Here is an 82,257-nt window from a genome sequence, read left to right on the forward strand (position 1 = left end):
CGTGTCTGTCTGCCGTGGCTGAGCTTGTGACTCAGGCTGGTGGCTGACGGGTCATCAGCTCAGGTTCGTCCTGCGGCGGGCAAGGGCGAAGACGCCGGCGCCGAGTGCGACGAGGCCGCCGCCAGCGGCGAGCGCCCAGCCGATGTCGCTGCCGGTGCGCGGCAGCTCACGGCCGTCGGAGTCGCGGTCACGGTCGTCGCGCCTGTCGTCGCCGCCCCGGTCACCGCCGTCCTGGCCGTCATCGTCCTTGCCGTTGTCATCCCGGCCATCATCGTCGGATCCGTCGTCATCGCCGTCATCTGCGGCGACAACGGTGAACCGGCCGGTCAGATCGTCTCCGCCTTCGCAGCGGATGGTGACGTCGTAGCTGCCGACGTAGGCCTCCGGGGTCTCGGCGTTCTCGCCGTAGATGGCGAACGCGGCCGCACCGGTCTCATCGGCGGTCGCCGTGTCGGTGAACGCGGTGACGCCTGAGCCCTCCGGTTCGACGGTAACGGTTGCGGTGCTGCCGGACGTGCAGCCTCGGGCGACGATCTCGACGGCACCGTCCTTGACGAAGTCGGCGGCGGTGATCGTCTCCGGGGTGACGGTCAGCTCGCGCACGCTGTCAGTCGGGTCGTCACTCGGGTCGGTGGGATCTTCGCTCGGCTCGCTCGGATCGTCCGAGGGATCCGTCGGGTCGTCCGTCGGCTCACCGGTGGGATCGTCCGTCGGCTTCTCGGTCGGGTCGTCGCCGGCGGCCACGGTGATCGTGCGCGTGGCCTTGGCTTCATTGCCCGAGGAGTCGGTGACCGTGTAGCTCAGCTCGTAGTCTCCCGGGGTCGAGGTGTCGACCTCACCGGTGACGGTGATGTCGCTGACGGTCACGTCGCTGCAGGCGTCTGAGACCTCGACGCCGGCCATCGGATCGAAGTCGGCGCCGAGGCGCACGGTCGTGTCACCCGGGTGGGTGATCGTCGGGGCCGATTTGTCCTTGACGAGCTCGACCTTGTCGACCTGATCGCCGGTGTGGGTCATCGTCGTCGAGGTGATCGAGCATTCCTTGACGTCGACGTTGGTGAACTGCGGGGTGTAGTTCTGGCTGTTCGTGTACTTCCACGGCACCATTCCGTCCGGCACGAGCTCGTAGTACTTCGATCCCGAGGAGGAGTTCGCGGTGATGTAGATGACCTGGCCGTCCTTGGGGTGGACGATGTCGTGGCCGTCGTCTGGGTTGGTGTCCGGGGTTGCCGCGTATTCGGCTGCTGCGCCTGCACCGTCGCCTTCGGGCAGCACCGGTGTGGTGCCGTCCATGAGGTGGGTGCGGGTGTAGCTGTGGTCGTGTCCGGCGAGCACGAGGTCGATGTCGAGGTCCTTGACGATCGGCGCGATGCCCTCGCGCAGGCCCTTGGTCGTCAGCGACTGCGAGTGTGTGGCACCGGAGGAGAAGATCGAGCGGTGGAACGTCAGCACCGTCCAGTGGGTGTCGTGGGACTGCTCGGCGATGATCTGCTCAAGGTAGGCGCGGTAGTCGTCGTAGCGGCCGCGGTCCTCGGTGCTGATGTTGAGGTGCAGGACGCCGTTGTACTTGAACCAGTAGGTGCCCTTGCTCGGGTCGCTGTCCCACATGTTCGGCTGGTGGAAGTGCTGGCCGTACAGTTCCTGGATCTTCGTGCGGTTGTAGTCGTGGTTGCCCAAGGTCTGTGCTGAGGCCTGGGTGCGCATCTGCTTCGGGTCCAGGTAGGCGCGGTATTCGCCGGCGTCACCGGCGTAGGTCTGCACCTGGTCGCCGGCGGAGTACATGAACTGGGCGTTCGGGTACATCTCGTTGGCCGCATCGAGGGTGGCCTGCCAGCCGGCGCGGTCCTTCTCAACGTTGCCCGAGGCGCCGATCTGGGCGTCGCCCATGAACGTGAACTCGTGTTCAAGCGTGTTCTCATAGACGCGGAACTGCTCGATGTCGGTCCAGCCGCCGGCTTCGGAACCGACCCGGTAGGAGTAGGTGCCCGGCTTGAGCCCGGTCAGGGTGGCGTGGACGTACTCCTCGCCGGCGACTGCGCTGGTGCCGCGGGTGACCGGGGCGACGCTCTGCGCGTCGGCGGGCATCTCGGTGTGCTCACCGGGCGCGAACTGCACGGACTCATCGACACCGGAGGTGGTGAACCAGGAGATGTAGCGTTCGCTGGGGTCGGAGCCGATGCCCAGCAGCAGCGAGTGGTGCACCGGCTTCTCCTCCGGTGCTCTCAGGCTCAGGTCGGCGACGTCGAGGTAGATGTCGGAGCTGGTGGCCCGGCCCTGGTGGAGCTGGACGGCGATGGTGTTCTCACCGGTGGTGAGCACATCGGCGTCGACGTCGATGCGGCCGGTCTTCGGTGCCGAGGAGTTCGAGCCGCCGTAGACGAGGTTGCGTCCCTCGCCGTCGGCCGGGTAGTCGATGCCTCCGTCGTCGAAGCCTGCGATCTTCTCACCGTTGACGAAGACCGCTGCGGCGTCGTCGTAGCGCACCGAGCCCGTCAGCTGCTTGTCGCCTTCGAGGTCAGCGGCGTCGACGTCGATGGTGGTGCGGAAGAAGAACGCCTCGTGGTTCTCAACGGTGCCGTCCTTGTACTGGGTAAGCAGGTTGTCCGGGGTGTGCCCGCCGGAGAGTGCCTTCTTCTCCCCGCGCAGGGCGCCGAAACTGCCGGCAGCGGTCTGCCAGGCGGTGTCGTCGAAGTCTGCGGCGGTCCAGTCGGTGCGGCCGGGAAGCCCATCGGCGGGGTCGGTGCCGTCATCGAGATAGCGCCATTCGGTGGTGCCGCTGGTGATGAGCTCGGTGTCGGGGGCGGCTGCAGACGGGACTGCGGTCGCGGCGACACCGGCGCTGGCCAGGGCCAGGGACAGCAGTCCACCGCAGGCTGCGCGGAGGGTTGTCAGTCGGATCATGTCTCTCATTTCGACTCAAGAGGCGTGCATTCGCTGGTGGGTGCTCGAAAAGCACCGTCTCGAGCCTGCTCGGCACGAACGAACTCTGAGTGAACACCGGATGGAAACCGATAGAAAGCTGAAAACCCCAGGTCAGAGGGTCAGCTACGGGTTGCTGAGTGGGCCTGGTTGCGGTTGGCCATCCGGCGCACGGTGTCGGCCGGCAGCATGAGTGTCGGGGCCAGGGTGAAGGCGACGATGGTGGCCCCGACGGCACCGGCGGCCATGATGCCGGCGAGCACGACGATCTGGAAGCGGCCGGCCTCCAGGGGGCTGACGCCGCCGAAGATCGCGCCGACGAATGCGCCGGGCAGGGTGACGAGGCCGGTGGTCTTCGTCTGGTCGGTTGAGGGGATGAGTGCTTCGCGGACGGCTTCGCGGGCGATATCAAGGGTGGCCTGCCGGGGTGTGGCACCCAGTGCGAGCCAGCCTTCGACTTCCGGGAACCGGCCGGCGGTGCTCTGGGCGGTGCGGCGGCCGGCGAGGGTGACGGCGGTCATCGCGTTGCCGATGACGATGCCGCCGATTGCCAGCGCATACCGGGCTGATGGTTCGAGTGCACCGGTGAGGAAGATGACGGCCAAGGTGATGGCCACGCCTGCGGCCATCGCTCCTGCGACGATCCCGAAGCGGGTGAGCGTCCAGCCGATGCGCCGGGTGGCGGTGACGGCGGCGACGCTGAACATGACGGCAAGGGCCACGGCGACCCAGCGAGGATCGGTGATGACGCCGGCGAGGATAAAGCTGATCGCTGCCAGCTGCAGTGCGCCGCGGAACACTGCGACACCGGCGGCCCAGCGGTGGCGGACACCGGCAAGCGTCAGCACCGTGACCGCGACGGCGAGCAGCACGAGGACTGCGGTGATAGTCGGCCACAGCTGCTCGATCATCGGCGTCAGTTCCCGCCCGCGCGGGTCAGCTTCTGTGGTTGCGGCAGGGCGGTGACGGTGAGCTTCTGGATCTCACCGGCAGGGTTGAGCATCATCTCCACACGCCGGCCATGGGCGGTTCCCGGTCCGCCTTCTGCCCAGACTTCCCAGCGGGCTGACAGTGCGGTCAGCCACTCGACCTCAGCGGTGGTGCCATCAGCGACTGGGGTGCCGACGTGGTCGCGGATGCGCTGCCATGCTGTGAGCCGTTCGGCACGCGGCATGTCGAGGTCCATGTTGGAGGAGAAGATGCGCTCGGCCTCAGCATCGTCGCCGGTGGCGATCATCGTCTCGGCTTGCAGCTGGCGGGTGCGGGCCAGTTCCGAGGCGGTGAAGCTGGTGATCGGTGTGACCGGGATGCTGACCGGCTGGGTGTCTGGTGCAGCTGAGCCGCTGGCCTTCTGTGCTGGGGTCAGCGGCACCGGCTGGGCGGCCGGCCACAGGTGTGAGTCTGGTTCGTGGTCGCGCTGGATGGCGAGCGCGGTGTTGAGTGCGCGGGTGGCGACGGCTTCGGCGGGAAAGTAGGTGAGGTTGGCCAGCACGATGACGCCGGCACCAGTGGCGGCGTGCCAGCGCATGTGCAGCCCGAAGCCGGGGTAACCGCCCGAGTGTCCAGCCATGTGCCCGTAGCGGGTGTCGAAGGAGCAGCGCAGCCCGTAGCCGTAGCCGATCGAGACGGCGTGCTCGTCACCGTGCTGGATGCTGATAGGCCGCTGGGTCTGCTGGAGATCGGCCAGCACCCGCCGCCAGGCACGGGCTTCCGCCTCGGTGCGCCCGAGGGCGCGGCAGGCATCGCCAGGCTCGGTCGAGGTCACCGCGTCGATGAGCGCTGCCACCCAGACGGCGACGTCGTCGACGGTCGAGGCGAGCCCGCCGATGGCCGAAAACGCTCCGGGCAGGCTGATCGGCTGCGCTTCGAGCTCCCCGTCGCTGGTGCGCCGGTAGCCAGTGACGAGCCGGTCGACATCGAGCCGCCGGACGTCGAACCCGGTCGAGGTCAATCCGAGAGGCGCGAGCAGGTGGAGGTGGACGACCTCGGTGAAGGCATGCCCGGTGGCGGCTTCGACGAAGGCGCCGAGCATCGCGTAGCCGTAGTTGGCGTACTCGTACCCGGCCCCGGCCGGGAAGTTCGCCAGTGCCTCCCCCTGCATGAGCCGCTGCATCTGGGAGATCGGCATCGATTCGAGCCGGTCGGCCCATGGGTCGTCTGTGGGCAGACCGGTCGACATCGTCAGCGCATCGCGGATCGTCATCTCCGCAGCCCACTCACCGGCGCTCAGAGCCGGCAGCCAGTCGGCAAGCAGGTCATCGAGACTGGGTCTGCGGCCGATGACCGGGATGAGCCCGCGGCAGATGCCCAGCACCGCCGCGGCGGTGAAGGACTTCGTCATCGACGCGATCCGGTAGATCCGATCGGTGCCCTGTCCGGCTGCCAGCTGGCCGTCAGAGACGATGCCGTAAGACACCTCGGGAACGGATGCGGCGGCGGCCTCGTCCACCACCACCTCGCGGGCGGCGGTGAGTGCGTTGTCGGTCAGTCTCATGTGTTCTCTCCGCGGCGTTGCTGGGCGGCGATCTCGTGGCGGTGCAGGTGGTCGTAGGAGTCGCCGAGGATGGCGTGCAAGCCCTCGGTGCGGTCGATCTGCTTGGCTCGGGCGACGGCGTACAGCACGGTGCCGATGGCGAACCAGACGCCGAGGATGATGTACTCGGCCGGCCACACGAGAGACGAGCTGGTGCCGGGTACGATCGCCCAGATGATGACGAGGAGTGCGCCGATGCCGCCGATGGCGGGCAGGAAGCCGAGCCGGGTGCGGTAGGGGCGTTCGAGTTCGGGGTAGCGGCGCGGGGTGAGGTACTTGGCGAGGACGACCATGAACCACACGATGCCGAGGTAGACGCCGCCGGTGTCGAGGAACCACACGACCGCGCCGGGTCCGAGCCACCCGAGGCCGAGCGTGATGGCGGCGGTGGCGATGAGGGCCTTGTGCGGGGTGCCGCGGCGATCGTGGATGTCGGCCAGCTGCGGGGGCAGCAGGTGGGCGCGACCCATCGCGACCATGATGCGGGAGCTGGCGACGAAGAGGCCGAGGAAGCTGGTGAGGAGTCCGAGGAAGGCGATGAGGTAGGCGCCGGCACCGAGCAGCGGGAACCCGGCTTCGCGGAACGCCGCGACGGTGCCGAGGTCCATCTGGGCGACATCCTCCCATGGCAGCACCCAGGCGGTGGCGGCGAGCACGAGGCAGTAGAAGGTGCCGGCGGTCAGCACGGTGAGCACGACGGTGCGGCCGACCTTGCGGGCGGAGATCTTGGCGTCCTCGGCGAGCACGGCGACGAGTCCGAACCCGGCGAGGAAGGTCATGCCGGGGATGATGAAGCGCAGCGTGTCGGAGACCGGGGCTGAGTCGGGATAGTAGGCGGGGAAGAAGTTCTGCGGTGAGCCGGTGGAGAATCCGACGACGACGAGCGCTGCGCCGATGATGACGATGGCGGCGAACATCGCCAGCTGCACCTGGGCGCCGATCTCGATGCCGAACCAGTTGAGTGCGAAGAACAGCGCAGTGAGCGCGATGCCGACGAGCAGCACCGGCAGGTACACGGTCTCGTCGTTGATGGTGTAGAGCGGGATGGTGTTGAAGACAGGGAAGAAGTTGCCGAGCAGGAACCCGAAGGCGGTGACGTAGAAGGCGAGCGAGGAGACGTAGGCGCCCAGCAGCATCCAGCCGGTGAAGAACGCCGCCCCGCGGCCCATCGAGGTGTAGGAGTAGACCACCTCGCCGCCGGCGCGCGGGAACGTCGTCGTCAGCTCCGAGTACGCCAGCGCCACGCATGCGGCGAGCAGCACGCCTGCCGCCAGGCCGAAGACGACTCCGCCGGCGCCGTATTCGCCGAACAGCGTCGAGTTCGTGTAGATCCAGCTTGTGCCGACCACACCTGCTACGCCGAATGCGAGCAGCTGCAGCGTGCCGAGGGATTTCTTCAGCTCTGCCATCGCATCCTCACTGCCTCATGTCCTGCACCGATCGCCCCTGATCCGGGGTCTGCGCCTATCGTGCCACACACCACAGTCATCCCCGCGCACAGCCCTGTCACCAGCGACGCCACGCTCCCGCGGCCGGGCGCGGCGCATGCGTCAGGCGACAGTTTCCGCACTCTCTTTTTGGCGCTTGTCGACAGCCGCCGAAAAACCCTCCCAGAGGGGTCGTCACCCGCGGCTTCCCGGCTCTACGATGTCCCCATGACACCACTGCGCCACACCCTCAACCACCACGTCATGGCGGTGGGTGAGTCCCCCATCCGGCGGCTGTTCGAGATCGCCGCCGATCCCTCCATCATCAGCTTCGCCGGCGGTCATCCGGCACCTGAGCTCTTCGACGTCGACGGGCTCGCTGCGGCCTACGCCCATATCTTCGCCACCGACGGCCCGCGCGCTATGCAGTACGGTTCGACCGACGGTGAGCCGGAGATGCGCGAGGCCGCGGCCCGTCGCCTGCAGGAGGCGAATGTGCCGGCTTCCGCCGCCGAGGTGATGGTCACCTCGGGTTCACAGCAGGGGCTCGGGCTCGTGGCCCAGGCTCTGTTCAACCCCGGTGACGTCGTGCTCGTGGAGAACCCGACCTATATGTCGGCACTGCAGGCTTTCGCCGTCCAGGGTGTCGAGCTCAAAGCACTCGACGGCGATGAGGCCGGAATCGTGCCTGAGGCGCTGGCTGCGGCGATCGAGATGTGGAACCCGAAGGCCGTCTACCTCATTCCGACCTTCCAGAACCCGACCGGGATCTCCATGCCGGCCTCACGCCGGCAGCAGATCGCCGATGTGCTCGCCGACTCCGATGTCTGGCTCATCGAAGACGACCCGTATGCGGAGCTGCGCTTCACCGACGATGTGCTTACCCCGATCAGCGCCGATCCGCGGCTGGATGACCGGTCGCTGCTGCTCGGCAGCCTCTCGAAGGTCCTCTCCCCCGGCGTGCGCGTCGGCTGGATCCGCTGCCCGGATGAGGAGGCCCGCGAGCGGATCGGCGTGACGAAGCAGGCGACCGCGCTGCAGACCTCGACGATCGACCAGCTCGCCGCCGCCCACTACCTCCGCACGCACGATATGGAGGAGGTCCTCACCCCGGTGCGCGCGGAGTACAAGGCGCGGATGCTCACGCTAGTCGAGGAGCTGACGACGGTGCTGCCGGCAGGTTCGGTGATGAACCAGCCGGCCGGCGGGATGTTCGTCTGGGCCCGGCTGCCCGAGGGCTTCGACACCCAGGAGCTCGTCTTCGACGCTGCCCAGGCCGGAGTCCTCTACGTGCCCGGCCCGCCGTTCTACGTCTCCGACCCCGACCCGCGCACCCTGCGCTTCTCGTTCGTGTCCAACGGCGTCGAGGCCACCCGGGAGGGTGTGCGCCGGTTGGCGGCGGTGCTCGGCACCGAGAGCACGCTGGCCCAGCCGGCTTAGCCGCTCGCCTCCGCGTCTGCCCTGGTCAGGCGCCGCTGCCGAGGCGGTTCTCACCGCTGCCGAGGCGGCGGTAGGCTCCCGGCGTCTGTCCGGTGACGGCTTTGAAGTCACGCTGGAAATGCGCCTGGTCGGCGTAGCCGAGCGCTGCTGCGAGATCAGCTGATGTCTCTCCGGCGCGGATGCGCGCGGCGGCATCTTGCACGCGCCTGCGCCGGATGAGCCACGTCGGCGAATAGCCGAGCGTGTGGGCGACAAGGCGCTGCAGACGGCGCTGTCCGATCCCGGCTGCGGCGGCGAGCTGGCTGCTGGTGAGGATCGCTGGATCGGTCTCGACCCGGCCGACGATCGTGTTGAGCAGACGACCGTCCGCGTCGGGGGCCGGCAGGTGACGCTCGGCCCAGTCGATGAGCAGGTCGGCGGCCGAGCCTGCGGCGCTGTCGTCGGTCTCGGCGGACATGCAGGCACGGATCTGCTCACTCACGACCGCCATCTCGTCCGCAAGATCCGGGCCCCGGCGCAGCGCTGCCCCGCATGCCGGCTGGAGCAGCAGCCCGACAGCCCAGCCATCACCTGTCAGCTCCCGTCTCGACATCGCCGATTCGGGCGGGTGGAAACGGGTCTCGTGCGGTTCGACGACCAGGTTGCCGCCGGGGAACTCGATGACCTGCTGGGTCAGCGACTGCCCATCCGGAAGGGACCACCTGGGCGCCCACGCCCACCGCACCCGGTCAGCCACCGCCTCGGAAACGGGGCACCGCAGAAGCCTCAGTGTCTGCGGGGTCAGGTGCCCGCGCTCATCGATGCCTGCGCTCATACGCACATTCAACACCCGCCTGCAGCCTGTGGCGAGGTCTGTCGCGAATCTTCAAGACCGCAGCCGGCGGTCGACGCAACGATGAGTGCATGACTGCAGAAGCTTCGCCGGCTACCGGCGCACACACGACCAACGGCACCCCACACGGGTACACCTCGCTGACCCCGTTTATCGTCGTCACCGACGCAGCATCGGCGATCGACTTCTACACCCGCGTCTTCTCAGCCCGGCTCATCAGCCGCACGGATTCCCCTGACGGCAGCGTCCTGCACGCCGAACTCGATTTCGGCCAGGGCCGGCTGCAGCTAGCCGATGCGAACCCGGACTACGGGCTCGTGCTGCCTGAGAGCGGCGATGCGGTCAGCTCCTCGTTGTGCCTGTACTGCCCTGACGCCGATGCGGTCGTTGCCGCAGCCGAGGCGGCCGGTGCCACAGTGCGCGAACCGGTCGCCGATTTCGTCTCCGGGGACCGGTACGGTTCGCTCGTCGATCCGTTCGGCCGCCGCTGGGCGATCCTCACGCGCGTCGAAGACCTTTCCGATGAGGAGTCGGCCGCCCGCGTCGCCGAGTGGGCGCAGTCGATGGGCGCAGGCTGAGCCGTCGGCCGGTTCACCCTCTGGGCCCTATCATCATGGGATGAGAGCTCGGAACTCAGACGACCTCGAGGCACCGGGCAGACCTGCCCGGGAATGGATCCCCGGCCGCACAGCGGCGGCCCTCATCAACATCATCGGCGTGCTCGTCGCGCCGGCCGGTTTCGCGCTCTACTTCTTCCTGTGGGCGCACAGCCGGTCTGCCGGTGGCGGAAGCTTCGGCATAGTGCAGCTGCTGCTCGGGATCGTTGCAGCCTTGGCGCTCTTTGCTGTCCTGCTCGTCGCCCATGAGGCGATGCACGCCGTGGGGATGCGGGTCTTCGGCGCACGTCCGCAGGTCGGGCTCACGCGGATCGGCGGGAAGATCCCGGCTGTCTACTGCATCGCTCCCGGTGCCCGGTTCTCCAAACCCCAGTACCTGGCGATCGCACTGGCGCCGCTTGTCGTCATCGGCGGCGGGTGCGCGCTCGTCGTCGCGTTCGTCCCCTTCGGTGGCTGGCTGGTGCTGCCGGCAGCCGTGCATCTGGCCGGCTGCGTCGGCGACGTCGCTCTGGCTTTCACCGCCCTACGGCAACCGCCGGGAACCCTCATCGAGGAGCTCCCGGCGGGCCTGCAGTTCTCCAACTGAGCCGCAGCGCTGAGCTGAGCCACAGCGCTCAGCCGAGCCTCAGCACTCGACGACGTTGACGGCTAGGCCGCCGAGGGCCGTTTCCTTGTACTTGTGGCTCATGTCCTCACCGGTGGCCTTCATCGTCGCGATGACCTCGTCGAGGCTCACCCGGTGCTCGCCGTCGCCGAACATCGCCATCTTCGCCGCATTGATCGCCTTGCCGGCTGCGATCGCGTTGCGTTCGATGCACGGCACCTGGACGAGCCCGGCGATCGGGTCGCAGGTGAGTCCGAGGTTGTGCTCCATGGCGATCTCGGCGGCGTTCTCGACCTGTTCGGTGGTCCCGCCCATAATCTGGGCGAGCGCCCCGGCAGCCATCGAAGACGCTGATCCGACCTCACCTTGGCAGCCGACCTCAGCACCGGAGATCGACGCGTTCTCCTTGTACAGCACGCCGATCGCACCGGCGGTGAGCAGGAACTTCACGATCGCGTTCTCCCGTGCATTCGACGAGGCCGGGGCGTCGGCCACCTCGGGAACGTAGTTAAGCGCATAGTAGAGCACGGCCGGGACGATCCCGGCGGCCCCGTTGGTGGGGGCGGTGACGATCCGTCCGCCGGAGGCGTTCTCCTCGTTGACGGCCAGGGCGATGAGGTTGACCCACTCCTGGTAGAAGTGCGGGTCGCCGCTGGGGTCCTGCTCCTTGAGCTTGAGGTACCAGTCGTGGGCGCGGCGGCGGACTTTGAGACCGCCGGGCAGGTTGCCGGAGCGGTCGAGGGAGTTCATGACGCACTGGTCCATGACGCCGTAGATGTGCAGCAGCCCGCGGCGGATATCGGGCACCGAGCGGTGGACCTTCTCGTTCTCCAGCATGATCTCCCAGATCGCCAGCCCGGTCTCCTTGCTGATGCGCAGCAGGTCAGCACCGGTGCTGAACGGGTAGGGGATCTGCGGGCCCTCGTCGTGGGCGGCCGCAACGGCGGCGAGCTCATCGGCGGAGACGTCTGCGTCCTCGGGATGCTCCTTGCGCGCCTCGGCGATGAGCGCTTCCTCCTCGGACTGGCTGACGACGAAGCCGCCGCCGATCGAGAAGTACGTCTCCTCGGCGATGACCTCGCCGGCGGCGTCACGGGCAGCGAGTGTGAGGCCGTTGGTGTGGCGTTCGAGCACGGTCAGCGGGCGCTGGCGCATATCGTCGACGCTGAAGGCGATCTCCTTGCGGTCGCCGAGCAGCAGTCTGCCGGTCTCGTGCATCCGGGCGGTGCGTTCGTCGACCTCATTGGGTTCGACGGCTTCGGGCTGGCAGCCCTCTAGGCCGAGCAGGATCGCATCGAAGGTTCCGTGGCCGGCGCCGGTGGCGGCCAGGGAGCCGTAGACGTCGACATCGAGGGAGGCGACGTCGTCGATGCGCTCACCGATGAGCTCGACGAAGGTCGCCGCGGCTCGCATCGGCCCGACGGTGTGGGAGCTGGAGGGGCCGATTCCGACGGTGAACAGGTCGAAAACGCTGATCGCCATGGTGACACCAACTTTCGCTCAGGGTGGGCAGCGCTGCCCAGGAGTGGGGTTCCCGGCCGGTTGCCGGGCCGGCCGGACGCAGAGTGCGCGCTGGGCCGGGATGGGTGCCGCCGAGGTGGAGCGGCGGCACCCAGCCGATCAGAGGTGGCCGCTCAGATGTGGTTGGCCTCGGCATAGCCGGCCGCATCCATGACCTCGCCGAGCTCAGTGGCGTCGACTTCGAACAGCCAGCCCTCACCGTAGGGGTCGGAGTTGAGCAGCCCGGGGTTGTCATCGACGTTGTCGTTGACAGCGGTGACGGTGCCGGTGACCGGGCAGTACAGGTCGGAGACCGACTTGGTCGACTCGACCTCACCGCAGGTCTCACCGGCGGTGACGGTGTCACCGACGGCGGGCAGGTCGACGAAGACGACCTCGCCGAGGGCGTCGGCGGCGACAGCGGTGATGCCGATGCGCACGGTATTGCCGACGATCGCGTCAGCCGTGGCGTTGACCCATTCGTGTTCCTTCGAATAGGTGAAGTCCTGTGGCAGCGGAGGCAGTTCAGCCATGATGAGTTCCTTTCAGGTGGATGAGGTTGTGGCGGCAGTCAGGTGGTGTCAGCCGTGCAGCGGTGGCCGGTGCAGGTGCGCCGGTCACTTCTTCCGGCGGTAGAACGGCAGTTCGGTCACGGTGAAGTCATAGGACTTTCCGCGGATGTCGACGCTGACCGCGGTTCCGGGTTCGGTGTGCTCCCGGTCGAGGTAGGCCAGCGCGATCGGGTGGCCGAGCGTCGGGGACGGCTGACCGGAGGTGATCTCGCCGATCTGCTCGCCGTCCAGCAGCACGGTCGCGCCCTGGCGGGCGGCGCGCCGGCCCTGTGAGGTCAGGCCTGCGAGCACGCGGGCCGGCTGCTGGGTCAGCAGTCCTTCGAGTGCTTCGCGGGCGAAGAGGTGCTCTTTGTTCTTGACGTTGAGTTCGACCATCCGCGACAGTCCGGCATCGAGCGGGCTGTGCTCGAGGCTGAGCTCGTTGCCGTACAGCGGCATGCCGGCTTCTAGGCGCAGCGAGTCGCGGGCGGCCAGACCGCACGGCAGCACCTCGCCGTCGACCTTCTCGGCCGCGGAGAAGAGCAGCTCCCAGATCGCCTCGGCCGAGGCGTTGGGCAGGTAGAGCTCGAAACCGTCCTCACCGGTGTAGCCGGTACGGGCGAGCATGATCTCAACCCCGTCGAGGGTCAGCGGCTGCCAGGCGTAGTAGCCGAGCTCGTCGAGCGACCCGCCGCCCCCGCCGGCGGCTTCGAGAATCGCCTGGGACTGCGGTCCCTGCACGGCGATGAGCGCGGTGTCTGCGGACTCGTCTGCCACCTCGGCGGCGGCGTCGGTGACGATCTCGGTGCGGAACTCCTCGGCCCGGGCGGTCAGCGCTTCAACGACGGCAGGGGTGTTCGAGGCGTTGGGCACGACGAGGAACTCGTCGTCGGCGATGCGGTAGGTGATGAGGTCGTCGACGAGCCCGCCGGCGGCGTCGACGAGGACACCGTACTTCGCCTTGCCGACGGGCATCGAGGAGTACTTGGCCACGAGCGCGTAGTCGAGCAGCGCGCCGGCATCGGCACCGGTCACCCGCACTTCGCCCATATGGGAGAGATCGAAGATGCCGGCGGCCTCGCGCACCGCACGGTGCTCGGCGAGTTCGGAGCCGTACTTCAGCGGCATGTCCCAGCCGCCGAAGTCCGTGAACGAGGCGCCGAGGCGGGCGTGGACGTCATGGAGTGGGGTGTGCTTGGTCATGCGTTGTCACCTTTCGCATCGGCGGCATCGGCAAGCTCCGCCTCGGTGTCGGAATCGGTTTCGAAGGCTTCGGGCGGCGGGCAGGAGCAGACGAGGTTGCGGTCGCCGTAGGCGCCGTCGATGCGGCGCACCGGGGGGAAGTACTTCGTCAGCTTCAGACCGGGCACCGGGAACACGGCGGTCTCGCGGCTGTAGGCGGCGTCCCAGTCATCCATCACGCAAGTGGCGGTGTGCGGCGCGGCGGCCAGCGGCGAGGCCTCGTAGGAGTACTCGTCGCCGATCGCGTCGATCTCAGCGCGAATCGACTTCATCGCAGTGATGAAGCGCTCGAGTTCGCCGAGGTCCTCGCTCTCGGTCGGTTCGACCATCAGCGTGCCGGCGACCGGGAAGGCCAGGGTCGGGGCGTGGAAGCCGTAGTCGATGAGCCGCTTGGCGACGTCCTCGGCGGTGACACCAGTCTTGGCGGTGATCTCGCGCAGGTCGAGGATGCACTCGTGCGCCACGAGTCCGTTCTCACCGGTGTACAGGGTCGGGAACTCCTCGGCCAGGGCGTGGGAGACGTAGTTGGCGCTCAGCAGCGCGGTCTTCGTCGCCTCGACGAGTCCGTCGGGTCCCATCAGCTTGAGGTAGGCCCAGGAGATCGGCAGCACACCGGCCGAACCGTACAGCGAGGCGCTGACCGGCAGGTCGAGGCTGTCGCGCTCACCGGCGACGAGCTCAGCCGAGCGCGGGTCGCCGGGCAGGAACGGTGCGAGGTGCTCGCGCACCGCCACCGGGCCGACTCCCGGTCCGCCGCCGCCGTGCGGGATGCAGAAGGTCTTGTGCAGGTTGAGGTGCGAGACGTCGCCGCCGAACTCGCCGGGCTGGGCGAGGCCGCACAGCGCGTTGAGGTTGGCGCCGTCGACGTAGACCTGGCCGCCGGCGTCGTGGATCTTCTGGCAGACCAGGCGCACATCGGATTCGTACACGCCGTGGGTCGACGGGTAGGTGATCATGATGCCGGCGAGCGTATCGCGGTGCTTGTCGATCTTCGCATCGAGGTCATCGAGGTCGATCGAGCCGTCGGCAGCCGTGCCGACGACGACCACCGAGAGTCCTGCCAGCACGGCGGAGGCGGCGTTGGTGCCGTGGGCCGACTGCGGAATGATGCACACGCGACGCTCGGGCTGGCCGTTGGACAGGTGGTAGCCGCGGATCGCGAGCAGGCCTGCGAGCTCGCCCTGGGAGCCGGCGTTGGGCTGGATGGAGACCTGGTCGTAGCCGGTGATATCGACGAGCATTTCGTTGAGTTCACCGATGAGCTCCCGCCAGCCGGCCGTCTGCGATTCAGGCGCGAACGGGTGGATGGTCGCGAACTCCGGCCAGGTGATGGCCTCCATCTCGACAGCGGCGTTGAGCTTCATCGTGCACGAGCCCAGCGGGATCATCGTCCGGTCGAGGGCGAGGTCGCGGTCGGCGAGCGTGCGCAGGTAGCGCATCATGAGCGTCTCGGAGCCGTAGGTGTTGAACACCGGGTGCGTCAGGAAATCGGTCTCGCGGTGCAGCGACTCAGCCCACTTCGGGGCCGGCACCTGGGCGGGCCCGAAGCCGCCCTGGCCGGCGCCGCCTGCCCCGGTGGTTCCCGCGCCCGAGGTGCCGAGCACGTCGTCATCGAGCCGCGCCTCGATGCCGAGGGCAGAAAGCACGGCGTTGGCGTCGGCAGGCGTGTGGGGTTCGCCGAAGGAGACGGTGACGTGCTCGTCATCGTAGCGGCCGAGGTTGACACCTTCCTTATCGGCGGCGGCGATGGCGGCACCGGCGTCGGGCACGCGCAGGGTAAGCGTGTCGAAGAAGTCGGCGGTGGCCACGCTCACCGCACCCGAGGCGGCGGAGCCTCCCGAGGTGCCGACCGCCTCGGCGAAGGCGGTGGCGAGGCGGTGGATGCGCGAGGCGATCTTCGCAAGTCCGACCGGGCCGTGGTAGACGGCGTACATGCCGGCGCACACGGCCAGCAGCGCCTGGGCGGTGCAGATGTTGGAGGTGGCCTTCTGGCGGCGGATGTGCTGTTCGCGAGTCTGCAGGGCCAGGCGATAGGCGGGCTTGCCGTCGGCGTCGACGGACACGCCGACGAGCCGTCCGGGCAGCATGCGCTTGAGCTTCTCGGTCACGGCCATGAAGCCGGCGTGCGGGCCGCCGAAGAACAGCGGCACGCCGAAGCGCTGGGCGGAGCCGACGGCGATGTCGGCACCCTGGGCGGCCGGCTCCTTGAGCATGGTCAGCGCCAGCAGGTCGGAGACGAAGGTGACGAGGGCGCTGCGCTCCTTGGCGGTGGCGACAGCGGAGTCGAAGCTGCGGATCGCTCCGGAGGTGCCCGGCTGGGAGCACACGATGCCGAACACATCTTCGCCGACGAGGCCTTCGGAGAGGTCGGCGACCTGGACTTCGAAGTCCATTGCCCGGGCACGGGCGCGGACGACGGCGATGGTCTGCGGGTGGGTCTCGGAGTCGAGGACGACGACCGAGCCCTTCTTGTTGGCCCGGCGCATGAGCAGCACCGCCTCGGCGACGGCGGTGGCCTCATCGAGCAGGGAGGCGTTGGCGATATCGAGGCCGGTGAGATCCTGGACGACGTTCTGGAAGTTCAGCAGCGCTTCGAGCCGGCCCTGGGAGATCTCGGGCTGGTACGGGGTGTAGGCGGTGTACCAGGCGGGGTTCTCGACGACGTTGCGGCGGATCACCGCGGGCATGATCGTGTCGTAGTAACCCTGCCCGATCATCTGGGTGCGCATGACGTTCTTGCCGGCGAGCTCCTTGAGTCGGGCGAGGACCTGGGTTTCGGTCAGCGCGGCATCGAGGCCGAGGGCGCGCTCCTGGGCGATGTTCTTCGGCAGCGCGGCTGCGGCGAGTGCATCGAGGGAGTCGTAGCCGAGGGCCGCGAGCATCTGCTCGACCTGTGCGGCGCGCGGGCCGATGTGCCGGTCGGAGAACGGCCGGGGCGCGTCTCCGGCGGCGGGAGTCGTATGGGCAAGGGAACCAGTCGTCATGCTTATCCTCACGCTTGATGGTCCGTCGCGGTGACGAACACACGAGTGCCGGGTGTTCCTCCCCGCTCTGTCAGACCTGCGCAGGTGCGAAACCTGTGCCGGTGAGGCGGTTGCCCGCCTGCTGGTACTCCTCCAGAGGTGCCTGCATGCTCCGGTACTGGGCCTGAGAGTTTCCCGGGGAGGGAATTGCACCTACGGCGCCGCCTGAGGGCGGCTCTCCCGAAGCATGTCGTCGCGGCTCCCACGATTCTACACGTCTCGGCGGCGGTCTTACAGGAGCTCCTGTGAGACCGGACACCCCGCCGGGGACCCCGCCTCATGCGCATCACGCGTCCATGTATCCATCGGCATATGACGACATGACCATAGGTGAGCTGGGCCGATACCTTTCAGCTCATACTCTTCATACTCTGGCCGCGCCGACGCGGCGCAGCCGAGCTGAGCCTGGCAGAGCGCCGGGCTTCGAGCCAGAAAGCAGATCATGCGAATTCCTCTCACGCGCACGCTCCGTGCGCCCTCCAGGCGACTCCGGGTCGCCGCGGCGGCGCTGGTGGCAGCCGCCCTCATCAGCCCGGCCGCAGCGACACTGCCGCTGACGGCCGATCCGGCTCACGCCGGGCCGAGCGACGGCATGAAGGTCGCCGCTCGCGCGCATATCGACAGCCCCCAGGTGTACTGGGATTCCGAGGCGAACGGCTTCGACCTCAAGACGAAGGTCGGTTCGAAGGCCTATGAGGCGCCGACGACCGTCAACTGGGTCGGCAAGGGGTGGAGTGCCCGCAGCGGCAAGTCCCAGTACCAGTTCACGGTGCCGAACAAGCCAGGCCTGGAGTTCCTCGGCAAGCCCGGTGAGACCTTCTATCAGGCGCCCATCCTGCCGGAGGGCAACCACCTGCCGACGTGGATCGGGTTCGGCGCTGAGGCCGGGATCCCGGCCAAGCGGTTCCGCAACGCCTCCTTCAGCCTCGATGTCCTCGACGTCGACGGGCCGGGCACCTTCGAGCTGTTCACCACCTACGAGGATCCGGAGAAGGTGTTCGTCAACCGGCTGATGTCCTCCTCGGAGAACGGCCTGCGTTCGGCCCGCCTCGTCGGCGGCGACCACACCCACAACACGACGACATTCTCCCGTCCGGGCACCTACGACATCACCTACCGGGCTGTAGCCCGCGACGACACGTCCGGGAAGATCATCGCCTCGAAGGACACGAAGTTCCGCTGGCAGGTCGGTGGACAAGAACCGGCCGCCGAGGCGAGCCCGAGTCTAGAGGACCGTTACGCCTCGGCCCCGGATGGACCGGTGCCCGGCACCTACACCTTCACCGCCGCACCCAAGGCGGACAAGGCCAAGGACGGCGACGACAAGCTCACGACGCTGACCTTCGACGCTGGCGACGCCTCGGTCACGGGCACGGCGACCGTGCTCATCAACGGCTACCACCTGACCGATATGCGCGTGGAGAAGGGCGTTGGGACGTGGGATGAGCACATCGGCCCGCGCACCTCGGACTTCCAGGTCGTCTTCACCCCCGATGGGAGCAAGCCGGGCAAGTGGATCTCACCGAAGCTCGGCTACGGTCCGGGTCAGCAGAGCACCCAGGTGGATTCCGCGAACGGTTCGGCTGAGCTCATGGGCAAGGTCAACGACCCAGCCAATACGCGGCTGAACACCGATGACATCACGCTTGACGACCTCGGCTACGACTTCTCGCTGACCGACAACGGCAACGGCACCTACAAGGCCCGCGTCGAGATGCATGACAAGAGCTTCCGCGGCTATGTCACCGGCGGGATGATGGAAACGCCAGACTCCAAGTACCCGACCGAGGAGTTCCAGGGCACGCTCGTCAACGGCGTGTGGGAGCACAACGAGGACGACTGGCTCATCGGCAAGCCCGATGCCGGATACACCCCGAACATCACGATCATCCCGCACGCGCAGGTCCGCGCCGAGGGCGCGACGATCAAGCTCGACACACCGTACACCAAGGAGAAGGGCATCACGCACTCCGGTGAGCTGACACCGGACAAGCACCTCTCCCCCTCACCGAGCCCGACGGGCTCTCCGACGGCTGAGCCGACAGGTTCCCCGACCGCCTCGCCGACGGCATCCCCGACCGCCTCGCCGACCGAGGATCCGACGATCCCGCCGGTGTGCACCGATGGTCGGAAGCTGCTCGATGACGGGCATGTCGATCTGAAGATGCGCCAAGCCGGATCCGGCATCGAGCTGAAGATGCATGACGACTCCGGCATCCACACCTCGGGCAAGCCGACTGAGCACGCGGTCTCCGACGTCGCCTTCGGCGTGCGCGACTCCGGTGTGGGCAAGCGCGGAGCCGATCAGGCCGATCCGGCCTTCGACTTCCTCGGCAAGCAGGGCGATACCTACTATGCGCTGCCGTTCGTGCAGAAGCGCGGGCTGCTGTGGCCTGGATACAACACCCAGGAGATCGACTTCGCCAAGCTCAAGGGCCCAGTGACGCTGTCGCTAACGGATGCAAAGACGCCGGAGGGCGCGCACTTCGCGCTCGCAGAGCAGGGATCGGGCTTCGGCGGCAAGCCTGAGCTGCGCCTGCAGTCGGGCACGGACAAGACCTCATTCCCGGTCACCTTCGCCACCCACGCCCACCCGATGTGGGTGTTCACCAAGCCCGGCGCCTACGAGCTGACCTTCCAGGCCTCGGCAACGGGAGCAGACGGCAAGAACCTGATCGGCGAGAAGCAGACGCTGCACGTGCACGTCGGCAAGGCAGCGATCGAAAAGTGCCTAGGCACCGGAACCGAAACGGAGACGCCGTCGCCCGAACCGACGGCGGAGCCGACGGCAACGACTGATCCGACTTCGGATCCGACAGCTGAACCGACGGCGGAGCCGACCGAGAGCACTGAGCCCACGGCGGATCCGACCGAGAGCACTGAGCCCACGGCGGATCCGAGCCAGAGCGCCGAGCCGACCGACACCGCCGATCCGTCTGAGTCGCCCAAGGCGACCGAGACCTCGGGCCCGGACGGTGACGATTCGGATCGTGACGGCTCCGGCAACGGCGGATCCGGTTCCGGTTCCAACGGCGATGCGAAGGCCGGCGGTTCGGCGGGTGGTGACTCCATCGGTGCGCTGCCGCGCACCGGCGGCAGCCTCATGGCCCTCGGGCTGGCCCTTCCTCTGCTCGGCGCCGGCGGCGCACTCCTTCTCGCCGCCCGACGCCGCAGGCGGTGATGCGGCGGCAGTGATCACCGCGGCATGACCAGATTCTCGGCCGGCAGGAGCAGACGCTTCTGCCGGCCGAGATGCATTCATCCGGCCGCCGCAAATGTCTGGTCATTACCCCTCCGGCGTCGATACACTGAGGGCAACCGGCCACGCGGCCACAGCCCTGCGGCCCCCTCCGCAGCACATCCGGGAATACCTCTGGGGGTATCATTGTTGTGGCGCAGGAAAGCGAAACCGTGATCAACCTCCGGCCCGCGCAGCGGGACGGACGAGGAGGACACATGCTCATCGAACGGATCTACGACGAGGACCTGGCGCAGGCCGCCTACTTCATCGGCTGTCAGGCGACCGGCGAGGCAATCGTCGTCGACGGCCGACGCGACGTCGAGTTCTTCCAGGAGTACGCCGCGAAGAACAACATGGCGATCAAGGCCGTGACCGAAACCCACATCCACGCCGACTACCTCTCCGGCACCCGCGAACTGGCTGAGGCCACCGGCGCGAAGATGTACGTCTCCGGCGAAGGCGGCCAGGACTGGCAGTACGGCTTCGAAGCCGAGCGCCTGAATGACGGTGACACCATCACCGTCGGCAACCTCACCCTCGAAGCCGTCCACACCCCCGGCCACACCCCCGAGCACCTGAGCTTCCTGCTCACCGACGGCGGCTTCACAGATGAGCCCGGCTTCCTGCTCTCCGGCGACTTCGTCTTCGTCGGCGACCTCGGCCGGCCCGACCTGCTCGACGAGGCAGCCGGCGGAGTCGACACCCGCTTCCAGGGCGCAAAGGACCTCTTCCGCAGCCTGAAGGAGAAGTTCATGCCGCTGCCGGACTACATCCAGGTGATGCCGGCGCATGGCTCCGGCTCGGCCTGCGGCAAGGCGCTCGGCGCCGTGCCGACCTCGACGGTCGGCTACGAGAAGGCCTTCGCCTGGTGGGCCAAGCACGTCAAGAACGACGACGAACAGGGCTTCATCGACGAGCTGCTCGACGGCCAGCCGGATGCGCACGCCTACTTCGGGCGGATGAAGCGCGAGAACCGCGACGGCCCGAAAGTCATGGGCGGCCGCCAGCCGCTGACCGAGCTCGACCTCGCGCAGGTCGCCAAGGACTTCGAGGCAGGCAAGGTCGTCATCGCCGACACGCGGACGCCCGATGAGATCCACGACGGCACCGTCAAGGGCGCGCTCGCCATCCCGGCGAACAAGCCGGCGACCTACGGCGCCTGGTCGTATGACCCCGAGGCGGAGTCGACGCCGATCGTGTTGCTGGCACCTGACGCCGCTGAAGCTCAGCGCATCTGGGATCACCTGGTGCGCGTCGGCATCGACGATGTGTCTGGCTACATCACCTCGCTGGACACGCTGGCCGACTACAAGCCGGAGGTCATCTCCCCGGCCGAGCTCGACCACACCGACTACGACCTGCTGCTCGATGTGCGCAACAAGACCGAGCACGCCGAGGGCCACATCCCCGGTTCGGCGCAGCTGAATGTCGGCCGCCTGCTGTGGAACCTCGACGAGCTGTCTGCAGACGGCACGATCGTGAGCTACTGCCAGTCCGGCATGCGCAACACGGTCGCAGCACAGGCCCTGCGCCGCGCCGGCTACGAGGTCATCGAGATCGACGGCAGCTTCGAAGGCTGGTCGAACTGGAAGCGCTCCGCCACCGCCTGATCAGCCCACCGGCACCTGAACACCTCAGGTGAGCAAACGGAATCGACAGCCTCCCCGTACCCACGGTGCGCCGGGAGGCTGTCGCCGTCTCCGCCTCGGGCGCGGTGGCACACCCGTCGCCGGGACCACCGGACACCTGTCGCCGGGACCGACAGTCGATAGACTGGCAGAACCAGGCCCCAGCACCAGGAGCTGACACCTATGGGTGACTACCGGCGCACGTTCCTCGGCCGACGCCAGCAGTGGTTCGGTCTCAAGCCTGCGGCCAAGCGCGCGCTCGCCAGCCCGCTCCTCCACCCGCTGCTCAGGCCGGCCACCCGGCTGCCGGGCATCACCATCGGCCGCCTGCCGGCGCCGGCCCACCTGACCGAGGTGACCGGCCGGGTGCGGACACTCGGGGCACCGGATGATGCGGCGGAGTTCGTGCTGCTGCGCCCCGATCGGTGCGAGATCGCCAAGGAGATGTACTGGGGCGCCGGCCGCCGGACCTCAGCTGCCGATGCCTTCGCCCTCGACCTCATGGCCACCCGTGCGGCCGACGCCGAAGTGTTCCTCGACATCGGCGCCTATACCGGCATCTTCTCCCTCGCCCTGGCTGCTGCCCACGCTGACCTGGAGATCCACGCCTTCGAGATGGTGCCCGCGGTCGCCGATGCGTGCCAGGCCAACATCGAGCGCAACGGCTTCGGTCAGCAGATCGCCCTGCACCGGATCGGGGTCGGCGACCCGGATGTCGTGCTCAGCGTGCCGTGCGGGGACGGCGGGTCGGCGCTGCCGTCGTTCTACTCGGTCGACATGGAGTTCTCCTCCGGGACCGAGGTGTCCTGCCGCAGCCTCGATGGGTTCGCTAAGCAGTTCGGTCCTGGGGATCGCGTGCTGCTCAAGGTCGATGTCGAGGGCGCGGAGAACACTGTCTTCGGCTTCGGCCAGCAGCTGCTGGCCGCCCACCGCCCGGAGATCCTGTGCGAGGTGCTGCCCGCCCGCGCGCAGCCGCGCGAGCTCGAGAAGCTGCTGGCCCCGCACGGGTACTCCTACTATCTGGTGGGCGAGGGCGTGCTGGAGCACCGGCAGCGGATCGTGCCCGATGAGGACTTCCGCGACTGGTTCTTCACCACCGCGACGCCCGGTGAGCTCGCTGCCGCCGGTGTGCCGGTGCGGGACTGAGCCTGCGGTTCAGCGGGCGAAGGCGACCTCGCCGTTGACGATGCTGAGGTCGACCTGCAGATCGCGCACCGCACAGGCGTGCTCGAACAGCGCTTCCTCGGACTCGCACCTTCCGGTCACACCGTCGGAGCCGGCGTGTCCGGTGATCGGGTCGGTGTCGACGACGATGAGGTCGGCGTCCATGCCCGGCATGATCCGCCCGGACTGCTTCTCCCGGCCGGCAGCGTAGGCGGCGCCGGCGGTGTGGGCTTCGATGGCGGCATAAGCGCTGATGCGCCGGTGCGGCTGGAAGGTCGTGGAAGGATCACCGCTGATGTCGGCCCGGGTCATCGCCGCGTAGATCGCCGCCCAGGGGTCGGAGGGCTCGACCGGCCCATCGGAGCCGAAGGCCACCGGCACGCCGGCAGCGGCGATCTCACCCCAGGCGTAGGCGGCCAGCTGCGGATCGGGCCTGAGCGCCTCCAGCAGGTGCAGATCGGAGATGCAGTGTCTCGGCTGCATCGAGGCGACGATGCCGAGCTCGGCGTAGCGGGCGATGTCATCGGGCTGGACGAACTGGACGTGCTCGATGCGGTGGCGCAGGCGCCGTGAGTAGATCCGCTCAGCCTCGCGGGAGATCGAACGGGTGCGGGCGAAGGCGGAGAGCACGTGGTGGTTGGCCTGATCGCCGATCGCGTGGATGGCCAGTGACAGCCCGGACATGAGCGCATCGGTGATCTGCTCGCACAGCACATCCTCGCTGGCGATCTCCATGCCGTAGTGATCGCAGGTGCCCGGATACGGGCTCGACATGTACGAGGTCTGGGATCCCAGCGCCCCGTCGGAGAACAGTTTGAGCCCACCGCGGGTAAACCACGCGTCCCCGTCGCCGGTGCGCCAGGCGATCCCCTTGGCCCAGTCGAGTTCGTCGAGGCGCAGGTACTTCAGCACCCGCATGAGCTGGCCGCCGCCGGCACCGATCCCCTGTTCGCGCAGGGCCGCCCAGGTGCCCGAGGAGATCTGCCCGTCGATGTCGTGGATGCCGGTCAGGCCCTCGGACAGCCACTGCTGCTGGGCTGCGCGCATCCGCTGCATGCGCATCTCGATCGGCGGGGCGGGCACGAGGCGTTCGACGATCGTCGCAGCGTCCTCGCGCAGGATTCCGGTCGCCTGCCCATCAGCGTCGCGGACGATCTCGCCGCCGCGCGGGCTCGGGGTGTGCTCGTCGATCCCGGCCGCGCGCAGGGCCGCGCCGTTGCACCACAGCGTGTGGTAGTCGATCGACCACAGCGCCACCGGCCGATCCGGCAGGGCGGCATCGAGCAGCTCCCGGTCGGGCTGGCCGGGGGTCTCCCAGGTGTTGCAGTCCCAGCGCCCGCCGGTGACCCACACGCCCGGTGGCAGGGATTCGGCGTGGGTGCGCACCGCCTCGACGGCGTCCGGCAGGCTGCGCACCTGGCGCAAGTCGACCTCGGCGAGTGAGTCGGCGTACATCGTGGCGTGGATGTGGGCGTCGACGAGGCCGGGCAGCACGGTCTGGCCTCGGCAGTCGATGATGTCCGCGCCCGAGGTGGTGGCGCGCAGCTGCGCATCGTCACCGACAGCGGCGATGCGTCCCGCATCGATGAGGACGCCGGTGGCGTGGGGATGGGCCGGGTCGAGCGTGTGCACATTGGCACCGGTGAGGAGTGTGGGCACGGGTCTCCAGAGTCCGTCGGTCAGGGCTGGCCGGGCAGGCGAGCCTGCCGGCCGTCACTGCTCACGGTACTCCAGGCGCGGTGTGCGGCGGTGAGGGCGCACCGGTTCTCAGGGCTGACCGGTGCGCTGCTGGCGGTGGATCGCCTCGATCCGCTCGACGTCCTCGAGCGAGCCGGCGGCGATGCACAGGTCGCTGCCATCACCGGTGCCGTGGTGGTGGGAGGGCCTGCGGACGTGCAGGCCGGCCTCTTCGGCGATGAGGGCGCCGGCCGCGTAGTCGTACAGGCCCAGCCGGCGCTCATAGTAGACATCGACTCGGCCCGCTGCGGCCTGGCACAGGTCGATCGCAGCAGAGCCTGCCCGGCGCATGTCGTCGAAGCCCTCCATGACCTCGGGCAGCACCGCGAACTGCTCATCGCGCTGGGCGCGCGCGTAACCGAAGCCGGTGGCCACGAGCCGGCCGCGCTGGCCAGGGTTGCGACCCTGCAGACGGGTGAGCGCTACCTCAGGAGCGGACAGACCACCGGAGTCATCGCTGACTGGTTGCAGGTCGCTGACCTGGCCTTCGAACATCCACGCGCCCTGACTGCGGCGGGCGAGGAAGACCTTGCCGAGCTCCGGGGCGGCGACGAGGCCGGCGAGCCAGGTGTCCGGATCGGACGCGTCGAGGTCATCTGGGTCGGGGGTTCGGACCCCGATGGAGAAGGCGTAGTCTTCGATGCCGCGCACGAAGTTCACTGTCCCGTCGATCGGGTCGACATGCCAGTCCAGCGGCTGATCTCCGGCGGCAGCGCCGGCGGCCGGTGGGACGCCCAGTCCGGCGGCGATCTGCTCACCGCCTGCCACCTCGGTCACGGAAAGCGCGGCGGCGTTCTCCTCGCCGATCATCGCGTCACCGGGACGCCGGGAGGCCAGGTACCAGCGCACGAGCGCCTCGATCTCAGCGTCGGCGGCGGTGACGAGGTTGTTGCGGTCGCCCTTGGCCTCGACGTCGGCTGCGCTCAGCTCCTGACGCCAGTGCCGCATCCGGGCGGTGGCGATGTGGGCGGCGTCGCGGCAGAGGGCGAGCAGGGGGTCTGCGAGGAGATCGGCGGAGTCCACGCCTCCACCGTAGCGCCTCACAGCAGAGTGGGACCGTTGAGGTTGTCCTTGTCGTCCTCCACTTTGGGGCTGGCGACGGCTGCGATGTCGCCGGCAGAGGAGAGGCTGGAGGGATGTTCGGCCTGGCGGGGCGAGTGCCGGCGGATGATCTCCTGGACTGCCTGGGATAAGGTGCCGGCCGCCTCAGCGATCGCCGCGTAGGTGACGCCCTCTTCCCGGGCTCTGAGGATCGCCGATACGTAGTTGGAATTCACGCGTTGGCGCTGCTTCGCAATCCGGCGTACCGCCTGAACGACGGCCTTCTGTTCGGCTGTCAGTGCCCGGGGTCGGCGTGCCATGCTTCTAAATCTACCCACTTCAGTGCTGCATCATCGACCGCCAGCTGCCCGTCGGGGAGCAGAGCCCGGCCTGCGGGAGGGAACCCGCGCGTGTTGCTGTTCGTCCGCCCGGCTGCGGCCCGAGGCGACATCGGAACAGTCTGAGACACAAAGTATAGCCAGACTGGGAGGTCGGTGCCACTCAGCCAGACGGGACGTTCGGTGCCCCCGGAATCGACAGCAGACGCATCCATCATGCAGATTCCAAGCCGGGCCCGCTGCCGCCTGGCACAATGAGGCCATGGACGCCGACGCACCTGCCGCTGCACTCCCCCGCGAGACCACTGATTCCGAGGCGTCTGCCGCGCGCGTGAACGAGGTCGGCGCCGCCCTGCGCGCGGCGGGCATCGCCGATGTGCGCACCGCGGCCGTCGAACGGGCCGCGTACTCCTCTGATGGTTCGCTCTTCCGTGTGGTTCCGGCTGCTGTGGTCTTCCCGCGCACCGCCGCCGAGGTGGGTCGGACGCTGAGTGTCGCACGGCGACTCGGGGTGCCGGTCACCTCGCGTGGGGCCGGGACGACGCTGGCGGGCAACGCGATCGGGCCGGGCATCGTACTGGACTTCTCTGTGCACATGAACCGAATCTTGGGCATCGATGCCCAGGAGCGCTCTGCCTGGGTGGAGCCAGGGGTGGTGCATGCCCAGCTGCAGGCGGCGGTCAAGCCCTACGGGCTGCGGTTCGGCCCGGATCCCTCGACGCATTCGCGGTGCACGATCGGTGGGATGATCGGCAACAACGCCTGCGGGCCGCGGGCGATGGGCTATGGGCGCACCGTCGACAACATCCTTGCGCTGCGTGTCATGCTCATCGATGGTTCGGTCGTCACGCTCACCGGTGATGACGGGGATGTCTTCCCGCGCCTGCGCCAGCTGGTGAATAACCACCTCGGGCTCATCCGCACGCAGCTGGGCACCTTCTCCCGGCAGGTCTCCGGGTATGGGCTCGAGCACCTGCTGCCGGAGAACGGCTGTGATGCCCGGCGGGCCTTCGCCGGTTCCGAGGGCACCTGGGGTGTGGTGCTGGCTGCGAAGATGCAGCTGGTGGCCGATCCGGCGCATGTCACTGCTGTGGTGCTCGGGTACGTGGATATGCCCACGGCTGCTGATGATGTGCCGGTGCTCTCGCAGTTCCCGGTCACCGCCTGTGAGGGGATGGACCGGCGGATGGTCGACCGGCTCATCGAGGAGAAGGGCCCGGATGCCGTCCCGCCGATGCCTGCCGGTGGCGGCTGGATGCTCGTCGAGCTCGCCGGTGACGATCCCGCAGCACTGGAGCGGCAGGCTGCTGAGCTCATCAATGCCTCCCATGCCGATGATGCGATGGTGCTGCCCGGGGAGGAGTCCGGGCCGATCTGGAAGATCCGCGCTGATGGCGCCGGCCTGGTCTCGCGCACTCCGGATGGGCGGGACTGCCATGCCGGGTGGGAGGACTCCGCGGTCCCACCGGAGAAGCTGGGTGACTATCTGCGCGATCTCATGAGCCTGCTTGAGGAGCACGGCCTGTGGGCGCTGCCCTATGGGCACTTCGGTGATGGCTGCCTGCACATGCGCGTGGACTTCCCGCTTGATGCCGACGGTGGGCGGCAAGTGATGCGCGACTTCATGTTCGCTGCCGCCGAGCTCGTGGCCGCCTATGGCGGTTCGGTCTCCGGTGAGCACGGTGACGGCCGCGCCCGCGGTGAGCTGCTGGCGAGCATGTACTCCCCCGAGGCGATCGCGCTCTTCGCCGCCGTCAAGCATCTCTTCGACCCGCGCGGGCTGTTGAATCCCGGCATCATCGTCGATCCCGATCCGCTCGATGAGCGCATCCGCTTGGCCACCGTCCGGCCCGGGGACATGCCGCCGGCCCGCCGGGAGCTCGGCTTCTCCTTCGCCTCGGACAAAGGCGACTTCGCCACTGCCGTCCACCGCTGCACCGGGGTGGGCAAATGCCGGGCCGATGCCGCCGCCTCGGGAGCGGTCATGTGCCCGTCGTATCAGGCGACGAAGGACGAGAAGCACTCGACCCGTGGACGCGCCCGCGTGCTGCAGGAGATGGTCGACGGGCGGCTCGTCGACGGCGGCTGGCAGTCCCCGGAGGTGCATGAGGCGCTCGACCTGTGCCTGTCGTGCAAGGCCTGCGGTTCGGAGTGCCCGACCGCCACCGATATGGCGACCTACAAGGCCGAGGTGCTGCATCAGAGCTATCGCGGCAGGCTCCGGCCGATGGATCACTATGTGCTCGGCTGGCTGCCGAAGCTCGCCCGCCTGGCCGCCCCGATCGCCGGCATCGCGAACCTGCCGCAGCGACTGCCGGCACTCGGCCGGTGGGCGAAGAAGGCCGCGAACATCGATGTGCGCCGGCAGATCCCGACGTTCACATCCCTGCCGTTCACCCGCTGGTTCGCCCAGCGTGCCGGGGTCGAGCGGGTGATGCCAGCGGTGGATCAGGGTGCCCCGCAGCGGGTGGTGCTGTTCGCCGATACGTGGTCGAACTTCTTCGCCCCGAGGGTGCTCGCTGCCGCCGTCGAGGTGCTGCGCCACGCAGGTGTCGACGTGCACGTCATCCCGAGCACCGAATGCTGCGGGCTGACGTGGATCTCCACCGGTCAGCTTGATACCGCCCGTGCCAGCCTCACGTCTGCCGTCGCTGCTCTCGATGCCACCGCACCCACCGCCTCGGGCACGGATGCAGGCGAGACCGGCGTGCCGATCATCGTCGTCGAACCCTCGTGTGCTGCCACCCTGCGTGAGGACGCCGAGCGGCTGCTCGGCACCGAGGCCGCCGCGCGGGTGGCCGGGCGGGTGCGCACGCTGGCGGAGTTCTTGCTCGATTCCGGCGCCGAGCTGCCCGACCTGACCGGGGTCTCGGCTGTGGTGCAGCCGCACTGCCACCACAGTGCGGTCATGGGATTCGCCGCCGACCGCGAGCTCATGACCCGGACCGGCATGGAAGTCCAGGTGCTCGGGGGCTGCTGCGGTCTGGCCGGGAACTTCGGAGTCACCGAAGGCCACTACGAAGTCTCCGAAGCCGTCGGCGAAGTCGCCCTGCTGCCAGCGGTGCGGACGGCCGAGCCGGAGACGGTGGTGCTGGCCGACGGTTATTCGTGCCGGACGCAGATCAGCGATCTGAGCGAGCGCAAGGGTGTGCACTTGGCTGAGCTGCTGGCCTCACGGCTGTCGCAGGACTGGCACACGCCGAGTGCCGCGGATCGGCACTGAGCTGGACACAATGGGAGCATGAGCTTCTATCCCCAGGGGCATGGTCCCTATCGTCGGCGGCGCGGCATGCACGGCTGCGGCTGTGCGATCGTCATGCTGGGGATCGCCTTCATCTTCGCGATCACGATTGCCGTCTTCGTGTTCATCACGGCGATGACGCACGACGGTTCCTCCGGAACCGGCCCAAGGACACCTGCGCCGTCGTCGACGGGCGACGACTGGCAGCCCAGCGGCGGGTGAGTCAGGTGGGTGCTGCGGCAGCTGAGCGCGCACGCCTGCGAGTGGGCACAATGGGGTCATGAGCTTCTATCCCTACGGCGGCTACACCCACGACCGGCGCCGCGGCAACCGCGGCTGCGGCTGCCTCATCGGTCTCGTCGCTGCCGTCGTAGCCCTCATCGTCCTCGGCGTCGCGATCGCGGTTGCCTTCTTCCTCATGAGCCCCGGCGCTGATTTCGATGACCCGTCGACGCCGGCGCCATCGTCGACAGGCAGCGACTGGCAGCCCAGCGGCGGCTGAGTCAGGTAGCGTGCTGGCTCAAGCCTTGACGGTCAGCACAGGGACATCGGCTTCGAGCAGGATGCGCTGGGCCTGCGAGCCGAGGATGAACTTGCCGATCGCGCTGCGCTTGCGCAGGCCGATGACGATGAGGTCGGCGTCTTCCTGTTCGGCCCATTCGTTGAGGGTCTGGACGAGATCGTCTTCGTGAGCAGGCTGTTCGACACGAGCGGTGACGCCGTGCTCAGAAGCCTGGGCGAGGATGCGCTCGGCGTCCTCCTGCTGGATCTGGGTGATGCTGTCCGTGGTTCCGCGCCGCGGCGAGTTGAGGACGACGACGTCAGTGTTGCGCAGCTTCGCTTCTGCGAACGCGGTTTCGAGGGCGGCCTCGCCTTCCGGCGCGGGCAGGTAACCGATGAGGATCGTCATAGCTTCAGTATATGCGTCGGGGCGCCTGCCCACAGGAACAGGCCGTCGGGTTCCCACGACCCGTGGCCCGAGAGGACTTCAACAGAGAGGTGACGTGCATACTCAGGTCTGCGAGCACAATCACCGGGCGACGTTCCTGTGCCGCCGACCGCCCAGCGGGCCCCACTGGAATCACCGGATTGTTCAGCCTAGCCTGGCAGTCATACATGCTCTGCTGAGCCCTGCACCGCATCCGCACCCAGGTCCACCGAACACATCCGCACCCAGATCCGCCGAAGAGGAGCCGCAATGAAGGTTGCCATCGCCCAGATCAACACCACACCGGACAAGGACGCCAACCTCGCGCTCATCGCCGAGAAGCTGCAGGATGCGGCAGCTCAGCACGTGCGGCTCGTCGTCTTCCCGGAGGCGACGATGGTGCCCTTCGGCGCGAACCTCGAAGCCAACGCCGAGGAGCTCGACGGGCCCTTCGCGCAGCGGCTGCGCGAGCTCACCGCCGAGGCCGGACTGGTGGCCGCGGTCGGCATGTTCCGGCCCGGCACCGGCGAACGCGTCATCAACACCCTCTTCCTCACCGGCGTCGACTCCACCGGGGCGCGAGTCGAGGCGCACTATGACAAGATCCACCTCTTCGACGCCTTCGGACACCGCGAATCCGATGATGTCACCCCGGGCGAGACACTCGCCGCGGTGGACATCGACGGCGTCACCGTCGGGCTGACGATCTGCTACGACATCCGCTTCCCAGCCCTCTTCACCGCCCTGGCGCGCTCCGGGGCCGAGGTGATCGTCTCCTCCGCGTCGTGGGGTGCTGGTGAGGGCAAAGTCGAGCAGTGGCAGCTGCTCGGGCGGGCGCGGGCGCTCGACTCGACGAGTTTCGTCCTCGCCTGCGATCAGGCGGATCCGCAGGTCACCGGCGTCGAGGTGCACCCGAAGGCTCCGACCGGCGTCGGCCACTCCTTCATCAGCGCACCGGATGGCAGCGTGCTCGCCGCCGCCGGGGAGGACACCGAGCTGCTCGTCGCCGAACTCGACACCGACTCCGTCGCTGAGATCCGGGCGCGGATCCCGGTGCTGGAGAACTCGCGTCTCGAAGCCGCTCACGAGGTCGCCCGCGCCTGAGCGCCGTCGGGGCGCAGTCGTCCGCAGGACGGGACAGCGCCTGAACAGCAGTTGACAGCCTTCGTTAGTAAGGCCTAACTTACTCATGTGAAACCATCTTCGACGCATTCCGGCCTGCACGGCACACAGCTGCGGATTGGCTACTCCCGCGGCGACGTCGTCACCGATGTCAGCCTCGAACTGCAGCCGGGCCGGGTCACCGCCCTCGTCGGACCCAACGGCTCGGGGAAGTCCACACTCATGCGCGGACTCGCCCGACTGCAGCCGTTGTCGGCTGGCAGCGTGACGTTCTCCGACGGCACCGATGCTGCCGCTCTTCCCTCCCGCCAGCTCGCCCGCCGGCTCACGATGCTTGCGCAGTCCCGGCCGGTCCCTCAGGGACTGCCGGTGCGCGCAGCCGTCGCCCTCGGCCGGCACCCGTACCAGGGCCGGATCCGCACCGGTGATCCGGATGGTGCCGCCGTCGTTGAGCGCGCCATGGCGCTCACCGGCGTCACCGCCGTCGCCGACTCCCCCGTCGACGAGCTCTCCGGCGGCCAGCTCCAGCGCGTGTGGCTCGCCTCCTGCCTGGCGCAGAACACCGAGGTGCTGCTCCTAGACGAACCGACCAACCACCTCGACCTGAAATATCAGGTCGAACTCCTCGAACTCCTCCACAGCCTCGCCCACGACCACGGCGTGTGCATCGGCGTGGTGCTTCACGATCTCAACCACGCCGCCGCCGTCGCCGACCGCATCGTCCTGCTCTCCGCCGGGCGCATCGCCGCCGCAGGCACTCCGGCCGAGGTGCTCGACGGTCAGGTGCTCAGCACCGTCTACGGCATCGACATCACCACCGACTACAGCCGCGCATCCGAGCGCATCGAGGTGCGTCCCCGCCCGCCCCGGCGCAGCGGCGCAGCCCGGCCCAGCGCCACGGATCTCGATCCTGGGCGGCCCTGCATCGCTGATCACAGCGCCGCTGCACACAGAGCTGCTGATCCGATCGCCGGCCCGTCCATCACCGCCTCAGCCTGAAACCGAAACGCCACCTGCGCCTGTGCCCTGGGCGGGGCATCGGCACACATACGGCCGCGCCAGGAAGCACCGCCTCGGCGCCGGCCCGCATGCCACCGGCGCTGCGACCTCGGCGCCGGAACCGGCACCCTCACTCCACGACCGCACCCACCTGCCGGCAGCTGCGCTGGCGGGAACCCTCATCAGAAAGAACAGCATGAAACTGCGCACACTCGGGCTTGCAGCCCTCATCAGCACCCTCGCCCTCACCGGCTGCGGCACGACCGACGCGCCGGCCGGCGATCCGACTGCCGCCACCGGCGACCCCGTCTCGATCACCGACGCCCGCGGCACCCCCGTCTTCCTCGACGCCCCCGCGCAGAAGGTCGTCACACTCGAATGGTCCGTCACCGAATACGCCGTGTCCCTCGGCGTCGACCCAGTCGGCGTGGCCGACCCGAAGGGGTACGGGGTGTGGTCCGCGCGCGTGCCGCTGTCAGGGGACCCGGTCGACGTCGGGATGCGCACCGAGCCGAGCATCGACGCGATCGCCGACCTCGCACCCGACCTCATCCTCGCCGACACCTCCTCGATCCCCGAGGAGGCGATGAAGCAGATGGAGCGCATCGCCCCCGTCGCCGTGTTCAACTCCGCGACTGCTGATGGCCTGTTCGACCTCGTCAAGAAGAACCAGCACGATGTCGCCACGCTGCTGGGCAAGGAAGCCGAGGCAGACGAGCTCGATGCGGATTTCGACGCCGCCCTGCAGAAGGCGAAGGAGAGTGTCGAGGAGGCCGGCAAGACCGGCGACCCGATGGTCTTCGCGTACCCGTACAACGAGGCGAACTCGATGACCTTCCGACTCCACGGCCCCGGATCGGCGTCCTCGGAGGTGGGCCGGGCGATCGGCCTGACCGATGCCTCGACAGAGCAGGGCGATGAAGCCTACGGACTGACGACGACCGATGTCGAGGGTCTGCGCACGCTGCCGGACGACACGCACTTCCTGTACTGGGTCGACGCAGACGAAGGCGACCCAATGGAGACCCTGAAGAAGAACGCGGTGTGGACCGGGCTGCCGTTCGTCACCGCAGACCGCGTCGCCCCAGCCGGGACGGGCATCTGGCTCTACGGCGGCACCACCTCGCTCGGAGCCTTCGCCGACGAGGTGGCCGGCATCGTCGCCGAGCAGTGACGCGGCGGGGAACCGAGGGCTGAAACGCAGAGCCGACACACGACAGGCATCACACGAACATGACGATTCGCACCACGACAGCAGGCCGGGCGGCCGCGCCGGCAGCAGGTCGGTCGGCCGCGCCGGCGGGGGCAGGGGCTGGAGCAGACGCCGGGGCTGCGGCTCGAGCGCCGCGGGCAGTCCGGTCGCGGCGCGCGCTGCGCCTCGGGCTGCTGACCACGCCGGTCGCGGTGCTGCTGGCGCTGCTGAGCCTGCTCCATCTCCTGCAGGGCACATCGGAGCTGAGTCCGGCCGAGGTGTGGCAGGCGCTCACCGGCACCCTCACCGGCTCCACGGCTGAGGCGAGCGCGGTCATCATCGATGCGCGGCTGCCGCGGCTGTTCGCCGGGCTGGCCGTTGGTGCCGCCCTCGGGCTCTCCGGCGGAATCCTGCAGTCGATCACCCGCAACTCCCTGGCCTCGCCCGATACCCTCGGAGTCAATGCCGGGGCCTACTTCGCTCTCACCGCCGTCGCTGCCTTCGGCGTCAGCCTGCCGTTCATCTCCAGCGCCGGAGTGGCGTTCGCCGGAGGGCTGCTCGCCGCAGGTCTCGTCATCGGCCTCTCCACCGGACCGCACAGCTCACCGATCCGGATGGTGCTGGCCGGCTCGGTCATCGCCCTGGGCCTTGCAGCCGTGACCTCGATGCTTCTGCTGTTCTTCCCCTGGCAGACACAGGGGCTCTTCGCCTGGGGGGCCGGCAGCCTCAGCCAGGCCGGCATCCAGGGGGTCACCACCCTGCTGCCGGTCCTGGCTTCCGCGACTACGGCGCTGCTGCTGTTCGGCCGACGCCTCGATGCGCTCCAGCTCGGCGACGACGCTGCGACCAGCCTGGGCGTGCGGGTGCGGGCTTGGCAGGCGGTGTTCCTCGTCATCGCCGTCGTGTGCACGGCGGTGGCGGTGACGATCGCCGGCCCGGTGGGCTTCGTCGGCCTGTGTGCTCCGGCTCTGACCCGCCTGCTCGTGGGATTCTTCCCCGGCCTGACCCGCCAGCGCAGCCTCATCGTCGTCTCCGCGCTGCTCGGTGCCTTCCTCGTCATCGCCGCCGATGTCCTCATGCGCGCACTGCTCGGCTCCCAGCAAGGTGTCTCGGTCCCCACCGGTGTCGTCACCTCGATCATCGGCGCGGTCTTCCTCGCCGCACTCGCCTGCACCGCCCGCTCCGGCTTCGACTCCGATTCCCTCGTCACGATGCGCGCCGGCACCGGATTCGGCCTGCGCCACCCCATCCTGCTCATCACCATCTGCACTGGCCTGCTGATGGCGGCGATCGCCGGCTCGGTGCTCGTCGGCGATGCGATGTTGCTCGGCGGCGATGTCGTCAACTGGCTGACCCACCAGGCCAGCGTGCGCATCGAGATCATCCTGGAGACCCGGGTGCCGCGTGTCTTCGCTGCCGTTCTCGGCGGGCTCAGCCTCGCACTGGCCGGTGCTATCCTGCAGGGCGTCACCCGCAATCCGCTCGCCGACCCCGGCGTGCTCGGCATCTCCGCCGCCGCAGCCACCGGGGCGGTCGCCGTCATCGTCATCACCGGGACCACCAGCTTCTGGGCGATCCTCTGCGCAGCACTCACCGGCGCCTCGGCAGTGGGTCTGGTGCTCTTCGGCATCTCAGCGCGCACCGGCCTCGACCATGCCCGCATGGTGCTCGCTGGAATCAGCATCTCCGCTGCCGCAACCGCACTCACCACCCTCATGCTCGTGCAAACCGATCCGTGGAATCAGACGAAGGCGATGACGTGGCTGGCCGGCTCGACCTACGGCGCCACCGCCGTCGAGTGCCTGCCGATGATCATCGCCATCGTCGTCACCGGCTCCGTGCTCGCCGCCGTCTCCCGCGACCTCGACCTCGTCCAGATGGACGACACCACCCCGCAGGTGCTCGGTGTGCACGTCGGACGCACCCGCAGCGTCCTCGTCGCCTGCGCCCTCGTCCTCGTCGCCGCGGCCACGATCGGCGTCGGCACGATCGCCTTCCTCGGCCTCGTCGCACCGCACGCCGCGCGCCTGCTCATCGGGCGCACCCACCGTTACCTGCTGCCGCTGGCCGGGCTGCTCGGCGCGCTGCTGCTCACCATCGCCGATGCCATCGGCCGGACCGTCATCGCCCCGTCGCAGATCCCGGCCGGCCTCATCACTGCTGTCATCGGCTGTCCCTACTTCATCTGGCTCCTATGGAGGATGCGCCGCTCATGACCACTGCCGACCGCTCCCAGAACCCCTACACGGCATTCCCTGCCGCACTCGTCGAACGCACCCAGCTCAGCCCGCACTTCACCCGGCTGACCTTCGCCGGCGATGCGCTCCGGGCCTTCGGCGGCACCCGCCTCGACCAGCGGATGAAGCTCGTTCTCGCCGATGACCGTCAGCGTGCCGCAGCACTGGCCGCGCCCGACTGGCTGACCTGGTGGCGTGAGCAGCCGGCGGAGGACCGCCCGCAGATACGCACCTATACGGTGCGGGCAGTCGACCAGGCCGCCGGCCGGGTCGTCGTCGACTTCGTCACCCACGGCACCTCCAGTCCCGCCAGCCGCTTCGCCCTCACCGCGGCGTTGGGGCAGGAGGTCATCCTCGTCGGCCCCGACGCGCGAGTGCCGGGCCATGACACGAGCGGCGTGGCCTATCGGCCCGGTGCTGCCGAGCAGATCGTCCTCATCGGCGATGAGACTGCCGTCCCGGCGATCGCCAACGCCTGCGAACAGCGCGACGGCAGTCCGGCTCGCCTGCGGGCCTTCATCGAGGTGCCCACCTCAGCCGACATCCTCGATCTCGACTGCCGGGCTGACGATGTCATCACCTGGCTGCCGCGCCTCGCAGAATCCGGCGCGCCGACAGCCGCGCGCGGGGAACAGCTGTGCGCAGCCGTCGCGGCTTGGGCCGCAGCACACTCCGCAGCCGGCGCCGAGGCGGGGGCTGGGCCGGATGCGGCGGCTGGGGATGCACGGATGGCGACTCCCGCCTCGGGAACGGGCGAGACCGAACCTGACAGCGGCGAGGCACTTCTGTGGGAGGAAGCCGAGGCTGCCGGCGCGCTGTATACGTGGGTAGCCGCCGACGCACCGACGGTCAAGCAGGTGCGGCGGATCCTGCTCAACGACCACAGCTTCGACAAGCGGCAGTGCTCGTTCATGGGCTATTGGAAGCCGGGAGTCTCCGGCAACTGAGCGGCCTGCCGCGCGCTGCGGGCACGCACCCTGCCGCGCGCTGCCGGCACGCACTCACCAGCTGCTGGACGCAGAACAGCTGCCGCACCGGCTCGCACGGTGCGGCAGCTGTTGTCTGCAGGGCCGGAGACATCCTCCGACGGTCGATCTCAGCTATGCGGCCAGCGCCCCGTACTCCCGGGCGTGGCGGTGGACGAGGAACTGCTTGTAGGCCGGTGTGGTGAAAAAGTCGGGCAGGTCGTCGTCCAGTGCGGTCTCGCGGAAGATCTGCACGGCGTCGCAGTAGTGGTCGGCCGGGTGACGGCGGATCGTTGCGAGCTCCTCGGCCATGATCCGCTCGACGAGCCGGCGGGTGACCGGGCGGCCGTCTTCGAGGATGACGCCGTGGTGGATCCAGTGCCAGATCTGCGAGCGGGAGATCTCAGCGGTCGCAGCATCCTCCATGAGGTTGTTCAGCGCTGCCGCCCCGGTGCCTGAGAGCCAGGCGTTGAGGTAGCCGAGCCCGACCCGGATGTTGGCGCGCACGCCGGCTTCGGTCGGCTGGGCATCGAGGCCCTCCATCGACAGCAGGTCGGCTGCGGTGGTCTCGACGTCGTCGCGCTGCCGGTCGAGCTGGTTGGGCTTGTCGCCGAGCACCGCGTCGAAGGACTCCCTGGCGATCGGGATGAGGTCGGGGTGCGCGACCCACGAGCCGTCGAATCCGTCAGCGGCCTCGCGGTCCTTGTCGGCTTTCACCTGGGCGAAGGCGTTCTCCGTGACCTCCGGTTGGCGGCGGTTGGGGATGAAAGCGCTCATTCCGCCGATCGCATGCGCCCCGCGCTTGTGGCAGACCTTGACGAGGTGTTCGGTGTAGGCGCGCATGAGCGGCACCGTCATCGACACCTGCGACCGGTCCGGCAGCACGAACTCGCGGTGGCTGCGGAAGTTCTTGATCATCGAGAAGATGTAGTCCCAGCGGCCGGCGTTGAGTCCGGCGCAGTGGTCGCGCAGCTCGTAGAGGATCTCCTCCATCTGGAAGGCAGCCGTGATCGTCTCGATGAGCACGGTCGCTCGGATCGTGCCGTGGCTGAGCCCGAGGTAGTCCTCAGCGAAGCTGAACACGTCGTCCCACAGCTTCGCCTCGCGGGCGGCCTCGAGCTTGGCGAGGTAGAAGTAGGGGCCGCGGCCGGCGTCGATGAGCGCCTGGGCGTTGTGGAAGAAGAACAGACCGAAGTCGACCAGTGAGGCCGATGCCGAGGTGTCGGTGCCGTGGTCGTCGACGTAGCGCAGGTGCTTCTCCGGCAGGTGCCAGCCGCGGGGTCGCACGACCATCGTCGGCGGAGCCGGATTGGTCACTTCGTAGTGCTTGCCCTTGGCCTCATCGGTGAATTCGAGGGTGCCGCGGACTGCCTGGCTGAGGTTGCCGATGCCGGTGACGATGTTGTCCCAGGTCGGGCTGGTGGCATCTTCGAGATCGGCCAGCCACACTTTGGCATCGGAGTTCAGTGCGTTGATCGCCATCGGTGCCGAGACCGGTCCGGTGATCTCGACGCGGCGGTCTTCGAGGCCAGGGGCGCCGCGGTGGCCGGCGACCTGCCAGCCGGGATCCTCACGGATCTCGCGGGTCTCGTCCTTGAAGTCCGGCAGCCGGCCGTGGTCGATCGCGGCCCGGCGCACATCGCGGGCGGCGAGGATCTCACGGCGGCGGGCGAAGAAGTTCGCGTGCAGCGCGGCGACGAAGTCGAGAGCCTCACGGGTCAGCACAGTTTCGTAGCCGCGCTGCATGGGGCCGGTGATCATCATGTGTGACATGGGAAATCTCTCCTAGGTCCGATCGACCCCGGCCCTGACGGAACCCCTAATAACGTCAGGGCCGAGGTCGAACGAGTGTGGGGTGCGCCGGCCGGGGTGGCCCGGCCGGCGGCGCGGCAGTTCTGGCGGGGTCAGAACCGTCTGATGGGCATCAGAACTGCGCGGCTTCGGTGGAGTCCTTCAGGGCGGTGGTCGAGGACTCCGGGTTGATGGCGGTGGAGACGAGGTCGAAGTAGCCGGTGCCCACCTCGCGCTGGTGCTTGGTGGCGGTGTAGCCGCGGTCCTCGCTGCCGAACTCGCGCTCCTGCAGCTCGACGTAGGCCTTCATCTGCTCGCGGGCGTAGCCGTGGGCCAGATCGAACATCGAGTAGTTCAGTGCGTGGAATCCGGCCAGGGTGATGAACTGGAACTTGTAGCCCATCGCACCGAGCTCGCGCTGGAACTTCGCGATCGTGTCCTCGTCGAGGTGTGCCTTCCAATTGAAGGACGGCGAGCAGTTGTAGGCCAGCATCTGGTCCGGGTACTCGCTCTTGATCGCCTCGGCGAAGCGCTTGGCGACCTCGAGGTCCGGGGTGGAGGTCTCCATCCACAGCAGGTCGGAGTACGGGGCGAAGGCCAGGCCGCGGTCGATGCAGGGCTCGATGCCGTTGGTGACCTTGTAGTAGCCCTCGGCCGAGCGCTCACCGGTGAGGTACTTCTGGTCGCGCTCGTCGATGTCGGTCGTCATGAGGGTGGCGGCCTCGGCATCGGTGCGGGCGATGATGAGACTCGGGACGTTCTCGACGTCGGCGGCCAGGCGGGCGGCATTGAGGGTGCGGATGTGCTGGGCGGTCGGCACGAGGACCTTGCCGCCGAGGTGGCCGCACTTCTTCTCGGAGCCGAGCTGGTCCTCGAAGTGCACGCCCGAGGCGCCGGCTGCGATCATGCCGCGCATGAGCTCGTAGACGTTGAGTGCACCGCCGAAGCCTGCCTCGGCATCGGCGACGATCGGGGCGAGCCAGTCCTCGACGCTGGAGATGCCTTCAGAGCGCTCGATCTGGTCGGCGCGCATGAGCGCGTTGTTGATGCGGCGCACGACGGCCGGCACCGAGTTTGCCGGGTAGATCGACTGGTCCGGGTAGGTCTGCGAGGCGAGGTTGGCGTCGGCGGCGACCTGCCAGCCGGAGAGGTAGATGGCCTTGAGGCCGGCCTTGACCTGCTGGACGGCCTGGTTGCCGGTCAGCGCACCGAGGGCATTGACGAAGTCCTCGCTGTGCAGCAGGTCCCACAGGCGCTCAGCACCGCGCCGGGCGAGCGTGTGCTCTTCGATGACCGAGCCGCGCAGCGTGACGACGTCCTCGGGGCTGTAGTCGCGGGCGATGCCCTGCCAGCGCGGGCTCGATGCCCATTCGCGGCGCAGCGCGTCGACGTCGTGCAGATTCTGCTGGTTGTCCTGTGCCATGGTGTCCTCCTGTTGCGAGCTGCGCCGGATCTTTGGCGCTGAGGTTCTCTGTCAGTCGTGGCCGCCGCCGAGGCGGTGGCCGGTTCTTCTGCTGTGTTCCCTAGTCTTGTGCCCCGCACCACATGATTTCCATCGAAAATGGATAGAAGATTTATCATTCTTCTGCTGGTTAGAAATTCTGGTCTTCTGCACGCTTTTTCGTGCCGTGTGTCACAATGAAGAGCATGAGCAACATCATCCAAACCGAGGCGAGGGCCGCCTCACGCACCCCAGCCACCGCCTGGGGCGCGGGCGGCTCCGGTGAGCACCAGGCCGGGGCCGACGCGCTGAGCATCGGGCAGAAGGTCCGGCACTACCGGCGGCGCAAGAAGCTCACGCTCGATGAGCTCGGCCGTCGGGTCGACCGCGCGGCCTCGCAGATCTCGACGATCGAGAACGGCAAGCGCGAGCCCTCGCTGTCGATGCTGTCCGCCCTGGCCAAGGCGCTCGACACGACGACCGATGCGCTGCTCGATCCGGAGCCGGTCGATGAGCGCAGCGCCCTGGAATTGGAGCTGGAGCGCGCGCAGTCCTCGCCGCTGTACACCTCCCTGCAGCTGCCGCAGGTGCGGGCGAAGTCGCTGCCGCAGGATGCCCTGGAAGCAATCGTCGGTCTGCAGAGGCAGCTGAGTCAGCTCGTGCGCCGGCGCGCGGCCACACCGGAGGAAGCGAGGCGGGCGAACAAGCGGCTGCGCGAGGACATGCGCGCCAGGAACAACTACTTCGCCGGTCTGGAGCAGACGGCGGCCGAGCTGCTCGACGTCATCGACTACGACGACGGGCCGCTGCGGCAGGCGCAGGCTGCCCGGCTGGCCGAGCACCTCGGCTTCAGCCTGCACTACGTCTCCGACCTGCCGAAGTCGACGCGGTCGGTGACGGATACGAAGAACAAGCGGCTGTACCTGTCGAACCAGGACCTCGCTGATCACGACCCGCGCTCCTATCTGCTCACCGCGCTCGCCTCGCATATCCTCGGCCACCAGCCCCCGCACGACTACGGCGAGTTCCTGTCCCAGCGGGTCGAGGCGAACTACCTATCGGCAGCACTGCTGCTGCCGGAGTCGGCCGCCGTGCCGTTCCTCACCGAGGCGAAGAAGAACCGCCGGATTTCTCTGGAGGAGCTGCGCGACTTCTTCGGCGTCAGCTATGAGACCGCCGCCCACCGGTTCACCAACCTCGCGACCGAGCACCTGAGCCTGCCCGTGCACTTCATGAAGGTCCACTCCTCGGGCACGATCCACAAGGCGTACTCGAACGACGGGCTGCCGTTCCCCACCGACCCGCTCGGGGCGATCGAGGGCCAGTACGGGTGCAAGCGGTTCACCTCCAGGCAGGTGTTCACGGTCTCCGACCGGTTCAGCCCGTACTTCCAGTACACCGACACCCCGAAAGGCACCTACTGGTGCACCGCCCGGGTGCTGCCGGGCGCCGGGGACTTCTCCGTCAGCCTCGGAGTGCCGTTCCAGCATGTGCGCTGGTTCGATGGCCGCGAGACGACGAAGCGCTCGCAGTCCCGCTGCCCGGACCCGAGCTGCTGCCGCCAGGCTCCAGATGAGCTGGAGGAGAAGTGGGCCGACGCCTCGTGGCCGTCGGCGCGCATGCACGCCTCACTTCTGGCCGCGCTGCCGCCGGGCGTGTTCCCCGGTGTCGATACGACTGAAGTCTACGAGTTCCTTGAGCGCCGGTCCGGCGACTGAGAGTGATGACAACCGGCTGAGAGAACGGCTGATACCCGTCAGGGTATCGAGCGATAGAATCGGGGGATGGACCGAGACAACCGCAGCATGTGGAATGAACGATGGGCCGATCACGACTCCGATGTCGACGGCACCGACCCCAACCCCGAGGTTGAGGAGGCGATCGCCGGGCTGTTCCCCGATGCCTCGGCTCGCCCCGGTGGCGAGGAGCGCGGCAACGCGCTTGCCACCCTCAAGGCGATCGACCTCGGCAGCGGCGCCGGACGCAACACCGCGCCGCTGGCCCGGGCTGGCCTGCAGACGACCGCGATCGACTTCGCACCCTCAGCGATCGCCCGGCTGTGCGAGCGGGCGGAGTCCGAGGGCTGGGATGAGTCGCTCATCGGCATCACCGCGGACCTGGTGCCGTGGATGGAGACGACCGCTGAGCGTTACGACCTCGTCGTCGCCGGCTATCTGCACGGCATCGACACGGCGATCACACGCGCGGCCCGACTGCTGGCACCCGGCGGGCAGCTGCTGTGGATCCTGCACGCACCGGAGTCCCCGCACGGTCCGCCGCCTGCCGTGGCGCGACCGAGCGCCGAGGAGATCCTCGCCGAGGCCTCGGCGGTGGAATTCCTCACTGCGGTGCAGGTCGACACAGTGGTGCGCGACGAGCAGTTCACCGACCTGATCCTCACCGCCACCCGCCGCGACTGACCGGGCGTGAGTGCAGCCGGTCCGAGCCAACGAGGCGCGAGCCGGCTGCACGCGGTTCGGGCCGGCTGCTCGCGGTTCGGTCGACGGCAGGTTCTGCTTGATCAGACCGCCAGTGGGCGGGATGTCACGAGCCTGACACACGGAACACGTGACGGGCACACAGGCGACGCAGGCAGCACCTGAGGTCTTCATACGGTGGAGGCAGTTGAAGAAATGAGTGGAGGTCCCCAGTGATCTCCCACCACCGTGAGGAGACGACCATGCGTAAGTCCATCATCACCAAGACCGCCACCGTCATCGCCGGCGGAGCCGCCGCCCTGAGCCTGTCGGCCTGCGGCTTCCAGATCAGCTTCGGCAACACCCATGGTCAGCAGCAGGAAGAGCAGACCCGCGACCGCAACCCCGAGGACCAGCAGCAGAACGACGAGAACCAGGACAGCAGCCTGGACCAGCAGAACCAGCAGGGCACCGACTCCGGCACCGACCAGAACACCGGCTCGGGATCGGGCTCCGGCAGCGGTTCTGGCTCCGGCTCGGGCTCGGGCAGCGGATCGGGCTCTGGTTCCGATGCAGGCAGCGGAGCCGGCTCGGGCACCGGATCAGGCACCGGCACGGGCACGAACACCAACTCGGATTCCAGCAGCGGTTCGACCGCTGCCGACGGCACCCCGGTCATCAAGGACTACCAGCTGGAGAAGTCGATCAAGGAGCAGGCTGAGCAGCAGTCGGGCATCAGCGGCATCACCGTCGACTGCAACGACCTGCGTGCCGACTACGTCGGCGCAACGACCAGCTGCACGATGGACGTCCCCGGTGACAAGAAGTACTTCCCGCTGGCCAAGGTCACCAGCATCGACGGAAACTACGTCAAGTACGAACTGAAGTTCCCCGGCGTCGACTTCTGATCACGCCGAGAGCAGGGCAACTCAGCGCTTCCGCAGCCGGTAGGCATCTGCCGGGCGGGAGCGCTGCTGCGTCTCCAGCTGCCGGCGCAGCTCGGCGTTCTCGGCCCTGAGCTGCTCGCTCTCAGCGCGCAGCGCGGCCAGCTCCTCGCGCATCGCATCCGATGCCGCACCACGGGCAGCCTCGGCAGAACCGGCAGCCGTGCGCTCGGCAGCTGCCACCCAGCCGCGCAGTGTGCGCGGATTGACATCCAGATCCCGGGCGATTTCGGCGACCGGCCGGGCAGACGACTGCACCTGCCGGACCGCATCGGCCTTAAACTCAGCCGGGTAGTTCTGTCGGGTGCCTGCCATCACGGTGCTCCTGGGATCGGGGGTGCGGATCTCCCCAGCTTAACCACCGGCCTCGGCCGGCCGGTCAACTGCCGCACAGGCGCACCTCCCCGAGCTTCGGCACTGACCGGGCTCAGCGCAGTTCGGCGACTGCCTGGTCGACGATGTGCTCGGCGATCGCCAGCGAACTCGTCGCTCCCGGCGAGGGGGCATTGCGCACCTGGGTGAGCCGGCCGCGGGTGGTGATGACGAAGTCGTCGACGAGGTTACCCTGGGCGTCCATCGCCTGGGCGCGCACGCCGCGCGGGCCCTTGCGCACCGTCATCGGGTCGATGTCGGGCACGAACTTGCGGGCCTCCTCGATGAAGGCCTTGGGGCTGAGCGCGGTGCGCACCTCGCGGGCGGCCGCCCCGATGTTCTGCGAGGCGAACTTCCAGAACCCCTTGAAGCCCAGCGTCGAGCCGATGTCGGACAGGTCGAACCCGCCCTTCGAATATGCCTCACGGCCCATCGACAGGAAGGCGTTGGGCCCGAGCATGAGCGCCCCGTCGACCCGCCGGGTCAGGTGCACGCCGAGGAACGGGTACTTCGGATCCGGGACCGGATAGATCAGCCCGCGCACCACCTCGGCGGCGGGACGATCGATGATGAAGTAGTCGCCGTAGAAGGGCACGATCTTCGGCACCGGATCGAGGCCGGAATTCACCGCCAGCCGGTCCGACTGCAGGCCGGCGCACGTGACGACGAGGTCGAAGGACCCGGCGTCCTCGGTCACCATCGACTCGCTCGCCCCGGGCATCGCCAGGCGGATCCGGACCTCGCTGCCGAGCGTGTCGAGCTGAGCGACCTCGGAATTGAAGCGCAGCTGCCCGCCGGCGGCCTCGACATCGGCGCCGAGCGCCTCGGTCAGCGCAGCGAAGTCGACGATCGCGGTGTGCGGCGAGTGCAGCGCGAGCACTCCGCGCACATTCGGTTCGACCTCGCGCATCTCATGCCGGTCGAGCAGCTTGACGTGCGGGACCCCGTTGGCGGTGGCGCGCTCGTGGATCTTCTCGAGCCGCTCGACCTCCATCGTGTCGTGGGCGACGACGAGCTTGCCGCACTCCTGGTAGGGGATGCCGCGCTCGTGGACGTAGCGCACGAGCTTCTCGACCCCGGCCCGGCACAGCTTCGCTTTGAGGCTGCCGGGCTCGTAGTACAGGCCGGCGTGGACGACACCGGAGTTGTGGCCGGTCTGATGAGCGGCCAGATGCGGTTCCTTCTCAAAGAGGGTGACAGTGGCGTCGTCGAAGCGGTGGGCGAGCTCGCGGGCGACGGCCGTGCCGATGATGCCGCCGCCGACCACGGCGATGCGTGAGATCTTCATGACGTCATCATGTCACCCGCCCCGCTCCCCTGCCAGGGTCATCCCAGCCCTCCACGACCGCGTGCGCGCACCGCGGATTCGCCCGCTCCCGAGGCGGCGGTCGCCGTCGTGGGGGAGGTGGCGAGTGTGGATGCGCCGGGCTGGGGGTGTGGATGCGGGCGTCTGCGGGTGTGGATGGAAAGGCTGATTCGCGGCCCGAAGTCGAGCCTGCGGCGACTCGGGGACGGCGCTCCGCCCTCACACGGCGAGCCAGCGGCCCTCCCCTGCGATTCGCTCACCTGCGGTGATGAGATCGACTCGAGTGCACTGCTCTTGCGCCACCGCTCCGGGCGCGGAGCGAATTCCCTATCCACAACACCTAATGACCACAAGTCGCAATATATGAGTTTTCTGGGAGAAGAAAATATTCATGGACATATATAGACACAGAGACACCATCTCTGTACGATTGTTGTTATAGAACGCACGAACCGAACGATGGAGTTGATGGACGTGCCGACACTCACTCGCAGAACCCACCGCGATGATCCCGCCTTTGACGAGCTGTCGGATTTCAGTGCCGCACTCACGACGATCGAACTCACGCACAGGAGCATCGACAGCTACCTCCTCGCGCAGCTGAAGAACCTCTTCGAGCTCTTCCTCAGCCGCATCAGCGCTGACAGCCCCGACAGCCATGCCGAACAGCTGGCCGCTGTGCGCGAACTTGTGGCGCCGTCCGTCAATACGGCACCGGCCGAACGTGAGGCTGTCAACGCCCGGCGACGCGCAGCATACGAGTGGATCGAGTCCCTCATCCCTGCCACGAGTCTCATCCATGCGGCTCAGCTGCTTGATGTGACGCCCAGCGAGATCGGCAACCGGGTCCGGTCGGCGGCACTCGGGATGATCTGCCTGCCCCAGGCGACCGAGCAGGCCGCCAAGCAGCTGCTCTCCTTTGAGCGGTATGCCCATGCCACCCGGCGAGCGCGCAGCCTCGACACGTCAGTGTTGCCGGAGTACGACGACGGGCTCGTGCGCATCCGCGCCTCTGACATGGCCGCGTTCAAACGTGCGGTGAGCCAGCTCGTCGCCCGCCTCTCAACACGCGAATCCCAGACCAAGCACATCCGCCAGCGCCGAGGGGTGAGCTTCCATTACGATCCGCATGGAGAAGCCACCATGGTGGCTCGTGGGCCGTCGCCTGCCATCGCCCTCCTCGAAGCACGCCTTACCGGTGTCGCCCGGGCAGTCATCACCGGCAACACCTCAAGTCTCGGCATCGTCAATGCCGGCGAACTCGCTGACGATCGTTCCCTGCGCGAGCTCATCTTCGACTTCCTGGCCAACTCCCTGCCAGCCGGGTTTGTGACCGTTTCTGCCGACGAGGGTGCCTCCACCAGCCCGGGTGAATCCGGTCCTGCGCGTGCCACTGGTGATCCGCCGACAGCAGACAGCCTCACAGTGCCGGCGGCGAATCCGTCCGGCATCGACATCGATGCCACGGCTGAGAACTACAGCAGGCACTACCGAGAGGTCGGCATCACCTGCCCGACAGAATCCGAATGGCTCAAACGCCAAGCCCGCGTGACGATCACCGTCCCTGCGCTCACACTTCTCGGCGACACCTCCGGCACCGAATCCGGCACCGGACGCAACTCAGGAGACCGATCCGCAGTCGGGGTGCCGGGAACCGTCAACGGCGCACCAGTGGCGCCGGACGTCGCCCGGCAGCTGGTGGGCAGCGGACACTCGACCGTGTACCGGCTCCTCACCGACCCGGTGACTGGCGTGGTTCTCGATCACGCAGCAGAGAAATACACGATCCCCGACCCACTCAGAACCGCGCTCATCGAGAAATGGCAGTTCTGCACACTTCCCGGCTGCGACCGCTCAGCCGTCAAAGCCGAACTCGACCACATCATCCCGTTCAACCACAGCAACCCGAGCGAAGGCGGGCTGACGACGATGCAGAATCTCCACCCGCTCTGCCGCCAGCACCACCAGATGAAGACCGAGCGGAAGATCTCCGTCACCCGTGACTCGCTGACCGGAATGCTGCACTGGAAGCTGCCCGGAGGTGTCACCACCACATCCGAACCGCCCAGCCACCCCATCAATCAGGCACACGCGGAACTGCTCAACCGCGTGTGACCGACAGCTCCACCTATCCTTCCCCGCCCCCAAGCGTCTGCCTGCCCCACCGGGCAGTGACAGAACGTTCTTCAGTAACTCCATAGAGATGAGGCAACGGTCGGGCGCCGGCCAGCGATGGCAGGCGCCCGACCACACCCCGATAGCCGGATGCACCCCGCCTTGAGTCCGAGCGATGCACGTCGCCTTATCATGAGCGAGATGACTGACGAGGAGCTGACACCGATCGGCCGCCCGCAGCTGCTGTGGCCGCTGCGCGAGCAGGCCGCAGCCGAGGTGCGCTCCCCGGCACGTGCCCGGCTCACCGGCTGGCAGGTGCCCGGCGCCTCGGCAACGGCCACCGGTCCCGAGGCGGTGGCTGGGGTGAGTGCGGATGCGAACCTGCTCATCGAAGGCGACAATCTGCCAGCCCTCAAGCTGCTGCAGCCCACACATGCCGGACAGGTCAAGGTCGTCTACATCGACCCGCCGTACAACACCGGCAGCAGTCTGAGCTACGCCGATCGGGCACGGGGAGATGCTGCGGTCACCAGCAGAGATGCATGGTTGGCGATGATGTATCCCAGGCTTGTCCACGCGCGTGCCCTCATGCGCAACGACGGGGTCATCTTCGTCTCGATCGACGACCGGGAATCGGCAGCCGTGCAGCTGCTGTGCCATGAGATCTTCGGTGAGGAGAACTTCCTCGGCACGTTCGTCCACCAGCGCGCCAAGGGCGGTGGGAACGCGAAGTTCTTCGTCCGCGGCCACGACTACGTCCACGTCTGGGCCAAGGACGCTGCACAGGCCAGCGGCTTCACCACCGAGAAGCGACCTCCGGCCAAGTACGAGCGCATCGACGGACAGCTCATGCTCGTCGAAGACGATGTGCTCAGGGTCAGTTTCGGCAAGTACACGCGCGGAACCGAGCGACGGCTGATGTATGAGGACATCGTCGCAGTGCGCGGACAGGCGAAGAAGGACGAGGTCGATGCCGGGATCGCCGCCGGGCGCTACCAGCTGCGGCCATGGGGCGAAGGCAAGCACGCGGTGGTGCGGCTGACGCCGGCGCATCTGGCGAGTTCGAAGATGTACTCGATCATCCGCGCACTCGGTGAGACCGGCCGGCAGGACCTCATCGACCTTGGTCTCGGCGGGATCTTCGCCTACCCCAAACCCGTCGAGCTGCTCACCGCTCTCATCGCCTCCCAGACGATGTTCGACCCCGAGGCGATCGTGCTCGACTTCTTCGCCGGCTCCGGCACGACCGCGCAGGCCGTCATCGAGCTCAACAGACGTGACGGCGGCTCGCGCCGATTCGTGCTCATCCAGCAGCCCGAGCCCATCCGGGCCGCCGGCGGCGCCCGGGTGGGTGCACACGCCGATGCCGAGGCGGTCGCGCAGTTCCCTACGATCAGCGCATTCATGGCCGAGCGGGTCAAGCGGGCCGGCGGAGACTTCATCGCGGTGACCGTGACGGCTGGCGAGGCTGAGGGCCGCGCTGCGAGTGAGGCTGACGCTGCCGGTGACGCGGTGGCCGGCTGCGACCTGGATGCTGCGAGCCTCAGGGCTGCCGGCGAGGCGCAGTGCGCAGCCGCGGCGGGGCAGCTCCGGACATCCGCGCCCGCTCAACCATGACGGCGATGTGGACGCGGTTGCTCGTGTCAAGCTTGGCGTTGATCCGGTTGAGGTGGGTTTTGACCGTCGCCGGGCTCATGAAGGTGGCCTCAGCGATCTCCTGATTCGACAGCCCTTCGGCCACCCGCGCGGCGATCTCCAGCTCCCGGTCCGTCAGTTCGGCCAGCAGCTCGACGGCGTCGCGCTGCAGCTGCTGATCGCGGTTCGCCACGACGGTGTTGAGCACCTGCCGCAGCGAATGCGGTGAGAGGATCGGCTCGCCCCGGTGGACGGTGCGGATCGCCTCGGCGAGGTCGGCCGGGCCGATGTCCTTGAGCAGATAGCCCGCGGCCCCTGCCTCGAGCGCGCGGAAGAGGTAGTCGTCGCTGTCGAAGCTCGTCAGTGCCACAACAGTGGGCGGGCGGACTCCGTTGACGAGGCGCTCGATCGCCTCGATGCCGCCGATGCCCGGCATCCGGATGTCCATGAGCACCACATCGGGAAAGTGCAGGGCGACCTGTTCGAGAGACTCTTCGCCGCTGAGCGCCGAGCCGACGACATCGATGCCGGCAGCGGCGGCCAGGATGCCTTTGATGCCGGTGACGACCATCGGATCGTCGTCGACAACGACGACACGGATCGGGGCATCGGTGTCGGTCATGACTGCAACATTACCGGAGGACCCGGCCCACTCCGGAGCAGCACGGGAGGTGCGAGGACTGGGTGGAGACAGGTCAGGGGCCCGAAGGGTCGGCCGGGGCGAGCGGAGGTGCCGGCCGGTTGAACGGCGGGAAGACGACATCGACGACGAACTCGCCGCCGTGCACCCCGAGCTGGGCGTGCCCGCCGAACGCGGCCGCACGCTCGCGGATCGTCTCCAGCCCCGCACCTGAACCGGTGTACGAGAGATCCGAGGTGCCTGCCGCCTCGGCCGCGGGAACCGGATTCGACACCCGGATCCGCACCCCGGCAGCCGCCGAGGCGGTCACACTCAGCTCGACCGGCGCACCGGGCGCGTGCTTCATCGCGTTGGTCAGCGCCTCCTGCACGATCCGATAGGCGGCGCGGTCGACGGGAGTCGGGGCGCTGTCGAGGTCTTCGATGATGATCGTCTGCCGGATGACGGTGCCGGTCGCCTGCACGGAGGCGATGAGCTGAGGCAGGGACCGCATCGAGGCGAGGTTGGGCGGGGTCGAGGCGTGGCGCCGGGCCTGCACGCCGGCAAGCGTCCCAGCCCGCACCCCGCCGACGAGGTGGCGCAGCTCCTCAAGCGAGGCGTGCGCCTCCCGGCGCAGCGCTGAGGCGGTGGAGGTGACATCGGCTGCGGAGTCTGAGCCGACTTCCAATGCGCCGCTGTGCAGCGAGATGATCGACAGCCGGTGGGAGAGCGTGTCGTGGAGTTCGCGAGCGAGCAGCTCGCGTTCGGACTGCCGGGCGAGTTCGGCTGTCAGTGCCGCGTTGAGCTCGACTTCATGGGAGGCGAAGGCCTCGACGGCCTGCATCCGGCGGGTGCGGCGCAGCAGCAGACCGAATCCCAGGCTGAGCCCGAACGCCACCGCCGCAACGGCGATCGTCAGCCCGTTGACGGCAGTGGCGGACTCCGGGGGCGGCGCGGCAGTGGCGAGCCCGGTGGGCTGGATGCCGGGGTCGATGAACAGGATGGAGTACGGGTTGAGCTCAGTGCGGTTCAGGCACAGCCGGAGCGTGGAGACCGTCGTGAGCAGACCGCCTGCGATGGCGGCGATGAGAGCCTGCCGACGGGGGCTGCGGATGAGCAGGTGGAACATGCCGATGAGCATGAGCAGGCAGTCGCCCCAGCCGGCGGCGAGCATCGCACCGACGATGAACGGCGCCCACGGCCACCGATGCCGGACGAAGACGGTTGCCCACAGCGGCACGAGGACGAGCACGGTCATCACGCCGAGGTTGCCGAGCTGCCCGTCATCGAAGGCCCAGGGCGCAGCGATGAGCGCCATCATCGAGATGATGAGGCCGATGAGGTAGGTGACGATGCCGACGACGATGCTCGTGGCGATGCGCAGCCAGCGCGGAAACCGGCTGCCCGGCAGCTGCCGGTCCGCCGTCCGGGCTGGAGGTGCTGGCGCGGCAGCCGGGCCCGAGGCGGTGGCTGGGTGCGGTGCGCTGCCCGCGTGCCCACCGCTGCCCTGCGCAGGTGATCCTGGCACGCCGGCAGGCGCCTCCGGACCGTGAGCTGGAGGCGCATACCGCGGGGCTGCTGGCCTGCGGCTTGGCGGCTGGGATGGATGACCTGACACAACTGCATCGTATCCGCCGGCACAGACCTGCCAGTCGGCCAACCGGCTCATGCTGTGTCCACCGATGAGCTCGCGCAGTCGAGCCGATCGGCGGACGCGCAGCACCCGGCGCTCGATGAGGCTGGAGAGGTCAGAATCATCACCCCGGCAGCTGGACTCCAGCTGCCACCAGCGCCCGCAGCGCGGCCACTCGGCGGCACCGGGCTCGACTCGATCAAGGAGCGTCATGTCCAACCCCTACGACCCCGCACAGCCGCAGCCGGATTCCCAGCCGGGCCAGCCGGGCCCACAGCACCCTCAGCACGCGCAGACCGGACCGTATGGTCAGCAGGGCCCGTACGGGCAGGTCGATGGGCAGACCGCGCCCGTGGGCACCCAGCAGCAGTGGGGCGCGCAGCCGCCGGTGAAGCAGAAGAAGCCGCTGTTCAAGCGCTGGTGGTTCTGGCTCATCATCGGCATCGTCCTCATCGCGATCATCAGCTCGATCGCCGGCGGCGATGACACCTCCGGACCAGCCGACGAGCAGGGCGCTGCGGAGGAAGCCGACACCTCGGCCGAGGAATCCGGAGCCGGTGAGGCCGACGCTGCCGACGAGGAGCCGGCGGCAGCGACGTACGGCATCGGCGACACCGTTGAAGCCGACGGCTGGGAGATCACCGTCAGCAGCGTCGAGGACGGCATCTCGACAGTCGGTGACGAGTTCCTCAACGCGCAGGCGCAGGGACAGTTCGTCACCGTGAAGATGTCGGTGAAGAACACCTCCAGCTCACCGGAGTACTTCTTCGAGGACAGCATCAAGCTCGCAGACGACGCCGGCAACACCTACTCCTCGGATTCCGAGGCCGGGATCTACGCCGGGGAGGATTCGCTGCTGCTAGAGGAGATCAACCCGGGCAACACCGCCTCGGGCACGATCGTCTTCGACGTCCCCGCCGATGTGACGCCCGATCGGCTGATCTTCGAAGGCGGCTTCTTCTCCACCCCCGTCGAGGTCGCGCTGTCCTGAGCACTCGTTCGCCGAGTCCACCTGCGCTGAGCCCGCCGCCGAGGTCGCGGCGGGCTCAGCTGCACCGCAGGCTCAGACGTGTTTGTCCAGGGCGCTGAAGCGCTCGACGGCATCGGGGGCACCGGCGATGATGATCTCATCATCAGCCTCCAGCACCGTCCCACCGTCCGTGTTCGCCCACCCGGCACCGGGATGCTTGACGGCGATGACGGTGACCCCATGCGTCCCGCGCAGCCCGAGCGCGCTCAGCGGCTGGCCGAGCACCCGCACCGGCGGCTGGGTGCGCACGATCGCATAGTCGCTGTCGATGCGCAGGAAATCGGACATGTGCCCGCGGATGAGATGCGCCAGCCGGCGGCCCATATCGTCTTCTGGGTTGACGATCTGCTTGACGCCCAGCTGCGCGAGGATCTCCGCATGCGCTTCGGTGATGGCTTTGGCCCAGATCCGCCGGTGACCGCTGCGCATGATCCGCGAGGTCGTCAGGATGCTCGCTGCCAGGTCCGAGCCGATGGCGACGACGACCCTGCTGGCCTCAGCGACGCCGAGTTCGGCCAGTGCGGCGTCCTGGGTGGCATCAGCACAGGTGATGAACGGCAGCTCATCGCGCAGCGCCTCGACGACGGCTTCGGACCGGTCGATGCCGACGACATCGACGCCGAGCGAGGTGAGCTCACGGGCCAGCGAGGCGCCGAAGCGGCCGAGCCCGATGACGACGACAGCACCGTGCTCGGCCATCGGCGTCGGGTCGCCGGTGAAGAACGTGCGGGCCTTCGAACGCCACGGGACGTGGGTGTCATTCATGGGCGGATCCTTTCAGGAGGCGGTCGGCAGGCGGGGAGGCTCAGCCGATGAGCGGGCGTTCCTTGGGCAGTTCGTGGTGCTCGCGGTGCTGTCGCAGCGCCAGCGCCGAGGCGAGCATGACCGGGCCGATCCGTCCGGTGGCCATGACCAAGATGATGATGCACTGCGCAGCCGGCGGCAGGTCGCCGGTGATCCCGGTCGAGAGTCCGACAGTCGCAAACGCGGAGACGACTTCGAAGAGCACCTGGTCGAAGGCGAAGCTCGGCTCCATCAGCATGATCGCCATCGTCGCCGAGACGATGAGGGTCAGCGCCAGCACGATGACCGTCGTCGCCTGACGATGGACGAACCGCGAGACCCGCCGGCCGAAGAGGACGACGGTGCGCCGGCCGGAGATCTCCGCCCACGTCATCGCCGCAAGCACCGCGACGGTGGTGAGCTTGACACCGCCAGCAGTGCCGGCCGGGCCGCCGCCGATGAACATGAGGATGTCCAGGCCGAACCACGACACCGGGTGCATCTCGGCGATGTCGATCGAGTTGAAGCCGGCGGTCCGCGCGATCGTCGATTGGAAGAACGCCGCCAGCAGCTTCTGCCAGCCGTTGAGGTGACCCATCGTCGCCTCGTTCGACCATTCCTGGGCGAGCAGGAAGAGGGTGCCTGCGACGAGCATGATCGGGGTGAGGCACACGACGATGCGGGTTGTCATCGACCAGCGCATCGGGAACCGGTAGCGGTAGGCGAGTTCGGTGAGCACCGGGAAGCCCATCCCGCCGATGATGACGGCTAGGCAGATCGGCAGGCTGATGAAGGGGTCCCCGGCATAGGGCATGATCGAGTCGGCCCGCAGCGCGAACCCGGCGTTGTTGAACGCCGAGATCGCATGGAAGATGCCGTGGTAGATCCCCTCACCGGGAGTATCGGCATACCGGGTGGCGAACCGGATGCTGAGCAGGCAGGCGACCACCGCCTCGGTCACGGCCGAGAACGCGAGGATCCGCAGCACCATCGGCCGCAGCCCGCCGAAGTCCTCGGTCTTCGTCTCGGCAGCGACCGTTTGACGCAGCTGCAGACCAGTGCGGCGGGCGACGAGCATCGCCAGCAGCATCGTGAAGACCATGACGCCGAGCCCGCCGATCTGGATGAGCGCGAGGATGACGACCTGGCCGAAGAGAGTGAAGTCCCCGCCGGTGTCGAGGACGACGAGCCCGGTGACGGAGAATGCCGAGGTGGTGGTGAACAGCGCGTCGATGACGCCGATGCCGCCCGGGGCCGTGGTGGCTGCAGGCAACATCAGCAAGGCCGTGCCGATAGTGATGACCACGGCGAAGCCGACGATGATCCGTGCCGGAGGGGACACTACCGTCCAGACCGGAGTAGGTGATGGGTTATCGTTTCTCTCAGCACAGCGTAATCCTAATCACAGACTGGCCGCTGCGCGCAGCAGCACGGTGATTTTTCTCGGCCACGTGAAGCCTCGGCCGATGAGAGCGACAAGGAAGTTGGATTCATGACCCACGAACAATCTGCACCCGAGGATCGGGGCCACGGATTCGTCAAGGCGCTCGGCACGGTCGACGTCCTCTTCATCGGCTTCGGCGCGATGATCGGCTTCGGCTGGATCGTGCTGACCGGCGGCTGGCTCGATGACGCCGGAACGCTCGGCGCGCTGCTCGCCTTCGCCGCCGGCGGTGTCATCATGGGCTTCGTCGGCGTTGTCTACTCCGAGCTCGTCGCCGCGATGCCGCATGCCGGCGGTGAGCACAATTACCTCATGCGCGGCATGGGCCCGCGCCTGGCGATGCTCGGCTCCTGGGGCATCACCGGCGGATACATCGGCGTCGTCATGTTCGAGGCCGTCGCCGTGCCGCGCACCATGACCTACCTGGTGCCCAACATCGAGCACATCCACCTGTGGACGGTCGCCGGCTTCGACGTCCACCTGACCTGGGCGCTCATCGGCTCGATCACCGCGGTGCTGCTCACCTGGCTCAACATCCGCGGCATCAAGATGACCTCGCTGGTGCAGACCTTCGTCGTGTCCTTCCTGCTGCTCGTGGCCCTCGTGCTCATCGCCGGCGCGTTCGTCGGCGGCGACACCGCCAATACCCAACCGCTCTTCCACGGCGGCGTCGGCGGGTTCATGCTCGTGCTGGCCGTCGTGCCGTTCCTGTTCGTCGGCTTCGACGTCATACCGCAGTCGGCTGAGGAGATCCGCATCCCGCCGCGCAAGATCGCCCGCCTCGTCGTCTTCTCCGTCGTCATGGCCGTCATCTTCTACCTCGTCGTCATCTTCACGACCTCACTCGCCCTGCCGGCCGATCAGCTCGTCGGCCTCGATCTCGCCACCGCCGATGCGGTCGCGGCGATGTTCGGCTCGGACCTCATGGGCAAGATCGTCATCGCCGGCGGTCTGGCCGGCATCATCACCTCGTGGATCGCCTTCCTCATCGGCTCCTCCCGCCTCATGTGGGCGATGGCCCGTTCGGGCATGATCCCGCAGTGGTTCGCCGTCCTCCACCCGAAGTACGGCACCCCGGTCAACGCGCTGCTGTTCATCGGCGTGCTCTCCGCTGCCGCCCCGTTCCTCGGCACCGCGATGCTCGGCTGGGCCGTCGACGCCGGCTCGCCGATGATCGTGCTGACCTACTGCATGGTCTCGATCACCTTCCTCATCCTGCGTCGCCGCGAACCGGACATGGAACGTCCGATGCGCATCGGCGGCGCCGGAAACGGCGGCATGGCCATCGGCGTCGTCGCCGTCGTGCTCACCGCACTGCTGTTCGTCATGTACGTCCCGGAGCTCACCCCGCTCTCGGTCACCCTCGACTGGCAGTCCTACCTCATGTTCGGCATCTGGATGCTCGTGGGCGTCGTGCTGATGTTCCGCGTGCCCGGCGGCATCCACGCAGGCCCCGATGCTGAGGACCGGCTGCTGGAGAAGATCCGGGCCCGCCGCGGCACCGACGGTCCCGCCTGGTGAACCGGGCCCGAGGCGGTGGCCGGGTCGCGCGTGCGAGCGCGGCTGCGATCGTGCTCACCGCCTCGGCGACCGGCTGCGCCGGCGGCGACGGCTTCCAGCCGCGGCCGGGACTCGTCGACGACACCCGGGCGGCGATCATGCTCTCGATCCCGCAGCTCGGGCAGAAGCTCGGCGGTCAGGCCGGGGCACTCGTTCTCGTCCATGCCGACGGCACCCGTTCGGTGCACCGGACCGGCGGCATCGAGACCGGCACGGTCGCGTCTGCTGACGGGCACATCTTCTACTCCGACGCCGAGCACGACTATGTGCTCTCCGACGAGCTCGTCACCTACGACCACCCCGAACCGGAGTCCATGGCGATGGCGACGATCCCGCTGGGCGGGGACCGGTTCGCCACCGCCTTCAACGTCGGGTCCGGCGATCACGGCTTCGAGTACGCGATGGCGACGAACGCTCCTGGTGAGCTCAAGCGGCACGTGCTGTGCGGAGAGTTCACCAGCCTGTCGAACTGCGACGGGACCCTCAGCGTCGTCGTGTCCGAGAGCTCGATCGAGCGTGACATCCCGCGCGACACCTACCTCACCTTCACACCCGACGGCTCCGGGGTCGCCGCCGAGCAGCTGCACGACTACGGCCAGCAGACCGATGCGCGGCCCAGCGAGCGGATCTCGACGATCCAGCAGACCGCCCAGCCCTGCTACCGGGGATCACCGCTGGTGATGGCGCATCTCGACGAGACCGAGGCGTACCCGGAGATGGAGTTCACCGAGGCGATCAACGTGCGCATCCTCGACGCCGGCACCCGTCAGGTGACCGACCATCGAGTCGAGGGCAGGCCGCACTCCGAGGTCGGCAGCGAACTCGAGCGCACCGATCTCATCGCCCCGGTCACCTCGGCGGCCGTCGTCGACGGCGATGACCTGCTGACCGTCAACAGCAGCGGGCATGTGTGGCAGGTCGATCTGCGCACCGGCGAGCCGACCGAGCTGCATGTGCTGCCCGATGTCGAGCCGGGCCAGCTCGGCGGCGCCGTGCACATCACCGCCGATCACATCACGCACGTCGCCGCTGATGCCGAGGCCGGGGTCGGCCCGGAGCTGCGGATGTACGACACCCGCACCGGCAGCCGCGTCATCGACCCGATCCCGGTGCCGGAGATCAGCGAGTTCGAGGACGGCGACGACAGGGTCGTCACCGACATCACCGCGGTGACGCCTCGGGAGTGAGGGCCGGCAGCCGGGCTTCGAGTGCGGCGGCGATCCGGAAGACGGTGGCATCGTCATAGGCGCGGCCGACGACCTGCGCACTCGTCGGCACGCCGTCGGCTGCGACCCCGGTCGGCATCGCCATGACCGGCAGCCGGTTGGCGATGTTGAACGGTACCGTCATGTGCCGTTGCCAGTAGAACTCGCATCCATCGAGGCCGTCGATAAAGAAGTCGTCGACAGCCAGACTCGCCACCGCCGAGGTGGGGGTCACGAACGCATCGACGCCGGACAGTGCGGCAGCGATCTGGGTCTGGATGCGGTGCTCGAGGACGAGGGAGTCGACGACGGAGAACCGGCTGGCCCAGCGTTCGGTGAGTTCGAGGAAGCGCTGCGTGTACGGTTCGAGCAGCTCGGTGCGTCCGTCGCTCATGCGGCGGATGTTGCCGGCCAGGAAGTGCCCGTAGTGGGCCATCGACGCATCGGTGATGTCGGCGAGGTTGAGGTTGAGGTCGATGTCGGCGACCTGCGCACCCGCGGCAGCCAGCGCATCAGCGGCACGCTGCAGGCCGGCGGCGACATCCGGGTCGACGTCGTAACAGCCGAGGTCCGGGCTGATGCCGATCCGCAGACCGGTGAGCTCGCCTGAGACGAGGTCGTCCGGACCCGGATAGGGCTGCGGCGTCGGGACGGTGCCGTGGTCGTCGGGGTCGAGACCGCAGATGATGCCGGTGGCCAGGGCGGTGTCGGCGACGGTGCGGGCGAGGATGTGATCACCGCGGTACCAGTCCTGGTTGAGCGGCGGGGTAGCCGGGGTGCGGCCGAAAGGGGTCTTGAACCCGGGCAGCCCGCAAAACGCCGCCGGAATGCGGGTCGAGCCGGCGATATCGCTGGCGGTGGCCAGCGGCGCGTAGCCGAGCGCGACCGCTGCACCGGAGCCGCCGGAGGATCCGCCGGGGGTGCGCTCGGGATTGAAGGGGTTGCGGGTGATGCCCCACTCACGGGTCTGCGTGAAGGTCGCACACGACATCTCGGGCGTGGTCGTGCGGGCGAACGGAATCGCTCCAGCAGCCCGCAGCCGGGCGACGATCGGATGGTCGGCAGCCGCGATGCGACCGGCGAGCGCCTGCGACCCGCGGGTCGCCGAGCAGCCGGCGACGTCGTGCTGCTCCTTGACGAGCAGCGGGATCCCCAGCAGCGGCGGCAGGTCGCGCCCGCCAGCACGGTAGGCCTCAGTTGCGGTGGCTGCGGCCTCGCGGGCAGGTTCGGCCATGATGTCCATGACGGCGTTGAAGCTGTCGTCGAGGGCCTCGATGCGCCGGATGCATGCCTCCAGGTACGCCGTGGGGGTGAGGTCTTGGGTGCGGAAGGCGGCCACCGCCTCGGCGATGGTGAGTGTGTGCAGGGAAGCATCGTGAATCGTCATACCCGAATGATGGCACAGCCAGCCTCTGACCCAGGGGCTTCGCTCGCAGCCGGGCCCGAACTAGGCTATAGGTGAGGAGGGAGATGGCGTGACGATCGCAGACCTGCGAGACACCGGCGCTTCAGCGCGCCGTGCCGCCCGTCATGTCACCCTGTTCCTCGACGTCGACGGAGTGCTGAATTCCTACCCCGTCACTGGACTGCGGTTCCTGCGCGAGGGCCGCAGGAAGGTCCGCGCCTGGCATTACGAACTGCATTTCCGGCCGCGGGTCGTGCGCTTCCTCGACCGGCTCACCCGCCGCCGGCTCGTCGACATCGTGTGGCTGTCGACGTGGTCGCAGCGCTGCCGCACCGAGATCGAGCCGAAGCTCGGATTCCGCTCCAGCTTCGCGGTCATTCCGATGCCCGATGACACCTACAACCGGTTCGCCAACGACCCGCACGAATGGTGGAAAGCCCGCGCCGTCGAGGAGTGGTTCGCCGCGCACGAGGAGGGCCGCGCGATCTGGATCGACGACGATCTCACCGCCCCTGAGACCCGCGCGCACTTCGAGCAGAAGTACGGTTCACGGCTGCTCATGATCGCCCCCGAGTTCTCCCAGGGGCTGAGCGAAGACCACTTCTCCCTCATCCGCGACTTCACCTACCGCCGCGCGGTGCCGGCACCAGCACGCCGCACACTCCTGACCACAGAGCCGACCGGCGAGCTTGCGGCCGTCCAGGTGCCGGCGCCCGGCCTGACGAGCACCGACAGCCTCGCCGGCGACAATGCCGCGGTCGCCAACGACTTCCCCGCCGGCATCGGCACGACCTACCATGGAAAGGCCTGACATGACGCCCAGTCCCGGAACGCGCACCCGCCCGGTCATCGGGATCATCGATTCCGGGCTCGGGCTCGTCAGCTACGCCGACGCACTTCACCACCAGTACCCGGCCGCCGACCTTGTGCTCGCAATGGACCCGGACTGGATGCCCTACGGGGCACTCGACCCCGAGGTGGTGGCTGAGCGGGCACTGCAGTCGGCCAATGCGCTCAGCCCCTGGCAGCCCGATGCGATCGTCGTCGCCTGCAACACCGCCTCCGTCCACGCCCTGGAGCGGTTGCGCGAAGTCTACGAGCCCGGCACCCCGATCATCGGCACTGTGCCGGCGATCAAATCCGCCGCTGCCACCGGAGAGGACTTCGCCGTCTGGGCGACACGAGCGACGACCCGCTCGGCTTATCAGGAGGGGCTCATCGCCGAATTCGCCTCCGGCATCACCGTCCACCAGGTGCCCTGCTACGGCTTAGCCGACGCCATCGATGCCGCCGATGAAGCCCGCATCGGCGAAGCGATCGCCGCCGCCGTGGCCGCCACTCCCCCGGCCGCGTCGGGGATCGTGCTCGGCTGCACGCACTTCGGGCTCGTCGCCGACCGGATCCTGCAGCAGCGGCCGGGCACCAGCGCCCTGTTCGACTCCCCCCACGCCGTCGCCCGCCAGACCCTCAATCGCCTCGGGCTCGCCCCGGTGACCGACGCCTCGGCGCCGGAAGCCACCGAAACCGGGCGGGTGCTGGCGACCTACATGTCCGGCCGGCGCGCCGGGCTGCCCGACACGCTCGACGCCTACCCGGCGGGAGTGCGACTGCGCGCCATCGAGAACTGAGCCGTTGCGCGCGGTCAGTCGGGCCGGCGGTGCAGATGAGAACCGTCACCGGATTGAAACCGAACGCTGTTGACCGGCGTCCGAGAAGCTGGATAACGTCGAAACACTACCCCAGCGCATGCGCCGGCGACATTCCCACACCGCAGTGGCAGTCGAGCGGCGATCGCGTGCCCCACCACTTCTGAAAGGTCTCCTCAGTGGGTGTTCTCGACCGCGAAGCCATCGTCGCTTCTCCCAAGTTCAATCGGTGGCTCATTCCCGCCGCGGCCCTGGCCATCCACCTGTGCATCGGCCAGGTGTACGCCTTCTCCGTCTTCAAAGCTCCGCTCATGGACCACTTCGCCGTGCGCGAGGTGGCCGTCGGCTGGATCTTCTCGCTGGCGATCCTCATGCTCGGGCTCTCCGCCGCCTTCGGCGGCACCTGGGTGGAGAAGGCCGGGCCGCGCAAGTCGATGGCGCTGGCCGGACTGTGCTGGGTCAGCGGCTTCATCGTCGCGACCTTCGGGATCTCGACCGGACAGCTGTGGCTCGTCTACCTCGGCTACGGGTTCATCGGCGGCATCGGCCTGGGCATCGGCTACATCTCCCCGGTCTCGACGCTCATCAAATGGTTCCCCGACCGTCCGGGCCTGGCGACTGGCCTGGCGATCATGGGCTTCGGCGGCGGTGCGCTCATCGCCAGCCCGGCCTCGAACGCACTCATGACTCACTTCGGCGGCGGGCCCGATCCCGAGCAGCTCGTCAACGGCATCATCCCGACCTTCATCACCCTGGCGATCGTCTACGCGCTCGTCATCACCGGCGGCGCCTACTGCATCCGCGTGCCGCATCCGGACTGGAAGCCGGCCGGCTGGGACCCCTCCAAGGTGAAGGAGAAGCCGCTGCAGACGACGAAGAACGTCTCGGCGAACTCCGCGATCAAGACCCCGCAGTTCTGGATGCTGTGGATCGTGCTGTTCACCAACGTCACCGCCGGCATCGGCATCCTGGAGAACGCCGCGCCGATGATCCAGGACTACTTTCCGCAGATCACCGCGGCCGCAGCCGCCGGATTCGTCGGCATGCTGTCGCTGACGAACATGGCTGGCCGGTTCGTGTGGTCGAGCCTGTCGGACTACATCGGACGCAAGAACATCTACATCGTCTACCTCGGCCTCGGGCTGCTGCTGTACCTCGCGGTGGCCGTCGTCGGCGGCGGATCGCTGTTCCTGTTCCTCATCGCCACCCTCATCATCCTGTCGTTCTACGGCGGCGGCTTCGCCACCATCCCAGCCTACCTGCGCGACCTGTTCGGCGTCTACCAGGTCGGTGCGATCCACGGCCGGCTGCTGACCGCGTGGGCGGCAGCCGGTGTGGCCGGCCCGCTCATCGTCAACCTCGTCGTCGAGTCTCAAGCCGCAGCCGGCAAGTCCGGCCCAGACCTCTACAACCTCTCGCTGTACATCATGGTCGGCGTGCTGGCCATCGGCTTCATCGCCAACGCCCTCGTCCGCCCGGTTGATGCCAAGCACCACGAGTCCGAGGAGGTCGTCGCCGCTGCGCAGGGCCGACCGGATCCGGGCGCCGTGGCAGCTGAAGAGACGCGTGCGCACAGGCGCGATGAGAACGCGCAGAACGGCGGCTTCCACGCCACCATCGCCGTGGTTCTCGCCGGTGTCGTGTGCGCCGGCCTGCTCTACGGACTCGTGCAGACGGTCATCAAGGCCACCGCGCTGTTCTGATCATCAGCGTTCTGGCGGCTGACCTCGTCTGCTTCCGACGCCGAGGTGCGTCGCCGTGACGGCGTGCTCGAAATGCCTCATCCTGCCGAGGAAGCCCGCGGCACCGATGCTGATGACGGTGACGGCATCCATGATCGAGTTGTGCATAACGGTTCCGTAGAATCACCGGTGAACGCCCGCCGCACGCAGAGAGGGAGTCGAGACGATGAGCGCCGGCCAGTCCTACCTCGTCAGCGGCAACCTCGTCGCCGTCATCACCGCCGTCCGAGACGCCGTGCCGTACGTGCTCACAACCGGCGGCGGGACGACCCTGCCGGCCGGGCCGCTGCAGCGCAGCCACCGCTCAATGCAGGAGGGCATGCGAGCGTGGGTGCTGCGCCAGACTGGCTGCGAGCTCGGCTACATCGAGCAGCTCTACACCTTCGCCGACCGCAACCGCGGCTCCGGTCCCGCCCTCGAAGTCTCCTATCTCGGGCTGACGACGATGGAACCCGGGGCCGAGGCGTGGCGCAGCTGGTACGAGTTCTTCCCCTGGGAGGACCGCCGGAACGGCTCTGAGGTCGTCGACGAGATCATCGCGCCGGCTCTCGGGCGTTGGGTTGAAGAGGCAGCTCACGACTGCCAGGACGGTCGCCGGGTGCGCTGTGAGGCGGCCTTCGGGCTGGCCGGCCGGCCGTGGCATCCGGACATGGCATTAGCGCGCTATGAGCTGCTCTACGAGGCCGGGCTCGTCCCCGAAGCCGGCGCCGAAGATCCTGTGCCGGGCCGGCCGATGACTCCGCATCACCGGCGGATCCTCGCCAGCGGGATCGCCCGGCTGCGCTCGAAGATCCAATATCAGCCGGTCATCTTCGAACTCCTCCCGAAGACCTTCACCCTCACCGGGCTGCAGACTGCTGTCGAGGCGATCGCCGGCCAGGAGCTGCACACGCAGAACTTCCGCCGGCTCGTGGCCCAGCAGCAGCTCGTCGAGGACTCCGGTCAGGTCGCCTCCAGCACCGGTGGCAGGCCCGCCAAACTCGTCCGGTTCCGCCGCAGCGTCCTCGATGAGCGCGCCGCAGCCGGCACCAAGCTGCCGATCCCCCGCGTGAAGTAACCGTCAGCCCACCCACGCTGACCAGCCGGTTTGCTCCCTCGCGCCTTTATGCTCATACTGAGCATAATAAGTTCCGGCAGCCCGAGCGAAGGAGCCGCATGCCGACCGTGACGATCGACACCGATGCCCTGTACCAGCGCGTCGACTCCGTCATCCCCCGCATCGAGTGGGCGACGATGGAAGACGACATCGCCGCCGTCTGGCGACTCAAGGAGGAGCGCAACGCCGTCATCCTCGCCCACAACTACCAGACCCCGGAGATCTTCCACGGGGTTGCCGACATCGTCGGCGACTCCCTGGCTCTGGCCCGCGAGGCCGAGAGAGCCGATGCCGATGTCATCGTGCTCGCCGGCGTGCACTTCATGGCCGAGACTGCCAAGCTGCTGAATCCGGAGAAGACCGTTCTCGTCCCTGATCTGCGTGCCGGCTGCTCGCTGGCCGAATCGATCACGGCAGCCGACGTCCGGCAGCTCAAGGCGGACAATCCCGGCGTTCCCGTCGTCACCTACGTCAACACATCGGCGGCGGTGAAGGCAGAGTCCGATATCTGCTGCACTTCGGGCAATGCGAAAGCGGTCATCGAGTCCCTCGGCACCGACCGGGTCATCATGATCCCGGATGAGCACCTGGCGGCGAACATCGCCCGCGACTGCGGCGTCGAGGTCATCACGTGGCCGGGCCGCTGCGAGGTCCACGACCGGTTCACCGCCGCCGACATCGAACAGGTGCGCCGCGACCACGAGGGCGTACTCGTCATGGCCCACCCGGAGTGCCCGCCGGATGTCGTGGCCGCCAGCGACATGGCCGGTTCGACCGCGCAGATGCTCGCCCACGTCGCGCAGCAGCGGCCCAAGCGCGTCGCGCTCATCACCGAATGCTCGATGAGCGACAACATCGCCGCCGAGATCCGCGACGTCGAGATGATCCGGCCGTGCAATCTGTGCCCGCACATGAAGCGCAACTCGCTGGCCAACATCCGGGCCGCGCTCGAGGGCATGCAGCACGAGGTGACGATCGACCCCGACGTCGCCGACCGCGCCCGCGCCGCCGTTGACCGGATGCTTGCGATCTCATGACCGGTGAGCTGGCTGCGCTGCCGAAGGTGATGATCGAAGATCTCGTCCGCAATGCGCTGTTAGAGGACTTCGGCCGCGCAGGCGACCTGACGACGACGGCGACGGTGCCTGCCGGGATGCGGGCGATCGCTGTCCTTGCCGCGCGCCAGCCCGGGACGGTCGCCGGTCTCGACCTGGCCGCCCTCGCCTTCGAGCTGCTCGACCCCGCCGCCGAGGTGGTGGTCTCGAAAGGCGACGGCTGCCGGGTGGGTGCTGGTGAGGAGATCGCCACGATCACCGCCGATGCCCGCGCGCTGCTGAGCGGTGAACGGGTGGCCCTGAATTTCCTCGGACATCTGTCGGGGATCGCCACTGCGACCGCCACGCTCGTCGATGCGGTCGCCGGGAGGTGTGCAGTCACCTGCACGCGGAAGACGACGCCTGGGCTGCGGGCGGTTGAGAAGTATGCAGTGCGCTGCGGCGGCGGAATGAACCACCGCACCGGGCTCGACGATGCGGTCCTCATCAAGGACAACCACATCGCGCTGGCCGGCGGCGTGACGGCCGCAGTCGAGCAGGTGCTCGCCCAGGTCGGACATCTCGTCGCCATCGAAGTCGAAGTCGACACGCTCGATCAGCTGCGCGAGCTGCTGGAGATCTCCGATGGTGTTGACGCGGTGCTGCTGGACAATATGGAGCCAGCTCAGCTGCGAGAAGCCGTGGAGCTCATCGACGGCCGCCTGACAGCAGAGGCCTCAGGGCGGATCACAGTCGAGACGGCACCGGCGATCGCTGAGACCGGCGTTGATCTCATCTCCGCCGGCTGGCTGACCCATTCGGCTGCGGTACTCGACATCGGGCTGGACATTCAGGCGTGAGGGGCCTGGTCTCACCGGATCTGCTGGAATCAGTGCAGGCGCTGTTCGTGGGAGTAAGCGTTGAAGGTGGAACCGCGGTTGAAGCCGATGACGGTGACACCGAGTTCTCGCCCGAGGTCGACGGCGAGTGCTGACGGGGCCGAGACTGCCGAGAGCATCGGGATGCCGGCCATCGCGGCCTTCTGCACGAGTTCGAAGGAGGCCCGGCCCGAGACCTGCAGGACAGCCCGGTCAGCCGGCAGCAGCTTCTGCTCCAGTGCCCAGCCGAGGACCTTGTCGACGGCATTGTGTCGGCCGACATCCTCTCGCAGAACCAGCAGGTCCGGTTCCCTGCCATCCTCCCCCGCCTCGGGAGCGGTGAACAGGGCTGCCGCATGCACCCCGCCGGTGGAATCGAACAGACCCTGGTGCGACCGCAGCAGCTCGGGCAGGGCGAGCACCGCGGATGGACTGATGAACCCGGGTTCCGGCGCGGCGACAGGGTAGGCGGATTCCTTGCGGACGGCTTCGATCGAGGCGGTGCCGCAGATGCCGCAGGCACTCGAGGTGTAGACCTGGCGGGCTCGGAAGGTCTCGCGGTCCCACACGCCGGGCTGCAGGCGGACGGCGGCGACGTTGTAGTTGCGGCTGCCATCGGGGTCGAGTCCGGAGGCGAAGTCGACCTCGACGATGTCAGCCATCGACGTGATGACGCCTTCGGTCAGCAGGAAGCCGGCGACGAGCTCGACATCGTCCCCGGGGGTGCGCATGGTGACGGTGAACTGCTCGCCGTCGAGGCGGACTTCCAGCGGCTCCTCACCGGCAAGTGCGTCGGCGCGGGCGCGGACCTCGCCGGAGGCGTCGAAGCGATGGACGCGGGAGCGGACGACCCGGCGCATCACAGCCCCTCGTCGAGGTGCTTGTACCAGGCGTCGATCCCGCCGGTGAGGTGCTTGACCTGGGCGCCGGACTGCAGGAGGACGCGGGCGGCGGCCTGGGAGCGGGCGCCGGACTTGCAGTACAGCACCACCTCGGCGTCAGAGGACTTCGCCTCGTCGATGAGTTCAGCAACCGCCTCGCTGCCGGCGGGAGGTTTCTCGGTGAACTCGCCGACCGGGATGAGGCGGGCACCGGGGATGATCCCGGTCTCAGTCTCATAGGGTTCGCGCACATCGACGAGCACGAGCGGCCGTCCCTGCACTTCGAGCGCGTCGACCTCCTCCTGCAGCTGGGTGCAGTTGAGGGCGGGCACGAGGTCGAAACCCACCTCTGCGGCGGTGGCCGGGCGGCGGACGGCCGGGTTGGCGCGCAGCGGCAGCCGCTCCCAGCCGGCAGTGCGGATGTCGTAGATGAGCACGGTGCCGATGAGCGGCCGACCGAAGTCGAGGATGAGCTTGAGCGCTTCACCGGCCTGGGCGACGCCGAGGATGCCGGGGACCACCCCGAGCACGCCGGCCTCCGCGCAGCTGGGGATCGCCCCGGGCGCCGGCTGGCTGGGCAGCAGGTCGCGGTAGACGGGCCCGCGGGAGGCGTGGAAGACGCTCAGCTGCCCGCCGGTCGTCAGCACCGAGGCCCACACGTGCGGGATGTCGGCGACCGTGGTGGCATCGGAGACGAGATAGCGGGTGTCGAAGTTGTCCGCCCCGTCGATGACGATGTCGTAGCCGCTGATGATCTCGTAGGCGTTGCCGGCGTCGAGGCGGATCGGGTGCATCTCGACGGTGACGTTGGGGTTGAGCGCGTTGACGGTCGCGGCAGCCGAGACGGTCTTCTCGATGCCGACGTCGGCGGTGGTGTGCAGGATCTGCCGGTGCAGGTTCGACAGTTCGACCTCATCGTCATCGACGATGCCGATCGTGCCGACACCGGCGGCAGCGAGATACAGGGCTGCCGGCGATCCGAGTCCACCGGCGCCGATGATGAGCACGCGCGCCCGGCCAAGCGCATGCTGGCCGGCGACCCCGACACCGGGGACGGTGATCTGCCGCGCATAGCGGGGGTGGCTCATGAGCCGATCCCCACCCAATCGTGGCCGCCGGTCGCGTAGTGCTGCTGCTTCCAGATCGGCACCTCGGCCTTGATCCGGTCAACAAGTTCGGCGCAGCAGGCGAACGCTTCGCGCCGGTGAGCGGCGGCGACCGCGACCAAGAGTGCGTCCTCACCGACGGCAAGGCTGCCGATCCGGTGAGCAGCCCAGATCCGCACCCCACCGGACTCAGCCGCGAACTCCTGGGCGACTGCCGCGCAGGTCGCGGCGAGGATCTCACCGGCCTGCGGGTGGGCGGTGTAGTCAAGCCCGGTGACGTCGTCGCGGCCGGAGTCGTGGTTGCGGATAACCCCGCGGAAGCTCGCGACCGCACCCATCTGCGGGCTCAGGACCGCGACGGCGGCGTCGTCTGTGAGAGGGTCCTCGGTGATGGATGTGTGGACGACTCCGGTTGCCGGTCCCGAGGCGGGGGCCGGCTGAGCAGGGTGGCGGTGGGAGTCGTCGTGGTCGCGGACGTCTGCGAGCTGTGCCTGCAGGTGGTGGAGGACGGAGTCGAGGACGGTGATGCCGTCGCGCACCCCGCCGGGTGAGCCTGGAAGGTTGCAGATGAAGGTCTGCCCGCACAGCCCGGCCCTCCCGCGGCTCATCATCGCCTCGTCGAGCTTCTGCAGACCATAGGCCCACAGCGCGTGCATGATCCCGGGGGCGGGCCGGTCGATGAACTCAGCTGTCGCCTCGGGGGTGCTGTCGTCGCTGTTGGTGCCGGTCCCGCCGGTGGTGAAGATGAACCGCGGGCGCTCGCCTGCCGGCAGGTCGACGAGCAGGCGCTGCAGTGCCGTGCGCACCGGGGCTCCGTCGGCGACGATGATCGGATCGGGCACGCGGTAGCCGTGGCCGGTGAGCCAGTCGGTCAGCAGCGGCCCGGTCGTATCGGCGGCTCGACCTTCGGCGGCGGCGGTCGAGACGACGATGACAGCCGCCCAGTCGCCGGCGCCGAAGTCCGGCTTGCGCTTGATGCGGCGGCCGGGCTGGAAGGCGAACTCATCAGCCTTGCTCATGGGAGGCCTCCCTTCTCATCAGCGGCGCGGTGGTAGTCGCCGCTCTTGCCGCCGGTCTTGGCCACGACGCGGGTGGTGGTGATCTCGGCGGCCTTGTCGAGAGCCTTGATCATGTCGTAGACGGTCAGGGCCGCGACCGAGGCGGCGGTCAGGGCCTCCATCTCGACTCCGGTGACCGCGGTGGTCTTGACGCGGGTGCGGATGTGCACGCCGGCCGGCAGCCGGGTGAAGTCGACGGTGACCCCGCTGATGGGCAGCGGGTGGCACAGCGGCACGAGCTCGGGGGTCTTCTTCGCGGCCATGATCCCGGCGACCCGGGCGACGGCGAGCACATCGCCCTTCGGGGCGGTGCCTGCGAAGATCTGCTCGACGACGTCGGCGGTGGTGGCCACGACCGCCTCGGCGGCGGCGGTGCGGGCGGTCACCGGCTTGTCCGACACGTCGACCATATGGGCGGTGCCGTCGGCGCGGACATGGCTGAGCTCACTCACTGTGGGCCTCCTCAAGCGGCAGAATCTGGACGGTGGATCCGGCCGGGACGGTCTCGTCACCAGGGGGGATGCGGATGAGTGCGGTGGCCTGCGCGGCCCCGGCGAGCAGGTGGGAGCTGGTGCCGGAGAAGGCGGCCGCGGTGACGTGACCGGTGTCGTCGGTGTGCCAGGTGCCGCGCCGGATCTGCTCGCGGCGGGCCAACGGGGTGACGTCCTCGGTCAGGGAGGCCGGCTGCCAGCGGTGGGCCGACGTGCACCGGTAGCCGGCGGCCAGCGCTGGCCGCAGGAACATCTCGGCTGAGACCCAGGTGCTCACGGGATTGCCGGGGAAGCAGATGATGACCGCGCCCGAGGTGTGGGTTCCGAGGCCCTGCGGGCCGCCGGGCTGCATGGTCACCGATCCGAAGGCCGCACACCCTTCGAGTGCCTGGCGGATGACTTCGTAGCGGCCGGCGCTGATCCCGCCGGAGGTGATGATGAGATCAGGCGCGTGGGCGGCGACGTCGGCTTCGAGGACGGCGGCGAAGTCGGCGACGGTGTCGGAGATGAGCCGGGAGGCGGCGACGGTGACGCCGTTGCGGTCCAGCCAGGCGGCGAGCATCGTGAGGTTCGCGTCGTACAGGGCGCCCGGGCGCAGCGGGGTGGTGCCCGGGGCGCTCACTTCGTCACCGCCGGTGTAGATGACGGCCCGCGGCCTGGCGTGGACTGCCACCTCGGTCTGTCCGAGTGCGGCGATGGTGCCGAGCCCCGGGACGGTCAGGCGCGTGCCGGCAGCCAGCAGCAGGTCCCCGGTGCGGGCGTCGGAGCCGGTGGGACGCACGAATGTCCCAGCTGACACCTCGGGCACGGTGATCTGACCGGCCGTCACGGCGGCATCGAAGCTCGTCGCGTCGGTGTCTTCGATCGGGATGACCGCATCGGCCCCGGCGGGGATCGGCGCGCCGGTCATGATCGGGGCGGCGTGAGCATCCGGCAGCGGGTCGGGCCAGTGGCCGGCCGGAATCATCGGTGCCAGCGGCAGGGTGGCAGGCGTGTCGGCTGCGCAGACGGCGAAGCCGTCCATCTGGGAGTTGTCAAAACCGGGCAGGTCGCCGGTGGCGGTGACATCAGCGGCGAGCACCCGGCCGGCGGCTGCCGCCAGCGGCAGGGTTTCGGTGCGCACGCGCTCCCCGCCGACGGTGCGCGCGCTGGCCTGGGCGGCCACCGCCTCGGCGACGGCACGGATGTGGGCGGTGACCGAGCGTGCACCCGTCGCCGGCCAGCCGTCTGCAGTCGTGATCATGGACTCAAGCCTAGTCCCCGAAGCTCCACGCCCGGTGGACGCGCGGGCCTTTCTAGCCGAGACACATGCGCGGTTGCTAGACTCGGTGCATGTCTGTTGAGCTGGGACTTCCCACCGTCAGGCCCACTGCCGGCAATGTCGCCGCGTCGCTGGCACGCCGGGCCGCCGATGCCCCTGCCTCCGGGCCGCTGCTCGACCAGTTCGGCCGGGCCGGCACCGACCTGCGCATATCCCTGACAGACAAATGCAATCTGCGCTGCACCTACTGCATGCCCGCCGAAGGCATGGACTGGATGCCGCAGGAGTCCCTGCTCACCGCCGATGAGGTGGTGCGGATCGTGCGCATCGCCGTGCGCGACCTCGGGGTCGAGAAGCTGCGACTGACCGGGGGCGAACCGCTCATCCGGCCCGATCTTGAGGCGATCATCGCCGGCATCCGCGCCGAGCACGCCGAACTGCCGGTCGCCATCACCACCAACGGCATCGGCTTAGCCGCCCGCGCAGCCAAGCTCGCTGAGGCCGGGCTGTCGCGGATCAATATCTCCCTGGACACGATCGACGCAGACACCTACGCGACGCTCGCCCGCAGGGACCGGCTCACCCAGGTGCTCGACGGCATCGACGCCGCCCAGGCCGCGGGCCTGTCACCTGTGAAGATCAACGCGGTGCTCATGCGCGGGGTCAACGACGACCAGGCCGCAGGCCTGCTCGACTTCGCACTGGCCCGCGGGCTGGAGCTGCGGTTCATCGAGCAGATGCCGCTTGACGGCGATCACGGTTGGACGCGGGCGAACATGGTCACCGCCGAGGAGATCCGCACCCAGCTGAGCGCACACTGGGATCTCATCGCCGACGACGTCCCGCGCGCCGGCGCCCCAGCTCAGCGGTGGCGGGTCTACCCGCACGCAAGCACCGCCTCGGGAACGGTCGGGGAACCACTGGGCCGGGTGGGGATCATCGCCTCGGTGACCGAGCCATTCTGCGGCGACTGCACCCGCACTCGCATCACCGCCGAGGGCAAGATCCGCTCGTGCCTGTTCTCGCATGAGGAGTTCGACCTCTCGCTGCTGCTGCGCTCGGATGCCGATGATGCCGCTGTCGGGCAGGCGTGGCGGCAGGCGATGTGGCTCAAGCCGCGCGCCCACGGCATGGGCCGGCCCGGTCTTGACAGCGACGAGTACGTCCAGCCGGAGCGCTCGATGAGCGCGATCGGAGGGTGAGCATGGGTCAGCAGCACACCGCGCCCGAGGCGGGTCACGGCTGGGAGGTCACCGTCCGGTATTTCGCCGCCGCCCGCGCTGCCGCCGGTGGGATCGCCGAAGAGCAGGTGCCGCTTAATGAGCCGGTGAGTGAGGCGCAGCTCTTCGAGCTGCTGGCCGAACGGCACCCGGAACCACCGGCTGGAGAGCCGGCGCTCAAGACTGTGCTGGCGGAGAGCTCGAGCTTCGTCGACGGGTTCGTCGTGCTCGAGGGAACGCTCATCAACCCTGGTCAGCGGGTCGATGTGCTGCCGCCGTTCGCCGGCGGGTGAGCGGGCACAGGCAGCGTCTGCGGTGGGCTGAGCGGCTGCGGCGCTGACCGGGATCATGTGCGGCCGGCCGGGGTCATGTGAGAATGACAGCATGACCCACCCCGACTGGGCCGAGGCGATCACCATCGCCGCGCGCGCCGGTGCCTCAACACTCCAGCCGGCCGCAGCACAGCCGCTGCCGGCATGCCTGGGCCGGGTGCTCGCACACACGGTGACAGCCGGCCGCGCGATCCCGCATTTCGACTCCTCGGCGATGGACGGTTTCGCCGTGTCCGGCCCGCCCCCCTGGCAGCTCGAGGCGAGCACCGCCTCGGGAGCGGATGCCCACGCCGCATCCGGCGCCCGTCCGCTGGCGGCAGGGTGGGCACGGCCGATCCTCACCGGCGGCGCAGTGCCGGCAGGCACCACGAGCATCGTGCGCTGCGAACACGCCGAGGTGATGGGAGCCGACGCGGCCGGACAGACCGGGCTGCGGCTGCGCGCTGATGCCCCGGCGACGGATCTGGCGCCGGCGCGCAACATCCGGCGAGCCGGCCGGGAGACCCGCGCCGGTGAGGTGCTGCTGGAAGGCGGGCGGGTGCTCTCACCGGCCGATCTTGCCTATGCGGCCGTTGCCGGGCTCGATGCGCTGCCGGTGCGCAGGCGGCCGCGGGTGGCGCTGCTGATGACCGGAGACGAGGTCATCACCGCAGGTCAGCCCGCACCCGGGCAGGTGCGCGACACCTTCGGACCGGCGCTGCCGGGACTTGTGGCAGGCCTGGGCGGAGACGTGATCGATGTACGGCGGATCGCAGACGATGCGCAGGAGACCCGGGTCGCGCTTTACGAGGCGCTGGCTGCCGCTCATGTCGTGCTCACCACCGGTGGGACCGGACATTCGGATGCCGATCACGTCAGGCGGGAGTCGGCACGCTTGGCCAGTGAGCTGCTCTTCCCGGAGCTGGCGATGCGGCCAGGACATCCGACGACGTTCGCTCAGCTCGGTGGGCACCCGGGAGCCTGGCATGTCGGGCTGCCGGGCAACCCGCTGGCGGCGATGACGGCGATCCGCGTCGTCGTCGAACCGCTGCTGTGCGGGATGCTCGGCCTCCCTCTGCGCCCGGCGCGTTCGGTGGAGGTCGCCGTCGAGGTGCGGCCGGTGCGCGTGAGCACACTCATGCCGGCACGCCAGCGCGAGGGCAACCGCTGGGAGCCCTGCGATGCCCGTGGGGCGAACATGCTGCGCGGACTCACCGAGGCCGACGGATTCCTCACCGTGCCGACTGCGGGTCTGCGCGCCGGCGAGCAGGCGCAGGTGCTCGACCTGCCCTGGCCGCAGGGGTGACGGTTCGTCTTCGCTGCCCTCAGCTCTGGGGCTGTGGGTCGTTCCTCGACCAGATGTCATCACCGCGCAGCACCGCATCGGCGTGAACACCCGTCCGTCCTGGTCAGCAGCTGACGCTGGCCTTTCAGTCGGCGTGTCAGCGCAGCCGTGAGGTGATCGTATCGGCCGCGGCCTTGACACGGTCTCTGACTTCGCTCACCCGCGCGTCGCTCTGCTCAGCATCCGGGATGCTGACCCCGACGCCGGCAACCGGGCGGTCAAGCACATCGAAGACCGGCGCGGCGACCGTGCACACGCCTGGGGTGATCTCCCCGCGTTCGAGCGCAAAGCCCTGCTGGCGAGTCTCGGCGAGTTGGCTGAGCAGCTGCCGCATCGAGGTGGGCCCGGCGCCGGTGCGGGAGACGAAGACGTCCTCGCCGCTGAGCAGTGCGAGCACATCGCGTTTGGGCAGCGCGGACATGATCGCCCGGCCAGTGGCGGTCAGGTAGGCCGGCATCCGCACGCCGGTCGCGGTGATGACGGCCACGGATTCGACCGACTGCTCCTTGAGCACATAGACGGTCTCCCAGCCGCGCAGCACCGCCAGCTGCGCCGTCCCGCGGGTCGCCTCGGCGAGCTGGCGGATGATCGGAGCCGACAGCCGCTGCAGCGGGTTGGCCCGCACATAGGCGCTGCCGAGTTCGGACACACCGGCGCCGAGCATGTACCCGCCGCCGGTCTTCGCCACCAGCCCGAGTTCTTCGAGCACCGAGAGGATCTCGTAGATCGATGAGCGCGGGATCGACAGCGAACGCGCCATCGCACCTGCGGTGATCGGCCGGTTCGATCCGGCCAGCGCGCGCAGGATCGCGACAGCACGGCGCAGGGCTGGGACTTCGGCCATCTCAGTCTCCGAAGTCGAAGGCCCGGTAGGCCTCCCGGTAGAGCTCGCCGACTGGCCCGAGGCTCGTGTGCACGCCGTTCGCGGCGACGAGCCGGCCGGCGGAGTACACGTGGGTGACATCGGCGGCGGTGCCGGCGAGCATGATCTGCTCGCCTTTGGATCCGTAGGTGCGCGGGGTGTCGGCGGCGATGACGGCGATGTCGGCAGGCTGGCCGACGGTCAGTCCCGCGCCCGAGGCGATGGTCGCCTCAGCAGTGGTGTCGCCGAGGTGCAGGGACCGGCTGCCGCCGGAGGTGAGTGCGGCGAGCAGTTCAGCAGGGCTGAAGCGGCCGCGCTGGCCGGAGCCGAGTCGTTCGCCGGCTTCGAGCCCGCGCAGTTCCAGCAGCGGGTCGAGGGTGACGTGCTGGTCGGAGCCGAGGCTGATGACCGCACCGGCGTCAGCGAGGGCGCGGGCCGGGCCGATGCCGTCGGCCAGGTCGGCTTCGGTTGTCGGGCACATGACGATCGTGGAGGCGGCGTCACCGAGCAGTTCGATGTCCTCGTCGGTTAAGTGGGTGGCGTGGACGGCCGAGAGCCGGTCGGTCACGACACCTGCGTCAGCGAGCAGCTGCGTGGGGGTCGTGCCGTAGGCCTTCCGGCAGGCGTCGTTCTCGGCCGGCTGTTCGGACAGGTGGACATGCAGCGGGCCCTCGAGTGCCGTGAAGGCCGGCAGAGCTGCGGCGGGGACGGCGCGCACCGAGTGGATCGCAGCACCGAGGGTCACTCCCCCCGCGGTGGCATGGGCTGGGAAGTCAGCGGCCAGCATCTCGGCCAGGCCGGTGTGACGCTGCAGGTAGCCGTCGATCGTGCCGTCGCCAAAGCGCTGCTGCTCTGCATTGAGCTCTTCGCCGATCGCGCCGGTGAGGTAGCAGGTGTCGAGGAGGACGAGCCGGATCCCGGCATCAAGCGCCGCCTGGGCGAGGGCGCGCTCCATCGCGTGCGGCTCAGCGTAGGGTGCGCCGCCGGGGGCGTGGTGGACGTAGTGGAACTCGCCGACGGCCGTGTAACCGGCGGTGACCATCTCCGCGTAGATGGCGCGGGCGGCCCGGTAGTAGTTCTCCGGGTCGAGCTGGCCGGCCACCCGGTACATCACCTCGCGCCACGTCCAGAACGTCCCTCCGTCACCGTGGGTGCGGCCGCGCAGCAGCCGGTGGAAGGCATGCGAGTGGGCGTTGACGGCGCCTGGGATCGCGAACCCTGCCAGCCGGTCCCCCGCCTCGGGAGCGGCAGGGTCTGCCCCCTCCTCGATCGCGGTGATGATGCCGTCATCGTCGATGCTGACGCGCACGTCACGGGCGTACCGGCCCGGGGCCAACCAGGCGGTCTCGAAGTGCAGCGAGCCGGTCATGATGCCGTTCCGTTGTCGAGGCCGTGGGTGAGTTCGGCGGCGAGCACATCGGCCAGCGCCTTCGCGCCGGCACGGGCATCGTCGTCTTCACAGGCTTCCTCCGGGGCGTGGGAGACGCCGGTGGGGTTGCGCACGAACAGCATCGCCGAGGGCACATGTGCGGCGAGGATCCCGGCGTCGTGCCCGGCGCCGGTCGCCAGCAGGGGCGCCTCGGGCAGGACGGCGCGCAGCCGGTCGTTCAGTTCGCGATGGAAGTGCGTCGTCGGTGAGTAGGATTCTCGGCTGACATCGAGGCCGACCTCGACGCCGTTCTCCCGCGCACCGGTACCGGCGGCTTCTGCGGCGCGCTCCTTGCCGCGAGTGGTGATCGCCTCGAGGACCTCTGCGACGACGTCATCGGAATCGTGGCGGATGTCGAGCCAGAAGTCCATCGCCGAGGCGATGACGTTCGTGCCGCCAGGGTGGATCGAAGTGCGTCCGACGGTAGCGACGGCCTCATCGAAGCCGTCGGCCAACGCCGGGATGTCGCCGATGAGGCGGCTGGCGGCAGCAACCGGGTCGGCGCGGTGGGCCATCGGAGTGGTGCCGGCGTGGTTGCCCTGGCCGGTGAAGCGGAAGTGCCAGCGGCCGTGGCCGACGATCGAAGAGCCGATCGCCACCGGCTGGTCGGTGTTGATGAGCCCGACGCCCTGTTCGACGTGGAGTTCGATGAACGACCCGATCTGGTTGACCCGGTCCCGGTCAGCACCCATCCGGGCAGGGTCGAGGTCATAGCGGGTGACGACATCGGCGAGTGTGTCGCCGTTCTGGTCGGTGAGCGCCAGGGCGTCCGCGGCGGCGACCGCACCGGTCAGCAGCCGCGAGCCCAGGCAGGCGAGCCCGAACCGGGAGCCCTCCTCCTCGGGGAACACGGCGAGCGCGAACGGCCGAGTGGGCCGATCGAAGGTGCCGCGGGCTTTGAGTTCGTCGTAGGCGGCCAGCGCCGAGGCGACACCGAGGGGGCCGTCGAACTGGCCGCCTCCGGGCACCGAGTCCAGATGCGAACCGGTGACGACGGCGTTCGCACCCGGAGCGGTCGCCCAGGCCCACACGATGCCGTTGGCGTCGATCTCGACGTCAAGGCCGCGGCGTTCGGCTTCGGCAACGAACCAGTCGCGCAGCTCCCGTTCGATCAGCGAGTAGCCCGGCCGCAGGTAGCCGGGCCCGCGCGGGTCGGTGCCGACTGTTTCGATCTGGCCCATGAGGCTGGTGACATCGGTCATGACTGTTCACTCCGTCCATTCAGCACGGTGCCATCCGTGTCGGTGAGCGTATGGGTGAGGCCAGCCACCGCCTCGGCGGCGGCCGTCACCTTCCCGGAGGACACGAGCTCGATCGCGTCGGCCAGCTCCGGTGAGAGGAACCGGTCGGGGCCGGGGCCGGGCACGGTCTGGCGCAGCAGGCTGATGACCGCGCCGGTGACGGCGGCCGGGTCGTGCTCGCGCAGGTCGGTGGCCCGGGCGGCTGCGTAGAGTTCGATGCCGAGCACGGAGGCGAAGTTCGTCACCGCGGTGCGCAGCTTCCGCGCAGCCGACCAGCCCATCGACACGTGGTCCTCCTGCATGGCAGACGAGGGGATCGAGTCGACGCTGGCAGGGGTTGCCAGACGCTTGAGGTCGGAGACGAGGGCGGCCTGCGTGTAGTGGGCGATCATTAGCCCGGAGTCGACGCCGGCGTCATCGGCGAGGAACGGCGGCAGGCCCTCGTTGCGGGCCACATCCATCATCCGGTCGGTGCGGCGTTCGGCGATGTTGGCGGCATCGGCGACGGCGATGGCGAGGAAGTCGAGCGCGTGAGCGAGCGGTGCGCCGTGGAAGTTTCCGTTGGAGGACACCGAGCCGTCAGGCAGCACGACCGGGTTGTCGATCGCTGCCCGGAGTTCGCGGGCGGCGACCTGGGCGGCGTAGGCGGCGGCGTCGCGGGCGGCACCGGTGACCTGCGGGGTGCAGCGCAGCGAGTAGGCGTCCTGGACGAGGTGGGTGGACTCGCGGTGGCTGGCGACGATCGGCGATCCGTCGAGGGCTTTGAGCATGTTCGCTGCCGAAGCGGCTTGGCCCGGGTGCGGGCGCAGCGGCTCGTGCAGATCGGGCATGAACACCCGATCGGTGCCCAGCTGCGCCTCCACGCTCATCGCCGCGGTGAGATCTGCGGTGGTGAGCAGGTTCTCGATGTCGTGAAGGGCCAGGATGAGCATGCCGAGCATGCCGTCGGTGCCGTTGACGAGCGCCAGTCCCTCCTTCTCGGCCAGTTCGAGCGGTTCGATGCCGGCTGCAGCGAGGGCGTCGGCGGCCGAGGCGGTGGTGCCGTCGGGTGCGTGGACCTCGCCTTCGCCCATCGCGACGAGTGCGCAGGCCGACAGCGGTGCGAGGTCGCCGGAGCAGCCGAGTGAGCCGTATTCGTAGACGACCGGGGTGATGCCGGCGTTGAGGATCGCAACATAGGTGTTGAGCGTCTCCAGGCGCACACCGGTGCGGCCGGTGGCCAGCGTGCGGGCGCGCAGCAGCATGAGCGCCCGGACGACTTCGCGCTCGACCGGGGTGCCGACGCCGGCGGCATGCGAGCGGATGAGGGACTTCTGCAGCTGGGCGCGCAGATCATGGGCGATGTGCCGCTGGGCGAGCGCGCCGAACCCGGTGGAGACGCCGTAGACCGGGCGGGGCGCCTCGGCCAGGGCCTCGACTGCGGAGCGGTTGGCGGCCACATTCTCAGCCACCGCCTCGGGCACGGTGACCTGCGCGTCGTGGCGGGCGACGGCGAGAACGTCGGCGAAGGTCAGCGCATCAGGATCGAGGGCGACGGTGGGGGTGTCAGCGGTCATGTGGGTGCCTTTCAGGATGGGTTGACGGCGATCGGGCGGCCGGCGCGGTGGACCTCACGGATGAGGTTGACGCCGGGCCGATAAGCCAGGTGCCGGTAGCTGGGTGCGGTGAGGATGGAGAAGTCGGCGCGGGCGCCGGGGCGGAGCCGGCCGATGTCGCTGCGTTCGAGTGCCGCGGCACCGCCGGCGGTGGCCGACCAGATCGCCTGTTCGACAGTGAAGTGCATATCGCGCACGGCCAGGGCGATGCAGAACGGGATCGAGCTGGTGAAGCACGAGCCGGGGTTGCAGTCACTGGCGATCGCGACGGTGACGCCGGCGGCGTGGAAGCGGCGGGCATCGGGGTAGGGCTGGCGGGTGGAGAATTCGACACCGGGCAGCAGGGTAGCCACTGTGCCGGCCTCGGCGAGGGCTGCGAGGTCCGCGTCCGAAGCGAAGGTCGCATGGTCGGCAGACGCGCAGCCGTGCGCTGCGGCCAGCTGCAGGGCGCCGCCGGCGGTGAGCTGGTTGGCGTGCAGGCGCGGACGCATGCCGTGGGCGACGCCGGCATTGAGGATGCGGGCGGTCTGGTCTTCGGTGAAGGCGCCCTCTTCGCAGAACACGTCGATCCACTTGGCCTTGCCGGCGGCGGCCGGGATGATCTCGTCGATGACGAGGTCGACGTAGCGCTCGGGATTGTCTTTGTGCTCCGGCGGGACGACGTGGGCGGCGATGAGGGTGGATTCATCGGTGTGGCGGTTGATGATCTCCAGCTGGCGGATCTCGTCCGCCAGCGTGAGGCCGTAGCCGGTCTTGATCTCGAACGTCGTGGTGCCGGAGTGCTCGGCCTGGCGCATGAGCGTCGTGAGGTTGTCTTCGAGTTCGGCGTCGCTGGCTGCGCGGGTGGCGGCCACGGTGGTGGCGATGCCGCCGGCGGAGTACTTCTGACCGGCCATCCGAGCGGCGAACTCGGCGGAGCGGTCGCCGGCGAAGATGAGGTGGTTGTGGCTGTCGACGAAACCGGGGATGACCGCGCCGCCGGCTGCGGAGATCGTGGTGGCGCCGGCGGGGGCCTCGTCAGCTGGGCCGACCCAGCGGACGATGTCGCCGTCGATGAGCATCGCAGCGTCGGTGATGATGCCAAGACGTTCATAGCCGTCCGGCGCCGAGGCGGGGGCCGGGCCGGCAGCGGCGGCTGACGGGTCGTTGGTCACGAGCTCCGAAATGTCGGTCACGAGAATGGTGCCCATGGTTTCCCTTCTGCACTGGCCGGCGGCGTCATCACCCCCAGCCATTCGGCGTCCAGCCGCGTGGATGGCGTGCACACGGCAGTCGTCTTCAGGGTGCCATCCTGAGCGGCGTGAAGGCACCGGTCTCATGCCATTATCGTCTGAAATGCCGGACTCGGGAACCTCGTGTCATGGGTCTACGTGGACCCAACACCCGTGAATCGCCACATCGCCGACCACCAGGGCCAGCAGACGAATCTGGATGTAAACTGAAAGCTGACTGAGTAGAAACTGTGCAATGCGCAGCCGAGAGAATCGAGCATCAGATGTCGTATCAGCCCGGTGACGGCGAGACCGACCGCTTCCCACAGCAGCCGCCTCACGACCCGTCGTCCGCCTATCATCCTCTGGCCGATGCACACAGCAGCCAGCCCGGTTACAGCCCCGCACCTCAGTATGGTTCGCAGCCGCAACCGGCATACGGAACCTCCTCCTCACACCCGGGCGCGCACGCTCCGGGCTACGGTGCGCATCCGGGGCACCCTGCAGGCGACTCGGATAAGAGCTTCCTCGTCACCTGGTTACTGGCATACTTCCTCGGCTCTTTCGGCGCCGATCGCTTCTACCTCGGCAAGATCGGCACGGCGATCGCCAAGCTGCTGACCGCCGGCGGACTGGGCATCTGGGCGCTCGTCGACCTCATCATGGTCCTCGTCGGCGCCACTCGCGACAAGCAGGGCCGCCCGCTGGCCGGTTACCAGCAGCACAAGAAGACCGCGTGGATCGTCACCGCCATCCTCGTCGCACTCGGATTCGTCATCGGCATCATCATAGGAGTCGCCGGCCTTTTCGGTGCGCAGAGCGCTTCAACCGTGCGACCGGCTGACGAGCCGGCATCGCAGTCTGCACCAGAGGATCCCGCCGACTCAGCGCAGGAAGAAGAGCCGCCTGCAGCCGAGGAGGCCGACGCCGAGGAGGAATCGGCTGCTGAAACCGAAGACGCCGACAGCTCCGGCACCGACTTCGCTTCCTGGGCCGACGGAGCCTTCGGCACGTTCGACCCGGTAACCGAAACCGGCAGCGGTGACACGGTCATCGACATGCCCGCCGGCGTCTCCGGCGTGCTCATCACCGCGAAGTACAGCGGCGATGGCAATTTCATCATCCAGGGCCTCGACGAGTCGAATGCGAGCAGCGGAGCGCTGCCGGTCAATACGATCGGCGCCTATGAGGGGACGACTTTCGTCAGCGCAGACGGCTGGGACGCCACATCGAAGCTGCAGGTCACTGCAACCGGCACTTTTGAGATCACGCTGTCACCGGTGTCCACGGCGGCCGCATTCTCCGAATCAGGCTCGGGGGACACGGTGATGCAGTACACCGAGGGCGCGGCAACCGTCAGCTTCACCCATGACGGAGACGGCAACTTCGTGGTGCACGAGAATTCGGGCTCCGACTTCGGTCCCGACCTGCTCATCAACGAGATCGGCAGCTACGACGGCTCGATTCCCCTGAGGTCAGGCCCGTCGATTCTCATCGTGCAAGCCGACGGCAGCTGGACAGCGTCAGCAAGCTGAGAGACTGTTCGCACACCCGAAGGCCGAGGGGCCCAGCTCAGATGAGCTGGGCCCCTCGATCCATCCGCAGCGCATATGCTGATCCAGATCCGCCCGCTGGGCTGCATCATCCGCGAAACCCAGAGCATACGACGCTGACCTTCGTGCACAAGCCCCAGACGATCAAGGGCGACCCGCAGCAGTTCCGCTTCCGCGGCTTCACGGCCCAAAAGACGGCTCTCGCCGACTTCACCACCACATCGCTGCCGACTTCGTGGGAATTCCTACCCGAAGGTGAGGGCGATGACGACTCCGGTGCCCGGCAGCCCCGCACCCAGCATAGGCTGGGACGATGACCCGCACAGCGCCGCGCCGGCACCGGTTCGTCTCACAGTGGCAGATCCCAGCTGAGACGCACCGGTGCTGGCAGGCGCTGTGTGCCGTTGACGGCTGGCCGGCATGGTGGCCCGGCGTGCGAGAGGCGCATTTGTTCGCTGCGACCGGCACGGCTGCCCCGAACACCCGCGCCCGGGTGGTCGTCGGCAGCCCGCTGGGCTTCCGCCTCGATCTCCTGCTCAGACTCACGTCTGCCACCGCCCCGCATACCGCGAAGCTGGCGGTCAGCGGTGACCTGACCGGGACCGGGACATGGCGTGCCGCGCCCGATGGGTCGGGCACCCAGATGACGTTCGAGTGGTTGGTGTGCTCCCGCCGAATCGCGGTCAACGCCTGCAGCCCGCTCGCCGGCTGGGCGCACCGGCATGTCATGGCCGCAGGCGAGCGCGGCCTGGATGCCCACTTGTCCCCAGGCCCACCGTCGGGCGGGTGCTGATGCGTCGACTCCCCGTCATCCTCATCCTCACGGTCGCACTCGGCACGGCCGGGTGGCTGGCCGCCTCAGCGGTGCCGGTCATCCTGGCTGCCGGCACCGGGATCCTCGGTGCGTGGCCGTTGCTCGCGCCACGTGAGCCGGCCGCCGCCTCGGAAACGGGCAGCGGCTGGCACTGGGCCGACTGCGTCACCAGCCTCCGGTTGGGGATGCTGCTTGTCGTCATCGCCGCGATCGCCGTGCACCCGGGCCCGGGCTTCGGGTGGCTGGCGGTCGCGATCGCGATCCCGATGCTCGCCCTCGACCTCGTCGACGGGCTCATCGCCCGGGCGACCGTCACGACTGCCGCCGGCGCCCGCTTCGATGAGCAGGTCGACGCGACCGTCGTGCTTGTGCTCTCCGCAGCGCTCGTGCCGCTCTACGGCACCTGGTGCCTCATCAGCGGGCTGGCGCACTTCGCGTTCCGGGCCGGAGCCGCGATCCGGCCGGCCTGGAGAGCCGAGCTGCCGCCGTCGTGGCGGCGCAAAACGGTGGCCGCCTTCCAGGGCCCGCTGCTGCTGGCCGCTGGCTCCCCGCCGGGCTTGGCGGTGCCGGCTTTCGGGTGGGTGTGCACGATCGCAGCGGTGGCAAGCCTCCTCGTCTCCTTCGCCCTCGACATCCGCATCCTCGAACGCGGCCGTGCCGCCGAGGTCAACCAGGCCTAGACTGTCATCCATGGCCATCTCCGAATCCGGCACCGCGCTTCACCAGCGGGCACGCACGATGCTGCCCACCGATCACGGCGTCTTCACCACTTACGCCTTCGACGCCGCCGGCACCACGCATGTCGCGATGGTCGCCGGTGACCCGTCTGCTGCGACCGCCCCGCTCGTGCGGATGCACAGCGAGTGCCTCACCGGCGATGCGCTGGGCTCGCATCGCTGCGACTGCGGCGACCAGCTGCAGGCGGCACTGGCCGCGATCGCCGATGCCGGCTGCGGTGTGCTGCTCTACCTGCGCGGACATGAGGGCCGCGGCATCGGGCTCGGCCCGAAGCTGGAGGCCTATGAGCTGCAGGATGCCGGGCTCGACACCGTCGATGCCAACCGGCGCCTCGGCCTGCCTGATGACGCTCGCGACTACACCGCCGCCGCCCAGATGCTCGAGGCCCTCGGCATCACCCGGGTGCGGCTGCTGTCGAGCAATCCGACGAAGGCCGCCGCGCTCGAAGCGCTCGGCATCGAGGTGATCGAGCGGCGGATGCTCCCGGTCGCCGACCGGCCGGAGAACGCAGGCTACCTCGACAC

At 68.6% G+C, this 82,257-nt stretch carries 69 protein-coding genes and 1 riboswitch; of the genes, 36 read left to right on the forward strand and 33 right to left on the reverse strand.

Going from position 1 to position 82,257, the window contains the following annotated elements; genetic code table 11:
- Positions 1-54: 54 nt before the first annotated feature.
- The 4 genes from M3C25_RS02485 to M3C25_RS02500 form a co-directional block, all read right to left on the reverse strand.
- Positions 55-2,901, reverse strand: coding sequence for an immunoglobulin-like domain-containing protein (locus M3C25_RS02485; RefSeq protein ID WP_259854877.1), 2,847 nt, complete (start codon positions 2,899-2,901; stop codon positions 55-57).
- 140 nt (positions 2,902-3,041) lie between these two features.
- Positions 3,042-3,830 carry an ABC transporter permease gene (locus tag M3C25_RS02490; RefSeq protein ID WP_102162321.1) on the reverse strand — a complete coding sequence of 263 codons (789 nt, stop codon included), beginning with the start codon at positions 3,828-3,830 and terminating at the stop codon, positions 3,042-3,044.
- Between the two features lie 5 nt (positions 3,831-3,835).
- A complete protein-coding gene (locus M3C25_RS02495; protein ID WP_259854885.1) occupies positions 3,836-5,413 on the reverse strand; it encodes a serine hydrolase domain-containing protein in 1,578 nt (525 codons plus the stop codon).
- Positions 5,410-6,861, reverse strand: coding sequence for an APC family permease (locus M3C25_RS02500; RefSeq protein ID WP_259854886.1), 1,452 nt, complete (start codon positions 6,859-6,861; stop codon positions 5,410-5,412). Before M3C25_RS02500 ends, M3C25_RS02495 begins: the two co-directional genes overlap by 4 nt.
- Before the next feature lie 246 nt (positions 6,862-7,107).
- On the opposite strand from M3C25_RS02500, the gene M3C25_RS02505 reads away from it, so the two are divergent.
- Complete coding sequence (locus M3C25_RS02505) at positions 7,108-8,319, forward strand: aminotransferase-like domain-containing protein (RefSeq protein WP_259854887.1); 1,212 nt, start codon at positions 7,108-7,110, stop codon at positions 8,317-8,319.
- 25 nt (positions 8,320-8,344) lie between these two features.
- Here the strand turns inward: M3C25_RS02505 and M3C25_RS02510 are convergent, their stop codons facing one another.
- Positions 8,345-9,133 carry an AraC family transcriptional regulator gene (locus tag M3C25_RS02510; protein WP_259854888.1) on the reverse strand — a complete coding sequence of 263 codons (789 nt, stop codon included), beginning with the start codon at positions 9,131-9,133 and terminating at the stop codon, positions 8,345-8,347.
- Positions 9,134-9,222: 89 nt separating this feature from the next.
- Here M3C25_RS02510 and M3C25_RS02515 point away from each other — a divergent pair, with 89 nt between their 5' ends.
- On the forward strand, positions 9,223-9,729 hold the full coding sequence (locus M3C25_RS02515) for a VOC family protein (RefSeq protein WP_259854889.1): 507 nt from the start codon (positions 9,223-9,225) through the stop codon (positions 9,727-9,729).
- Between the two features lie 40 nt (positions 9,730-9,769).
- Positions 9,770-10,354, forward strand: coding sequence for a DUF3267 domain-containing protein (locus M3C25_RS02520; RefSeq protein ID WP_259854890.1), 585 nt, complete (start codon positions 9,770-9,772; stop codon positions 10,352-10,354).
- A gap of 39 nt (positions 10,355-10,393) precedes the next feature.
- Here the strand turns inward: M3C25_RS02520 and M3C25_RS02525 are convergent, their stop codons facing one another.
- From M3C25_RS02525 to gcvP, 4 genes are all read right to left on the reverse strand, one after another.
- Positions 10,394-11,854 carry an L-serine ammonia-lyase gene (locus tag M3C25_RS02525; RefSeq protein ID WP_259854895.1) on the reverse strand — a complete coding sequence of 487 codons (1,461 nt, stop codon included), beginning with the start codon at positions 11,852-11,854 and terminating at the stop codon, positions 10,394-10,396.
- 152 nt (positions 11,855-12,006) lie between these two features.
- Positions 12,007-12,405: a glycine cleavage system protein GcvH gene (gene gcvH, locus M3C25_RS02530; RefSeq protein ID WP_207948747.1), complete on the reverse strand. Its 399-nt coding sequence runs from the start codon at positions 12,403-12,405 to the stop codon at positions 12,007-12,009.
- 84 nt (positions 12,406-12,489) lie between these two features.
- Positions 12,490-13,626, reverse strand: coding sequence for a glycine cleavage system aminomethyltransferase GcvT (gene gcvT, locus M3C25_RS02535; RefSeq protein ID WP_259854896.1), 1,137 nt, complete (start codon positions 13,624-13,626; stop codon positions 12,490-12,492).
- Positions 13,623-16,649, reverse strand: a complete 3,027-nt coding sequence (gene gcvP / locus M3C25_RS02540; protein ID WP_259854901.1) for an aminomethyl-transferring glycine dehydrogenase — start codon at positions 16,647-16,649, stop codon at positions 13,623-13,625. Before gcvP ends, gcvT begins: the two co-directional genes overlap by 4 nt.
- 142 nt (positions 16,650-16,791) lie before the next feature.
- Positions 16,792-16,881: riboswitch (glycine riboswitch) on the reverse strand.
- 249 nt (positions 16,882-17,130) lie between these two features.
- Here gcvP and M3C25_RS02545 point away from each other — a divergent pair.
- The 3 genes from M3C25_RS02545 (at position 17,131) to M3C25_RS02555 (ending at position 22,703) form a co-directional block, all read left to right on the forward strand.
- Positions 17,131-19,869: a choice-of-anchor M domain-containing protein gene (locus tag M3C25_RS02545; protein WP_259854903.1), complete on the forward strand. Its 2,739-nt coding sequence runs from the start codon at positions 17,131-17,133 to the stop codon at positions 19,867-19,869.
- A gap of 275 nt (positions 19,870-20,144) precedes the next feature.
- Positions 20,145-21,539 (forward strand): MBL fold metallo-hydrolase, encoded by a 1,395-nt coding sequence (locus M3C25_RS02550; protein WP_259854905.1) that lies wholly within the window; start codon positions 20,145-20,147, stop codon positions 21,537-21,539.
- A 201-nt stretch (positions 21,540-21,740) separates the two neighbouring features.
- Positions 21,741-22,703, forward strand: a complete 963-nt coding sequence (locus M3C25_RS02555; protein ID WP_259854906.1) for an FkbM family methyltransferase — start codon at positions 21,741-21,743, stop codon at positions 22,701-22,703.
- A 9-nt stretch (positions 22,704-22,712) separates the two neighbouring features.
- Here the strand turns inward: M3C25_RS02555 and M3C25_RS02560 are convergent, their stop codons facing one another.
- From M3C25_RS02560 to M3C25_RS02570, 3 genes are all read right to left on the reverse strand, one after another.
- Positions 22,713-24,380, reverse strand: coding sequence for an amidohydrolase (locus M3C25_RS02560; protein ID WP_259854909.1), 1,668 nt, complete (start codon positions 24,378-24,380; stop codon positions 22,713-22,715).
- 108 nt (positions 24,381-24,488) lie between these two features.
- Positions 24,489-25,481, reverse strand: a complete 993-nt coding sequence (locus M3C25_RS02565) for an inositol monophosphatase family protein (RefSeq protein ID WP_259854911.1) — start codon at positions 25,479-25,481, stop codon at positions 24,489-24,491.
- A 17-nt stretch (positions 25,482-25,498) separates the two neighbouring features.
- Positions 25,499-25,819, reverse strand: coding sequence for a hypothetical protein (locus M3C25_RS02570; protein WP_259854912.1), 321 nt, complete (start codon positions 25,817-25,819; stop codon positions 25,499-25,501).
- A gap of 280 nt (positions 25,820-26,099) precedes the next feature.
- Between M3C25_RS02570 and M3C25_RS02575 the strand changes: the two genes are divergently transcribed.
- The 3 genes from M3C25_RS02575 to M3C25_RS02585 are packed head-to-tail and all read left to right on the forward strand — an operon-like array spanning position 26,100 to position 29,580.
- Positions 26,100-29,060, forward strand: a complete 2,961-nt coding sequence (locus M3C25_RS02575) for an FAD-binding and (Fe-S)-binding domain-containing protein (RefSeq protein WP_259854913.1) — start codon at positions 26,100-26,102, stop codon at positions 29,058-29,060.
- Between the two features lie 18 nt (positions 29,061-29,078).
- On the forward strand, positions 29,079-29,300 hold the full coding sequence (locus tag M3C25_RS02580; RefSeq protein ID WP_259854914.1) for a hypothetical protein: 222 nt from the start codon (positions 29,079-29,081) through the stop codon (positions 29,298-29,300).
- Positions 29,301-29,358: 58 nt separating this feature from the next.
- Positions 29,359-29,580, forward strand: a complete 222-nt coding sequence (locus tag M3C25_RS02585) for a hypothetical protein (RefSeq protein WP_102162310.1) — start codon at positions 29,359-29,361, stop codon at positions 29,578-29,580.
- Positions 29,581-29,598: 18 nt separating this feature from the next.
- Here M3C25_RS02585 and M3C25_RS02590 read toward each other — a convergent pair whose 3' ends face one another.
- Complete coding sequence (locus M3C25_RS02590) at positions 29,599-29,988, reverse strand: universal stress protein (protein ID WP_102162309.1); 390 nt, start codon at positions 29,986-29,988, stop codon at positions 29,599-29,601.
- 288 nt (positions 29,989-30,276) lie between these two features.
- On the opposite strand from M3C25_RS02590, the gene M3C25_RS02595 reads away from it, so the two are divergent.
- The 5 genes from M3C25_RS02595 to M3C25_RS02615 all read left to right on the forward strand — a co-directional run bounded on the left by M3C25_RS02595 (position 30,277) and on the right by M3C25_RS02615 (position 36,503).
- Complete coding sequence (locus tag M3C25_RS02595; RefSeq protein WP_165884326.1) at positions 30,277-31,110, forward strand: carbon-nitrogen hydrolase family protein; 834 nt, start codon at positions 30,277-30,279, stop codon at positions 31,108-31,110.
- Positions 31,111-31,197: 87 nt separating this feature from the next.
- Positions 31,198-32,127: an ABC transporter ATP-binding protein gene (locus M3C25_RS02600; protein ID WP_311200482.1), complete on the forward strand. Its 930-nt coding sequence runs from the start codon at positions 31,198-31,200 to the stop codon at positions 32,125-32,127.
- Positions 32,128-32,323: 196 nt separating this feature from the next.
- Positions 32,324-33,301 carry an ABC transporter substrate-binding protein gene (locus M3C25_RS02605; RefSeq protein WP_259854920.1) on the forward strand — a complete coding sequence of 326 codons (978 nt, stop codon included), beginning with the start codon at positions 32,324-32,326 and terminating at the stop codon, positions 33,299-33,301.
- Positions 33,302-33,360: 59 nt separating this feature from the next.
- Complete coding sequence (locus M3C25_RS02610; RefSeq protein ID WP_259854922.1) at positions 33,361-35,535, forward strand: iron ABC transporter permease; 2,175 nt, start codon at positions 33,361-33,363, stop codon at positions 35,533-35,535.
- On the forward strand, positions 35,532-36,503 hold the full coding sequence (locus M3C25_RS02615) for a siderophore-interacting protein (RefSeq protein WP_170274696.1): 972 nt from the start codon (positions 35,532-35,534) through the stop codon (positions 36,501-36,503). The genes M3C25_RS02610 and M3C25_RS02615 overlap by 4 nt, the downstream gene beginning before the upstream one ends.
- A gap of 153 nt (positions 36,504-36,656) precedes the next feature.
- Here M3C25_RS02615 and aceB read toward each other — a convergent pair whose 3' ends face one another.
- Together aceB and aceA are read right to left on the reverse strand one after the other, a co-directional pair.
- The gene (gene aceB, locus M3C25_RS02620; RefSeq protein ID WP_170274695.1) at positions 36,657-38,294 is read right to left on the reverse strand and encodes a malate synthase A; all 1,638 of its coding nucleotides are present in this window, start codon (positions 38,292-38,294) and stop codon (positions 36,657-36,659) included.
- Positions 38,295-38,445: 151 nt separating this feature from the next.
- Positions 38,446-39,735 carry an isocitrate lyase gene (gene aceA, locus M3C25_RS02625; protein ID WP_102162304.1) on the reverse strand — a complete coding sequence of 430 codons (1,290 nt, stop codon included), beginning with the start codon at positions 39,733-39,735 and terminating at the stop codon, positions 38,446-38,448.
- A 224-nt stretch (positions 39,736-39,959) separates the two neighbouring features.
- Between aceA and M3C25_RS02630 the strand changes: the two genes are divergently transcribed.
- The 3 genes from M3C25_RS02630 (at position 39,960) to M3C25_RS02640 (ending at position 43,078) form a co-directional block, all read left to right on the forward strand.
- On the forward strand, positions 39,960-41,471 hold the full coding sequence (locus M3C25_RS02630; protein WP_259854925.1) for a helix-turn-helix transcriptional regulator: 1,512 nt from the start codon (positions 39,960-39,962) through the stop codon (positions 41,469-41,471).
- 66 nt (positions 41,472-41,537) lie between these two features.
- A complete protein-coding gene (locus M3C25_RS02635) occupies positions 41,538-42,173 on the forward strand; it encodes a class I SAM-dependent methyltransferase (protein ID WP_165884321.1) in 636 nt (211 codons plus the stop codon).
- Positions 42,174-42,433: 260 nt separating this feature from the next.
- The gene (locus tag M3C25_RS02640) at positions 42,434-43,078 is read left to right on the forward strand and encodes a DUF4333 domain-containing protein (RefSeq protein WP_259854926.1); all 645 of its coding nucleotides are present in this window, start codon (positions 42,434-42,436) and stop codon (positions 43,076-43,078) included.
- A gap of 21 nt (positions 43,079-43,099) precedes the next feature.
- Here the strand turns inward: M3C25_RS02640 and M3C25_RS02645 are convergent, their stop codons facing one another.
- The gene (locus tag M3C25_RS02645; RefSeq protein ID WP_170274693.1) at positions 43,100-43,429 is read right to left on the reverse strand and encodes a transposase; all 330 of its coding nucleotides are present in this window, start codon (positions 43,427-43,429) and stop codon (positions 43,100-43,102) included.
- Between the two features lie 112 nt (positions 43,430-43,541).
- Positions 43,542-44,774 (reverse strand): L-2-hydroxyglutarate dehydrogenase, encoded by a 1,233-nt coding sequence (gene lhgD / locus M3C25_RS02650; RefSeq protein WP_259854928.1) that lies wholly within the window; start codon positions 44,772-44,774, stop codon positions 43,542-43,544.
- A gap of 492 nt (positions 44,775-45,266) precedes the next feature.
- On the opposite strand from lhgD, the gene M3C25_RS02655 reads away from it, so the two are divergent.
- Both M3C25_RS02655 and M3C25_RS02660 read left to right on the forward strand, forming a co-directional pair.
- Positions 45,267-46,907, forward strand: a complete 1,641-nt coding sequence (locus M3C25_RS02655; protein WP_259854930.1) for an HNH endonuclease signature motif containing protein — start codon at positions 45,267-45,269, stop codon at positions 46,905-46,907.
- Positions 46,908-47,108: 201 nt separating this feature from the next.
- The gene (locus tag M3C25_RS02660) at positions 47,109-48,524 is read left to right on the forward strand and encodes a site-specific DNA-methyltransferase (RefSeq protein WP_259854932.1); all 1,416 of its coding nucleotides are present in this window, start codon (positions 47,109-47,111) and stop codon (positions 48,522-48,524) included.
- Here M3C25_RS02660 and M3C25_RS02665 read toward each other — a convergent pair.
- Together M3C25_RS02665 and M3C25_RS02670 are read right to left on the reverse strand one after the other, a co-directional pair.
- Complete coding sequence (locus tag M3C25_RS02665; protein WP_259854934.1) at positions 48,451-49,164, reverse strand: response regulator; 714 nt, start codon at positions 49,162-49,164, stop codon at positions 48,451-48,453. The genes M3C25_RS02660 and M3C25_RS02665 overlap by 74 nt on opposite strands.
- Before the next feature lie 73 nt (positions 49,165-49,237).
- Positions 49,238-50,689, reverse strand: coding sequence for a sensor histidine kinase (locus M3C25_RS02670; protein WP_259854936.1), 1,452 nt, complete (start codon positions 50,687-50,689; stop codon positions 49,238-49,240).
- Positions 50,690-51,005: 316 nt separating this feature from the next.
- Here M3C25_RS02670 and M3C25_RS02675 point away from each other — a divergent pair, with 316 nt between their 5' ends.
- Positions 51,006-51,785, forward strand: a complete 780-nt coding sequence (locus tag M3C25_RS02675) for a DUF4352 domain-containing protein (protein WP_170274689.1) — start codon at positions 51,006-51,008, stop codon at positions 51,783-51,785.
- A 72-nt stretch (positions 51,786-51,857) separates the two neighbouring features.
- On the opposite strand, the gene M3C25_RS02680 is transcribed toward M3C25_RS02675, so the two are convergent.
- On the reverse strand, positions 51,858-52,589 hold the full coding sequence (locus M3C25_RS02680) for a potassium channel family protein (RefSeq protein WP_191726121.1): 732 nt from the start codon (positions 52,587-52,589) through the stop codon (positions 51,858-51,860).
- A 40-nt stretch (positions 52,590-52,629) separates the two neighbouring features.
- Complete coding sequence (locus M3C25_RS02685; RefSeq protein ID WP_259854938.1) at positions 52,630-53,949, reverse strand: TrkH family potassium uptake protein; 1,320 nt, start codon at positions 53,947-53,949, stop codon at positions 52,630-52,632.
- 150 nt (positions 53,950-54,099) lie between these two features.
- On the opposite strand from M3C25_RS02685, the gene M3C25_RS02690 reads away from it, so the two are divergent.
- Complete coding sequence (locus M3C25_RS02690) at positions 54,100-55,572, forward strand: APC family permease (RefSeq protein ID WP_259854940.1); 1,473 nt, start codon at positions 54,100-54,102, stop codon at positions 55,570-55,572.
- The gene (locus tag M3C25_RS02695) at positions 55,569-56,798 is read left to right on the forward strand and encodes a YycP family beta-propeller protein (RefSeq protein ID WP_259854942.1); all 1,230 of its coding nucleotides are present in this window, start codon (positions 55,569-55,571) and stop codon (positions 56,796-56,798) included. Before M3C25_RS02690 ends, M3C25_RS02695 begins: the two co-directional genes overlap by 4 nt.
- Here the strand turns inward: M3C25_RS02695 and M3C25_RS02700 are convergent.
- Positions 56,773-58,203, reverse strand: coding sequence for an amidase (locus M3C25_RS02700; RefSeq protein ID WP_259854944.1), 1,431 nt, complete (start codon positions 58,201-58,203; stop codon positions 56,773-56,775). The genes M3C25_RS02695 and M3C25_RS02700 overlap by 26 nt on opposite strands.
- A gap of 88 nt (positions 58,204-58,291) precedes the next feature.
- Between M3C25_RS02700 and M3C25_RS02705 the strand changes: the two genes are divergently transcribed.
- The 3 genes from M3C25_RS02705 to M3C25_RS02715 all read left to right on the forward strand — a co-directional run bounded on the left by M3C25_RS02705 (position 58,292) and on the right by M3C25_RS02715 (position 61,570).
- Complete coding sequence (locus M3C25_RS02705) at positions 58,292-59,032, forward strand: HAD domain-containing protein (RefSeq protein WP_259854946.1); 741 nt, start codon at positions 58,292-58,294, stop codon at positions 59,030-59,032.
- A gap of 1 nt (position 59,033) precedes the next feature.
- Positions 59,034-59,849: a glutamate racemase gene (locus M3C25_RS02710; protein WP_259854948.1), complete on the forward strand. Its 816-nt coding sequence runs from the start codon at positions 59,034-59,036 to the stop codon at positions 59,847-59,849.
- Between the two features lie 197 nt (positions 59,850-60,046).
- On the forward strand, positions 60,047-61,570 hold the full coding sequence (locus M3C25_RS02715; RefSeq protein WP_259854951.1) for an L-lactate MFS transporter: 1,524 nt from the start codon (positions 60,047-60,049) through the stop codon (positions 61,568-61,570).
- Between the two features lie 3 nt (positions 61,571-61,573).
- Here the strand turns inward: M3C25_RS02715 and M3C25_RS02720 are convergent, their stop codons facing one another.
- Positions 61,574-61,717 (reverse strand): hypothetical protein, encoded by a 144-nt coding sequence (locus tag M3C25_RS02720; protein WP_180964767.1) that lies wholly within the window; start codon positions 61,715-61,717, stop codon positions 61,574-61,576.
- 58 nt (positions 61,718-61,775) lie between these two features.
- Here M3C25_RS02720 and M3C25_RS02725 point away from each other — a divergent pair, with 58 nt between their 5' ends.
- From M3C25_RS02725 to nadC, 3 genes are all read left to right on the forward strand, one after another.
- Positions 61,776-62,666, forward strand: coding sequence for an NUDIX hydrolase (locus M3C25_RS02725; protein WP_259796545.1), 891 nt, complete (start codon positions 61,776-61,778; stop codon positions 62,664-62,666).
- Positions 62,667-62,764: 98 nt separating this feature from the next.
- Positions 62,765-63,742: a quinolinate synthase NadA gene (gene nadA, locus M3C25_RS02730; protein ID WP_259854952.1), complete on the forward strand. Its 978-nt coding sequence runs from the start codon at positions 62,765-62,767 to the stop codon at positions 63,740-63,742.
- A complete protein-coding gene (gene nadC / locus M3C25_RS02735; RefSeq protein ID WP_259854953.1) occupies positions 63,739-64,599 on the forward strand; it encodes a carboxylating nicotinate-nucleotide diphosphorylase in 861 nt (286 codons plus the stop codon). Before nadA ends, nadC begins: the two co-directional genes overlap by 4 nt.
- A 29-nt stretch (positions 64,600-64,628) precedes the next feature.
- On the opposite strand, the gene fdhD is transcribed toward nadC, so the two are convergent.
- Genes fdhD through M3C25_RS02760 form a run of 5 tightly spaced genes read right to left on the reverse strand, consistent with a single transcriptional unit; the run spans position 64,629 to position 69,396 of the window.
- Positions 64,629-65,477, reverse strand: a complete 849-nt coding sequence (gene fdhD, locus M3C25_RS02740; protein WP_259796554.1) for a formate dehydrogenase accessory sulfurtransferase FdhD — start codon at positions 65,475-65,477, stop codon at positions 64,629-64,631.
- Complete coding sequence (locus M3C25_RS02745) at positions 65,477-66,586, reverse strand: ThiF family adenylyltransferase (protein WP_259854955.1); 1,110 nt, start codon at positions 66,584-66,586, stop codon at positions 65,477-65,479. The genes fdhD and M3C25_RS02745 overlap by 1 nt, the downstream gene beginning before the upstream one ends.
- Entirely contained in the window at positions 66,583-67,623 is a 1,041-nt protein-coding gene (locus M3C25_RS02750) for a molybdenum cofactor biosynthesis protein MoaE (RefSeq protein ID WP_259854956.1), read from the reverse strand. The genes M3C25_RS02745 and M3C25_RS02750 overlap by 4 nt, the downstream gene beginning before the upstream one ends.
- Complete coding sequence (moaC, locus tag M3C25_RS02755; RefSeq protein ID WP_170274679.1) at positions 67,620-68,114, reverse strand: cyclic pyranopterin monophosphate synthase MoaC; 495 nt, start codon at positions 68,112-68,114, stop codon at positions 67,620-67,622. The genes M3C25_RS02750 and moaC overlap by 4 nt, the downstream gene beginning before the upstream one ends.
- Positions 68,107-69,396, reverse strand: a complete 1,290-nt coding sequence (locus tag M3C25_RS02760) for a molybdopterin molybdotransferase MoeA (RefSeq protein ID WP_259796564.1) — start codon at positions 69,394-69,396, stop codon at positions 68,107-68,109. Before M3C25_RS02760 ends, moaC begins: the two co-directional genes overlap by 8 nt.
- 89 nt (positions 69,397-69,485) lie before the next feature.
- On the opposite strand from M3C25_RS02760, the gene moaA reads away from it, so the two are divergent.
- From moaA to M3C25_RS02775, 3 genes are all read left to right on the forward strand, one after another.
- Positions 69,486-70,616, forward strand: a complete 1,131-nt coding sequence (moaA, locus tag M3C25_RS02765) for a GTP 3',8-cyclase MoaA (protein ID WP_259854957.1) — start codon at positions 69,486-69,488, stop codon at positions 70,614-70,616.
- A gap of 2 nt (positions 70,617-70,618) precedes the next feature.
- Positions 70,619-70,927: a MoaD/ThiS family protein gene (locus tag M3C25_RS02770; protein ID WP_259796570.1), complete on the forward strand. Its 309-nt coding sequence runs from the start codon at positions 70,619-70,621 to the stop codon at positions 70,925-70,927.
- Positions 70,928-71,018: 91 nt separating this feature from the next.
- A complete protein-coding gene (locus tag M3C25_RS02775) occupies positions 71,019-72,251 on the forward strand; it encodes a molybdopterin molybdotransferase MoeA (RefSeq protein WP_259854958.1) in 1,233 nt (410 codons plus the stop codon).
- Positions 72,252-72,387: 136 nt separating this feature from the next.
- On the opposite strand, the gene M3C25_RS02780 is transcribed toward M3C25_RS02775, so the two are convergent.
- The 5 genes from M3C25_RS02780 to hutI are packed head-to-tail and all read right to left on the reverse strand — an operon-like array spanning position 72,388 to position 78,607.
- Positions 72,388-73,134, reverse strand: coding sequence for an IclR family transcriptional regulator (locus M3C25_RS02780; RefSeq protein WP_102162280.1), 747 nt, complete (start codon positions 73,132-73,134; stop codon positions 72,388-72,390).
- Position 73,135: 1 nt separating this feature from the next.
- Complete coding sequence (locus M3C25_RS02785; RefSeq protein WP_259854959.1) at positions 73,136-74,521, reverse strand: formimidoylglutamate deiminase; 1,386 nt, start codon at positions 74,519-74,521, stop codon at positions 73,136-73,138.
- Entirely contained in the window at positions 74,518-75,783 is a 1,266-nt protein-coding gene (locus M3C25_RS02790; protein ID WP_259854960.1) for an allantoate amidohydrolase, read from the reverse strand. Before M3C25_RS02790 ends, M3C25_RS02785 begins: the two co-directional genes overlap by 4 nt.
- Positions 75,780-77,378 carry a histidine ammonia-lyase gene (hutH, locus tag M3C25_RS02795; protein ID WP_217006807.1) on the reverse strand — a complete coding sequence of 533 codons (1,599 nt, stop codon included), beginning with the start codon at positions 77,376-77,378 and terminating at the stop codon, positions 75,780-75,782. Before hutH ends, M3C25_RS02790 begins: the two co-directional genes overlap by 4 nt.
- Before the next feature lie 11 nt (positions 77,379-77,389).
- Positions 77,390-78,607: an imidazolonepropionase gene (gene hutI, locus M3C25_RS02800; protein ID WP_259854962.1), complete on the reverse strand. Its 1,218-nt coding sequence runs from the start codon at positions 78,605-78,607 to the stop codon at positions 77,390-77,392.
- Between the two features lie 305 nt (positions 78,608-78,912).
- Between hutI and M3C25_RS02805 the strand changes: the two genes are divergently transcribed.
- The 5 genes from M3C25_RS02805 to ribA form a co-directional block, all read left to right on the forward strand.
- On the forward strand, positions 78,913-80,163 hold the full coding sequence (locus M3C25_RS02805) for a TM2 domain-containing protein (RefSeq protein ID WP_259854964.1): 1,251 nt from the start codon (positions 78,913-78,915) through the stop codon (positions 80,161-80,163).
- 143 nt (positions 80,164-80,306) lie between these two features.
- A complete protein-coding gene (locus M3C25_RS02810; RefSeq protein WP_102162274.1) occupies positions 80,307-80,498 on the forward strand; it encodes a hypothetical protein in 192 nt (63 codons plus the stop codon).
- Complete coding sequence (locus tag M3C25_RS02815; RefSeq protein ID WP_259854969.1) at positions 80,495-80,974, forward strand: SRPBCC family protein; 480 nt, start codon at positions 80,495-80,497, stop codon at positions 80,972-80,974. Before M3C25_RS02810 ends, M3C25_RS02815 begins: the two co-directional genes overlap by 4 nt.
- Complete coding sequence (locus M3C25_RS02820) at positions 80,974-81,675, forward strand: CDP-alcohol phosphatidyltransferase family protein (protein ID WP_259854970.1); 702 nt, start codon at positions 80,974-80,976, stop codon at positions 81,673-81,675. Before M3C25_RS02815 ends, M3C25_RS02820 begins: the two co-directional genes overlap by 1 nt.
- Before the next feature lie 10 nt (positions 81,676-81,685).
- On the forward strand, positions 81,686-82,257 hold a 572-nt coding region (ribA, locus tag M3C25_RS02825; RefSeq protein ID WP_311200486.1), incomplete at its 3' end, for a GTP cyclohydrolase II.

It is taken from the genome of Brevibacterium luteolum, from assembly GCF_025147615.1.
GTDB classification, from domain to species: Bacteria; Actinomycetota; Actinomycetes; order Actinomycetales; family Brevibacteriaceae; genus Brevibacterium; species Brevibacterium luteolum.

Coding starts and splice junctions, on each gene's coding strand:
- M3C25_RS02585 (WP_102162310.1), top strand. CDS start 29,359: ATGAGCTTCTATCCCTACGGCGGCTACACCCACGACCGGCGCCGCGGC.
- M3C25_RS02575 (WP_259854913.1), top strand. CDS start 26,100: ATGGACGCCGACGCACCTGCCGCTGCACTCCCCCGCGAGACCACTGAT.
- M3C25_RS02785 (WP_259854959.1), bottom strand. CDS start 74,521: ATGACCGGCTCGCTGCACTTCGAGACCGCCTGGTTGGCCCCGGGCCGG.
- hutH (WP_217006807.1), bottom strand. CDS start 77,378: ATGACCGCTGACACCCCCACCGTCGCCCTCGATCCTGATGCGCTGACC.
- M3C25_RS02680 (WP_191726121.1), bottom strand. CDS start 52,589: ATGAATGACACCCACGTCCCGTGGCGTTCGAAGGCCCGCACGTTCTTC.
- M3C25_RS02520 (WP_259854890.1), top strand. CDS start 9,770: ATGAGAGCTCGGAACTCAGACGACCTCGAGGCACCGGGCAGACCTGCC.
- nadC (WP_259854953.1), top strand. CDS start 63,739: ATGACCGGTGAGCTGGCTGCGCTGCCGAAGGTGATGATCGAAGATCTC.
- M3C25_RS02820 (WP_259854970.1), top strand. CDS start 80,974: ATGCGTCGACTCCCCGTCATCCTCATCCTCACGGTCGCACTCGGCACG.
- M3C25_RS02500 (WP_259854886.1), bottom strand. CDS start 6,861: ATGGCAGAGCTGAAGAAATCCCTCGGCACGCTGCAGCTGCTCGCATTC.
- M3C25_RS02590 (WP_102162309.1), bottom strand. CDS start 29,988: ATGACGATCCTCATCGGTTACCTGCCCGCGCCGGAAGGCGAGGCCGCC.
- nadA (WP_259854952.1), top strand. CDS start 62,765: ATGCCGACCGTGACGATCGACACCGATGCCCTGTACCAGCGCGTCGAC.
- M3C25_RS02690 (WP_259854940.1), top strand. CDS start 54,100: ATGACCCACGAACAATCTGCACCCGAGGATCGGGGCCACGGATTCGTC.
- M3C25_RS02780 (WP_102162280.1), bottom strand. CDS start 73,134: ATGGCCGAAGTCCCAGCCCTGCGCCGTGCTGTCGCGATCCTGCGCGCG.
- M3C25_RS02630 (WP_259854925.1), top strand. CDS start 39,960: ATGAGCAACATCATCCAAACCGAGGCGAGGGCCGCCTCACGCACCCCA.
- gcvP (WP_259854901.1), bottom strand. CDS start 16,649: ATGACGACTGGTTCCCTTGCCCATACGACTCCCGCCGCCGGAGACGCG.
- M3C25_RS02610 (WP_259854922.1), top strand. CDS start 33,361: ATGACGATTCGCACCACGACAGCAGGCCGGGCGGCCGCGCCGGCAGCA.
- lhgD (WP_259854928.1), bottom strand. CDS start 44,774: ATGAAGATCTCACGCATCGCCGTGGTCGGCGGCGGCATCATCGGCACG.
- M3C25_RS02595 (WP_165884326.1), top strand. CDS start 30,277: ATGAAGGTTGCCATCGCCCAGATCAACACCACACCGGACAAGGACGCC.
- M3C25_RS02605 (WP_259854920.1), top strand. CDS start 32,324: ATGAAACTGCGCACACTCGGGCTTGCAGCCCTCATCAGCACCCTCGCC.
- moaA (WP_259854957.1), top strand. CDS start 69,486: ATGTCTGTTGAGCTGGGACTTCCCACCGTCAGGCCCACTGCCGGCAAT.
- M3C25_RS02490 (WP_102162321.1), bottom strand. CDS start 3,830: ATGATCGAGCAGCTGTGGCCGACTATCACCGCAGTCCTCGTGCTGCTC.
- M3C25_RS02815 (WP_259854969.1), top strand. CDS start 80,495: ATGACCCGCACAGCGCCGCGCCGGCACCGGTTCGTCTCACAGTGGCAG.
- M3C25_RS02550 (WP_259854905.1), top strand. CDS start 20,145: ATGCTCATCGAACGGATCTACGACGAGGACCTGGCGCAGGCCGCCTAC.
- gcvH (WP_207948747.1), bottom strand. CDS start 12,405: ATGGCTGAACTGCCTCCGCTGCCACAGGACTTCACCTATTCGAAGGAA.
- M3C25_RS02495 (WP_259854885.1), bottom strand. CDS start 5,413: ATGAGACTGACCGACAACGCACTCACCGCCGCCCGCGAGGTGGTGGTG.
- M3C25_RS02775 (WP_259854958.1), top strand. CDS start 71,019: ATGACCCACCCCGACTGGGCCGAGGCGATCACCATCGCCGCGCGCGCC.
- M3C25_RS02505 (WP_259854887.1), top strand. CDS start 7,108: ATGACACCACTGCGCCACACCCTCAACCACCACGTCATGGCGGTGGGT.
- M3C25_RS02510 (WP_259854888.1), bottom strand. CDS start 9,133: ATGAGCGCAGGCATCGATGAGCGCGGGCACCTGACCCCGCAGACACTG.
- M3C25_RS02580 (WP_259854914.1), top strand. CDS start 29,079: ATGAGCTTCTATCCCCAGGGGCATGGTCCCTATCGTCGGCGGCGCGGC.
- M3C25_RS02720 (WP_180964767.1), bottom strand. CDS start 61,717: ATGCACAACTCGATCATGGATGCCGTCACCGTCATCAGCATCGGTGCC.
- M3C25_RS02640 (WP_259854926.1), top strand. CDS start 42,434: ATGCGTAAGTCCATCATCACCAAGACCGCCACCGTCATCGCCGGCGGA.
- M3C25_RS02570 (WP_259854912.1), bottom strand. CDS start 25,819: ATGGCACGCCGACCCCGGGCACTGACAGCCGAACAGAAGGCCGTCGTT.
- M3C25_RS02635 (WP_165884321.1), top strand. CDS start 41,538: ATGGACCGAGACAACCGCAGCATGTGGAATGAACGATGGGCCGATCAC.
- M3C25_RS02770 (WP_259796570.1), top strand. CDS start 70,619: ATGGGTCAGCAGCACACCGCGCCCGAGGCGGGTCACGGCTGGGAGGTC.
- M3C25_RS02805 (WP_259854964.1), top strand. CDS start 78,913: ATGTCGTATCAGCCCGGTGACGGCGAGACCGACCGCTTCCCACAGCAG.
- M3C25_RS02525 (WP_259854895.1), bottom strand. CDS start 11,854: ATGGCGATCAGCGTTTTCGACCTGTTCACCGTCGGAATCGGCCCCTCC.
- M3C25_RS02645 (WP_170274693.1), bottom strand. CDS start 43,429: ATGGCAGGCACCCGACAGAACTACCCGGCTGAGTTTAAGGCCGATGCG.
- aceB (WP_170274695.1), bottom strand. CDS start 38,294: ATGTCACACATGATGATCACCGGCCCCATGCAGCGCGGCTACGAAACT.
- M3C25_RS02555 (WP_259854906.1), top strand. CDS start 21,741: ATGGGTGACTACCGGCGCACGTTCCTCGGCCGACGCCAGCAGTGGTTC.
- M3C25_RS02745 (WP_259854955.1), bottom strand. CDS start 66,586: ATGAGCCACCCCCGCTATGCGCGGCAGATCACCGTCCCCGGTGTCGGG.
- M3C25_RS02665 (WP_259854934.1), bottom strand. CDS start 49,164: ATGACCGACACCGATGCCCCGATCCGTGTCGTCGTTGTCGACGACGAT.
- M3C25_RS02515 (WP_259854889.1), top strand. CDS start 9,223: ATGACTGCAGAAGCTTCGCCGGCTACCGGCGCACACACGACCAACGGC.
- M3C25_RS02615 (WP_170274696.1), top strand. CDS start 35,532: ATGACCACTGCCGACCGCTCCCAGAACCCCTACACGGCATTCCCTGCC.
- M3C25_RS02485 (WP_259854877.1), bottom strand. CDS start 2,901: ATGATCCGACTGACAACCCTCCGCGCAGCCTGCGGTGGACTGCTGTCC.
- gcvT (WP_259854896.1), bottom strand. CDS start 13,626: ATGACCAAGCACACCCCACTCCATGACGTCCACGCCCGCCTCGGCGCC.
- M3C25_RS02710 (WP_259854948.1), top strand. CDS start 59,034: ATGACGCCCAGTCCCGGAACGCGCACCCGCCCGGTCATCGGGATCATC.
- M3C25_RS02725 (WP_259796545.1), top strand. CDS start 61,776: ATGAGCGCCGGCCAGTCCTACCTCGTCAGCGGCAACCTCGTCGCCGTC.
- M3C25_RS02760 (WP_259796564.1), bottom strand. CDS start 69,396: ATGATCACGACTGCAGACGGCTGGCCGGCGACGGGTGCACGCTCGGTC.
- M3C25_RS02545 (WP_259854903.1), top strand. CDS start 17,131: ATGCGAATTCCTCTCACGCGCACGCTCCGTGCGCCCTCCAGGCGACTC.
- M3C25_RS02660 (WP_259854932.1), top strand. CDS start 47,109: ATGACTGACGAGGAGCTGACACCGATCGGCCGCCCGCAGCTGCTGTGG.
- M3C25_RS02790 (WP_259854960.1), bottom strand. CDS start 75,783: ATGACCGATGTCACCAGCCTCATGGGCCAGATCGAAACAGTCGGCACC.
- M3C25_RS02700 (WP_259854944.1), bottom strand. CDS start 58,203: ATGACGATTCACGATGCTTCCCTGCACACACTCACCATCGCCGAGGCG.
- hutI (WP_259854962.1), bottom strand. CDS start 78,607: ATGGGCACCATTCTCGTGACCGACATTTCGGAGCTCGTGACCAACGAC.
- fdhD (WP_259796554.1), bottom strand. CDS start 65,477: ATGCGCCGGGTCGTCCGCTCCCGCGTCCATCGCTTCGACGCCTCCGGC.
- aceA (WP_102162304.1), bottom strand. CDS start 39,735: ATGGCACAGGACAACCAGCAGAATCTGCACGACGTCGACGCGCTGCGC.
- M3C25_RS02750 (WP_259854956.1), bottom strand. CDS start 67,623: ATGAGCAAGGCTGATGAGTTCGCCTTCCAGCCCGGCCGCCGCATCAAG.
- M3C25_RS02675 (WP_170274689.1), top strand. CDS start 51,006: ATGTCCAACCCCTACGACCCCGCACAGCCGCAGCCGGATTCCCAGCCG.